102 protein-coding genes, 2 tRNA genes and 1 pseudogene (2 of these 105 only partly in view) are annotated in these 113,959 nt (G+C 65.7%); 63 read left to right on the top strand and 42 right to left on the bottom strand.

Annotated elements, in window-relative coordinates:
- On the top strand, positions 1 to 566 hold the final stretch of the coding sequence (gene fabB, locus B5X78_RS02620) for a beta-ketoacyl-ACP synthase I (RefSeq protein ID WP_079722918.1). Its footprint begins 655 nt before the window's first position; 566 of the gene's 1,221 nt are visible here — the last part of the coding sequence; its start codon lies beyond the left edge, outside the window; the stop codon is at positions 564 to 566.
- A pseudogene (locus B5X78_RS18850) lies at positions 526 to 942 on the top strand (GNAT family N-acetyltransferase); the annotation flags it as partial. The gene fabB and the pseudogene B5X78_RS18850, both read left to right, overlap by 41 nt.
- A gap of 24 nt (positions 943 to 966) precedes the next feature.
- On the opposite strand, the gene B5X78_RS02610 reads toward B5X78_RS18850, so the two are convergent.
- Positions 967 to 1,629 carry an HAD hydrolase-like protein gene (locus tag B5X78_RS02610; protein WP_079722917.1) on the bottom strand — a complete coding sequence of 221 codons (663 nt, stop codon included), beginning with the start codon at positions 1,627 to 1,629 and terminating at the stop codon, positions 967 to 969.
- A 147-nt stretch (positions 1,630 to 1,776) separates the two neighbouring features.
- Between B5X78_RS02610 and B5X78_RS02605 the strand changes: the two genes are divergently transcribed.
- Both B5X78_RS02605 and radA read left to right on the top strand, forming a co-directional pair.
- A complete protein-coding gene (locus B5X78_RS02605; protein ID WP_079722916.1) occupies positions 1,777 to 3,678 on the top strand; it encodes a M61 family metallopeptidase in 1,902 nt (633 codons plus the stop codon).
- 86 nt (positions 3,679 to 3,764) lie between these two features.
- A complete protein-coding gene (gene radA, locus B5X78_RS02600) occupies positions 3,765 to 5,144 on the top strand; it encodes a DNA repair protein RadA (protein WP_079722915.1) in 1,380 nt (459 codons plus the stop codon).
- Positions 5,145 to 5,266: 122 nt separating this feature from the next.
- On the opposite strand, the gene B5X78_RS02595 is transcribed toward radA, so the two are convergent.
- The gene (locus B5X78_RS02595; protein ID WP_079722914.1) at positions 5,267 to 6,487 is read right to left on the bottom strand and encodes a S41 family peptidase; all 1,221 of its coding nucleotides are present in this window, start codon (positions 6,485 to 6,487) and stop codon (positions 5,267 to 5,269) included.
- Positions 6,488 to 6,646: 159 nt separating this feature from the next.
- Complete coding sequence (locus tag B5X78_RS02590; RefSeq protein WP_079722913.1) at positions 6,647 to 7,438, bottom strand: cytochrome C assembly family protein; 792 nt, start codon at positions 7,436 to 7,438, stop codon at positions 6,647 to 6,649.
- Between the two features lie 109 nt (positions 7,439 to 7,547).
- On the opposite strand from B5X78_RS02590, the gene ffh reads away from it, so the two are divergent.
- The 8 genes from ffh (at position 7,548) to B5X78_RS02550 (ending at position 12,872) form a co-directional block, all read left to right on the top strand.
- The gene (gene ffh, locus B5X78_RS02585; protein WP_079722912.1) at positions 7,548 to 8,921 is read left to right on the top strand and encodes a signal recognition particle protein; all 1,374 of its coding nucleotides are present in this window, start codon (positions 7,548 to 7,550) and stop codon (positions 8,919 to 8,921) included.
- A gap of 17 nt (positions 8,922 to 8,938) precedes the next feature.
- The gene (locus B5X78_RS02580) at positions 8,939 to 9,736 is read left to right on the top strand and encodes an aminotransferase class IV family protein (RefSeq protein ID WP_079724394.1); all 798 of its coding nucleotides are present in this window, start codon (positions 8,939 to 8,941) and stop codon (positions 9,734 to 9,736) included.
- A gap of 110 nt (positions 9,737 to 9,846) precedes the next feature.
- Positions 9,847 to 10,104, top strand: coding sequence for a 30S ribosomal protein S16 (gene rpsP / locus B5X78_RS02575; protein WP_079722911.1), 258 nt, complete (start codon positions 9,847 to 9,849; stop codon positions 10,102 to 10,104).
- A 44-nt stretch (positions 10,105 to 10,148) separates the two neighbouring features.
- Positions 10,149 to 10,676: a ribosome maturation factor RimM gene (gene rimM / locus B5X78_RS02570; protein ID WP_079722910.1), complete on the top strand. Its 528-nt coding sequence runs from the start codon at positions 10,149 to 10,151 to the stop codon at positions 10,674 to 10,676.
- 61 nt (positions 10,677 to 10,737) lie between these two features.
- Complete coding sequence (gene trmD, locus B5X78_RS02565) at positions 10,738 to 11,493, top strand: tRNA (guanosine(37)-N1)-methyltransferase TrmD (protein ID WP_079722909.1); 756 nt, start codon at positions 10,738 to 10,740, stop codon at positions 11,491 to 11,493.
- A 159-nt stretch (positions 11,494 to 11,652) separates the two neighbouring features.
- Entirely contained in the window at positions 11,653 to 12,063 is a 411-nt protein-coding gene (gene rplS / locus B5X78_RS02560) for a 50S ribosomal protein L19 (RefSeq protein ID WP_079722908.1), read from the top strand.
- Positions 12,064 to 12,176: 113 nt separating this feature from the next.
- A complete protein-coding gene (locus tag B5X78_RS02555; RefSeq protein WP_079722907.1) occupies positions 12,177 to 12,443 on the top strand; it encodes a hypothetical protein in 267 nt (88 codons plus the stop codon).
- Between the two features lie 18 nt (positions 12,444 to 12,461).
- Complete coding sequence (locus tag B5X78_RS02550; RefSeq protein ID WP_079722906.1) at positions 12,462 to 12,872, top strand: RNA-binding S4 domain-containing protein; 411 nt, start codon at positions 12,462 to 12,464, stop codon at positions 12,870 to 12,872.
- Between the two features lie 48 nt (positions 12,873 to 12,920).
- Here the strand turns inward: B5X78_RS02550 and B5X78_RS02545 are convergent, their stop codons facing one another.
- The 4 genes from B5X78_RS02545 to mutS all read right to left on the bottom strand — a co-directional run bounded on the left by B5X78_RS02545 (position 12,921) and on the right by mutS (position 20,205).
- Positions 12,921 to 13,532, bottom strand: coding sequence for a DUF937 domain-containing protein (locus B5X78_RS02545; RefSeq protein ID WP_079722905.1), 612 nt, complete (start codon positions 13,530 to 13,532; stop codon positions 12,921 to 12,923).
- A 190-nt stretch (positions 13,533 to 13,722) separates the two neighbouring features.
- On the bottom strand, positions 13,723 to 15,906 hold the full coding sequence (gene katG, locus B5X78_RS02540) for a catalase/peroxidase HPI (RefSeq protein ID WP_079722904.1): 2,184 nt from the start codon (positions 15,904 to 15,906) through the stop codon (positions 13,723 to 13,725).
- Positions 15,907 to 16,294: 388 nt separating this feature from the next.
- Positions 16,295 to 17,407 (bottom strand): cytochrome-c peroxidase, encoded by a 1,113-nt coding sequence (locus B5X78_RS02535; RefSeq protein ID WP_217698631.1) that lies wholly within the window; start codon positions 17,405 to 17,407, stop codon positions 16,295 to 16,297.
- A 194-nt stretch (positions 17,408 to 17,601) separates the two neighbouring features.
- Positions 17,602 to 20,205 (bottom strand): DNA mismatch repair protein MutS, encoded by a 2,604-nt coding sequence (gene mutS, locus B5X78_RS02530; RefSeq protein WP_079722903.1) that lies wholly within the window; start codon positions 20,203 to 20,205, stop codon positions 17,602 to 17,604.
- A 312-nt stretch (positions 20,206 to 20,517) separates the two neighbouring features.
- On the opposite strand from mutS, the gene B5X78_RS02525 reads away from it, so the two are divergent.
- The 8 genes from B5X78_RS02525 to B5X78_RS02490 all read left to right on the top strand — a co-directional run bounded on the left by B5X78_RS02525 (position 20,518) and on the right by B5X78_RS02490 (position 29,507).
- Positions 20,518 to 23,145, top strand: a complete 2,628-nt coding sequence (locus tag B5X78_RS02525) for a TonB-dependent receptor (protein ID WP_079722902.1) — start codon at positions 20,518 to 20,520, stop codon at positions 23,143 to 23,145.
- Positions 23,146 to 23,248: 103 nt separating this feature from the next.
- Positions 23,249 to 23,740, top strand: coding sequence for a CinA family protein (locus B5X78_RS02520; RefSeq protein WP_079722901.1), 492 nt, complete (start codon positions 23,249 to 23,251; stop codon positions 23,738 to 23,740).
- 120 nt (positions 23,741 to 23,860) lie between these two features.
- Positions 23,861 to 24,493 (top strand): transcriptional repressor LexA, encoded by a 633-nt coding sequence (gene lexA / locus B5X78_RS02515; RefSeq protein WP_079722900.1) that lies wholly within the window; start codon positions 23,861 to 23,863, stop codon positions 24,491 to 24,493.
- A gap of 175 nt (positions 24,494 to 24,668) precedes the next feature.
- Positions 24,669 to 25,706 carry a recombinase RecA gene (gene recA, locus B5X78_RS02510; RefSeq protein WP_079722899.1) on the top strand — a complete coding sequence of 346 codons (1,038 nt, stop codon included), beginning with the start codon at positions 24,669 to 24,671 and terminating at the stop codon, positions 25,704 to 25,706.
- 31 nt (positions 25,707 to 25,737) lie between these two features.
- A complete protein-coding gene (recX, locus tag B5X78_RS02505; protein ID WP_079722898.1) occupies positions 25,738 to 26,232 on the top strand; it encodes a recombination regulator RecX in 495 nt (164 codons plus the stop codon).
- A gap of 110 nt (positions 26,233 to 26,342) precedes the next feature.
- Positions 26,343 to 28,991 (top strand): alanine--tRNA ligase, encoded by a 2,649-nt coding sequence (gene alaS / locus B5X78_RS02500; protein ID WP_079722897.1) that lies wholly within the window; start codon positions 26,343 to 26,345, stop codon positions 28,989 to 28,991.
- A 143-nt stretch (positions 28,992 to 29,134) separates the two neighbouring features.
- Positions 29,135 to 29,341 (top strand): carbon storage regulator CsrA, encoded by a 207-nt coding sequence (gene csrA / locus B5X78_RS02495; RefSeq protein WP_079722896.1) that lies wholly within the window; start codon positions 29,135 to 29,137, stop codon positions 29,339 to 29,341.
- Positions 29,342 to 29,414: 73 nt separating this feature from the next.
- Positions 29,415 to 29,507, top strand: a tRNA-Ser gene (locus B5X78_RS02490).
- A gap of 277 nt (positions 29,508 to 29,784) precedes the next feature.
- Here B5X78_RS02490 and B5X78_RS02485 read toward each other — a convergent pair.
- A tRNA-Arg gene (locus tag B5X78_RS02485) sits at positions 29,785 to 29,861 on the bottom strand.
- Positions 29,862 to 30,132: 271 nt separating this feature from the next.
- On the opposite strand from B5X78_RS02485, the gene B5X78_RS02480 reads away from it, so the two are divergent.
- Together B5X78_RS02480 and B5X78_RS02470 are read left to right on the top strand one after the other, a co-directional pair.
- Positions 30,133 to 31,713, top strand: coding sequence for a right-handed parallel beta-helix repeat-containing protein (locus B5X78_RS02480; RefSeq protein WP_176140760.1), 1,581 nt, complete (start codon positions 30,133 to 30,135; stop codon positions 31,711 to 31,713).
- A 237-nt stretch (positions 31,714 to 31,950) separates the two neighbouring features.
- A complete protein-coding gene (locus tag B5X78_RS02470) occupies positions 31,951 to 33,348 on the top strand; it encodes a TIGR03013 family XrtA/PEP-CTERM system glycosyltransferase (RefSeq protein WP_079722893.1) in 1,398 nt (465 codons plus the stop codon).
- A 63-nt stretch (positions 33,349 to 33,411) separates the two neighbouring features.
- Here the strand turns inward: B5X78_RS02470 and B5X78_RS02465 are convergent, their stop codons facing one another.
- Positions 33,412 to 34,326, bottom strand: coding sequence for a glycosyltransferase family 2 protein (locus tag B5X78_RS02465; RefSeq protein ID WP_079722892.1), 915 nt, complete (start codon positions 34,324 to 34,326; stop codon positions 33,412 to 33,414).
- Between B5X78_RS02465 and B5X78_RS02460 the strand changes: the two genes are divergently transcribed.
- Together B5X78_RS02460 and B5X78_RS18320 are read left to right on the top strand one after the other, a co-directional pair.
- Positions 34,325 to 35,350, top strand: a complete 1,026-nt coding sequence (locus B5X78_RS02460; RefSeq protein ID WP_176140759.1) for a polysaccharide deacetylase family protein — start codon at positions 34,325 to 34,327, stop codon at positions 35,348 to 35,350. The two genes, B5X78_RS02465 and B5X78_RS02460, sit on opposite strands and share 2 nt — an antisense overlap.
- Before the next feature lie 132 nt (positions 35,351 to 35,482).
- The gene (locus tag B5X78_RS18320) at positions 35,483 to 35,908 is read left to right on the top strand and encodes a hypothetical protein (RefSeq protein ID WP_139381363.1); all 426 of its coding nucleotides are present in this window, start codon (positions 35,483 to 35,485) and stop codon (positions 35,906 to 35,908) included.
- Between the two features lie 50 nt (positions 35,909 to 35,958).
- Here the strand turns inward: B5X78_RS18320 and B5X78_RS02455 are convergent, their stop codons facing one another.
- Positions 35,959 to 36,435, bottom strand: a complete 477-nt coding sequence (locus B5X78_RS02455) for a hypothetical protein (protein ID WP_079722890.1) — start codon at positions 36,433 to 36,435, stop codon at positions 35,959 to 35,961.
- A gap of 583 nt (positions 36,436 to 37,018) precedes the next feature.
- Positions 37,019 to 37,249, bottom strand: a complete 231-nt coding sequence (locus B5X78_RS02450; protein ID WP_079722889.1) for a SymE family type I addiction module toxin — start codon at positions 37,247 to 37,249, stop codon at positions 37,019 to 37,021.
- Positions 37,250 to 37,554: 305 nt separating this feature from the next.
- Between B5X78_RS02450 and B5X78_RS02445 the strand changes: the two genes are divergently transcribed.
- The 15 genes from B5X78_RS02445 (at position 37,555) to B5X78_RS02375 (ending at position 54,667) form a co-directional block, all read left to right on the top strand.
- On the top strand, positions 37,555 to 37,848 hold the full coding sequence (locus B5X78_RS02445) for a hypothetical protein (RefSeq protein ID WP_079722888.1): 294 nt from the start codon (positions 37,555 to 37,557) through the stop codon (positions 37,846 to 37,848).
- Between the two features lie 4 nt (positions 37,849 to 37,852).
- Entirely contained in the window at positions 37,853 to 38,122 is a 270-nt protein-coding gene (locus B5X78_RS18765; RefSeq protein WP_229731009.1) for a DUF4279 domain-containing protein, read from the top strand.
- Positions 38,123 to 38,518: 396 nt separating this feature from the next.
- Positions 38,519 to 38,935: a hypothetical protein gene (locus B5X78_RS02435; protein WP_079722887.1), complete on the top strand. Its 417-nt coding sequence runs from the start codon at positions 38,519 to 38,521 to the stop codon at positions 38,933 to 38,935.
- A gap of 315 nt (positions 38,936 to 39,250) precedes the next feature.
- Positions 39,251 to 39,685: a hypothetical protein gene (locus tag B5X78_RS02430; RefSeq protein WP_079722886.1), complete on the top strand. Its 435-nt coding sequence runs from the start codon at positions 39,251 to 39,253 to the stop codon at positions 39,683 to 39,685.
- A gap of 190 nt (positions 39,686 to 39,875) precedes the next feature.
- On the top strand, positions 39,876 to 41,855 hold the full coding sequence (locus tag B5X78_RS02425; RefSeq protein WP_079722885.1) for a M14 family metallopeptidase: 1,980 nt from the start codon (positions 39,876 to 39,878) through the stop codon (positions 41,853 to 41,855).
- Between the two features lie 80 nt (positions 41,856 to 41,935).
- Positions 41,936 to 42,310, top strand: coding sequence for a response regulator (locus tag B5X78_RS02420; protein WP_176140758.1), 375 nt, complete (start codon positions 41,936 to 41,938; stop codon positions 42,308 to 42,310).
- A gap of 28 nt (positions 42,311 to 42,338) precedes the next feature.
- Positions 42,339 to 43,184 carry a hypothetical protein gene (locus B5X78_RS02415; RefSeq protein ID WP_139381362.1) on the top strand — a complete coding sequence of 282 codons (846 nt, stop codon included), beginning with the start codon at positions 42,339 to 42,341 and terminating at the stop codon, positions 43,182 to 43,184.
- Positions 43,185 to 43,256: 72 nt separating this feature from the next.
- Positions 43,257 to 43,922, top strand: a complete 666-nt coding sequence (locus tag B5X78_RS02410) for an HAD family hydrolase (protein WP_079722882.1) — start codon at positions 43,257 to 43,259, stop codon at positions 43,920 to 43,922.
- Between the two features lie 90 nt (positions 43,923 to 44,012).
- Positions 44,013 to 44,198, top strand: coding sequence for a hypothetical protein (locus B5X78_RS02405; protein ID WP_079722881.1), 186 nt, complete (start codon positions 44,013 to 44,015; stop codon positions 44,196 to 44,198).
- 223 nt (positions 44,199 to 44,421) lie between these two features.
- The gene (gene kdpA / locus B5X78_RS02400; protein WP_079722880.1) at positions 44,422 to 46,128 is read left to right on the top strand and encodes a potassium-transporting ATPase subunit KdpA; all 1,707 of its coding nucleotides are present in this window, start codon (positions 44,422 to 44,424) and stop codon (positions 46,126 to 46,128) included.
- Positions 46,129 to 46,138: 10 nt separating this feature from the next.
- On the top strand, positions 46,139 to 48,202 hold the full coding sequence (kdpB, locus tag B5X78_RS02395) for a potassium-transporting ATPase subunit KdpB (RefSeq protein WP_079724392.1): 2,064 nt from the start codon (positions 46,139 to 46,141) through the stop codon (positions 48,200 to 48,202).
- 10 nt (positions 48,203 to 48,212) lie between these two features.
- Positions 48,213 to 48,890: a potassium-transporting ATPase subunit KdpC gene (kdpC, locus tag B5X78_RS02390; RefSeq protein ID WP_079722879.1), complete on the top strand. Its 678-nt coding sequence runs from the start codon at positions 48,213 to 48,215 to the stop codon at positions 48,888 to 48,890.
- Between the two features lie 60 nt (positions 48,891 to 48,950).
- The gene (locus B5X78_RS02385; protein WP_079722878.1) at positions 48,951 to 51,611 is read left to right on the top strand and encodes a sensor histidine kinase; all 2,661 of its coding nucleotides are present in this window, start codon (positions 48,951 to 48,953) and stop codon (positions 51,609 to 51,611) included.
- On the top strand, positions 51,604 to 52,329 hold the full coding sequence (locus B5X78_RS02380) for a response regulator transcription factor (RefSeq protein ID WP_079722877.1): 726 nt from the start codon (positions 51,604 to 51,606) through the stop codon (positions 52,327 to 52,329). Before B5X78_RS02385 ends, B5X78_RS02380 begins: the two co-directional genes overlap by 8 nt.
- A 181-nt stretch (positions 52,330 to 52,510) precedes the next feature.
- A complete protein-coding gene (locus tag B5X78_RS02375) occupies positions 52,511 to 54,667 on the top strand; it encodes a TonB-dependent siderophore receptor (protein WP_229731001.1) in 2,157 nt (718 codons plus the stop codon).
- A gap of 54 nt (positions 54,668 to 54,721) precedes the next feature.
- On the opposite strand, the gene B5X78_RS02370 is transcribed toward B5X78_RS02375, so the two are convergent.
- Positions 54,722 to 55,615, bottom strand: coding sequence for a LysR family transcriptional regulator ArgP (locus tag B5X78_RS02370; RefSeq protein ID WP_079722876.1), 894 nt, complete (start codon positions 55,613 to 55,615; stop codon positions 54,722 to 54,724).
- Positions 55,616 to 55,724: 109 nt separating this feature from the next.
- Between B5X78_RS02370 and B5X78_RS02365 the strand changes: the two genes are divergently transcribed.
- Positions 55,725 to 56,339 carry a LysE/ArgO family amino acid transporter gene (locus B5X78_RS02365; RefSeq protein ID WP_079722875.1) on the top strand — a complete coding sequence of 205 codons (615 nt, stop codon included), beginning with the start codon at positions 55,725 to 55,727 and terminating at the stop codon, positions 56,337 to 56,339.
- Here B5X78_RS02365 and B5X78_RS02360 read toward each other — a convergent pair.
- Complete coding sequence (locus B5X78_RS02360; RefSeq protein ID WP_079722874.1) at positions 56,322 to 57,749, bottom strand: serine hydrolase domain-containing protein; 1,428 nt, start codon at positions 57,747 to 57,749, stop codon at positions 56,322 to 56,324. The two genes, B5X78_RS02365 and B5X78_RS02360, sit on opposite strands and share 18 nt — an antisense overlap.
- Before the next feature lie 182 nt (positions 57,750 to 57,931).
- On the opposite strand from B5X78_RS02360, the gene B5X78_RS02355 reads away from it, so the two are divergent.
- The 3 genes from B5X78_RS02355 (at position 57,932) to B5X78_RS02350 (ending at position 60,497) form a co-directional block, all read left to right on the top strand.
- Positions 57,932 to 59,797, top strand: coding sequence for an NPCBM/NEW2 domain-containing protein (locus B5X78_RS02355; RefSeq protein WP_079722873.1), 1,866 nt, complete (start codon positions 57,932 to 57,934; stop codon positions 59,795 to 59,797).
- 111 nt (positions 59,798 to 59,908) lie between these two features.
- Positions 59,909 to 60,052 carry a hypothetical protein gene (locus B5X78_RS18565; RefSeq protein ID WP_176140757.1) on the top strand — a complete coding sequence of 48 codons (144 nt, stop codon included), beginning with the start codon at positions 59,909 to 59,911 and terminating at the stop codon, positions 60,050 to 60,052.
- Between the two features lie 13 nt (positions 60,053 to 60,065).
- A complete protein-coding gene (locus B5X78_RS02350; RefSeq protein WP_079722872.1) occupies positions 60,066 to 60,497 on the top strand; it encodes a hypothetical protein in 432 nt (143 codons plus the stop codon).
- A gap of 50 nt (positions 60,498 to 60,547) precedes the next feature.
- On the opposite strand, the gene B5X78_RS02345 is transcribed toward B5X78_RS02350, so the two are convergent.
- Genes B5X78_RS02345 through B5X78_RS02330 form a run of 4 tightly spaced genes read right to left on the bottom strand, consistent with a single transcriptional unit; the run spans position 60,548 to position 64,372 of the window.
- Positions 60,548 to 61,597, bottom strand: a complete 1,050-nt coding sequence (locus B5X78_RS02345; protein WP_079722871.1) for a GNAT family protein — start codon at positions 61,595 to 61,597, stop codon at positions 60,548 to 60,550.
- A 33-nt stretch (positions 61,598 to 61,630) separates the two neighbouring features.
- On the bottom strand, positions 61,631 to 62,614 hold the full coding sequence (gene nadE / locus B5X78_RS02340; RefSeq protein WP_079722870.1) for an NAD(+) synthase: 984 nt from the start codon (positions 62,612 to 62,614) through the stop codon (positions 61,631 to 61,633).
- A complete protein-coding gene (locus B5X78_RS02335; RefSeq protein WP_079722869.1) occupies positions 62,611 to 64,113 on the bottom strand; it encodes a class I adenylate-forming enzyme family protein in 1,503 nt (500 codons plus the stop codon). The genes nadE and B5X78_RS02335 overlap by 4 nt, the downstream gene beginning before the upstream one ends.
- A 10-nt stretch (positions 64,114 to 64,123) precedes the next feature.
- Positions 64,124 to 64,372 (bottom strand): acyl carrier protein, encoded by a 249-nt coding sequence (locus B5X78_RS02330; protein ID WP_079722868.1) that lies wholly within the window; start codon positions 64,370 to 64,372, stop codon positions 64,124 to 64,126.
- Positions 64,373 to 64,522: 150 nt separating this feature from the next.
- Here B5X78_RS02330 and B5X78_RS02325 point away from each other — a divergent pair, with 150 nt between their 5' ends.
- Positions 64,523 to 65,695: a PQQ-dependent sugar dehydrogenase gene (locus B5X78_RS02325; protein WP_217698630.1), complete on the top strand. Its 1,173-nt coding sequence runs from the start codon at positions 64,523 to 64,525 to the stop codon at positions 65,693 to 65,695.
- A gap of 135 nt (positions 65,696 to 65,830) precedes the next feature.
- Here B5X78_RS02325 and B5X78_RS02320 read toward each other — a convergent pair whose 3' ends face one another.
- The 3 genes from B5X78_RS02320 to B5X78_RS02310 are packed head-to-tail and all read right to left on the bottom strand — an operon-like array spanning position 65,831 to position 70,005.
- A complete protein-coding gene (locus B5X78_RS02320) occupies positions 65,831 to 66,760 on the bottom strand; it encodes a methyltransferase domain-containing protein (protein WP_079722866.1) in 930 nt (309 codons plus the stop codon).
- 26 nt (positions 66,761 to 66,786) lie between these two features.
- Entirely contained in the window at positions 66,787 to 68,781 is a 1,995-nt protein-coding gene (asnB, locus tag B5X78_RS02315) for an asparagine synthase (glutamine-hydrolyzing) (RefSeq protein ID WP_079722865.1), read from the bottom strand.
- A gap of 39 nt (positions 68,782 to 68,820) precedes the next feature.
- Positions 68,821 to 70,005 carry a glycosyltransferase gene (locus B5X78_RS02310; RefSeq protein ID WP_079722864.1) on the bottom strand — a complete coding sequence of 395 codons (1,185 nt, stop codon included), beginning with the start codon at positions 70,003 to 70,005 and terminating at the stop codon, positions 68,821 to 68,823.
- Here B5X78_RS02310 and B5X78_RS02305 point away from each other — a divergent pair.
- The 6 genes from B5X78_RS02305 (at position 69,893) to B5X78_RS02280 (ending at position 76,041) form a co-directional block, all read left to right on the top strand.
- Positions 69,893 to 71,224 carry an acyltransferase family protein gene (locus B5X78_RS02305; protein WP_308933138.1) on the top strand — a complete coding sequence of 444 codons (1,332 nt, stop codon included), beginning with the start codon at positions 69,893 to 69,895 and terminating at the stop codon, positions 71,222 to 71,224. The two genes, B5X78_RS02310 and B5X78_RS02305, sit on opposite strands and share 113 nt — an antisense overlap.
- A 560-nt stretch (positions 71,225 to 71,784) precedes the next feature.
- Entirely contained in the window at positions 71,785 to 72,579 is a 795-nt protein-coding gene (locus tag B5X78_RS02300; protein WP_176140755.1) for a class I SAM-dependent methyltransferase, read from the top strand.
- Positions 72,580 to 72,629: 50 nt separating this feature from the next.
- Entirely contained in the window at positions 72,630 to 74,132 is a 1,503-nt protein-coding gene (locus tag B5X78_RS02295) for an oligosaccharide flippase family protein (RefSeq protein WP_079722861.1), read from the top strand.
- Positions 74,125 to 74,754 carry a GNAT family N-acetyltransferase gene (locus B5X78_RS02290; RefSeq protein ID WP_079722860.1) on the top strand — a complete coding sequence of 210 codons (630 nt, stop codon included), beginning with the start codon at positions 74,125 to 74,127 and terminating at the stop codon, positions 74,752 to 74,754. Before B5X78_RS02295 ends, B5X78_RS02290 begins: the two co-directional genes overlap by 8 nt.
- 23 nt (positions 74,755 to 74,777) lie before the next feature.
- The gene (locus tag B5X78_RS02285) at positions 74,778 to 75,281 is read left to right on the top strand and encodes a hypothetical protein (RefSeq protein WP_139381361.1); all 504 of its coding nucleotides are present in this window, start codon (positions 74,778 to 74,780) and stop codon (positions 75,279 to 75,281) included.
- Between the two features lie 34 nt (positions 75,282 to 75,315).
- Entirely contained in the window at positions 75,316 to 76,041 is a 726-nt protein-coding gene (locus B5X78_RS02280) for a hypothetical protein (RefSeq protein ID WP_079722858.1), read from the top strand.
- A gap of 28 nt (positions 76,042 to 76,069) precedes the next feature.
- Here the strand turns inward: B5X78_RS02280 and B5X78_RS18315 are convergent, their stop codons facing one another.
- Complete coding sequence (locus B5X78_RS18315; RefSeq protein ID WP_139381360.1) at positions 76,070 to 76,423, bottom strand: hypothetical protein; 354 nt, start codon at positions 76,421 to 76,423, stop codon at positions 76,070 to 76,072.
- 24 nt (positions 76,424 to 76,447) lie between these two features.
- Positions 76,448 to 76,786, bottom strand: a complete 339-nt coding sequence (locus tag B5X78_RS18310; RefSeq protein ID WP_139381359.1) for a hypothetical protein — start codon at positions 76,784 to 76,786, stop codon at positions 76,448 to 76,450.
- A 354-nt stretch (positions 76,787 to 77,140) separates the two neighbouring features.
- On the opposite strand from B5X78_RS18310, the gene B5X78_RS02270 reads away from it, so the two are divergent.
- Together B5X78_RS02270 and B5X78_RS02265 are read left to right on the top strand one after the other, a co-directional pair.
- The gene (locus B5X78_RS02270; protein WP_079722856.1) at positions 77,141 to 77,446 is read left to right on the top strand and encodes a hypothetical protein; all 306 of its coding nucleotides are present in this window, start codon (positions 77,141 to 77,143) and stop codon (positions 77,444 to 77,446) included.
- A 12-nt stretch (positions 77,447 to 77,458) separates the two neighbouring features.
- Positions 77,459 to 77,758 (top strand): hypothetical protein, encoded by a 300-nt coding sequence (locus B5X78_RS02265; protein ID WP_079722855.1) that lies wholly within the window; start codon positions 77,459 to 77,461, stop codon positions 77,756 to 77,758.
- An 82-nt stretch (positions 77,759 to 77,840) separates the two neighbouring features.
- Here the strand turns inward: B5X78_RS02265 and B5X78_RS02260 are convergent, their stop codons facing one another.
- The 7 genes from B5X78_RS02260 to B5X78_RS02230 all read right to left on the bottom strand — a co-directional run bounded on the left by B5X78_RS02260 (position 77,841) and on the right by B5X78_RS02230 (position 85,627).
- On the bottom strand, positions 77,841 to 79,010 hold the full coding sequence (locus tag B5X78_RS02260; protein WP_079722854.1) for a GNAT family N-acetyltransferase: 1,170 nt from the start codon (positions 79,008 to 79,010) through the stop codon (positions 77,841 to 77,843).
- A 4-nt stretch (positions 79,011 to 79,014) separates the two neighbouring features.
- Entirely contained in the window at positions 79,015 to 80,139 is a 1,125-nt protein-coding gene (locus tag B5X78_RS02255) for a GNAT family N-acetyltransferase (RefSeq protein WP_079722853.1), read from the bottom strand.
- A gap of 227 nt (positions 80,140 to 80,366) precedes the next feature.
- Positions 80,367 to 82,430, bottom strand: a complete 2,064-nt coding sequence (locus B5X78_RS02250) for an NAD-dependent epimerase/dehydratase family protein (RefSeq protein WP_176140754.1) — start codon at positions 82,428 to 82,430, stop codon at positions 80,367 to 80,369.
- 18 nt (positions 82,431 to 82,448) lie between these two features.
- Entirely contained in the window at positions 82,449 to 83,645 is a 1,197-nt protein-coding gene (locus B5X78_RS02245; protein ID WP_079722851.1) for a glycosyltransferase, read from the bottom strand.
- On the bottom strand, positions 83,638 to 84,249 hold the full coding sequence (locus tag B5X78_RS02240; RefSeq protein WP_176140753.1) for a class I SAM-dependent methyltransferase: 612 nt from the start codon (positions 84,247 to 84,249) through the stop codon (positions 83,638 to 83,640). Before B5X78_RS02240 ends, B5X78_RS02245 begins: the two co-directional genes overlap by 8 nt.
- Positions 84,250 to 84,296: 47 nt before the next feature.
- Positions 84,297 to 85,061, bottom strand: coding sequence for a DnaJ domain-containing protein (locus B5X78_RS02235; protein ID WP_079722849.1), 765 nt, complete (start codon positions 85,059 to 85,061; stop codon positions 84,297 to 84,299).
- A gap of 119 nt (positions 85,062 to 85,180) precedes the next feature.
- Complete coding sequence (locus B5X78_RS02230) at positions 85,181 to 85,627, bottom strand: hypothetical protein (protein ID WP_139381358.1); 447 nt, start codon at positions 85,625 to 85,627, stop codon at positions 85,181 to 85,183.
- Between the two features lie 359 nt (positions 85,628 to 85,986).
- Here B5X78_RS02230 and B5X78_RS02225 point away from each other — a divergent pair, with 359 nt between their 5' ends.
- The 9 genes from B5X78_RS02225 to B5X78_RS02185 all read left to right on the top strand — a co-directional run bounded on the left by B5X78_RS02225 (position 85,987) and on the right by B5X78_RS02185 (position 96,043).
- Complete coding sequence (locus B5X78_RS02225) at positions 85,987 to 86,967, top strand: polysaccharide deacetylase family protein (RefSeq protein ID WP_079722847.1); 981 nt, start codon at positions 85,987 to 85,989, stop codon at positions 86,965 to 86,967.
- Positions 86,968 to 86,989: 22 nt separating this feature from the next.
- Entirely contained in the window at positions 86,990 to 88,285 is a 1,296-nt protein-coding gene (locus tag B5X78_RS02220; RefSeq protein ID WP_079722846.1) for an O-antigen ligase family protein, read from the top strand.
- Positions 88,282 to 89,835: an oligosaccharide flippase family protein gene (locus B5X78_RS02215; protein WP_079722845.1), complete on the top strand. Its 1,554-nt coding sequence runs from the start codon at positions 88,282 to 88,284 to the stop codon at positions 89,833 to 89,835. Before B5X78_RS02220 ends, B5X78_RS02215 begins: the two co-directional genes overlap by 4 nt.
- Positions 89,832 to 91,172 (top strand): phenylacetate--CoA ligase family protein, encoded by a 1,341-nt coding sequence (locus B5X78_RS02210; protein WP_079722844.1) that lies wholly within the window; start codon positions 89,832 to 89,834, stop codon positions 91,170 to 91,172. Before B5X78_RS02215 ends, B5X78_RS02210 begins: the two co-directional genes overlap by 4 nt.
- A complete protein-coding gene (locus B5X78_RS02205) occupies positions 91,169 to 92,323 on the top strand; it encodes a glycosyltransferase (RefSeq protein WP_079722843.1) in 1,155 nt (384 codons plus the stop codon). Before B5X78_RS02210 ends, B5X78_RS02205 begins: the two co-directional genes overlap by 4 nt.
- Positions 92,320 to 93,054: a polysaccharide deacetylase family protein gene (locus tag B5X78_RS02200; protein ID WP_229730998.1), complete on the top strand. Its 735-nt coding sequence runs from the start codon at positions 92,320 to 92,322 to the stop codon at positions 93,052 to 93,054. Before B5X78_RS02205 ends, B5X78_RS02200 begins: the two co-directional genes overlap by 4 nt.
- A 90-nt stretch (positions 93,055 to 93,144) precedes the next feature.
- Positions 93,145 to 94,359, top strand: coding sequence for a hypothetical protein (locus B5X78_RS02195; protein WP_229730996.1), 1,215 nt, complete (start codon positions 93,145 to 93,147; stop codon positions 94,357 to 94,359).
- A complete protein-coding gene (locus tag B5X78_RS02190) occupies positions 94,359 to 95,138 on the top strand; it encodes a glycosyltransferase family 2 protein (protein WP_079722841.1) in 780 nt (259 codons plus the stop codon). The genes B5X78_RS02195 and B5X78_RS02190 overlap by 1 nt, the downstream gene beginning before the upstream one ends.
- A complete protein-coding gene (locus tag B5X78_RS02185; RefSeq protein WP_176140752.1) occupies positions 95,135 to 96,043 on the top strand; it encodes a glycosyltransferase family 2 protein in 909 nt (302 codons plus the stop codon). The genes B5X78_RS02190 and B5X78_RS02185 overlap by 4 nt, the downstream gene beginning before the upstream one ends.
- Before the next feature lie 84 nt (positions 96,044 to 96,127).
- Here B5X78_RS02185 and B5X78_RS02180 read toward each other — a convergent pair whose 3' ends face one another.
- The 8 genes from B5X78_RS02180 to B5X78_RS02145 all read right to left on the bottom strand — a co-directional run bounded on the left by B5X78_RS02180 (position 96,128) and on the right by B5X78_RS02145 (position 107,130).
- Positions 96,128 to 98,122, bottom strand: a complete 1,995-nt coding sequence (locus B5X78_RS02180) for a hypothetical protein (RefSeq protein ID WP_079722839.1) — start codon at positions 98,120 to 98,122, stop codon at positions 96,128 to 96,130.
- A gap of 216 nt (positions 98,123 to 98,338) precedes the next feature.
- Positions 98,339 to 100,231 carry a hypothetical protein gene (locus tag B5X78_RS02175; protein ID WP_139381356.1) on the bottom strand — a complete coding sequence of 631 codons (1,893 nt, stop codon included), beginning with the start codon at positions 100,229 to 100,231 and terminating at the stop codon, positions 98,339 to 98,341.
- A 16-nt stretch (positions 100,232 to 100,247) separates the two neighbouring features.
- Entirely contained in the window at positions 100,248 to 101,564 is a 1,317-nt protein-coding gene (locus B5X78_RS02170; RefSeq protein ID WP_139381355.1) for an outer membrane beta-barrel protein, read from the bottom strand.
- A gap of 39 nt (positions 101,565 to 101,603) precedes the next feature.
- Complete coding sequence (locus B5X78_RS02165; protein ID WP_188444708.1) at positions 101,604 to 102,344, bottom strand: P-loop NTPase family protein; 741 nt, start codon at positions 102,342 to 102,344, stop codon at positions 101,604 to 101,606.
- Positions 102,345 to 102,393: 49 nt separating this feature from the next.
- Positions 102,394 to 103,989 (bottom strand): XrtA system polysaccharide chain length determinant, encoded by a 1,596-nt coding sequence (locus B5X78_RS02160; protein WP_079722835.1) that lies wholly within the window; start codon positions 103,987 to 103,989, stop codon positions 102,394 to 102,396.
- Complete coding sequence (locus B5X78_RS02155; protein ID WP_079722834.1) at positions 103,989 to 104,612, bottom strand: XrtA/PEP-CTERM system exopolysaccharide export protein; 624 nt, start codon at positions 104,610 to 104,612, stop codon at positions 103,989 to 103,991. Before B5X78_RS02155 ends, B5X78_RS02160 begins: the two co-directional genes overlap by 1 nt.
- Before the next feature lie 170 nt (positions 104,613 to 104,782).
- Complete coding sequence (locus tag B5X78_RS02150) at positions 104,783 to 105,790, bottom strand: NAD-dependent epimerase (protein ID WP_079722833.1); 1,008 nt, start codon at positions 105,788 to 105,790, stop codon at positions 104,783 to 104,785.
- Positions 105,791 to 105,840: 50 nt separating this feature from the next.
- Positions 105,841 to 107,130 (bottom strand): nucleotide sugar dehydrogenase, encoded by a 1,290-nt coding sequence (locus B5X78_RS02145; RefSeq protein WP_079722832.1) that lies wholly within the window; start codon positions 107,128 to 107,130, stop codon positions 105,841 to 105,843.
- Between the two features lie 207 nt (positions 107,131 to 107,337).
- Here B5X78_RS02145 and galE point away from each other — a divergent pair, with 207 nt between their 5' ends.
- Together galE and B5X78_RS02135 are read left to right on the top strand one after the other, a co-directional pair.
- On the top strand, positions 107,338 to 108,354 hold the full coding sequence (gene galE, locus B5X78_RS02140; RefSeq protein WP_079722831.1) for a UDP-glucose 4-epimerase GalE: 1,017 nt from the start codon (positions 107,338 to 107,340) through the stop codon (positions 108,352 to 108,354).
- A gap of 178 nt (positions 108,355 to 108,532) precedes the next feature.
- Complete coding sequence (locus B5X78_RS02135) at positions 108,533 to 109,606, top strand: diguanylate cyclase (protein WP_176140751.1); 1,074 nt, start codon at positions 108,533 to 108,535, stop codon at positions 109,604 to 109,606.
- On the opposite strand, the gene B5X78_RS02130 is transcribed toward B5X78_RS02135, so the two are convergent.
- From B5X78_RS02130 to B5X78_RS02110, 5 genes are all read right to left on the bottom strand, one after another.
- Entirely contained in the window at positions 109,607 to 110,443 is an 837-nt protein-coding gene (locus B5X78_RS02130) for an alpha/beta hydrolase family protein (protein WP_079722829.1), read from the bottom strand.
- Positions 110,440 to 111,264 carry a bifunctional hydroxymethylpyrimidine kinase/phosphomethylpyrimidine kinase gene (gene thiD, locus B5X78_RS02125; protein WP_079722828.1) on the bottom strand — a complete coding sequence of 275 codons (825 nt, stop codon included), beginning with the start codon at positions 111,262 to 111,264 and terminating at the stop codon, positions 110,440 to 110,442. The genes B5X78_RS02130 and thiD overlap by 4 nt, the downstream gene beginning before the upstream one ends.
- Positions 111,265 to 111,437: 173 nt before the next feature.
- Complete coding sequence (locus B5X78_RS02120) at positions 111,438 to 112,115, bottom strand: YoaK family protein (protein WP_079722827.1); 678 nt, start codon at positions 112,113 to 112,115, stop codon at positions 111,438 to 111,440.
- Positions 112,116 to 112,215: 100 nt separating this feature from the next.
- Positions 112,216 to 113,616: a PhoH family protein gene (locus tag B5X78_RS02115; RefSeq protein WP_079722826.1), complete on the bottom strand. Its 1,401-nt coding sequence runs from the start codon at positions 113,614 to 113,616 to the stop codon at positions 112,216 to 112,218.
- 139 nt (positions 113,617 to 113,755) lie between these two features.
- On the bottom strand, positions 113,756 to 113,959 hold the final stretch of the coding sequence (locus B5X78_RS02110) for a peroxiredoxin (protein ID WP_079722825.1). Its footprint extends 282 nt past the window's final position; 204 of the gene's 486 nt are visible here — the last part of the coding sequence; the start codon falls outside the window, past its right edge; its stop codon occupies positions 113,756 to 113,758.

Genomic DNA, 113,959 nt, shown 5'->3' with positions numbered 1-113,959 from the left:
CCTACGACGTGGATCGCGATGGCTTCGTCATTGCCGGCGGCGCCGGCATGCTGGTGCTGGAAGACTACGATCATGCGGTGGCCCGAGGCGCGCACATCCATGCCGAACTGCTGGGCTACGGCGTGACGTCCGACGGCGCCGACATGGTCGCGCCTTCGGGTGAGGGCGCCGTGCGCTGCATGCAGATGGCGCTGGAAGGTGTGACCGCACCCATCGACTATCTCAACACCCATGGCACCTCCACGCCGCTGGGCGACATGATTGAGCTGGAAGCCGTGCGCAGCGTGTTTGGCGAAGCACTGCCGCCCACCTCGTCGACCAAGGCACTGTCCGGACACTCGCTCGGTGCGGCCAGCGTACATGAGGCCATCTACTGCCTGCTGATGATGCGCGATGGCTTCATCGCCGGCTCGGCCAACATCGAGAACCTCGATCCGAAGGCGGAAGGGTTTCCGCTGGTGCGCGAAAGCCGCGACGCCAAGCTCGATACGGTGATGTCCAACAGCTTCGGCTTTGGCGGCACCAATGCGACGCTGGTGTTTGGCCGGGTGCCGACGACGGCATGATGTTCCGACGTCGCGCGCCATCCGGTGCGCTGCGTCCCGCACAAACGTCGAAGCACGATTCGCCCCGCCGATGCGGGGCGAATCTTTTTGTGGCCGCGTAATCGGCCGTCAGGTTGGCGTCCGCGTGTTGGACTTCACGCCCTCGGCCTGGCTGATCGTCGAGCACAACGAAGTTGTCGGCCTGTGTTCGGTGGTGAAGACGCCGCGGGACGGCGAAGTTGCCCTGGGTTACGGCATCGCACCGACGCGCTGGGGCAGGGGCATTGCCACGCGCGCTGTTGCCGAGGTCGTGCAATGGGCGCGCCAGGATGAGCGCGTCCATCGCCTGGTGGCGGAAACCGCCGTCGACAACCTGGCCTCGCAACGCGTGCTGGCGTCGAACGGCTGTCCTGCGCCAACCTCAGGCCAGCGCCAGCGCTGTTATCGCCTGCACATCGTCCAGCATGCGCGCCGGTCCGGCGCCCTGCAGCGCTTCGGGCGTCGCATAGCCCCAGCTCACGCCGGCGAATGCGATGCCCGCACGCGCGGCCGCTTGCGCGTCTTCCAACTGATCGCCCACATAGATCGCGCGACTTGCCGGCATGCGTGCCTCGCGCAGCACATGGGTCAGATGTCGGTGCTTGCCGAACAGCGAACTGCCGCAGGCCACATGCGCCAGCCGTGCCCAGTTGTCCTCGCCCAACAGGCGACGGCAGTTTTCGGCGCTGTTCGACGACACCAGCGCCAGGCGCACGCCGGCGTCGGCCAACTGGGCCAGCGCGGCATCGACGCCGGCGAAGCGCTCTATCTCGTGGCCTTCGGCGCTGACCAGCCGGCGGAAGGCGGTCACCACCTGCGGCAGCTTCCACAACGGCAGGCCGGTGGCCTGGATGATCTCGCGCGCGGGCTTTCCGCGCAGTGTCTGTATCTGCTCATTGTCCAGCGAACGGAAGCCAAATCGCGTCGCCAGCCGGTTGTGCGAGCGCGCAAAGAAGGCGAACGAATCGACCAGCGTGCCGTCAAGGTCGAAGATCACCAGATCGTAGGCGAGCGCGGCAGTAGCGGGAGTGGGCGTGTCGGCCATGCGTGATGCAAGCAGAGCAGGGCAGGCCAGTGTGCCGCAGCCGCGACCACGATCGCACACCGCCGCGTTCAGCATGACCTTTGGCCTACGGAGCCGCCACCCGGCGCCGGTAGCATCGACGGCTTGCCCGCAGCCCCGGAATTGTTGATGAAGCGTGACCGCCTTGCCCTTGCCCTGACCGTGTTGTTGAGCTTGACCGGCGGCTACGCCGGCGCCGCCTCCGCCGATGAGGTGCCGGCACCGAAAGACATTCCCTTCAACGGCAGTCTGCGCATCGAAGTCGATGCCACCGATCTGAACCGGCGTATCTTCCGCATCCGCGAAACCATCCCCGCCCAGCCCGGTCGCCTGACCCTGCTGTATCCGCAATGGTTGCCGGGCAATCATTCGCCGTCCGGCCCCATCGAGAAGCTCGCCGGCCTGGTGATCACCGCCAATGGACAACGCTTGCCGTGGATGCGCGATCAGTTCAACGTGTACGCCTTCCACGTCGAGGTGCCCGCAGGCGCGAGCGAAGTCGTCACCGAGTTCCAGTACCTGTCCTCGCAGGGTGGCTCGCAGGGGCGGGTAGTGATGACGCCGGACATGCTCAACCTGCAATGGAACTTCGCCGCGCTGTACCCGGCCGGCTACAACGCCGCCAACATTCCCGCCCAGGCCAGCGTCAAGCTGCCCGCAGGCTGGTCATACGCCACGGCATTGACCACTGAACGTCGCGACGGCGACACCGTGCATTTCAAGACCATCGACTTCGATGATCTGGTCGACTCGCCGATGTTCGCCGGCAAGCACTACAAGCGCATCGATCTGGATCCGGGCGCCAAGCAGCCGGTGCATCTGAATGTCTTCGCCGACGAAGCCGAAGATCTGGAAATGAAGCCCGAGCAGATCAAGGCGCACCAGACCCTGGTCACCCAGGCCAGCAAACTCTATGGCGCGCGTCATTTTGATCACTACGAGTTCCTGCTGGCGCTGACCGACAATCTCGGCGGCATCGGCCTGGAACACCATCGCTCCAGCGAGAACAGTGGCGAACGCGGCTACTTCACCGACTGGGAGAAGACCTGGCAGGGACGCGATCTGCTGCCGCACGAATTCAACCACTCCTGGAACGGCAAGTACCGTCGCGGCGCGGATCTGGCCACGCCCAGTTTCAACGTGCCGATGGGTGACAGCCTGCTGTGGCTGTATGAAGGGCAGACCCAGTTCTTCGGCACCGTGCTGGCGGCGCGTTCGGGTCTGTGGACGCAGCAGCAGGCGCAGGAAATGCTGGCGCTCACCGCGGGCGTGTATGACCGCGGTCGTCCCGGCCTGGCCTGGCGCAACATCCAGGACACCACCAACGATCCAACCATCGCGCAACGTCGTTCGCTGCCGTTCCGCAACTACCAGATGAGCGAGGATTACTACTCCGGTGGCCTGATGATCTGGCTGGAAGTGGATGGCAAGCTGCGCGAGTTGAGCGGCAACAAGCGTTCCATCGACGACTTCGCCAAGGCCTTCTTCGGCATGGGCAATGGCGAGTGGGAGGTCAACCCGTACACCTTCGACGACATCGTCGCCACGCTCAACGGCATCGCACCGTTCGACTGGGCCGGCTTCCTGCGCACGCGCGTGGATGGCCACGGGCCGTTGATTGGCGGGCTGGAAGCGGCGGGCTGGAAGCTGGTCTATACCGACACGCCGTCTGACGCGTTCAAGGCGATGGAAGGCCGCCGCAAGGGCGCCGACCTCACGTACTCGCTGGGCATGAGCATCAACGACAAGGGTGACCTGACCGATGTGCGCTGGGATGGCCCGGCGTTCAACGCCGGCCTGGCGCCGAGCATGAACCTGATTGCGGTCAATGGCCGCGCCTACAGCGCCGATGCATTGAAGAATGCGGTCAAGGCGGCCAAGGACAGCAAGGCCCCGATTGACCTGGTGGTCAAACGCTTTGACCGGGTCGAGAGCGTACGCATCGCCTACTTCGACGGCCTGCAGTATCCCAAGCTGGAACGCATCGCCGGCAAGCCGGATCGCCTGACGGAGCTGTACAAGGCGCGCTGATCGGAAACAGCCGACGGGGGCCGTGTCGCAGTCTGCGCGATTGACTCCGGTATCCTCGTCGGCCAGACCTCCAAGCGACAACCACGATGGGCAAGGCGAAGACAGCGTACGTCTGCAGCGAATGCGGCGCGGAATATTCCAAATGGCAAGGGCAGTGCACCGAGTGCAATGCCTGGAACTCGCTGACCCAGATCGTGCTGGAGCCGGTCGCCGGGGCCGGTCCGCCGGCCGCGCGCCGCAGCGGCTGGGCGGGCAAGGCCGAGGCGCCGAAAATCACCGCGCTCAAGGACGTGCGCCATAGCGAAGAGGCGCGCGTGTCCACCGGCATCGGCGAGTTCGATCGCGTGCTGGGTGGCGGCCTGGTGGAAGGCGCAGTGGTGCTGGTGGGCGGCGATCCGGGCATCGGCAAGTCGACCCTGCTGCTGCAGGCGCTTGCCAGGATGTCGGACAGCCTTCCCGCGCTCTACATCACCGGCGAGGAATCGCTGGCGCAGGTGGCCGGACGCGCCGTGCGCCTGGACCTACCGCTGGACAACCTGCAGGCGTTGGCGGAGACCGGCGTGGAGAACATCCTGCAGCATGCCGCCGCCGCGCGACCGCGACTGATCGTGGCTGACTCGGTACAGACTTTGTGGACCGAATCGCTCACCGCTGCCCCCGGTTCGGTCAGCCAGGTGCGCGAGAGCGCCGCCCGGCTGGTGCGCTATGCCAAGGAAACCGGCACCGCCGTGTTCCTGGTCGGTCACGTGACCAAGGAAGGCGGCATCGCCGGCCCGCGCGTGCTCGAACACATGGTGGATGCGGTGCTGTACTTCGAAGGCGAAAGCGGCAGCCGCTTCCGCATCCTGCGCGCGTTCAAGAACCGCTTTGGCGCCGTCAACGAGTTGGGCGTGTTCGCGATGGGCGAGAAGGGCCTGAAGGAAGTGCCCAATCCGTCGGCGATTTTCCTGTCCGGCAGCAGCAACCAGCCGGGCAGCTGCGTGTTGGTCACACGCGAAGGCACGCGTCCGTTGATGGTGGAAGTGCAGGCGCTGGTGGACTCCTCGCCCTTGTCCAATCCGCGCCGCGTCGCCGTGGGGCTGGAGCAGAACCGCCTGGCGATGCTGCTGGCCGTGCTGCATCGGCATGGCGGCATCGTGGTGGGCGATCAGGACGTGTTCGTCAACGTGGTCGGCGGCATCCGCGTGCAGGAAACCGCGGCCGATTTGCCGGTGCTGCTGGCGGTGTTGTCATCACTGCGCGACCGCCCGCTGGGCGAAAAGACCGTGGCCTTTGGCGAGGTCGGCCTGTCCGGTGAAATCCGTCCGGTGCCCAATGGCGAGGAACGCCTGCGCGAAGCGGCGACGCATGGCTTCAAGCGCGCCATCGTGCCCAAGGGCAATGCGCCCAAATCCGGCACGTTCAAGGGCCTGGAAGTCATCGCGGTCGAGCGCCTGTCGCAAGCGATTGAAGCCGCCGCAGATTGAGCCGACGTGGGCGCTGCTTCGCGCGTCAAGCATCGCGCGAAGCAGCGATCCCGCAGCCATCCCGTAGGAGGGGCTTCAGCCCCGAAGCCCCTGCAAATGGGGCTGACCAGATATTCGTCTGTTCAAAGCCGGCCCCGAAGCAATGAAGCCAACTGCGCCGGCGCATCCTCCGCCGCCACCTCCAGCGGCACATCCGGCGCAATCCCCTCGATCTCGTTGCGCCCGTCTTCCAGGAATCGTGCGCAGTTGGGCATCACCACGTCCAGCGGCAGTTCGTGCAGCGACACGCGCGTGCCGCCGTCGACATAGCCGCAGCCGGCTCCCAGCGTGCGCTCACCGATGACGGTAGCCACGTGGTTCTGTTGCAGCCAGGCAACGAAGTCTTCCGACGCCGACGCCGTGCCCCCATCGCTGAGAATCAGCACAGGTCCTTGCCACGCGCCGGTACCGACCAACTCTTCGCGTTCCAGGGCGAGGTCGAACACCGGGCAATCCCGATGTCCCTGCCAAACCCGCGCGCGCTGGCAGGCAGGTGCGACGAGGCGAGGGGCGGCGCGACTCATCCGGCGATCCGTCATCAACGCAATGACGTCGCTGACCCATTCGCTGCCGCCGCCGTTGCCGCTGACATCCACGAGCAGGCGTTTGGCTCCGCTCGCCTGCAATGCAGCGAGGCGTTGCCGCAGTTGCTCCTGCAGGCGCGCACGCACGGCGAGCTGCAGGGCGCGGGCATCCAGCCCGGACCGGAGCACCTGCCGGCAACTGGCCAGATAGCGGTCTTCGCCGAACTGCGCGATGCGCAGCACGCCGACATCGCCGGCGATCCCGGTGGGAAAGGGGCCGTCTGCCAGTTGTCGCCAGCCGGGTAATTGGGCGAAGTCGAAGCGGAAGGCGTGGTTGCCCTCTTCATAGCCGGCGGCTTCGCAGCTGGCCACGACGGCCAGCTTTTCATTGGCGACCTGCTCGACAACGCTGCCGACCTGGCCTGCCGGCGCCGCCGACTGCCGCTGCTCGAAGCGGAGGTGAGGATCCTTGAACGCCCGGACGAAATCCCTGAGCACGAAGAACGCACGAACACGCGAATGCGCGTTGGTCAATGCCTGGGTGGTGCGTCGATCCAGTGCGGCCAGATCCACGCGCCGCTGCTGCGATATCCAATCCAGGTTGGCATAGCCCTGCGCCATGCCGTGCTTGATGCGTGCGTAGTCGGCCAGCCAGGGGCGCGCGTCGTAGCTGGCGGCGTCCCACGCCACCAGCGCCACCGCGACCACCACCAGGGCGGCTGCGGAGCGCAACATCCAGCGACGAGTTCGATACCAACGACCGGGCGATGCAGGGGACATGGCGGCACTCCGAAGGCAGAGACCGGCAAGGCTAGGCGAGGCCCGTCATGGCGGACAGCGGAAAGCGACGGGAACGGCCCCGGTCCGACGGAACCCGGCAATGGCAGGATGGAGTCGCCGGGCAGATGCTCGAATGGATGGCTGCGGCGGTGCGGCGGCTTACCCGCGCTGCAGCACCTGCTCGATCACGTACTTGCTGCCGAAGAACGCCAGCAGCAGCAGCGCCATCGCGGCCAGAGTCCAGCCCACCGCCTTGCTGCCGCGCCAGCCGTAACGCCAGCGACCCATCAGCAGCGCGCCGAACGCCAGCCAGGACAACACGCTCAGCACGGTCTTGTGGACCAGATGCTGGGCCAGCAGGTTTTCGACGAACAGCACGCCGGTCAACAGCGTCGCCGTCAGCAGGGCAAAGCCCACTGCAATCGTGCGGAACAGGAGGTCTTCCAGTTCGGTCAGCGGCGGCAGCGCACGCAACCAGGGATGGAAGCGGCGCCGGCGCAGGGCGCGTTCCTGCAACCACAGCATCACTGCCAGCAGTGCCGCGATGGCCAGCGTGGCGTAGGCCAGCAGCGCCAGCCAGGCATGCAACTGCAGACGCCAGTCCATGCCATTGCCGGGGCGGTGGCCTTGTTGGTGGTAGAGCGCCAGCAACACGGCCGCCAAGGGGAAGGCGAACACACCCAGCGCCGCCAGACGCCCGCGTGCACCGGCCAAGGTTGTCATCGCCGCCATGCCCAGGCCGACCAGCGACAGCGCCGAGTAGAAATGCATGTCCGGCCCGCCCGGCGTGCGCCATGCCACCCACAGGTGGTAGTCGGCGTGCATCAGCAAGGCCAGCACGGCCGGCCCCAGCCAGATGCGCTGCAGTTGCAGGCGCGACTGTGCGGCGGCTCGGACCAGCAGGCCCGTGGCCACCAGGTAGGCGAGGACGGCGATGAGAACAATTGTCATCGAATGAGTGTCGCATAGCCGCGCAGGCCGGCATAGCAAGCCGCTTGCTCACCGGGACGGGTCGACGCGGCGGGCTATAATCGCCGCCCACTCCGCATTTCAGTGAATCATGTTCGAGTCCCTCACCCAGCGCCTGTCCGGCACCATCGAACGCCTGCGCGGCCGCGGCCGGCTGAGCGAGGAGAACATCCGCGAAGCCACCCGCGAGGTGCGCATCGCCCTGCTCGAAGCCGATGTCGCCTTGCCGGTGGTGCAGGCGCTGATCGAACGCATCAAGGTGCGTGCGGTCGGCCAGGAAGTGCTGAAGTCACTGACCCCGGGCCAGGCCCTGATCAAGGTGGTCCGCGATGAGCTGACCGCGGTGATGGGTTCGCAGGCCAGCGATCTGAACCTCAATGTGCCGGCGCCGGCGGTCATCCTGATGGCCGGCCTGCAGGGTGCCGGCAAGACCACCACCGTGGGCAAGCTGGCCAAGCACCTGAAGGAGCGCCGCAAGAAGAAGGTGATGGTGGTCAGCGCCGACGTCTACCGCCCGGCCGCGATCGAGCAGCTCAAGACCCTGGCCCAGCAGGTCGACGTGCTGTTCTTCCCCTCCGATGCCGGGCAGAAGCCCGAAGCCATCGTCCGCGCCGCCATCGACGATGCGAAAAAATCGTTCGTGGACGTGCTTATCGTTGATACCGCCGGCCGCCTGGCGATCGACGAAGCGATGATGGGCGAAATCAAGGCGCTGCACGCGGCGGTCGCGCCGGTGGAAACGCTGTTCGTGGTTGATGCCATGACCGGCCAGGACGCGGCCAACACCGCCAAGGCCTTCAGCGAAGCCCTGCCGTTGACCGGCGTGGTGCTGACCAAGACCGACGGTGACGCCCGTGGCGGCGCCGCGCTGTCGGTGCGCTACATCACCGGCAAGCCGATCAAGTTCATCGGCGTGGGCGAGAAGCCCGACGGCCTGGATGTGTTCCATCCCGAACGCGTGGCCAACCGCATCCTCGACATGGGCGACGTGCTGTCGCTGGTCGAGCAGGTGGAACAGGGCGTTGATCGCGAGAAGGCCGAGAAGCTCGCCGCCAAGGTCGCCAAGGGCAAGAAGTTCGACCTCAACGACATGCGCGATCAGTTGGAGCAGATGCAGAACATGGGCGGCATCGGTGGCTTGATGGACAAGCTGCCGGGCATGGGCAACATCCCCGACCACGTGAAGCAGCAGGTCGCCGCCGGCAAGGAAGTGCCGCGGATGATCGCCATCATCGGTTCGATGACCAAGAAGGAACGCCGCAACCCGGCGTTGCTCAATGGCTCGCGTCGCGCGCGCATCGCGCGTGGCTCGGGCACCACGCCGGCCGACGTCAACAAGCTGATGAAGCAGTACCAGCAAATGGAAAAGATGATGGGCAAGCTGGCCGGCGGCGGCATGAAGGGCTTGATGCGCGGGATGAAGGGCATGATGGGCGGCGCCCGCGGCGGCCTGCCGTTCCGTTGATCGCCACGCCCGCGGCCATGGTCATCACCCGACTCAATGGCCGCGACGCCAGCGCCGATGATTTGCGCGCCCTGGCGATCGGCAACTATGGCCACTTCACCGCCATGCAGGTGCGGGGCAGGGCGGTACAGGGACTGCGCCACCACCTCGATCGTCTGCAGGCCGCAACGCGCGAACTGTTCTCCACCGAACTGGACCAGGACCGCATCCGTGAGGTGCTGCGCGATGCCGTGTGCGCAGGGCCAGGGGATTCATCGCTGCGCCTGACCGTGTTCGCGCGCGGCTTTGATTACCGCCATGCCCTGCGCCCGGTCGAGGTCGATTTGCTGGTGACTTTGTCGCCGCCCACCTCACCGGACAAGCCGCCGCTGCGGGTCAAGTCGTACGTCTTTACGCGTCCGCTGCCGCATATCAAGCACGTGGGCACGTTCCCGCTGTTCCACCATCGTCGGTTGGCATTGCAGGATGGATGGGACGATGCGCTTTTCGTCGGACAGGACGGCCAGCTCATCGAAGGCTCCATCTGGAACCTGGGCCTGTGGGATGGCCAGCAGGTGGTATGGCCGGAAGGGCCGGCCTTGCGCGGCACGAATGAACGCCTGATCGCGGACGGCCTGGCGGCGTTGGGCATTCCCCAGTCCAGCAGGGTGGTGAGACTGGACGACCTGACCGCTTTCCAGGCCGCATTCGCCAGCAATGCCAGTGGTTTTCAGGCGGTGACGGCCATCGATCAGGCCAGCTGGCCGGTCGATGCCGCCCTGTTGGGCCTGCTGGAACGGGCCCTGGCGACCCAGACCTGGGACGCGCTCGACTGAGCGCCCCCAGCCGCGGGGAGCGCGGCAAGGTTTCCTTCCTTGCTTCAATGGCTTAGAATTGCCGGCTTACCTCGCCACCCTGGCGACTGGGCAACACTGGAAATCAAGCAATGGTCAAGATCCGTCTTACTCGTGGCGGCGCCAAGAAGCGTCCCTTCTACCACATCATCGTCACCGACTCGCGCAGCGCGCGTGACGGCCGCAACATCGAGCGCGTGGGTTACTACAACCCGGTCGCCTCGGGTGCGGAAAAGCGCGTCGAACTCGACGTAGCACGCGTTGATCACTGGGTGGGCAATGGCGCCCAGCTGACTGAAAAGGTCCGCACCCTGTACAAGGAAGCGGCCAAGGCCCAGGCTTCGGCCTGATGTCTGCGGCCACGCCCGCAGACGGCGTGGCCACTGCTTCGCACATGGACACCGAGCGCCCGTCGCGCCAGCAGAAAACCATTCTGCTGGGCCGCTTCACGGGCGCTTTCGGTATTCGCGGCCAGGTCAAACTGGAATCGTGGACCGAGCCACGCGACAGCATTTTCCGCTATCAACCGTGGATCCTGCGCAGCGCCGACGGCGCCGAGCGCGAGATATCCGGCGTGCGTGGCAAGAGCTCCGGCAAGGTGGTCGTCGCCGACGTGCCGGGCGTTGCGGATCGTGATGCTGCCGAGGCATTGCGCGGCACCGAGATATTGGTCTCGCGCGCTGCGTTGCCGCCGCCCAGTGCGGGCGAGTTCTACTGGGTCGATCTGGAAGACCTGCAGGTGGTGAACCTGGAAGGCGTGGATTTCGGCCGCGTTTCGCATCTGTTTTCGACCGGCGCTAACGATGTGCTGGTGGCGCGCGGCGAGCGCGAACGCATGATTCCCTTCCTCGAGCCCGACGTCATCCGCGAAGTCGATTTCGACGCCGGTCGCATCACGGTGGACTGGGACGCCGACTTTTGAGGCTCGGCGCGTCCGGCTTCGCCATAGCCAGACGCCCGCGCTCCGCCTACTCTGCTGCCCCATGCGCATCGATGTCCTGACCCTGTTCCCGGAATTCATCGCCCAGGCCGCGGCCGTGGGCGTGGTGGGCCGTGCGCAGGAGCGTGGGCTGATCGCATTGCAGGGCTGGAATCCCCGCGACTATGCCGAGGGCAATTACCGCCGGGTCGATGACCGACCCTTTGGCGGTGGCCCCGGCATGGTGATGATGATCGAGCCGCTGCGCCGCTGCCTGGCCGCGGCCCGGCAAGCCGACGAGCGCCCCGCACCGGTGATTTACCTCAGCCCACAGGGTCAGCCGCTGACCCAGCCGCTGGTGCGCGAACTGGCGGCCATGCCGCGGATGATCCTGTTGTGTGGCCGCTACGAAGGCGTGGACGAGCGCTTCCTGGAGGCCGAAGTGGACCGGGAAATCTCCATCGGCGACTACGTGCTGTCTGGCGGGGAACTGGCAGCGGCCGTGTTGATCGACGCCGTGGGCCGGCTGCAGGAAGGCGCCCTCAACGATGCCGACTCGGCCATCCAGGACAGTTTCGAGGGCGATGGCCTGCTGGATTGCCCGCATTACACCCACCCCAGCCAGCACGCGTGGGGCGATGTGCCGGCGGTGCTCAAGTCGGGCAACCATGCGGAAATCGCCCGCTGGCGCCGCCAGCAGTCGCTGGGTCGGACCTGGCTGCGGCGGCCGGATTTGCTGGATGAGGCGGGGCTGTCCCGGGCGGATCGGGCCCTGCTCGAGGCCTTCCGGGCCGAACACGCCGCCCGCGGGCAGAAATAGCTCCGGCTTCTAGCCAACGGCGAGAAAAATCAGTAAGATGCCGGGCTCCCGAGCCGAGTCAGGCCGGGAACCCCATAAGAATATCGTGCAGCGCAAACCGGCGACTGCATCAGCCTACGTTGTCGAACGACACACCCACGCTTACTACACGGTGCCACCATGAGCAGTCTCAACAAGTCCATCATCGCGGAATTCGAAGCCGCCCAGATTCAGCGCGAGCTGCCCGCTTTCGGTCCCGGCGACACCGTCGTCGTGAACGTCAAGGTGAAGGAAGGCAACCGTGAGCGCGTGCAGGCCTACGAAGGCGTGGTCATCGGCAAGAAGAACGCCGGCCTGAACTCCGCGTTCACCGTCCGCAAGATTTCGCACGGCTACGGCGTCGAGCGCGTGTTCCAGACCCACAGCGCCGCCATCGACTCGGTCGAAGTGAAGCGTCGCGGCAAGGTGCGTTCGGGCAAGCTGTACTACCTGCGCGATCTGGAAGGCAAGGCTGCGCGCATCAAGGAAGATCTGGCCGCCAATGCCGCCGCCAAGAAGGCGCGTCTGGCTGCTGCCGCTGCTTCGGAATAATTCCGCCGCATCTGCCAGCTGCGACGAACGGCCACCTTCGGGTGGCCGTTTGCGTTTGGCGTGGCTACATCATGGAGGCGGGAGAATCCTTCCTTCCAGCGTGGTGCATTGCCATGAAGAACCTCACGAATCTTGCTCTCCTGTTGTGTCTTGCCGGTGGCGCGGCCACGCAGGCCGGTTGCGCATCCGACAGCAGCGTCAGCAGTGCAGACCCGGCCAAGGATCCATACCCGTGGTGCGCCGATCAACGACGCGAAGCCGCCGATCGCATGCCGACGTTGTCCAATGCCACGGCCGAAGAGCTGGAAAAACGTGACCGCTACGTGGATGCCCACGTGGCCAAAGACTGCCAGCAACCCCTGAGTCCTACCCATCCTTGACCTTGCCGCGACCGATTGATGACCGACACTGCCACTGACAACATCGCCGCATTGCGCCTGGACATCTGGTTGTGGGCGGCGCGCTTCTACAGGACGCGCAGCCTGGCCAAGCAGGCGGTGGAAACCGGCAAGGTGGAAGTGGGCGGACAACGCGCCAAGGCTTCGCGCTCCGTGCGGGTCAACGACACGTTGACGATCACGCGCGGCGAAGAGCAGTTTGAAGTCAGCGTTGCCGCATTGAGTGATCAACGCGGCCCGGCCCCGGTCGCCCAGGCACTGTATGTGGAGAGCGAGGCGTCGCGCCTGCGTCGCGATGCCGCCGCCGCCGAACGTCGTGCAGCGCGGACGGGTTACCAGGCGCCGCTGTCGAAGCCGGACAAGCGCGCGCGCCGATTGATACGCGCGCTGGGCGACATCGACGCGATGTAAGCGCGCCGGCGGCTTCGCAAGGCGCGCAGGGCGGTCGGTGCGCGCCGATCAGCGCCCGCCGCCGAACAGGCCGCCGCCAAGTTTCATCAGATCGCCCAGTCCCAGCTGGCCATCGCCATCCTGATCCAGCACCGCACCCAGGATGCCGCCGCCCAGTCCCTGCTCGGTGACCTGTGCGTGTTCCTGGTCCAGCGTCTGGCTCAACGCCGCGGGCGAGGCCTGGCCTCCCTGCATCATCCGCTGCGCCAGGAAGGACAGTACGATCGGCGCAAGAATCGCCAGCAACTGCTTGGCTTGCGGACCGGCCAATCCTGCGGCCTGGCCAACGCCCAAGGCGGCGCGGTCCTGATTGCCACCCAGCACATGGCCCAGAATCCCGGCGCCGTCGGTCTGTGGCGTGGCGCCACCGCCGCCCAGCACGGAACCCAGCAGGCCGCCCAGATCAAAGCCACTGCTGTGATCGCGCTGCAAGGCGCCAAACAGCGCTTCGGCCCCCTGCGGTTGCGCGGCATTGCGACCCAGTGCGCCCATCAACAAGGGCAGGGCGGCGCCGATGGCATTGGACGCCTGGCTCTGGTCGATACCCAACTGCTGCGACACCTGCTGCAAGGGCGCGCCCTGCAGCTGCGAAAACAATTGCTCGGTCAGTGACGTGTTCATGCGACACCTCGTGGGGAAGAACGCGGAAAGGGCCTGGCTGGCGCAAGCATACGCCCGCGATGTTAGGGACCTGCAACGTTGCGGCGCCGCCGGTCGGGACGCTTGAGTCCCGTCCATGAAAAAGGCCGCGCATCGTGGATGCGCGGCCTTCGACCATTCAACGGAAATGGATTCCGCTGGCTCGGCTCAATCAAGTCCTGGCAAGATCAAAGCGATCCAGGTTCATCACCTTGCCCCACGCCGCCACAAAGTGTTCGACGAACTTGGCTTTGGCATCCGCACTGGCGTAGACCTCGGCCAGCGCCCGCAGCTGCGAGTTGGACCCGAAGATCAAATCCACGCGCGTGCCGGTCCACTTCACTTCACCGGTCTTGCGGTCCTTGGCTTCGAACACGGCTTCATTATCGGCCGTGGCTTTCCACTCCGTGCCCATGCTCAGCAGGTTGACGAAGTAATCATTGGACAGCGTCTCTTCGCGATCGGTGAACACGCCATGGCGCGTCTTGCCCACATTGCCACCCAACATGCGCAGGCCACCCACCAGCACCGTCATTTCCGGCGCGGTCAAGGTGAGCAGCTGCGCCTTGTCGATCAGCAGCACTTCGGCCGGCACCACGTACTTGGCCTTGAGGTAGTTGCGGAAGCCGTCGGCCACCGGTTCCAGCACATCGAACGAATGCGCGTCGGTCTGTTCGGCGGACGCATCGGTGCGGCCCGGCGAGAACGGCACGCTCACCTCGTGGCCACCGTTGCGCGCCGCCTGTTCCACTGCGGCCGAACCGCCCAGCACGATCAAATCGGCCAGCGACACCTGCTTGCCGGCCTGCGCTGCGTTGAAGTCTTTCTGGATGCCTTCCAGCGTCGCCAGCACCTTCTGCAATTGCGCCGGTTCGTTGACTTCCCAGTCTTTCTGCGGGGCCAGGCGAATGCGCGCACCGTTGGCGCCGCCGCGCTTGTCCGAGCCACGGAACGTGGCGGCCGAAGCCCAGGCCGTGGAGACCAGTTCGGCGATGGACAGACCCGAGGCCAGGATCTGCTTCTTCAGCGCGGCAATGTCGGCGTCATCAATCGGCGCCTTGTCCGCCGCCGGGGTCGGGTCCTGCCAGATCAGTTCTTCACTCGGCACTTCCGGGCCCAGGTAACGCGAGCGCGGGCCCATGTCGCGATGGGTCAGCTTGAACCAGGCGCGGGCGAAGGCGTCGGCAAACTGGTCGGGATTTTCCAGGAACCGGCGCGAGATCTTTTCGTAAGCCGGATCGAAACGCAGCGACAGATCGGTGGTGAGCATGGCGGGCGCGCGACGCTTGGTCTTGTCATGCGCATCCGGCACCGTGTTGGCGCCGGCGCCATTCTTGGGCTGCCATTGATGCGCGCCAGCCGGGCTGGTGGTCAGCTCCCACTCGTAGCCAAACAAATTCCAGAAGAAATTGTTGCTCCACTTGGTCGGCGACGAGGTCCAGGTGACTTCCAGGCCGCTGGTGATGGCATCGCCCGCGATGCCGGTGCCATGCGTGCTGTGCCAGCCCAAGCCCTGGGCGACGATGTCCTGCGCTTCCGGATCCTTGCCCACATGCGAGGTTTCGCCTGCGCCGTGGGTCTTGCCGAAGGTGTGGCCGCCGGCAATCAGCGCCACCGTCTCTTCATCGTTCATCGCCATGCGCGCGAAGGTTTCGCGGATGTCGCGTGCAGCGGCGATCGGATCCGGATTGCCATTGGGGCCTTCCGGGTTCACATAGATCAGGCCCATCTGCACGGCGCCGAGCGGATTCTCCAGATCGCGATCACCGGAGTAGCGCTTGTCGCCGCCCAGCCAGGTGGTTTCCGAACCCCAGTACACATCCAGATCCGGTTCCCACACGTCAGGGCGACCACCGCCAAAACCGAAGGTCTTGAAGCCCATGGTTTCCAGCGCGACGTTGCCGGTCAGGATCATCAGATCCGCCCAGGAAATCTTGCGGCCGTACTTCTGCTTGATTGGCCACAGCAGCCGGCGCGCCTTGTCCAGGCTGACGTTGTCCGGCCAGCTGTTGAGCGGCGCATAGCGTTGCTGGCCACGACCGCCGCCGCCGCGACCATCGGCGATGCGGTAGGTGCCGGCGCTGTGCCAGGCCATGCGGATGAACAAGGGGCCGTAATGACCGAAGTCAGCCGGCCACCAATCCTGCGAATCGGTCATCAGGTCGGCCAGATCTTTCTTCAGCCCTTCGTAGTCCAGGGTCTTGAACTCTTCGGCATAGTTGAACGACTCGTCCATCGGACTGGACTTGTCCGAATGCGCGGCCAGCAGGTCAAGACGCAACTGGTTGGGCCACCAATCGCGGTTGCTGGGGCCGCTGGTGGATTGGTGGAAGGGACACTTGGTTTCAACATTCATGGTCGGCTGCCTTGAGTGGTGGCGGTGAAAACGCGTCGAAGGCGAGAACTGAGCTGGGGAATGCCCGCAGCGACAGAAGATGTACTCGCCGGTAGTGGCAGGCAAGTGACGGGAGCCGTCACCGCTGGCGCAGGAACATCAGCCAGGCAGAGCGGGAGCGTCGATGCAGTGACATGGGCACGTCCTCGTTATGCCGGTGGCGATCCGTTGCCAGACTAGGCAAGCGTGAAGAGTATGGAAAATCGATTGTGACGAAGTATTTGATAGCGGGTAGCTATGACTAGCCCGTCGCCTTCGCCCATGGTCGCGCCTGGCAGCGGCCCCGAGACCGCCGCCGGGCGGAACAGCCGACGCTACGCGGCTGTTCCTTTGCAACCCGGCGTCGGGCTTACAACGGTCGCGGCGTCGCGGTCGTGCTGGTGGGCAGGACGGGCGGGGTGATGGCGGGTTCGCGTCCGTCCAACGAACGCAGGAAAGCCGCGATCGCCTCGATTTCAGTTGCCGACAGGTTTTGGCCCAGCTGGCTTTCCGCCATGACCCGGATGGCCTCGTTCAAGTCCCAGACCTGGCCACTGTGGAAGTAGGGCGCGGTGCGGGCGACGTTGCGCAGCGGCGCGGCGCGGAACACGAACGCGTCGCCGGCTTCCTTGGTCACCGCAGCCCGGCCGAGATCGGCCGGCGGCAAGATCGCTTCGTCCGGCCGCTTGACCGCCCCGAACGCGAAGTAGGCCTGGCCTCCGACGTTGGCGCCGGAATGGCAGGCCACACAGCCCTTGTCGATGAACAGTGACAGCCCTTCGCGCTCTTGCGCGTTCAAGTCGGCCTTGCCGGTCAGGAACTGATCAAAGCGCGAACTCGGCGTGATCAACGTGGCCTCGAAGGCCTCGATGGCACGCGCCATGTTCTCGAAGTTGATCGGGTCGGTCTCGCCGGGAAAGGCCGCGGCAAATGCCTCGACGTAACCGGGCATGCTGTCCAGCGTTTCTTCCACGCGCTCGATCGTGTTGTGCATCTCCACCGGGTTCTGCACCGGGCCCTTGGCCTGCTCCTTCAGATCCGGTGCGCGACCGTCCCAGAACTGCGCCAGGTTGAATACCGAGTTCAGCACGGTCGGCGAATTGCGCGGGCCTTTCTGACCGCCATGACCGGTGGAAGTCACCACATTGTCGGCGCCGGCCGTGCCCAGGTTGTGGCAGCTGTTGCAGCTGATGGTATGGCTGCCGGAAAGCCGGGGATCGAAGAACAGGCTCTGCCCCAGCGCGATGCGGGCCTCGGTGAGCGGCTGATCACGCACCTTGTCCAACTTGTCAGGAAGGGGTTGGAACAGTTGGCGGGCCGAGTCCCGCAGGGGATCGGCGGCGGGAGCGGCGATTTGCGCAGCGTCGGCGGTCGGCATGGCGGCGGGCGCGTCGACGCTCTCGGACTTCTTGCATGCCGTCAGGCCGCTGCCGAGCGTGGCAATCACCAGACAGGTGATCGTGAAAGAACGAGTGGGCTTCATGGAAACTCCGTGGCTTGAAACCCGCCCATTGGAGTCGGCGCGCAAGCACGCGCACATTGATTGCAATCAAGCTCGCCGGCAGTGTGAGGCGAAGGACGGATGCACGCACCGCGTGTGCGCTGCAAGTACAACGCACACGGGTGGGGAAGGTTCGGGGCTTGCCCTCGACGGACAGACGTCGGGTCCAGCCTCTCCTACAGCAGCGACTTCAGGCGGTAGAGGGCTTCAAGCGCTTGCTTGGGTGTCAGCTCATCGGGATCCAGCGCAGCCAAGGCCTCGCTCGCCGCTGATTCCTGCGCCTGGAACAAGCCAATCTGATGCGGCGCATCCAAGGCGTCCGGCGCCATGCTCGATGCCTGGGTCTGGCGACCGCGTTGTTCGAGTTCTGCCAGCCGCCGGCGCGCCTGCGCCACGGTGGTCTTTGGCAGTCCGGCCAACGCAGCGACCTGCAGGCCGAAACTGCGATCGGCCGGGCCGTCCTTGACCGCATGCATGAACACCAGCACCTCACCCTGCTCGCGGTCGTGGTGCTCGACGGCATCCAGATGGACGTTGGCGATACCGCTTTCGCCGCCTTCCACCGATTCGGTCGCCAGCGCCGTCAGTTCGAAGTAGTGGGTGGCAAACAAGGTGTAGCAACGATTGTCGTGGGCCAGGTGGCGGGCGACGGCATCGGCCAGGGCCAGGCCGTCGTAAGTGGACGTGCCACGGCCGATTTCATCCATCAACACCAGCGACTGCGCCGTGGCGTGATGCAGGATGTAACTGGTCTCGGCCATTTCCACCATGAAGGTGGACTGGCCGCGCGCCAAGTCATCGCCGGCGCCGATGCGGGTGAGGATGCGATCAATCGGGCCGATCACCGCGCGCTGCGCCGGCACGAAGCTGCCGATATGTGCCAGCAGGACGATCAGTGCGTTTTGTCGCATGTAGGTGGATTTGCCGCCCATGTTGGGGCCGGTGATGATCAACATCCGTCGGCCCGGATGCAGATGCAGGTCATTGGGCTCGAACGGTTCATCGCGTACCGCCTCGACCACCGGGTGGCGACCGCGCTCGATGCTCAGTTCCGCCGTGTCAACCAATTGCGGCGCAGACCAGTCCAGTGCCTGCGCGCGTTCGGCGAAGCCGGCCAGCACATCCAGTTCGGCCAGTGCGGCCGCGCAGCGTTTGAGCGCGGCGAGTTCGTCCTGCAGGGTGTCCAGCACCTGTTCGTACAGCAGCTTTTCGCGCGACAGCGAACGTTCGCGCGCCGACAGCACCTTGTCCTCGAAGGCCTTGAGCTCTTCGGTGATGTAGCGCTCGGCATTGGTCAGGGTCTGGCGGCGGGTGTAGTGGACCGGTGCGCGCTCGGACTGGCCCTTGCTGATCTCGATGTAGAAGCCGTGGACGCGGTTGTAGCCCACCTTGAGCGTATTGATGCCGCTGGCTTCGCGCTCGCGGGCTTCCAGCTCGACCAGGAACTGATCGGCATTCGTGCTCAGGCGGCGCAGTTCATCCAGCTCGGCATCGAAGCCATCGGCAAACACGCCGCCATCGCTGATCTTCAGCGGCGGCTGCGGCGCCACGGCTTCGCGCAGGTGGAAGCTGATGGCATCGTGTTGTCCCAATTCGTCCAGCAAGGCGCGCAGGCGCGGCGATTCCAGCACTTCCTTGGCCGCGGGCGGGAGCCCGGATCCACCTTCCAGCTGTGCGCGGATGCCGGGCAGGGCGAGCAGGGCGTCGCGCAAGGTGGACAGGTCGCGCGGTCGCGCCGAACGCAGCGCGACGCGGGTCAGGATGCGCTCCACATCGCCCAGGCGGCGGAACGACTCGCGCAGGCTGTCGAAGCGATCACTGTCCGTCAGGCTTTGCACCGCCTGGTGGCGCTGCGCCAGCACCTGCCGATCACGCAGCGGCCGGTGCAGCCAGCGCCGCAGCAGTCGGCCACCCATCGGCGTGATGGTTGAATCCAGCACACCCAGCACGGTGTTGCGTTGATCGCCATCGATGCGCGTATCCAGTTCCAGGTGCCGGCGGGTGGCCGCATTCATGGCGATGGCGTCGCTGGCCGGCTCGAAGGTGATGGCGGTCAAGTGCGGCAGGCGCTGCTTCTGCGTTTCTTCCACATAACCCAACAACGCGGCGGCGGCGCCGGTGGCGCGCTGCAGGCCTTCGATACCGAAGCCGTTGAGATCACGCACGCCGAAAAACTGCAGCAGCTGGCGACGCCCGCTCTCGCCATCGAACAGCCAGGGCGCGCGTCGACGCACCCCATGGCGCGACATCAGGAAACCCGGCCAGCCGTCTTCGTCCGGCACCAGCACTTCGGCCGGCTCCAGCCGCGCCAACTCCGCTTCCAGGCCGTCATCGCTGTCGACTTCGTTGACCAGCAAACGGCCGCCGGCCAGATCGGCCCAGGCCAGCCCGTAGCCCTTGCGCCCACGAGCAACGGCCATGAGCAGGGTATCGCGGCGTTCGTTGAGCAGGGCCTCGTCGGTGACGGTGCCCGGCGTGACCACGCGCACCACCTTGCGCTCGACGATGCCCTTGGCCAGCGCGGGATCGCCGATCTGTTCGCAGATCGCCACCGATTCGCCCATCGCCACCAGTCGCGCCAGATAGCCTTCGTAGGCATGCACCGGCACGCCGGCCATGGGGATCGGCGCACCGGCCGAGTTGCCGCGCTGGGTCAGGGTGATGTCGAGCAGCCGCGCGGCCTTGCGCGCGTCGTCATAGAACAGCTCGTAGAAATCGCCCATGCGGAAGAACAGCAGCAGGTCCGGGTACTCCGCCTTGGCGGCGAAGAACTGGCGCATGAGAGGGGTGTGTTCCTGCTTGTCTGCACTCACGGAGGCGCTGGTGGTTCGTCAAAGCGGCGATTGTAGCGTCTGCCTGAAGGGAGTAACGGCATTTCCGCACGCGCGTGCTTAATTTCCCGTGCTTTTCCGCTGGCTCAGGTATGGGTGCGCTGCAAAATGCGCCGCTGCGCCAGCGATGTTAGCTTCGCCTGGAACGGGGTTTTTGCAGTGCGTTGCGCGCACTGCCTTTTGCACGGGAACAGCACCACCGAAGACGATTACTCACCAACGCTCACTACGCTGGAACATTGCCCTGGGGAGGGGAAACCGATGGTCGTAGCCAAACTGCAGCACCGCACGCTCGCGCTTGCCGTATTCGCCGCGTTGTCCGCCAACGCCTACGCGCAGCAACAAGCGCCCGCCGCCGAACCCAAGCCGGAAGAGGCCACCACCCTGGCCACCATGACGGTGACGGCGCAGAAGCGCGAGGAAGCCCTGCAGGATGTGCCGATCGCGGTCACGGCACTGCCCGAGCAACTGCTGCAGGACACCGGCGTGCGCGACATCAAGGATCTGCAGGTGCTGGTGCCGGGCATGACCGTCACCAGTACCCAGAGCGAAGCCATCACCACCGCACGTATCCGCGGCATCGGCACGGTGGGTGACAACGTCGGCCTGGAATCGTCGGTGGGCGTGGTGATCGACGGCGTCTACCGTCCGCGCAACAGCGTCGGCTTTGGCGATCTCGGCCAGCTGGAACGCATCGAGGTGCTGAAGGGACCGCAGGGCACCGTGTTCGGCAAAAACACCTCGGCCGGCGTGATCAACGTGGTCACCCGTCGTCCCAGCTATACCCAGTCGGCCGAAGGCGAAGTGACCGCCGGCAACTACAACGCCATGGGCATCGCCGGCAGCTACAACGATGCCCTGGGCGATCGCGCGGCCTTCAACATCTACGCCGCCAAGCGCAAGCGCGATGGCTGGATGGATGTGCGCACCGGCAATGGTCCGCGCACCGAGACCGATGACTACGACCAGAACTTCCACACCCTGCGCGGCAAGCTGCTGCTGGAGCCGAGCGACACCTTCGAGATCCTGCTCTCTGCCGACTACACCAGCCGCGAGGAAAACTGCTGTACCGCCGTGCAGACCACGGTGGGCGGCACCGCGCCGGTGATCAACGCCGTAGCCGGTGGCGGCAAGGCGATTGCCGCGCCGGGCGATGATCCGTTCGACCGCGTGGCCTACAGCAACCGCCCGACCACCCAGGACATCAAGGACAAGGGCATCTCGGCCGAGATCAACTGGGAACCGGAAGCGCTGAGCGGCGCCACGTTTACCTCGATCACGGCCTTCCGCGATTGGCAGGCGATCAACGGCCTGGACTACGACTTCACCACCGCCGACATCCTCTACCGCGTCGCCGACGAGGACGAGTCGTTCACCGGCTTCGAGACCTTCAGCCAGGAATTCCGCCTGACCGGCTCGACCGACAAAATCGATTGGATGTTCGGCGCGTTCTATTCGGACGAGGATCTGAAGCGCACCGAGACCTACCGCATCGGCCCGGCCTACGAGCCGTACCTGTCCTCGCTGGTGGGCAACATGGTGCTGGGCGGCCTGGCGCAACAGTTGGCCCCGTTCGGTCTGACCGTGGACATGAGCAATCCGGCGCTGTTCCTCTCGCAGGTCAGCGGCCAGCCCTACGGCACCAACTTCGCCGGCCTGGGTGCGCTGGATCACTACAAGCAGAACGCCAAGAGCACGGCGTTGTTCACCAACAACACCTGGCATGCCACCGATGCCTTCGATCTGACCCTGGGCCTGCGCTACACCCAGGAAAAGAAGAAGCTCGACTCGGTCTACAGCAATCCCAACGGCAGCATCGGTTGCGGCGCCACGCTGGCCAATCCGGCGGCGCGGGTGGGCGGAGCGCTGGCCGCGCGCATTCCCGGCTTCGCCATGTTGCCGGCGCAGGTGCAGGCGCAGATCCTGGGCGCAGTGGCGCCGCAGGTCGCCGGTTACATGTGTCTGCCTTGGGCCAACGCACTGCATAACGGCCGCAGCACGCAGCAGGAGCGCGAAGAGAAGGAATGGTCCGGCACGATCAAGGGCGCCTATCGCTGGAACGAACACGTGATGACCTACGCCTCGGCCGCGCGCGGCTACAAGGGCGGCGGCTTCAACCTGGATCGCGTGCAGTCGTCCAACCGCCTGTCCAGTGGTGGCGCCGGCATCTTCCCGGTCAATGACACCTCGTTCCCGGGTGAGTTCGTCGACAGCTACGAGCTGGGCGCCAAGACCACCTGGGCCGAAGGCAACCTGCTGCTCAACGCCACCTTGTTCCACCAGAAGTACGAGGACTTCCAGCTCAACAGCTTCCTCGGCACCAGCTTCGTGGTGCGCTCGATTCCTGAAGTGGTCTCGCAGGGCGTGGACACGGAAATCCTGTGGCAGCCCAAGAGCGTGCAGGGGCTGATGCTGCAGGGTGGCCTGATGTACGCCGACACCCAGTACGGCGACAACATCCCGGGTGGCGACTTCACCTATCCGGGCCAGTTGTACAAGCTGCCGGGTGCGCAGATGAGCTTTGCACCCAAGTGGTCGGGCTCGGCCTCGGTGACCTATGAATGGGACATGGGCAGCACGCTGATGGGTCGCTTCAACATCGGTGGCAAGTACATGTCCGAGTACAACACTGGCTCGGACCTGGACGCAGAGAAGATGCAGGACGCCTACACGGTGTTCAACGCACGCTTCGGCCTGGGTTCGCAGAACGGCCGCTGGATGCTGGAACTGTGGGCCAACAACCTGACCGACGAAGACTACGTGCAGGTCGGTTTCGACGGTCCGCTGCAGGCCGTGGGCACCTCGCGTCCGGGCGATCCGCTCAACACCTACAACGCCTTCCTGGGCGCGCCGCGCATGTACGGCATGACCTTGCGTCTGCGTTACTGATGGACTGCGCCTGGGGTCGTGCCGGGAAACCGGTACGACCCTTCGGCCGCGACAGGCTGGCGGATATGCGTTACAACACACGCTCCCCATGCCGCCCACTGCCATGACCCTGCCTGACGAAGCCCATCTCCGCGAACTGGCGGAACAGGTCGGCGCGCGACTGCGCGTCGAGCACGATCACCTGGTCACGGCCGAGAGTTGCACCGGCGGCTGGATCGCCAAGACGGTCACCGACATCGCCGGCTCCTCGGACTGGTTCGACAGCGGCATGGTCGCTTACAGCTACGAAGCCAAGCAGGCCTTGCTGGGTGTGCGCCCGCAGACCTTGGAAGTGCATGGCGCGGTCAGCCGCGAGACGGTGATCGAGATGGTCTCCGGCGCGCTGGTCAACTCCGGCGCCAGCGTCGCCGTGGCGGTGACCGGCATTGCCGGCCCGGGCGGCGGCAGTGACGACAAGCCGGTGGGCACGGTCTGGATTGGCTGGAAGCGGCGTGGTGGCTATGCCCGCGCGCAGGTCTTCCACTTCGGCGGCGATCGCGATGCCGTGCGCCGGCAGACGGTGGCGGCGGCATTGAATGGGTTGCAGGCGATCTGATTGATGGCGTTGCGTCGCCGGTCCTTGGTATGGGGCCGGGAGGCGGATTCGCGGGCCGCGGGAGATTGATGGGGGCAGGGGGCTTGCACCTACATGGCGTTAGTAGTAATACTACTAACCATGGACCTGACCGATACCCAGCAAGCCATCCTTGCCCTGATTGCCGAGCGCATCGAGACCGAGGGCGCGCCGCCTTCGCAGACCGAGATCGCCCGCGCCTTCGGCTTCAAGGGCGTGCGCGCCGCGCAGTACCACCTGGAAGCGCTGGAACAGGCTGGGGTTATCCGCCGGGTGCCGGGGCAGGCGCGCGGCATCCGCCTGGTGCATTCGGTCGAGCCGGCCCATCCGATCGTGCAGGACACCGACGATGCCCTGCGCCTGCCCATCCTGGGTCGCGTGGCAGCGGGTTCGCCGATTGGCGCCGACGCCGGCACCGACGACGTGGTGCTGATGGATCGCGCCTTCTTCGCACCGGCCCCGGACTACCTACTGCGGGTCAAGGGCGACTCCATGCGCGATGAGGGCATCTTCGACGGTGACCTGGTCGGCGTGCATCGCACCCGCGACGCGCGCTCGGGCCAGATCGTGGTGGCGCGCATCGATGACGAGATCACCATCAAGCTGCTGAAGATCGGCAAGGACCGCATTCGCCTGTTGCCCCGCAATCCCGACTACGCGCCGATCGAAGTGCTGCCGGACCAGGACTTCGCCATCGAAGGCCTGTACTGCGGCCTGGTGAGGCCGAACCGGTGATCGCGGGTACCGGTTCGGAATCCACCGACAGCAGCACGCGGACTTCTCCGATGTTGCAGAACCCACCACCGCGATAAATTTCCTTGCAACGGCGGGTGGTCGCAGTCTGTGCGATTACTCACCCGTACCTTGCACGCCACACATTCAACGCATCACTCCTTGAGGAAACCGGAAAATGGACGAGAACAAAAAGCGCGCCCTGTCAGTGGCCCTGACCCAGATTGAGCGCCAGTTCGGCAAGGGTTCGGTGATGCGCATGGGTGATCGCGTCATCGAACCGGTGGAAGTGATCCCGACCGGCTCGCTGATGCTGGATATCGCGCTGGGCATTGGTGGCCTGCCCAAGGGCCGCGTGGTGGAAATCTATGGTCCGGAATCTTCGGGCAAGACCACCCTGACCCTGCAGGCCATTGCCGAATGCCAGAAAAAGGGCGGCACCGCGGCCTTCATCGACGCCGAGCACGCGCTGGACCCGATCTACGCCGCCAAGCTGGGCGTCAATGTCGATGACCTGCTGGTCTCGCAGCCGGACACCGGCGAACAGGCGCTGGAAATCGCCGACATGCTGGTGCGTTCGGGTTCCATCGACATCGTGGTCATCGACTCGGTCGCCGCGCTGACCCCCAAGGCCGAAATCGAAGGCGAGATGGGCGACCAGCTGCCGGGCCTGCAGGCCCGCCTGATGAGCCAGGCGCTGCGCAAGCTGACCGGCAACATCAAGCGTTCCAACACCCTGGTGGTCTTCATCAACCAGCTGCGCATGAAGATCGGCGTGATGATGCCGGGCCAGAGCCCGGAAGTGACCACCGGCGGCAACGCGCTCAAGTTCTATGCCTCGGTGCGCCTGGACATCCGCCGCATCGGCGCGATCAAGAAGGGCGACGAGATCATCGGCAACCAGACCAAGATCAAGGTCGTCAAGAACAAGCTGGCGCCCCCGTTCAAGCAGATCGTCACCGAAATCCTGTACGGCGAAGGCATCAGTCGCGAGGGCGAACTGATCGACATGGGCGTGGAAGCCAAGCTGGTCGAGAAGTCCGGCGCCTGGTACAGCTACGGCAGCGAGCGCATTGGCCAGGGCAAGGACAACGCCCGTACCTTCCTGCGCGAGAACCCGCAGCTGGCCACCAAACTGGAAGCCGAACTGCGCGAGCAGTTCCAGCCGGCCGAAGCCTCGCGCAGCGAAGACGACGACGACGGCAAGGACGACTGATCCGCAACATGGCGGGTAGCGGGCAGGTGACATGACAACGCCACCGGACGAATCGGGTTCGCGCCGACGTCGCAGTCGGCCCGAACCGACACCCGTGCAACGCGCGCTGGGTCTGCTGACCCGGCGCGAGCATTCCCGCAAGGAACTGACGCGGAAGCTGGCAGTGCGCGGCGTGGATGCGGAAGCGGCCACCGCCGCGATTGACCGCCTGGCCGGCGATGGCTGGCAAGACGATGCGCGCTTTGCGGAGTTCCTGGTCCGCAGCCGCGCCAATACCGGGTACGGGCCGCTGCGCATCCGCGCGGAGCTGGCCACCCACGGGCTGGATCGCGACGCCATCGCGACCGCCCTGGCAAGTTTTGATGGCGACTGGACCGAAACGGCGTGCGACCTCGTCCGTCGCCGTTTCGGTCCGGCCGGCTTGACCGACCCCACCCAGCGGCGCAAAGCCGCCGAGTTGCTGGTGCGTCGGGGCTTCGCCGGCGACAGCATCCAGCGGGCCACCCGCTGGGAAGCTGAGGACTGAGCCGGGCTGGCCTGTTAATCTAGGGTTCTTGGGTTGCATCAGTCGGCCCGCGCCCGCATCTGCTGGGAACGCGGCGTCTGGATGCGCCCGTCAGCCAAACGCCAGCCCCGATGACCAGCTCCCCCAAATTCAGCACCCGCCAGATTCGCCAGGACTTCCTGGACTTCTTCAACAGCAAGGGCCATACCATCGTGCCGTCGGCACCGTTGGTCCCGGGCAATGATCCCACCCTGTTGTTTACCAACTCAGGCATGGTCCAGTTCAAGGACGTCTTCCTCGGTGCGGAGAAGCGCAGCTACGTGCGCGCCGCCGACGTCCAGCGCTGCCTGCGCGCGGGCGGCAAGCACAACGATCTGGACTCGGTGGGTTACACCGCGCGCCACCACACCTTCTTCGAAATGTTGGGTAACTGGTCCTTCGGCGACTACTTCAAGAAAGACGCCATTGCCTGGGCCTGGGAACTGCTGACCGAGGTCTGGAAGCTGCCCAAGGATCGCCTGCTGGTCACCGTCTACCACACCGATGACGAGGCCTTCGAGCTCTGGAACAAGGTCATCGGCATTCCCGCCGAGCGCATCGTGCGCATTGGTGACAACAAGGGTGCACCGTTCGCCTCGGACAACTTCTGGCAGATGGCCGACACCGGTCCCTGCGGTCCGTGTACCGAAATCTTCTTTGACCACGGCGACCATATTGCCGGTGGCCCGCCCGGTTCGCCGGACGAGGACGGTGATCGCTTCATCGAAATCTGGAACCTGGTGTTCATGCAGTTCGATCGCCAGGCCGACGGCAGCCTGATTCCGCTGCCGGCGCCCTGCGTCGACACCGGCATGGGTCTGGAGCGTCTGACCGCCGTGCTCCAGCACGTGCACAGCAACTATGAAATCGATCTGTTCCAGGCGCTGATCAAGAAGGCCTCGGAACTGACCGGCACCGCCGACCTGGAAAACAAGTCGCTGCGCGTCATCGCCGATCACATCCGCGCCTGCAGCTTCCTGATTGTCGACGGCGTGCTGCCTTCCAACGAAGGCCGCGGCTATGTGTTGCGCCGAATCATCCGCCGCGCCCTGCGCCATGGCTGGATGCTGGGCGTGCGCCAGTCGTTCTTCCACAAGATGGTCGGCACGCTGTCCGATTTGATGGGTGATGCCTATCCGGAACTGCCGGCCGCCCGTGACCTGGTCGAGCGTGCACTCAAGGCCGAGGAAGAACGCTTTGCCGAGACACTGGATGCCGGTATGCGCATCTTCGACGACATCGCCGGACGATCCGGCATCGTCATTGCCGGCACCGATGCGTTCCGCCTGTACGACACCTATGGTTTCCCGGTCGATCTGACCGCGGACATCGCGCGCGAACGCGGTCTGAGCGTGGACATGGAAGGCTTCGAAGCCGCCATGGAAGAGCAGAAGCGTCGCGCCCGCGAAGCCGGCAAGTTCGCGTCCAGCACCAGCCTGCCGGCCGACCTGGTCGCGCAACTCAAGCCCACCGGTTTCCTGGGCTACGAGCAGCTGGCTTCCGAAGGCCTCAGCGTGGTCGCCCTGCTCAAAGACGGTCGTCCGGTGGATCGCGTGGAGGCCGGCGATGACGCGGTCGTCCTGCTCGATCGCACCCCGTTCTACGCCGAGTCCGGTGGCCAGGTCGGTGACACCGGCCGGCTGACGGGCGAGGGCAGTGAGTTCGTGGTGACCGATACGCAGAAGTTCGCCGGCCAGTTCCATGGCCATGTCGGCAATGTCACCCGTGGCAGCCTCAAGGTGGGTGACCGCGTCAGCGCCGCCATCGACGCCGAGCGCCGTGGCGCCACCATCCTCAACCACTCCGCCACCCACCTGCTGCACGCCGCACTGCGTGAAGTCCTGGGCACCCATGTCCAGCAGAAGGGTTCGCTGGTCGCGCCGGATCGCCTGCGCTTCGACTTCTCGCATTTCCAGGCGATGACCGCCGACGAACTCGCCGAGATCGAGCGTCGGGTCAACACCCAGATTCGTGCCAACCACCAGGCCGAAGTACACAACATGGGCATGCAGGAAGCGCTCGACTTCGGCGCCATGGCCTTGTTCGGCGAGAAGTACGGCGAGCATGTGCGCGTGCTGCGCATGGGCGAAACCTCGACCGAACTCTGCGGCGGCACCCATGTGGGCCGCACCGGTGACATCGGACTGTTCAAGATCGTCAGCGAAGGCGGCGTGTCGGCCGGCGTGCGTCGTATCGAAGCGGTGACCGGGCAGGGCGCGCTGAACTACGTCGACGAGGAAGAAGCCCGCCTGGATCAGGCCGCCGAGTTGCTGGGCGGCAGCGCCGCCGACGTGGTCGACAAGATTCGCGCCTTGCTGGATCGCCAGAAGAAGCTGGACCGCGAACTGGAAGCGCTGAAAGCCAAGGCCGCTTCCGGCGCCACCGCCGACCTGGCCGGTGCCGCGCAGGTCGTCAACGGCGTGCGCGTGCTGGCGAGCCGACTGGAAGGCTTCGATGCCAAGGCCCTGCGCGATGCGATGGACCGACTCAAGCAACAACTGGGGGATGCGGTGATCGTGCTGGCCGGCACCAGCGATGGCAAAGCCGCCCTGGTGGCTGGCGTGAACGGCAACGCCGCCGGCAAGGTCAAGGCGGGGGAACTTCTCTCACATATCGCCAGTCAGATTGGAGGCAAGGGCGGCGGTCGCCCGGACCTCGCCCAGGGTGGTGGTGAGGACGGGCCCGCCCTTGTGTCTGCGTTGAAGGGTGTCCACGACTGGGTTTCGCAGCGTTTGCAGTAAGCTGGCCCACGTGTCTGCTTGCGGGCGCCACTCCACCCCCATTACCATCGTCACGACGATGAACCCATCTGGAAGCATTCGCGCCCGCCTCGGTGCGCGAATGCGGCCCCGGCTCTAACCTTGCCGGAACAAGGAGAAAGAACATGCTGATTCTGACCCGCCGCGTCGGCGAAACCCTGATGATCGGCGACTCGGTCACGGTGACCGTGCTCGGCGTAAAGGGCAATCAGGTGCGCATCGGCATCACCGCGCCCAAGGACGTTGCCGTACACCGCGAAGAGATCTACCAGCGCATCCAGCGCGGCGAGGACGCAGGCACCGCGTCCGGCGAAGACTCTTCGGCCAACTGATTCCGATTGCCGTAGCTGCCGAGTGCCGCTATCCTATGCGGCCGCTCCAGCCAGTCTGCGAGCGGGAAATCCCGGAGTGATGCCCGAGCGGCTGAAGGGGCTCCCCTGCTAAGGGAGTATAGGGTCAAAAGCCTTATCGAGGGTTCGAATCCCTCTCACTCCGCCAGACACAAAAACGCCCCCGCAAGGGGGCTTTTTTGTGTTTGGCGGAGTGAGAGGTTTTGATGAGAACCCTTGCGGGTTCGACAACCGCGCAGCGGTTGCACGGCGAAGCCGCCCGAAGGGCGAGCCGCGCAAGCGGCGAGTGAATCCCTCTCACTCCTCAATCGCGCGACAGCGCAGCTTCCGCTCCAACACTCCTGCTTTCGCTTCTGCAGCCGCAATCCAATGCAAACCACACGCGCAAAAAAAACAGGCTGACTTTCGTCAGCCTGCTTCAAAAATGGCGCGCCCGGAGAGATTCGAACTCCCGACCGCCTGGTTCGTAGCCAGGTACTCTATCCAACTGAGCTACGGGCGCGCATCAGAAGCGGAATTCTGCACGAACCACTTTCACGCGTCAATAATTTTTTGCCGGACCGGGCCGGAAGCAGCAAAAACCCCACGATAAGGCCGGTTTTTGCCCATCCTCCCGTACTCAACTGCGTTGCTTTTTGCATCCGGGCGCGGGAATGTGGCGCACGTCGCAGGCCGAACCGGGCCTGCGCACGCCGCTTAGCGAGCCTTTCACGGCGTGGCCGCGACAATATCCCCACAGGGGGAACACACCAGAATTTTCGGGAGTTCCAATTTTGAAGCGCTTCTCCAAATCCATGCTCGGCTTCGGGCTGCTTGCGGCTGTCCCGCTGAGTGCGGCAGCTGCCACCTATACGGTGGGTCCGTCCGGACGCCAATACACCCAGCTGTCCACCTTGTTCCGCAGCGTCAACCTGGCGCCTGGCGACATCGTGGAAGTGGACGGCAATGCCACCTACTCGGGCAACATCATCGTGGGTGATGACGACAGCGGCACCGCGGCCGCTCCCGTCACCATCCGCTGGCGCCGGGTGGCCGGCGCCAAGCGCCCGATCCTCAGCGGCGGCACCCACACCATCAAGTTCGAACAATCCAACCACATCGTGTTCGAAGGATTTGAAGTCACCGGCGGCAGCTCCACCTGCATCTTCAGCGAAGCGCACAACGTGACCGTGCGTGACGCCTACATCCACGACTGCCCCTCGCACGGCATCCTGGGCGCGGACCAGAACTCCGGCAGCTTCACCCTGGAATACAGCGAAGTCGCACGCTCCGGCGCCAGCACCACCCGCCACTCCATCTACATGCAGACCGATGAAGTGACCTGGCCCGGCGCCGTGTTCCGCATGCGCTACAACTACATCCACGACGCCACCGGCGGCGTGCTGATGCGCACGCGCTCCGAGCGCAGCGAGATCTACTACAACTGGTTCGAGAACCCGATGTATGGCGCCATCGAACTGATCGGCCCGGACTGCGATACCCAGAAATCCGGCTGGACCACCAACCTCAAGCGCGAGGACGCCGACGTAGTCGGCAACGTCATCGTCGCCACCAACTCCTGGCGCAATGCCATCCGTGCCGGCGGCGATCTCGATGGCCGCAGCCAGGGCCGTGTGCGCCTGGTCAACAACACCATCCTGTTCGACCGCGCCGGCGTGGCCAATGGCCTGATGGTGCAACTGGGCGTGGGCTCGGTGGAAATGCACAACAACGTGCTCTACCAGACCGCCGCCAACAGCGCCCCGGCGCTGCTGCGCGAGAACCCGGCCAGCGAAGTCGGCGCCCCCGACGTCTGCGAACCGCAGAGCCGCGAACCCTGGGCCGCCGGCCGCAAGGTCGCCGGCAGCAACAACTGGGTGCAGACCGGCGCCACCCTGGTCCCGGCCGAGCTCACCGGCACCGTCCGCGGCGCCGACCCCATGTTCACCAACATCGCCCAGCGCAACCTGCGTCCGCGCGCCGGCAGCCCGCTGCTGGCCCGGGGCAACAACAACCCGGTCACCCCGACTGCGTTCCCGTTCCCCACGCCGCAGAAACTGCCCGCCTACGACCCGCCCAAGCGCGTCAAGCTGGCCATCAACGACCGCCATGCCCGTCTGGTGCCCAACAACCGCATCGCCATCGGTGCATTTGAACAGGTCGACATAGACGACGCCCCGGCCACCCAGAAGATGGCCAACGGCGCCCAGCCGATGGTGCCCGGCCAAGCCCCTGCGGCCGCCACTTCCACCCCGACCGCGCAGAATGCCAAGGCCCAGTCGTCCACCGCCCCGGCCACCAGCTCTGGCAGCCGTCGCCCCGCCTACAAGCAGCGCGCCTCGTCGGCCAAGAGCAGCGGCTCGGCCAGCCCCTGACCCCGGCCCCAGCAACAAGAAGAACGGCGCGGCTCCCCGCGCCGTTTTTTTTGCCCGGCCGTTTTGGCCGGAACCCGCACCTTCCCCCGTTGATAAAAACAGGCAGACCGCCAGGGATGCCGTGGGGCAGGGCAGGCAGTTCGTATCAGGGGGCAGTATGCAAAGCGGGACCGACACCGCCGGCGCAGGCCGGACCATTACGCAGATCCACCGCCGGATCCTCGCGGTGCGCACGCCATGAAGAGCAACTTGGCCAGCCGCAAGGCGCGCGCCGCGCGCATGCTGTGGATCGTGGAAGCCATCGTGCTGGTGATTGCGGTGATGACCGCCGCCTGGATCCGCTTCCACAACGACCCCGAATACCACGACGTCTTCGCCCAACAGGCGCCGCTGCGCTCGATCCTGGTGGCGATGTTCATCACCGGCGCCATGGCGGCCTTTGGCCTGTACCAGGTCCATGTGCGCCACACCCGCCTGGACTTCCTGCTGCGCATCACCCTGTCCTTTGCCTTTGGCGGCATCGGCTTGGTGGTCCTGTACTACCTGATTCCGCCCACCTATATCGGCCGTGGCGTGCTGGCCATGGCGCTGACCATCGCCTTCATCGGCGTGGCGTTGGTGCGGCTGACCTGGGTGCGCCTGTTCCAGTCGGACGTGCTCAAGCAGCGCATCCTGATCCTGGGTGCGGGCAAGAACGCGGACCTCATCAACTCCCGCCTGCGTCGCGAATCCGATCGCCGCACCTTCATCATCGTCGGCTTCGTGCCGGTGCCGGGGCAGGCGGTGATGGTGCGCGACGAACTGCTGGTGCAGCCCGATGACCGCGGCCTGGCCGAGCTCACCGAACGCCTGCAGATTGACGAACTGGTCATCGCCCCCGACGAACGTCGCGGCGGCCTGCCGATGGAAGAGATGCTGCTGTGCGTGCAGCGCGGCGTCTCGGTGGTGGACCTGTCCAGCTTCTTCGAACGCGAAGCCGGCATGGTCCAGCTCAACGTGGTCGACCCCTCGTGGCTGGTGTTCTCCGGCGGCTTCGACTATTCGACCCCGCGCCGCCTCAGCAAGCGCTTCTTCGACCTGCTGGCCGCCTGCGCGCTGTTCCTGGTGGCCTGGCCGCTGATGATCCTCACCGCGATTGCGGTCAAGCTGGAATCGCGCGGCCCGATTTTCTACAGCCAGACCCGCGTGGGCGAACGTGGCCGCCACTTCACCCTCACCAAGTTCCGCAGCATGCGCGTGGACGCCGAGAAAGACGGCGTGGCCGTGTGGGCCAGCAAGGACGACGACCGCAGCACCCGCGTCGGCAAGATCATCCGCAAGACCCGCCTGGACGAACTGCCGCAACTGGTGGCGGTGATTCGCGGCGACATGAGCTTTGTCGGCCCGCGCCCGGAGCGTCCGCACTTCGTGGACATGCTCAACGACGAAATCCGCTACTACGGCGTGCGCCACAGCGTGAAGCCAGGCCTGACCGGCTGGGCGCAGCTGCGCTACCCGTACGGCGCCTCGGTCAGCGATGCGGAAGAAAAACTCAAGTTCGATCTGTTCTACGTCAAGAACCACGGCCTGGTCTTCGACCTGATGATCCTGCTGCAGACCGTGGAAGTGGTGCTCTTCGGCCGCGGCGCGCGCTGAGGTTGCAGGGTGGTGCAGGGATCCGGCTTCAACCCGCGGAGCACGGATCCCTGTAGGAGGGAATCAGCCCGGCAGCAACTGGCGAATCGCACGCCGCGCCGCAAACGGCGCCAGCCGCAGCAGTTCCTTGCGCGTATCGCCTTCCTGCGCCAAACCCCAGGCCTTGCGGGCCAGCTTCCAGCCATCGCCCCAACGCCCGCGGATGATCATGCCGCGCGCATTGCGTGCATAGGTGGACGCCAGCGCCTGATCCAGCTCGCGCGCGTCCACTTCGCCGCGCGCACGCGCCACCGCCGCTTCCACCACGCGCACGTAATCGTCGTAGGTGCTGGACTCGGCCGACAGGCCATCGTGCCCGCGCATGGCGCGCACCAGCGGCTGCTCGACCACGCCAATCGGCCAGCGCTGGGCGATGCGCAGATGGAAGTCGATGTCCTCGGCGGTGCGCAGCGACTCGTCAAAGCCGCCCACATCTTCAAACACCTCGCGCCGCAGGATCGCCGACGCAGGCGCCAGCGCCGGGTTGTGGATGATGTAGCGCAGCACCCGCCCATCCTCGCGAATCACCTCGCGCCGGTGGAACACATCGATGGCTGCGCCATCGCGATCCACCCGCTGCACATCGCACACCACCATGCCGTAGTCCGGGCGCGCTTCCAGCCACTGGATCTGCACCTGGGTCTTGTCCGGCAGCCACTCGTCATCGCTGTCCAGCAGCGCAAAGTAGCGGCCCTGCGCGATGCGCATGCCGTGGTTGCGCGCCGCCGACACGCCGGCGTTGGCCTGCCACACGTAACGGATGCGGTCACCGAAACGCGCCTGCAGCGCGTGGCCGGTGCCGTCCGTAGAGCCGTCATCAATAACGATGATTTCTTCCACTGCGCGCGTCTGGGCCAGCACGGTTTCGATGGCGCGTATCACCAGCTCCCGCCGGTTGTAGGTGGGTATGATTGCGGAAACTTCGATTGAACGCGCCATGCTGAAGGATCTCTCCAAAAAGCTGTTCTACGCCAGCGGCCTGCTTGGCCTGTACCACCGCGTGCGCAACGCGGACAGCCTGACGGTGGTGATGTTCCATCGTACCCTGAGCCCGGACGATCCGCGCTGGCAGACCTGCGACCCGGACTACACCCTGGCCACCGGCTGGCTGGCCGAGTCGCTGCGCTTCTTCAAGAAGCACTACAGCGTGGTGTCACTGGCGCAGGTGCTGGCAAGCCGCCGCCACGGCACCCCGCTGCCGCCACGCGCGCTGCTGATTACCTTTGACGACGGCTGGGCCGACAACGCCGACTACGCGCTGCCCGCGCTGCAGCAAGCCGGCCTGCCGGCGCTGCTGTTCGTGGTGGCCGATGCCGTGGGCACGCGCCAGCCGTTTTTCCAGGAACGACTGATTGCCGCCCTGCGCCGCAAGGCCATCACCGTGCGGCAACTGGCCGACGCCCTGCAGCCGCACCTGGCCGATGGCTGGCGCCCCCAGGGCGAGAGCATGGCCGACCTGCGCCAGGTCATCGCCCGCCTGGAAGGCCTGCCCGCCGCCACGCGGCAGACCCTGCTCGCGCCCTTCATGGAAGCGCTGGACGATGGCCTGCGCCACATGGTGGACGTGGACGAACTGCAACGCCTGGAAGCCGGCGGCGTGGCGCTGGGCCTGCATGGCAAGACCCACAGCCCTATGAAGCACGCCGAAGATCTGGACGCGGAACTGGGCGGCGCGCGTGCATCGCTGGCCGCGACGCTGGGGCAGGCGCAGCCGAGTGCGGAGTCGATGAGCTTCCCGCATGGGTCGTATGACGATGCCATTGCGCAGAAGGCGCGCGAGGCGGGGTACGAGCTGGTGTTTACCAGTGTGCCGGTGTTGAACCCGGCCAAGCGTGGGGTGGGTTGGTTGTTGGGTAGGACGGGGTTTGAGACGGATACGGTCGTAGATCGGTCGGGGAGGTTCAGGCCGGATCTGTTGGCGCTCTATCTGTTCCGAAGAGGCACAAAGCGATTGGCAGCGTGATCCGCGTCGTTAACTACCACGACGGAAGTCAGTACGCGTATGGGGCCGTCGCGCTAGTGGCATCTTCCTGGCTGCCAGCTTGATGTGGGCCGTCCGCCGACTGGCGACCAAGGGCCGCGAGGGTCCTCAACATTGAACAGCGAAGGCACGCTCAGGATTGTCGCGACGTTCGAGGCAAAGTGCCGACAGTGCGGATGTGTCTTTCCGCATCCGTCGCTCGGCAACTTCGCGTATGGCGAGACGATTCTTGCCAGTACAAATGGCAAGGTATTCGCCATCGCCAGTGCGTTTGAAGAGTTTCCGCAGCGAATTTCAAATGAAGTCGCCGATTCGTCGCAGTTTTGGCGAGTGCTGGCGGCGTTGGCCGATCCAGTGCACGGCAGTAACTTGAGCCCGGAATTGCGCTGCAGTGGATGCGGCTCCATCCACCTGGAGTATTGGGAGGGTCGCCGCATTGGAGAGGCCAGCGTCCAGATGGCGACATTCACCGCAGCGTCGAGGCTCACTGAGGACGCACTTTCCAGGCTCATTCGACAAGTTTGTGATGAGTCAAAATGAAAAGGCCGCGCGTGCGCGGCCTTTGATGTTTGCGTCGTCGACCTGCGTAATCAATGTTGGGGCATGACATCAGCGTTCTTCTTTGCACGCCGACTAAACCTCGCCCCCATCTGCTCCCGCAGATCATCCAACCCCAAACTCTTCCCCGCGATCTTGAGATACGAATACCCCTCAAGGCTGTTGACCATCAAGTCACTGCCCAGGGCCATCTCGGTGTCGGAGATCATCTGCGAGATGCGGTTCAGGCGTACGAGTCGGGCGCGCAGCAGGTCCAGGGTGGCCAAGTCGAGCAGGTAGGCCTCCATGTCGAAGGTCTTGGGCAGGATGTTCTCGTTCTGCTTGAACACGTCGATGGCCAGGCGGCAGAAGGCTTCGGACTTGTCGCCCATCTTGGTCATGCCTTTGCGCTCCTCCGGCGTGAGAGAAATCATGCCGTGGGTGAAGGCGTCCAGCGTGTCCAGCGCCTTGTCGACTTGCTCTTCCAGATACTGCGAGGTCAGGGCCAGGTGGATGCGGTTCTGTTTCATGGAACGTTCCTTAAAGGTGCAAGACGGGCTTCATTGCCCGCGTGCCGACTCTAGGGGGCGGTTCGTGTCACGTCGTCTCACATTGCACGTTGATGGTGGGCGGGCCTGCGTCCAAGCGCTTGCAGGCTCATAGGTTTACGCAGGTTTTGCAGGGGCGGAGTTCGCCCCGTCAAGGTCTATCTGCTGCTGACCTGGTCCTGCCTTGCCAACGGCAGAGCTATACGAACGACGCGCAAGCAAGTTGAGTCAAGCCGCAAGGTCGGGAGCTTCACGCGTAACGAAGATTGCTTTGCGCGCGAAGTTGAAAGCTTTGAGTGCGAGGAAAATAGGTTGGCGCGTGAAGAGATTTGCTTCGCGGTCGATGCCCGGGAGCATCACCGTCGGAGCTCTGAGCATCGCCGACGGAGCTCGGAGCACCGCTGACGAAGCTCGGAGCATCGCCGACGGAGCTCGGAGCACCGCCGTCCACGCTCGGAGGTCCGGTTGCAAGGAAAAGTGCTCTTCGCGCTGGTTCTGGCGCCTTGCGGGCAGCCTTTTGCTTGTTCCGCAATCAAAAACCCCGGCCGGAGCCGGGGTGTGGGGCCTACATCTGGGTGATCACCAGCCTTCCGCGTCGTTTCAGCTCCACGCGTACCCGGTTGTTGATGTAGAAGCCCGCTTGTTGCAGCCAGGCGCCGCGGATGCGTATGTAGGGCACGCGGATATAGGTGGAGTAGTGGTTCTCCTTGTCTTCGCGACAATGACTGTAGAGGGTGGAAATGGCGAGAGTGCGTGCACGCTTGGGCGTGTGTGTTTTAGGATTGGGCTTAGCCATTGATAGCTCCCATTAGCTGTTGGTGGTTAGCGGGCCGTAGGTGTTCCACCACCTGCGGCCCGCGCTTGTTTTGCCGCATGGCGTGTGCGAAAACGCCACTTGGCAGGGCCACCGTAGCGGCTGGGGGGCGGCCGGGGATATCAGGGAATGCCGCGTCGGAGGCCGGGTGAAAGTCCGACTGGCGTGTAGGGAATTAGCTAGTGCGGGGTAGGGGACTTCTGGTCGGGACACGCAGTGGTTCTGCGGCAAGCACGACCCACAGACGAAGCGTAAGTCCGAGCCACTCATCATTGCGGAGTGCAAGCATGCGCGACATTGATCAGGTGATCCGGAAGCTCCAGCTGTGCAATCCCGATGTGTCTCACCAGCAGTGGGTGGTCAAACATCCGGGTGCTGACGACGACGGGCTCTGGTTCTTCCAGCACCCCACCAGCTCCATCGAGATACAGTTGGAGTCGCCAAGCGGTGACGCGCCATTCCTGGTCGAAAGTACAGGGACGAATCTGCGCCAGGTGGCTGATTCAGTAGGGCAGGCAGTGGCATTGGTGCTTGATGGGCTCGGGCTCACTGACAGCTCGACGGATGTAACGGGAGTTTGAACGCATGGGAATAGCCGAACACTCAATCGTCGCACTGCGAATCTTCGGGGACGATCTCGTTCCCACCGAGGTGACAACGCTTGTTGGCTGCGAACCGACGGCCTCATACGCCAAAGGCGACACCCGCGTAGGGCGGAAGACGGGACAGCGCTACATCGAGAAGACCGGGAGCTGGCGACTTTCGGCAGCGGACAGGCGGCCGGAGGACATACCTGCGCAGGTCACGGAGATTTTGTCCAAGCTTCCCAGGATTCAGCGGTGTGGAGTCAGCTGAGTTCCAGATACGAGCTGGATATGTTCTGTGGCGTTTTCTTGGGCTCGTCCAACGACGCGCTGGAGTTTTCACCAGAACTGATGGGCCAACTGGCAGACCGGGGAATCAAGCTGGTGTTGGATGTCTACCACCATACGGACGATTGATTGCATCGCTTGTTGCCCCGTCTGAGCCGGGATAGGATTGCGCGAACTCAAAGGGACAGGCTGCCTGCAGGGCGCCTGGAGTCGGGGCGAACGCCGCAAGGCGGTTCGCCGGCAGGAGTGGGGGAGGCAATGATGCCAAGGGGAGTCGTCGGTTTCTGCATCTTCCTGTTCGTCTGCGTGCAGTGCTCGCGCTAACGGGCGCTTGTGTAGGTCAGTCAATCTGGTTGTCCAACGAGAGGGGAGAGGGTTCATGGAACAGAACTTTGGTGGTTTGCAGTTCAATCAGAATCACGGCCGCGATCTGCAGGCCAGCGAGGTGGCGCGTGGGCAGAAGATTGTCATTTTTGCCGTGCTGCTGAATATCCTGGCTGTCGGCGTGATTATCGCCGCGCCCGCCTACGGGGTGTCGCCGGAGCTCGGTGGAACGCTGCTGCTGGGTTCCTGGGGCGTGCGGATTCTTGCTTTCATCCTGGGCATCTTCGGCGTGCTGAAGATTGGCGGTGGTCTGGACTGGTCCGGCATCAGCAAGGTCCTGATCTTCATTGCGCTGCTGATCCCGCTGATCAACATCCTGACGTTGCTGGTAGTGAACGGTAAGGCGACGGCGTTCCTGAAGGCAGCGGGTTACAAGGTCGGGTTGGCCGGCGCGTACAAGCCGGCTGCTTGAGCCGTCGCTCAGTCTTGGAGGCAAGGTGACCCACTGCTGCCACAACCTGGCCCCTTTTCAGTCGCGACCGCGACGAGGCTGAGGCTGCGCGTGGGCCCCTTGCCGCCAAGCTTGGGATAGACATAGGCGAAGTCCCGCCGGCTCCGGAACCTCTCATCAGGTTCTTGGCGTCGCCTGGTTTCTACACCCTGGGCCCGGTCGCGATCATCTACTGTCCGTGGTGTGGTTCCCGACTTCCCTGGCCGGATAGCCTTCCAAGCTACGACGCTTCTGCCTGACCATGGCTGTTCTGACCCCGTGGATACGGAGTTCTTGATGGAATCATCCTCACAGCAGGCTTCCTCACCGCAACAGCACGCCGCCGAACCCACGGCGCATGTGTCCCTGGACACCGCCGTCACGCTGTCCTTCGATTACCTAAAGCAACTGGGCACCATCGCGATGACCGCTGCGGCGGGCTTGATTGCGCTCATCCAGTTCGTGGACGTCGACAAGCGGTTCTTCCTGAAGATCATGATCTCGGCGGGCTTGATGTTTCTGTCGGCGTTGCTGGCCTTCTTCGTGCAGTTCTCGCTGATGGATCGGATTCGCCACCACCACGACATCCTGCGCCGGGGCGAGAAGCTGGGGTATTCGCAGCACAACGCCAAGAAGCTGGAACGGTGGTTCGAGGGCACGGCGCTGTGGTTGCTGTCCATTGCCATGGGTATCGCCTTGCAGGCGATCATCGCCGTCGGCATGCCGGCCTGAGGTAGCGCTCGATAACGGATTCCTTCGTGGCGCAAGACGTCGGCCTCAGCCCATCCGCGCTGACCGATGGCCGACTCGCCCACGCGAGCCCGTTCTAAATTCAAGCAGGGAGGATCCACCATGGATCGCGTCTGGCCGCGGCTTGCTGCGCCGGAGTGCAACACGCGATGGGACGCCAGAGGAGGCCCCCATGGACCGCTTGCTGCCGCAACTGCGCAAACACTTTCTTCATCACTCCTTCCGCCCTGCGGGCATCGCCACGCCGCGTTTGCTGTCGCTGATGGCCGTGGCCATCGCGGCCGTGCTGTTGGCCGGCTGCCCCGGCAAGCAGGCCACGCCACCCAAGGCGGGCACGGGCTTCGGTTCTCTGCCCACCGCTGACGCCAGCGGCGGCAAGCCGGATCGGTTCCAGACGCCGGGGGCGGATGCGGACAAGGACGGGCTGACCGATGATCGCGAACACGCGATGCGGTCCAAGCCCGATGATCCGGATACCGACAAGGATGGCTTTGTCGATGGCTTCGAAGACCGCTTTGCCGACTTCGGCTTCCGCCTCATCGAGGCCGATAGCGATCGCGATGGCGATGGTCTGACCGACGCGCACGAAAAGGCTATCGGCTCCGATCCCGTCAGCGTGGATACCGACGGCGACGGCTACAGCGATTTCGACGAAGACCTCAACCGTTACTACGGCTTTGATCCGGTGGTCAAAACCGTGGATACGGATTTCGACGGTCTGAGCGACACGCTGGAAGCGCAGCTGAAATCCGCGCCCGACAATCCGGACAGCAACGGCGACGGCATCGGCGACTTCGATGCCTACACGGCCGACCAGCCGCCCAACGGGCCGCCATTGAAAGGCGGGCTGGGCGAGTTGATCGGCATCACCTACAGCGCGGAAATGGGCGCGGCGCTGCAGGAGATGCGCAAGGGTGGCGCGTTCCCGGCGACGCTGGCCAATCAGCTGCCGTATCCGGATGTCACGGCGCGCATCACCCACAGCGCCATCCGCCCGTCGGCGGCGCTGATGCAGCGCTCGCTCTACAACCCGCACAACTCGCCGGGGCTGTATCCCACCTACGCCGAACTGGAGCAGGAGCTGTACAAGATTGCCGACCAGTACGACGGCAATCCCGGCCCGCTGCTGGTGCGCCTGTTCTACTGGAGCGGGCAGACGCAGGACACCTGCGCGGGCCGCGAGTCCAAGGGCGGGCGACGCATCTACGCGCTCAAGGTGTCGGCCAATCCGGATCAGAATGATCCCGAGCCGGAAATCGCCTTCCTCGGCGTGCACCATGCACGCGAACTGATCACCGGCACCCACACGCTGACCTTGCTGCACACGCTGACCGATGGCTATGCCAGCGACCCGGCCATCCGCAAGCTGGTGGACAAGCGCGAGGTGTGGGTCATTCCGGTAGTCAATCCCAACGGCTATGACCGCGCGGTGTCCAACCAAGTGACGTGGCGCAAGAACACGCGGCTTGAGAAGGGCCAGGATCCGGGGCGCTGCGGCATCGACATCAACCGCAACTACGGCTTTGCGCACGTCAGCACCTTCCCGCCGGCGCAGCGCAAGACGCTGCCCAACGTCGGCAATACCGGCGTGGATACCGCCACCGGCAACCTGATGATCGACAGCGAAACCTACCCGGGCATGGCGGGTTTTTCCGAAGTGGAAACGCAGGCGGTGCGCGGGCTGGCGCACAGCCAGTTCCTGACCCGCAAGAAGCGCGAGGTGGATGGCCTGGTGTGCGCGTTGTCGTGGCACAGCTTCGGCGGCGTGGTTGGGCATCCGATGGGGCATGCGCCCATCGCGCCCGCCACCGGCATCACCCCCGGGCAGGAGGTGCCGTTCAACCACCTGACCCAGTCGATGGCGTCGGCCTCGGCCTACACCAACGTCAAGGACGGTTTTCCTTCGCTCACCTCGGTCGACAATTGTTCCTACCCGGGCTATGCGGTGTACGGCGATGCCAATGACTGGATGTACAAGGACAAGGGCACGTTCTCGGTGCTGATCGAATCGTTCTCGGTGGCCGAGCGTGGTGGCTGCCCGGTCGGCACCATCCCGCAGATGTTCTATCCGCAGAACGCGGCCAGTCGCGATGCGGTGGCCAAGAACAACGTGCAGGCGGCGTTGGCGATGATCGAGCGGTGTCCACCGTGAGGGAAGTGTTCAGCTGTGCAACCGGAATTTCACACTTCGGCTGTCAAAATCATCCGCTGAGCGGCGATGTAGCAATGATGATGACGAAACACGAGCCTGCGACGCAGGCTCGATTGCTGTTGGTGGAAGACGACGCAGCCCTGGCCGAAGTGACGACCGATTTGCTGCGCAGCTTTGGACATGCCGTGGTACATGCCAACTCCGTGCGCAAGGCGCTCGAATTGGCGCGTTCGCGCGAGTTCGATCTGGCGGTGCTGGATGTCAATGTGGACAACCACCTGGTGTTCCCGGTGGCGCGCAAGCTGGGTATCGCCGGCGTGCCTTTCATGTTCATGTCGGGCACGCCCGGCACCGCGGTGCCGAGCGAGTTCCGCGGCCGTCCGTTCCTGTTCAAGCCCTATCGGCCCCGGGACATGCTGCGCACGCTCAGTACCTTGACGCTCAAGGCCGGCTAGCGCCGCGTGAGGTAGCATCCGCTCCGGGATGGGGAAATCCGGGGGAAGGGAGTCGCCGACGGTCGCCGTAGCCGATGAAGCCTCACCCCGCGACAGTAGCGTAGCGGCGCGTGCCCCGAAGATCGTCACGCAGCAGCAGCCGAATCCAGATCATGCGAAGTCGATGGTGGACCTGGTGTTCGAGGAAGCCAGGGAATGCGCGATGGCATCGCGTGCCGTCGAAACCATCGTGTCGCAGTTCGATGCGTGCAAAGTCAACTCGGTAGGCGCCGATCCCATCCTGCATGCCGACTACCTGCAGTCGTGCAAGGACAGGATTGCCAGGCTGACGCCCGAGCTCACGCGTGCCAGCAAAAGCTTGACGGCCTGCGGTCCGAATCGGGTGACGGAAGATACGTGGTTTCGTGCGACGCGGGATGCCGCCGCGGCAGGCAACCAGCAGGCGCAGCTGTGTCTTGTCGACGGAAAATTCAAACTGACCACGCCGCTGACCGCTGACGAGCGGCGCGAGTACGAAGTGCAGGCCACGAAGTACATCAATGCAGGCATGCAGCGGGGTGACTGGCGCATGGCCGAGTTATTGCATGCCAGCCGCCGCTACCGCACCGATGGCATGCCGTTGCCGGGGACGGTGTTGGGCAGCGATCTTCCGTCCATCCTGGAACTCAACCGACTGCTCAGACTGGCGGCTTCGGACAAGGCCTATTCGACCCGACTGGATTACCTGCCTGCCAGCAGGGGGCCGGCTCCCTCACCGCAGGACATCCAGCAAGCGCAGCACTGGGCCGAGCGCACCTGCCAGCTGTATTTCAAGCATTCTCCGCGTCTGGCCACAACGCCTGAGGTGTGTTCGAGCCCCTATGTGGTGATGTGACGCAGCTTGTGGCCGCTCCCGATTTTGCTTAGGGTCGTTGTTTGAATCTGGCTCCTGGTTGCGAGAGTACGAATGCAGCAAGCCCCCGTCGTGGTATTCGATTTCGATCTCACCCTGACCCGTTGGGACACCGCAGACCGTTTCTTCCGCTGGTTGCTCAAGCGCGATCCCTGGCGATTCGGCGCGGTGATGATCGCGCTTCCCGTGTTGGCGCCGATGTTCCTGTTCAAGACCAGCAGGAAGTGGCCCATCCGCTTTGCCGTGTGGGTGGCGACCTTGGGTCGGCGCCCCGATGATCTGGCGGCACTGGTGGAAGAACATATCCGCTCGTTGCCGACGGGAGCCGACTCGGTGTTCCTGCCACTGGCGCTGGAGCGGTTGGCTTCGCACCTGGACGAGAGACACCGCGTGGTCGTGGCCACCGGATCATTGGAGCCATTGGCGCGGGCGCTGCTGGATCAGGCGGGGCTGGCGCATATTCCGTTGGTGGCATCCACCTTGCGTCCGTTCCTGGGAGGGTTGGCGCGTGATCAGCATTGCTTCGGGTCCAACAAGATTCCCATGTTGACCGCGCGTGGCTTCGCGCCGCCGTGGGCGATCGCGTACACGGACCATCGCGTGGATCTGCCGGTGCTGGCGCTGTCCACGCAGATGTATCTGATCAGTCCCACGCCCGAGTGCCTGGCGCGCATCGAACAGGCATTGGGCAAGCCAGCCACGGTGCTGGCCTGGCGCTAGCGCCTGCTTGCGCGCGCATTGGCCCTTCACACCGACAGGGTGGCCATGCGGTCCAGACTGATGCTCCGTCCGTTCCCCGGAGCAACCCACATGACCCAGAAAGATCCCAGTACGCCGGTCGATGGCCCCACCGATTTCGAGAAGCATCGCCGACCCGATGGCCCGGCCGCGCCGGGCGAGCAACGTGGCAAGCGCACCACCGATGAGGTGAATGATCCGGAAGTGGAGCCGGGTGCGGGCGAAGGCCAGCCGCGCCATCATCCCGCGCAGATCTGATTACCGTCCACACACGCAAGAATTTACGCTGACTTTACGCGCGCGCCGCGTTCGCGAATGGCAACTTTACGGGGGCCGGAAAAACAATAGTCGAGTGGCTGAACCAGCCTCTGCATCGAGACCACTCACTGTATGTCCGTCCTCTCCCGCACCTCGGGGCTTGTCGCGCGCAAGCCCCTGCTGACCGGCACTGCCGCCACGCTTGTCGTGGAGGGGCGGCGCCATGATTGAATTTTTCCTGCTGCTGGCGCTGGCCCTTGCGCTGGGCTGGCCCTTGGGCCGCTATCTGGCTGCGGTGATGCGCGGTGCACCCATGCGTGGTGATCGCGCGTTCGGCTGGATCGAGCGGCCGCTGTATCGGTTGCTGGGCGTCAATCCCGCGCAGGGCATGGGCTGGAAAACCTATGCGCTGGCATTCCTGTTGAGCAATCTGGTGTTGGGGCTGATCACCTGGGTGATCTTCATGGTCCAGGCCTGGCTGCCGCTCAATCCCAACGACGCGCCCAACATGCGCTGGGATCTGGCGCTGCACACCATGGTTTCGTTCCTGACCAATACCAACCAGCAGCATTACTCGGGTCAGGCGCAGCTGTCCTATCTGTCGCAGATGACCGGTATCGTCGGCCTGCAGGTGGTCACGCCGATGATGGGCCTGGCCTTGGTGGTGGCGACGCTGCGTGGCCTGTTTGGTGGCCGCAGGCCACAGCGGGAACTCGCCGCGGGTGGCAGGACCGAAATCGATCTGGGCAACTACTGGGCTGACGTGATTCGCCCGAGCGTCCGGGTGATGCTGCCGCTGTGTCTGGCGTGGTCACTGGTGCTTACCTGGCAAGGTGTTCCCGCCACCTTGGACGGTGGCCCGGTGGCCACGCCCATCGATGCTTCGGCGGGGATGAGCGAACAGAAGATTCCGCTCGGCCCGGTCGCGCCGATGGTGGCGGCCAAGCAGCTGGGCAGCAATGGCGGCGGCTGGTATGGCCCCAACAGCGCCGTGCCGCTGGAAAATCCCACGCCGTTGAGCAACTTCCTGGAGGTACTGGCAATCCTGGTGATTCCGGTCGCCGTGGCTTTCATGGTGGGCAGCTTTACCGGCCGCAGGAAATTCGCGGCGCTGGTGGTGGGCACGATGCTGTCGATGTATCTGGTCTCGGCGGGCGTGGCGGTGTGGGCAGAAGCGCACTCTGCGGCGTCGCACGACATCGCGTTGATGGAAGGCAAGGAAGTGCGCATCGGCGCCGATGCCTCGGGCGTGTGGGCCGCCACCACCACGGCGGTCAACAACGGCTCGGTCAACATGATGCTCGACTCTGCCGCGCCGCTGACCGGCCTGGTGGCGTTGAGCAACATGCTGATCAACGCGGTGTGGGGCGGGGTGGGCTGCGGCCTGCAGCAGTTCATCGTCTATCTGCTGCTCAGCGTGTTCCTGGCCGGCCTGATGACAGGGCGAACGCCGGAATTGTTCGGCCGCAAGATCGAAGCACCGGAAGTGAAGTTGCTGGCGGTGCTGGTGCTGCTGCAGCCGCTGGTGTTGCTGGGGCTGACCGCGATCACGCTGGCGTTTCCGTCGCTCACCGGCAATTCCAATCCGTCGTTCCATGGCATCAGCCAGGTGTTCTACGAGTTCACCTCGGCCTTCGCCAACAACGGTTCGGGCTTTGAAGGCCTGGGCGATGCCACGTATTGGTGGAACCTCACCTGCAGCGTGGTGCTGGCCTTGGGTCGCTATCCGGCGCTCATCCTGCCGATGGTCATCGCCGCGATGTTGGCGCGCAAACGCGTGGCGCCGGAAAGCCCCGGCACCCTGCAGGTGGAAACGCCGACCTTCGCGCTGACCTTGATCGCGGTGGTGGTCATCCTGACCCTGCTGCAGTTCATGCCGGTGCTGGTCCTGGGCCCGATTGCCGATCACCTGGCGCTGCAAGCGCTCTGAGGAAATCATCATGACCGATACAACTTTTTCCGCCGGCAAGCCGGGCGGCAAGCCCGCGCTGCTGGATGGCGCCGGCTTCCGCGCCGCGGTAGTGGGCGCCTTCACCAAGTTGAGCCCGCGCCACGCGTTCCGCAATCCGGTGATGGCGGTGGTGTGGCTGGGTACGTTGCTCACGGCCGCATTGACGCTCTTCGGCAAGGCCGCGCCGGGGCAGGGCGCGGCCATCACCGCGCTGTTGTTTGTCACCGTGCTGTTCGCCAATTTCGCCGAGGCGGTGGCCGAGGCGCGCGGTCGCGGCCAGGCGGCATCGCTGCGGCGTGCGCGCAAGGATTTGGTGGCGCGCCGGGTGACCACGGCATTGAACGGTGCGGCCGCAACAGTGGTGCCGGCCACGGAACTCAGGCCCGATGATCTCGTGGTCATATCGGCGGGCGAGATCATTCCCGCCGACGGCGAAATCGTCAAAGGCCTGGCCACCATCAACGAGTCGGCGGTGACCGGCGAGTCCGCGCCGGTGTTGCGCGAAGCCGGCACGGATCGCTCCGGCGTGATTGGCGGCACCAAGGTGCTGTCCGATGAAATCATCGTGCGCATCACCGCCGAGCCGGGGCACAGCTTCCTGGACCGGATGATCGCGCTGGTGGAAGGCGCCAACCGGCAGAAGACGCCCAACGAAATCGCGCTGGGGCTGTTGCTGGTGACGATGACGCTGACCTTCCTGATCGTGGTGATCACCCTGCCTGCCATCGCCGGCTTCGTCGGCCTGAACTTGAATCCGCTGCTGCTGGTGGCGTTGCTGGTGTGCCTGATCCCCACCACCATCGGTGGCCTGCTGCCGGCCATCGGCATTGCCGGCATGAACCGCGCGTTGTCGGCCAACGTGCTGGCCAAGTCGGGCAAGGCGGTGGAAGTGCCCGGTGACGTGGATGTGTTGCTGCTGGACAAGACCGGCACCATCACCCATGGCGATCGCCAGGCCACGGCGTTCCATCCGCTGGCCGGCGTGGATCTTGCGCAGCTGCGCGAGGCGGCGTTGCTGGCGTCGTTGGCCGACCCGACCCCGGAAGGCAAGTCGATTGTCGCCTTGGCGCGCTCGCCGGGCGTGGCCCTCGAGGAACCGGCCGACGCGCACTTCGTCGCCTTCAGTGCGCACACGCGCATGTCCGGCGTGGACCTGCCGGCGCAGGGGCAGGGCGGGCGCGTGATCCGCAAGGGTGCGATGGATGCCATCGTGCAGCATGTGGCCGCGTTGGGCGGGCTGGCCTCGCCTGAGCTCACCGCGCGCGTGGAGCAGGTGGCGCGCAACGGCGCCACCCCGCTGGTGGTGGCCGACGGCCGCCATCTGCTCGGCGTGATTGAACTGTCCGACGTGGTCAAGCACGGCATCAAGGAGAAGTTCGCGCAGCTGCGGGTGATGGGCATCAAGACTGTGATGATCACCGGCGACAACCCGCTCACCGCCGCCGCCATCGCCGCCGAAGCCGGCGTGGACGATTACATCGCCGAAGCCCGCCCGGAAGACAAGCTGGCGCGCATCCGCCAGGAGCAGGCCGGCGGCCGGCTGGTGGCGATGGTGGGCGATGGCACCAACGATGCGCCCGCGCTGGCGCAGGCCGATGTGGGGCTGGCGATGAACTCGGGCACCCAGGCCGCCAAGGAGGCCGGCAACATGGTGGATCTGGATTCGGACCCGGCCAAGTTGCTGGCGGTGGTGGAAGTGGGCAAGCAGCAGCTGATCACCCGCGGCGCGCTGACCACGTTCTCGCTGGCCAATGATGTGTCCAAGTACTTCGCGATCCTGCCGGCGATGTTCGCCACGCTGCCGTCGATGGCGGCGTTGAACGTGATGCAGTTGTCCAGCCCCGGCAATGCGGTGCTGGCGGCGCTGATCTTCAACGCCATCATCATCCCGCTGCTGATTCCCCTGGCGCTGCGCGGCGTGCGGTTCCGCCCCAGCGGCGCGACCGCGCTGCTGCGTCGCAATGTACTCATCTACGGCGTGGGCGGTGTGTTGTTGCCGTTCCCCGCGATCAAACTCATCGACATGCTGCTGGCCGGCATGTTCGGACCCTGAGGGCTATCCCATGAACCATTCGATTCTGTTGCTGGAAGATCCGCCGCAAGCGGCGCGCGCATCGGGCGGCCTGCTGCGCGCCTCGCTCGGGTTGTCGCTGGTGTCGCTGCTGGTGTTCGGCCTGGCGTATTCGCTGGTGGGCGCGGGCGTGGGTCGCGCCCTGTTTGCCGACACCGCAACCGGCAGCCTGCTGGAGCGCGATGGCAAGGTGGTGGGTTCGTCGCTGGCGGCGCAGCCGTTTGCCGATCCCCGCTACTTTTTCCCGCGACCCTCCGCCGCCAATTACGATCTGATGGCGCTGGCCGGCAGCAACCAGGCGCGGACCAACCCGGACATGCGCCAGCGGGTGGAAGCGGCGCGTGCCGAAGTGGCACAGCGCGAGGGCGTGGATCCTGCGGCGGTGCCGAGCGATCTGGTCACCCAGTCGGGCGGCGCGATCGATCCGCATGTCAGCCCGCAGGCCGCCGCGATCCAGATTGCCCGGGTCGCCAAGGCGCGCGGCATGCCTGTGGCGCAGGTGCAGGCGCTGGTCGCCGCGCACACGCAGGCGCCGCAGTGGGGTGTGTTGGGCGCGGCGCGGGTCAACGTGCTGAGCTTGAACCTGGCGCTGGATGCGGCGGACACGGGCGCAGAGGGAGTGGTTGCCGCACATCCCGCGGCCCCGGCCGACGACGCATCGCGGCGCTGACATGCCGGCGACTCGCGGCCTTCGCCGTACACTTTGCCAGCCCGACGCCAGGACCCTGCCGTGAACGACGACCGCAATGCCAAGGCCGATGCGCTGGCCGGTGAACTGCGTCGCCAGGGCGCCGGGCATCTGACGGTGTTCCTGGGTGCGGCGCCGGGCGTGGGCAAGACCTACGCCATGCTGTCGCGGGCGCGCGAGCTGCAACGGCAGGGCGTCGATACGGTGGTCGGCATCGTCGAGACGCACGGGCGCAGCGAGACCGCAGCGCTGCTGGACGGGCTGGCGCTGATACCGCGCAAGCGCATCGCTTACCAGGGCAAGGTGCTGGAAGAGATGGACGTGGATGCCGTGCTGGCACGGCGTCCGCAGATTGCGCTGGTGGATGAACTGGCGCATCGCAATGTGCCGGGCAGCCGGCACGAGCGGCGCTGGCAGGACGTGATGGATCTGCTCGACGCCGGCATCGACGTTTACACCACGGTCAATATCCAGCACCTGGAAAGCTTGAACGACGTGGTCCATCGCATCACCGGCGTGCGCGTGAGCGAAACCGTGCCCGATGCGGTGTTCGATCGCCTGCGCGATATCCGCCTGGTGGATCTGCCGCCGCGCGAACTCATCGAACGCCTCAACCAGGGCAAGGTCTATCTGCCGGATCAGGCCGCACACGCGCTGCAGGCGTTCTTCTCGCCGTCCAACCTGACCGCGCTGCGTGAGCTGGCCATGCAGACGGCGGCGGATCGGGTGGAAGAGGATCTGCGCGAGTCGCAGGTGGCACGCGGGCTGCCGGGCCTGGCCCTGCGCCGGCGCGTGCTGATCGCTATCGATGGGCTGGGCAGCTCCGAGTATCTGGTGCGCGCCGGGCGGCGGATTGCCGAGCGCCGCGATGCGCCGTGGAGCGTGGTGACCGTGCAGCCGGGCGCGGCGCTGGAACCGGCGAGGCAGGCGGAGCTGGACCGCGCGTTCGCGCTGGCACGCAGCCTGGGCGCGGATACCGAGGTACTGCGCGGCGCGCCCATCGCGGATGCGCTGCTGGATCATGCCGAGCGTGACGGCGCTTCCACGCTGGTGCTGGGGCGCACGCGCGAGCGTCCGTTTGCGCGGATGATCAATCGCACCCTGACCCAGCAACTGCTGCAACGGGGCGCGCACCTGGAACTGGTGATCATCAGTTCGCCCGAGGTGCGTGCGCGTTCGCGCCGCTGGGGCCGCGATGGCGGGCGCTGGTTGCGCACTCACGATGTCGCGCTGGCGGTGCTGGCCACCGCGGGCGCCATCGTCGCCGCCTGGCTGGCCCGGCGCTGGCTGGGGCTGGACGATCTGTCGATGGTGTTCATCGTGGCGGTGGTGCTGGTGGCCACCCGCACCCGCATGGCCGGCGCGGTGGTGACGGCGGTGCTGTGTTTTGCCAGCTACAACTTCTTCTTCATCGAGCCACGCTTCACCTTCCACATCAGCGCCCATCGCGGCGTGGCCACGGTGGTGCTGTTCCTGCTGGCGGCGCTGGTGGCAGGGCGGCTTGCCTCCAAGTTGCGCATGCAGGTGCTGGCGCTGCGCGCGGCCAATGCGCACGCCACCGTGCTGCAAGGGCTGGGACAGCGCCTGAGCACCGCCGCCGATCTGGGCCAGGTGCTGCAGGCCGGTCGGCTGGCGCTGGAACGCACGCTGGATGCGGCGATCTGGCTGCAGGTCGGGCAGACCACGTCGGTGTCGGCCAGCGCGGGTTTGAAGGCGACCGATCAGGGCGCGTTGGATTGGGTGCTGACCCATGGACAAGCCGCCGGCCGCTTCACCGATACGCTCGCCGGTGCGGCGTGGTGGTTCCTGCCGATGCAGGGCGATCAGGGCGTCATCGGGGTGGTGGGAGTACGCTGGCCCGAAGACGCGCGACGCCTGGGTTTCGAGCAGCGGCGCCTGGCCGAGGCGATGAGCGATGACATCGCGCAGGCGGTGCTGCGCACGCGGCTGGTCGCGGACCTGGAGCAGGCGCGGGTGGGCAATGAAACCGAGCGCCTACGTTCGGCGCTGCTGTCGTCGGTCTCGCATGACCTGCGCTCGCCGCTGGCGGCGATGGTGGGTTCGGCCAGCAGCCTGGCCAGCTACGCCGAGGCGATGAGTGCGGAGGACCGGAAGAACCTGCTCGATACGATCCTGATGGAGGGCAGCCGGCTCGATCGCTACATCCAGAATCTGCTGGACATGACCCGGCTGGGCCACGACGGCCTGCGCCTGAATCGCGATTGGATTGGCGTGGATGAGCTGATCGGCTCGGCCACCGGACGCCTGCGCCGCTATCAACCGCAGGTCAAGCTCAACGTCGATCTGCAGCCGGAGCTGCCGGCGATCTGGGTGCACCCTGCGCTGGTCGAGCAGGCCTTGTTCAACATCCTGGAAAACGCCGCGAAGTTCTCGCCACCCGATGAAGCCATCGACGTCAGCGTGCGCCTGCGCGAGCGGCAGTTGCAGATCGACGTGCGCGATCGCGGGCCGGGCATTCCCGCCGACGAGCGCAGCCGCATCTTCGACATGTTCTACAGCGTCGAACGCGGTGATCGCGGCAGGCAGGGAACCGGCCTGGGCCTGACCATTGCGCAGGGTATGATTGGCGCGCATGGAGGCAGTGTCGAAGCGTTTCCGGGTGCCGGCGGACAGGGCACGATGATCCGGATTTCCCTGCCCCTGCTTGAACCGGACCGAGCCAGCCCCGCCGCGCATGACTGACGCCACCTCCACGCCAATCCGCATCACCGTCATCGATGATGAGCCGCAGATCCGGCGCTTCCTCGACATCAGCCTGCGCGCGCAGGGCTACCAGGTGGATCAGGCGGGCAGCGGACGCGAAGGCCTGGAGCAGATCGCCTTGCACGCGCCGGATCTGGTGGTGCTGGATATCGGCCTGCCCGACATGGACGGCCACGCGGTGCTGCGTGAGCTGCGTGGCTGGTCATCGGTGCCGGTGATCATGCTGACCGTGCGCTCGGGCGAAGCCGAGAAAGTCGCTGCGCTGGATGCCGGCGCCAACGACTACGTGACCAAGCCCTTCGGCACCGAAGAACTGATGGCGCGCATCCGCTCGTTGCTGCGCGCGCGCACGCGTGGCGACGGCGAGAGCCAGGTGTTCGACAACGGCCAGCTGCACATCGACATCGGCAAGCGCGAGGTGCGGGTGGACGGCGAGCTGATCACGCTCACGCGCAAGGAATACGCCTTGCTGCAACTGCTGGCGCGCAACCCCGGCCGCATCGTCACCCAACCGCAGATCCTGCGCGAGGTGTGGGGCGTGACGCATGAGCACGACACCCACTACATCCGCATCCTGGTGGCCAAGCTGCGGCAGAAGATGGGCGACGACGCGGTCTCGCCGCGCTACATCGTCACCGAGCCGGGCGTGGGGCTGAAGCTGGTCGCCTTGTCCGAGGCCAGCCGCGAACCGACCTGACCGGGCCGGCCCTGGCGGCTAGGTGAGTCGCCCTCGACCCGCCCGGGAACCCGGCAGAGCCTGTCATTTCGGCTTGCCGATGCGAGCCGTTCGCATCTAACATATATCGGGATACCTATTCAGCTGGCAGGTTGCCGCCGCCCTGTCCCTCTTCTGAGCTTCATTTCTCAGGGCTAAATCCTTGTCTGCTCTCCTTTTGCGTGCGCGCTTGCCGCGCCATTCGCTTCTCTATGTCGGTTTGTTGGGTGCCTGCCTCACTGCACAGGCGCAGGACGCCTCCACTCCCGCCGACGAATCCGCTCCCCGCAGCGACGCCACCGAACTGGACGCGGTCCAGGTCAAGGGCGAGCGGCTGGGCCTGAACCTCAATCTGGATGCCAGCTCCGGCGCGCTGGGCACCAAGCGGCTGCTCGACACGCCGTTCTCGGTGACGGTGGTGGAGCAGGAAGACATCGAAAAGCGCGGCGCCACCACGCTGGGCCAGGTCTTCATCAATGATCCGTCGGTGTACGCCGCCGAACCTTCCGCCACCACCGCCTGGTGGGGCACGCAGATCCGCGGCATCGGCGTGACCAATCACTACGTGGATGGCGTGCCGATGTTGATGGAGTGGGGCGGCGAATATCCGCTGGAAGCGGTGGAATCGGTGCAGGCGCTCAAGGGCCTGGGCGGTTTCATGTACGGCTTCGGTTCGCCGGGCGGCATCATCAGTTACCGCACCAAGCGCCCGACCGCCGATGCGCTGCTCAGCACCACGCTGGGCTGGCGCAATGACAGCGCGTTCTCGATGCAGGTGGATGCCAGCGATCGCATCGACGGTCCGGACTCGCTGGGCCTGCGTGTCAACGCGGTGAAGGAAGGCGGCGACGCCTACAACGGCGCCGGCATCGATCGCACGCTGATCGCGCTGGCGGTGGAGCAGCCGATCGGCGACAACCTGCTGTGGCACGCCGAAGTGCTGCGCGAGGACAACACCCTCAAGCACGAGCCGATCTACTTCTACTGGGATTCCTACGAAGGCGATCGGCTGCCCACGCCCAGCTACGATTACGACAACGTGCGCGTGCGCAATTCCTACTACAAGGCGGTGACCACCAATGCCACCACCGGCCTGGAATGGCGCATCAGCGAAAACTGGAACGTCGACTTCACCGTCGGCGCCAGCCAGCGCGAGCACTACTCCAACAAGATGTTCGGCAACCTGCTCAACGAGGGCGGCGACTACACCGGCAGCGTCTACAACTTCGCCGGCGATCTGCGCAACAGCGTGGCCCAAGCGCTGGTTACCGGCCATGTGGAGACGGGCGGCATCCGCCACGACCTGGTATTCGGCGTCTCGGCGCTGCGTACCTGGGAGCGCTGGGGCAATGACTGGTACTGGAGCGAGGATTTCAGCGGCAACCTCTACCAGCGCCAGGATTTCCTGTCCTTCCACGTGCCGGATTTCAGCTGGGCGCCTTTCAGCTATGACGAGCGCCAGCAGGCGGTGTTCGCCAGCGACACCATCCATTTCGGCGAGCAGTGGCAGGCCATCCTCGGCGCGCGCTACATGGATTACGAGCAGCGTGATCGCGACGGCAATCCGGACGTGGATTCGCGCTACGCCACCTCCGCCCTCACGCCCACCGTGGCGGTGATCTACAAGCCGGTGGATCAGGTGTCGATCTACGCCAGCTACGTGGAGTCGCTGGAATCGGCCGGCCGCGTCGGCTTCGACAGCGAGCCGCCGTACGCCAATGCTGGCGATGTGCTGGATGCCACCATCAGCAAGCAGTACGAGATTGGCGCCAAGTACCAGACCGGCCGCTTTGGCTTCACCACCGCGGCGTTCCGGGTCGAGCGCGCGGCGCAGATTGATCAGTGGCGCGGCGAAGAGCGCTGGCTGGCGCAGGACGGCCTGACCCTGTATCGCGGCTTTGAAGCGATCGCCAGCTACGGCGTGACCGATACGCTGGACGTTGGCCTGGGCGGCTTGTGGATGGACCCGAGCCTGGAAGAACTGTCGCCGGAAAACGCCGCGCTGCAGGGCAACCGACCGGCCGGTTCCTCGCGCCGGCAGTACGTGGCCAACTTCGAGTACCGCCCGGCGGCGCTGCGCGGCTTCAGCCTGCACGGCAACGTGCGCTACTCCGGTGATCAGTACTACGAAGACGCCAACCGCGTGCTGATTCCCGGCCGCACCGTGGCGGACCTGGGCTTCCAGTACCGCACCACGATTGGCGGCCGCACGGCCACGCTGACCGGCAACGTCAACAACCTGTTCAATCGCAAGTACTGGAACCTGGACATGCTGGGCGAAGCGCGCAATGGATCGCTGGATCTGCGTATCGATTGGTAAGCAGATCGATCTGCTGCGAGCAAAGGAAGCCCCGGCCTGGCCGGGGTTTCCTGTTCAAGGCTGGCGCAACAGCTTGGCCGTCGCAGCGCGCAAGGCCTTGCCGACCTGCTCCATGGTGTCCGAGCGCACCGCCACGCTCTGCCAGTACAGCGGCACATCGAGCGAGCGCTTCCTGTCGACGATCACGATGCGTCCGGCATCGACGGCCGGCTTGATCAGCAGCTCCGGCGCCAGGCACCAGCCCAGTCCCAGCGCCGCCGCATCGACGAAGCCGGTGGACGTGGGCACATAGTGCACCGGCGGGGCGAGGCGGGCGCGGGTGATGGTGCGCATGAAGCGCCACTGCAGCTCATCCTTGCGGTTGAAGATGATCACCGGCGCCTTGGCCAGGGTTTCGGCGCGCAGCACACCCGGCAGGTGACGCGCCGCGAACGTGGGTGCGGCAATGGCGTGGTAGCGCATCGCACCCAGTGGATGGACGTTGCAGCCCTGGATCGGTTTCGCCTCGGCGGTGACCGCGCCCAGCACCGAGCCGTCGCGCAACATCTTCAGCGTGTGGTCCTGATCGTCCACGCGCACGTCGAACAGGTGGCCGTGCGCGTGATGCAGCGCCGCCAGCGCGGGCAGGAACCAGGTCTGCAGGGAGTCGTCGTTGACCGCAATCGGCACCGAGCGCGCCGCGCCTGCACCACTGGGCAGGAAATCGGCCATTGCCTCGCGTTCCAGCGCCTGCATCGGGCGCAGGCGTCGCAGCAGGCGCTCGCCGGCCTGGGTGGGTTTGCAGGGCAGGGTACGCACCACCAGCACCTGGCCCAGGCGATCTTCCAGCGCCTTGACCCGTTGCGAGATGGCCGAGGGCGTCACCGACAGGCGCTGCGCGGCGGCCTCGAAGCTGCCTTCTTCCAGCACGGCGGCCAGGGCGGAGAGCTGGGGATGCAGGAGTTCCATGGGCGGCGTCCTGATTAGCAATGCTTAGGATAGTTCAGAATCTTTAGTTGGACGCAGGAGGGCAGCGGCGCCATCCTTGCCGCCGGTTTTCGTTTTCGGCTTTGCGTCCATGTACTTCACTCCCTTGCTTGCCGGCTTCCTTGCCAGCGCCGGCCTGATCATCGCCATCGGTTCCCAGAATGCCTTCGTGCTGCGGCAGGGCCTGTTGCAGCAGAAGGTGGGCCTGGTCGTCGTCACCTGCGCGCTGGGCGACATCCTGCTGATTCTGTCCGGCGTGGCCGGCATCGGCGCGCTGGTGCGCGAATGGCCGCCGCTGCTGCAGGCACTGCGTTTCGGCGGCGCCACCTTCCTGGCCGTGTATGGGCTGATGGCGGCGCAGCGCTGCTGGAAAGGCTCCAGCGGGCTGGATCCTTCAGCGAGTGCGGAAAAGACCTGGCAGCGCGTGTTGCTGGCCTGCCTGGCCTTTACCTTCCTCAATCCGCACGTCTACCTGGACACGATGATCCTGCTGGGCAGCCTGTCCACCGGCTATGCCGGCGGCGCGCAATGGGTCTTCGCCATCGGCGCCTGCCTGGCCAGCGTGGTCTGGTTCACCACGCTGGGCTTCGGTTCGCGGCTGCTGCTGCCGCTGTTCCGCAATCCGCGCGCGTGGCGCGTGCTGGACGGCTTCGTGGCGGTCTTCATGCTGACGCTGGCGCTGCTGCTGTTACTGCGCCCGATCTGACGGCGCGGCATTGGTCAGCGGCATCCGCGCCCGGTAGTACGCGGCCACGCGCTCGGCCGCTTCGGGGTCGAAGTTGGACAGCGCGATCACCACGCGATTCAAGCCGGGGAACACGCGGAAGTCGGCATTCATGCCGGGTGCGCCGCCGCCGTGGCCGTACCACGCCACACCATCGACTTCACCTGCGGCGAAACCGTAGCCATAGCAGCCATCAGCCGGCTGGGTGGCTTCGGCGAGCAGCTTGGGATCCACCAGCGTGCCGGCCTGCAGGGCGCGGGCGAAGCGCAGCAAATCGCCGGCGGTGCTGTAGCCGCCGCCGGCGGCCATGCCGCGCCAAGGCAGGGTGGCCGCAGCATCGACCCAGTGACCGCGCTCGCGCTGATACGGACGCACGCGCCGCGCAACCTCCTGGCTTTCCGGCAAGGAACCGCTGTCGCGCATGCCGGCAGGCGCGTAGACATGCGCATCGACGTAGTCGTAGTACGACTGTCCGGAGACGGCTTCGATGATCGCGCCCAGCAATACGAAGCCATAGTTGGAATAACGCCGCTCGGCATCGGGCGCATGAGTCAGGCCGCGCGTGCCGTAAAGCGTGATGTAGTCAGCATGCGTACGCAGGCGTTCGTGCTCGCGCTCGAACTCCGGCCCGAAGATGTCGCCGGTGCCGCCACGATGCGAGAGCAGCTGGCGCACGGTCACCTTGCGCACGTCGGCGTTGGGATAGTCCTTGAGGTAGTCGCCGATGGTGCCGTCAAGCGACAGCTTGCCGGCCTGCACCAGCTGCAAGGTCGCCACCGAGGTGATCATCTTGTTCATCGAGCCCAGGCGGAAGCGCGAGTCCAGCGTGTTGGGGATCTTGTGGGCGCGATCGGCCTGGCCCCAGGCGCGCTGCAGCAAGACCTCGTCGCCTTGCGCAATCAGCAGCACGCCGGAGAACTTGTCCTGTTGCGCGGCGGCATCCGTACGCGCCGCCACGGCGGCGAGCGCGCCTGCCTGATCCATCCGCTTCGCCCACAATTCCTTCGGCGTGGGCGCGCCACGCAGATCCACCGCCAGCGGCTTGCCCGCAGCGAGCGTCACCTGCACGCGCGCGTACTGTTCGGAATCCTTCTCGCGCAGCAGGGCACTGGCACTGTCGGCAGTGGCCGGCTCGCGCCGGATCAGTTCGAAGCCGCCGACACTGTCGGCAAACGACAACTGGTCGTCGATATCCATCGGGTGCTGGTAGCGCTGGCTGAAGGCCTGCAACTGCGCGCGATCCTGGCTGTTGAACGCCGCCAGCCAGTCATCCAGCGCCTGCTGCGCATTCACCGCAGCGGCGGTCTGCGCGACAGGTGCGGCGGGCGTGGATTGCGCCAGCAGCGTGGGGCACAGGCACAGGCAAAGCAGCAAGGCGAACAGACGGCGCATGGACAGGTCTCACGCAGGGTTTGATGGGTAGATGCACGGGAGAAGCGAACCGTCGCGGCCTACTTCCACTGCATCGGGGGATATTCCCCCATCCGGAAAACCTATTCCGTTAACGCATACGCATTGCCGAGTTTCGCTTTGAATGGCATGGTTCGGGTCCACTGTTCCGGGGATACGCGTTGATGAAGAAGGTTCCGATGAAGAAAGCCCTGCTGGCGACCGCGTTGTTGATGGCGGTGTCCGTGTGCGGCGCCGCCGAGGTGCGCGAAGAGCTGCAGCCGTCGGCGCGCTTCAGCGTGTACGGCCATGGCGCCGCCGCCACGCCGCCGATGGGCTGGAATCCGTGGAACGCCTTCCGCACCGAGGTGACCCAGGACAAGATCCTGTCGGTGGCCGAGACCATCAAGAACAACGGCCTGCAGGCAGCCGGCTATCGCTACATCAACATCGACGACGGCTGGTGGCTCAATCGCCGCGCCGATGGCGGCATCGAAATCCGCACCTCCATGTTCCCGATGGCGAAGACCGAAAGCGGTCATCCCAGCTTCAAGGCCTGGACCGATCACCTGCACGGCATGGGCTTCAAGGCCGGCATCTACACCGACGTGGGCCGCAATGCCTGCTCGCAGGCGCACGACCCGAAGAGTCCCAACCTGCCGGTGGGCACCATCGCCGAGCGCGAGATTGGCCTGTGGGGTTTCGAATACTCCGATTTGAAGACCGTGTTCCAGGACTGGGGCTTTGACTACGTCAAGGTCGATGCCTGCGGCCTGGCCGACTTCGGCCCGGGCGGCAAGGCCGAACAGGATGCCGATCACGAGTACCAGCAGAGCCGCCCGCTGATCGTGCGCGGTGACAACGAGGCCTCGGATGCGGAGAAAGTGGAGACGGCGTTCGCCCGCACCGGGCGCCTGCTCGATGCCTTGAATCCCGATGGCGATTTCGTGTTCTCGATCTGCCCATGGGGCGAGGCCGGCGTGGGCAACTGGGGTGGCCGCCAAGGCAACACCTGGCGCACCAGCGAAGACATCACGCCGACCTGGACCAGCATGCTGCACAACTTCGACACCTCGGCGCGGCGCGAGTTGTACGCCGGCCCGGGCCGCTGGAATGATCCGGACATGCTGGCCATTGGTCTGGGCGAGTTCGATGACAAGAACCTGGTCAACGCGCAGACCCATTTCTCGATCTGGTCGATCCTGGCTGCGCCACTGCTGATCGGCTTCGACTTGAACCATGCCTCACCGGAGCTGGTGAAGCTGCTGTCCAATCCGGAAGTGATCGCCATCAACCAGGACGCCGCCGGCAACCAGGGCAACCTGGTGGCCAGCAACGGCATTGTGCAGGTACTGGTCAAGCCGCTGTCCGCGCGCGGCGAGCGTGCGGTGCTGCTGGTCAATCGTGGAGACACCGCCGCCGAAGCCAGCGTCACTCCGGCGCAGATGAAGCTGCGGGCGGGCAAGTCGTTCAACGTGCGCGACCTGTGGACGCATGCGGATCTGCCGGCCAGCAACGGCCCGCTCAAGTTCAGCCTGGAGCCGCATGCCTCGGTGCTGTTGAAGGTCAGCGGCGCCGCCGCGACCGGCGATTCCACTGGTTTGAGCGAAGCCACTGGCCGCATCCATGTCGCGGTCGATGGCCTGCCCACCTACAGCGCCAAGCCGGCCGACGTGTCCGGCACGCCGCGCGCCGACGCCACGCCTTACGGCAAGCGCCTGAGCATCGGCGGTCGCGGTTACGACTACGGTCTGGGCATCCACGCCAACTCGCGCCTGGAAGTGCGCGCCGGCAAGGACTTCACCCGCTTCACCGCGGTGGTCGGCGTGGATGACAGCGGCAACCTTGCGCGCGAGAAGGTCACCTTCTGGGTGTACGGCGATGGCAAGCCGCTGTTCGCCAGCAAGCCGATGGTGCGCGGCGATGCGCCCGCGCAGATCAACGTGCAGGTGGCCAATGTCGAAGTGATCGAACTGGTCGCAATTGCCGATGGCATCGAGAAAGGACGCCTGGCGCCGGTGGTGGCGTGGGCGGATGCGCAGCTGCGGTAAGCCCGCCCTGGTAAATCGCGTCAGGCATGCTTGACGCGATGCTTCGGCCGACACAAGCTTCGGTGTCGGCCCGACGCATTCCAGCGGCTGGGCACCGTGTGGGGGACGACCATGCGTATCGTTGCCGGCGTCGTTGTGATGTTGCTGATTGTGTATGGGCTCGGCAGGGTGCCGGGCATCGGGCCGGAAGCAGCATCATCGGTCGATGTGGTGGTGGCCTACGCACTGGACTCGGCAAGCCCGCTTGAAGACTAGGCCCATATCGCTGGTGCTGCTGCTAACCCTGAGCGCTTGCTCGAATCCTGGCGATGCCGAGGATTTCGCCGCGCTGGAAAAGCATCCCCAGGTCTGTTCGGCGCAGGCGCATTTTGCTGGATTGCCCGGGCAGGAACAGCTGCATTTCGTTTTCGGCGCGCTGCATTCGCGGCCGCAGGCGTCGTGCATCGACGACCTGATCGCGGCCCAGGATTTTTCCTTCATCGCGCGTTTGAAGGAAGAAATGGTGACGCGCGGTGGTTACCACGATCGCGACATGTTTCTGCAGGCACTCGCCAAACAGGCCAGCGTTGGCACGCTCTCGCCGCCCCAGGTGAAGGCGCTGGAGTTGAACGGCTTGTGCATGGCTGATTCCGGCATAGCGCCAGACCAGTGCCTCAAGCGAATCGAGCGGATTGAGCAGGTGTTGGCGGCGAGGAAGTGAAGCGCAGACGTTGGACGATGAGTGCGGCGATTGGGAGGCGCGAGGCGAGCTTACTCGTCTTCGTCCGCCGAAGTGAAAAACCAGTTGGCGTCCGGCGTCTGCCCGCGACTCCAGCGCACGAAGATCGGCCGCTTGCTGCGCGGCACGAAGCCGGCCTGCTGCCAGCCGCGCAGTTGTTGCTCGGGTCCGGTGATCTCCACCGACACCGAGGCATGGCCCGCCGCGCGGGCGGCGGAGAGCAGGGCGAGCAGGCAGGCATGGGACATGCCGTTGCCGCCGTCTTTCGACCAGAAATCGCGCACATGCAGCGCGGCGTTTTCCACCTGCACCGCGAACCAGGCCACCAGCGCGTCACTGCCCGGTGCGGTCAGCCACAGGTAGCGCGTGCTGGCCAGCGGCGAATCATCGAAGCGCCACTTGGCCTGTTTGCAGTCGCGTACCGACATCACCGCATCGCCACGCGGCGCCGACTGCCACAGGGCATCCATGCGCGCATCGGCGGCCGTGCCCCAGCTCGCGCGCAGACGCGGGCCGCGCAGGCGGCGCAACCCGTCGCGGGTGGCAAACGCCATATCGACCAACGGACCGGCGATCGCCGCCAGCACACCCGGCAGGCGCGACTTCAGATAAGCCGCATGCCGCAGCACGCGCGCATGCCGGACCAGATCGGTCAGATGGGTATAGCCGATGCGTTTGAACACCGGCGCGGCCTTCGGATTCGGGAAGCCGTACAGCACATCGATCTCGCGATCCGCCGCTTCAATCAGGCCCTGCTGCAGCATCAACGCCGGGCCGAGCGAACGATGTTCAGGCAGCACCGCCAGATCGACCAGCACGCCGGCCTGCAGCGATTGTCCGCCGCGGCACATGCGGCGACGCCCCGCACATGCCGTGCCCACGTACTGGCCGCTGCCGGTTTCCTGCAGCAGTTGCAGCAGCGGCGCGCCATGCGGGCCGGCCAGATAGAACCAGTCGTACTTGGCCGCGATGCGATCTTCGCGGCCCAGGTTGCCCCACCAGATCGACAGCACGGTATCGCGATCGCGCAGGGGATCGCCTGTGCGGACCAGGTACTGCGGCGTCGGTGGCGGCGTGTTCACGACAGTGGCGTCCGAGGTCGCGTTCGAGTGGGCTCAGTCGTCCAGTTCCGGCACGTCGCCCGCGAGCACGGGCGGCAGGTGCAGGTAGCGGGTGGTGCGGCGCTTGTTGCGGATGTCCTCGAACACCGCCTCGGCCTGGGCCGGGCTGATGTGCAGGGCGGTGGCCAGCTCGCTGGCCGGACGGCCATGGTTGAGCGCCCACAACGCCAGATCCATCTGCTGGTAGGGCAGGGCGAAGTAGAACTCGTCCTGGCCCTGGCTGAGGCTGTAGGTGTCGGTGGTGGGGATGGCCGCGCACACGCGCTCCGGCAGACCCAGGTGACGGGCCATGCCGTACACCTGCGACTTGTACAGGTGCGCAATCGGCTTGACGTCGGCCGAGCCGTCGCCGTTCTTGACGAAGAAGCCCTGGTCGTACTCCACCCGGTTGGGCGTGCCGACCACGCCGTAGTTCAGGCGATCGGCGTGGAAGTATTCCAGCGTCTTGCGGATGCGCTGCTTGAAGTTGGTCGCAGCGACGATGGTCAGGTAGTCGGCCAGCGCCAGATCGCGCTCGATGATCTCGCCCGCCGGATCCTGTGCGATCAGCTTGAAGCGGTTGATGCGGCCTTCGCTGCCGCCGTCGATGACGATCTTGAACTTCCAGCCTTCGCCATACTCGGGCAAGGTGTTGCGCACCGCGGCATCACGCGCGCGGTAGCAGCCGATGGCATCCAACGCGGGCGCGATATCGACGGTCTCGGTGCGAACGCCCAGATGGGTGGCCAGGATGGTCGCGCGCGCGGCGCTGTCATCCGAGGAATCCTGCTCGGGCAGGATCAGGGTGAACACCCGATCCGGGCCGAGTGCACGCACTGCCAGCGCGCAGCTGACCGAGCTGTCGATGCCGCCGGAGATGGCCACCACCAAGCCGCGCCGGTGCAGCTGGCGCGCGGTGATTTCGCGAAGGCGCGCGCAGATGCGGTCGGCTTCCTGTTCGTAATCGATATCGAGGACGTGGCGGTCTAGGCTGCTCATGGCGTTGCGGTCTGCTCCATCAGTTGGACGCGACGCACTTTGCCGGAAGCAGTCCGGGGCAGGGCGTCGACGAAGGCGATCAGGCGGGGAATCTTGTACGGGGCCAAACGCGCACGGCAGTGCGCCTTGATGCGGTCTTCGGCGCGCGGCGGGCGTTCGCCGTCGCTGACGATGTAGGCCTTGATCACCTGGCCCATCACTTCATCGTCCACGCCCACCACCGCCACTTCGCGGATGCCGGGCATCTCGGCAATCACTTCTTCCACGTCGGTGGGGTGCACGCGGTGCGCGCCGGTCTTGATCATGTCGCTGCGGCGGCCCTGCAGGTACAGATAGCCGTCGGTGTCCAGGTAACCCAGATCACCGGTATGCAGCCAGCCATCGCGCAACACCTTGGCGCTGGCTTCGGGGTTGTTCCAGTAGCCCGGCATCACGTTGGCGCCGCGGACGCAGACTTCGCCGCTCTCGCCGCGCGGCAGCTCGCCGCCGTCGTCGCCGACGATCTTCCATTGCACGCCGGCCACCGGAATGCCGACCGAGCCCAGCTTCTCGCCCAGCCGTTCGGGCGGCAGCCAGCTGATCCGCGAAGTGGCTTCGGTCTGCCCATACATCACGTACAAACGCGGCGCGGGCAGTACCCCACGCAGGCGCTGCGTCAGCGCGGGGGACATCGCGCCGCCGGCCTGCGTGAGATAGCGCAGCGAGCCCAACGACGCCGCGCGCTCGGCCATCGGCTCGAGCAACAGCGCATACGTCGACGGCACCCCGGAGAATCCGGTGGCCTGCTCGCGTTCAATCGCTTCCAGCACCAGCAAGGGAAACATCAGGCTCGGCCCCAGCACCACGCAGGCACCGGTGAGCAGATGCGTATGCAGCACCGAGGCGCCATACGCGTAATAGAAGGGCAGCACGCTCAACACGCTGTCTTCGGCCTGCAGTTGCAGATAGGCCACCACCGACTCGGCATTGGCTAGCAGGTTGGCGTGGCTGAGCATCACGCCCTTGGGATCGCCGGTGGTGCCGGAGGTGTAGAGAATCATCGCCGGTGCATCGGGCAGCGGCGCGACAAAATCGGTGGCGCTGTTGTCCTCGCCCGGCAGACCCTGGGCCTCGCCCAGCTCGGTGGTGCCGGGGTCATCCGCGAGTTCGGCCAGCGCCTCGTGCACATCACGATGACCGGCCTCGAACACCACGTGGCAGGCGCCGCTATGGCGCAGCCAGGGAATGAAATCGCGCGAGCGCGCCTGCACGTTGAGCGGCACGATCACCGCACCGGCCAGCCAGCCCCCGTAGATTGCTACTGCCGCTTCCAGCCGGTTGGGCAGGATCAGCGCGACCCGATCGCCCACGCGCACACCCTGCGCGCGCAGGTGCGCGGCAAAGTGCTGGGCCTGGCGCCAGAAACCGGCGTAATCCAGGCGGCGATCGCCATCGACCAGGGCCACGCGCTGCGGCGCGCGGCCGGCCACTTGCGCGACGCGGGTGGGCAGGCTGTCCATGCAGTTCGACTCAGCTGGCGAGCTTGCGGCTGACGAATTCGTCGACGGTCTGGATCGAGTCGAAGTTCGCCGGGGTCATTTCCTCCGGCACGATCTGCAGCTTGAACTGGTCTTCGAGGAAGAAGATCAGCTCGTGGATGCCGGTGGAATCGATGATGCCGCCGCGGATCAGCGAATCCTGATCGCCAATGGCGGACTGATCGTCGGAGAACAGGAAGTTCTCCAGAATGAACTGTTTGATCTGGTGCTTCTGTTGCATGGGATCCCCTGGTGCCTGTTACTTGCTTTGTCTGGAAAAACGTAAGCTTCACGCCCATCCGGCCACGCCGGGGGCGGGCATTGCCGGCGGCGCGGCGATGCTATCCTCGCCGCCAGCGCACACCGCCTGGGGAACCTTCCGATGCGACGCTTGGCCCTTGTCCTGCTGCTGGTCGCCAGCGGCTGCCGTAATGGCGGCGCGCCCAGCACCGAAGTGGCGCAGCCGCCACAGACCGTACGCAACCCCGTACCCACGGCGTATCCGTCGGAAAAAGGCGATTACGCCGTGACCGAACTGGTCCATGGCCTGGAGCATCCCTGGGGCCTGGCGTTCCTGCCCGGCGGCGGCGTGCTGATCACCGAGCGGCCCGGTCGCCTGCGCCGGATCGATCCGGATGGCACGGTGTCGCCGCCGATCAGCGGTCTGCCGGACATCTTCGTCGACGGCCAGGCCGGCCTGCTCGATGTGGCGCTGTCACCGGATTTCGGCCGCGATCACTGGGTCTACCTGGCCTTTGCCGAGCCCACCTTCCGCGGCAACAAGGCCGGCACGGCGGTGGCGCGCGGCAAGCTGGAGGGCAACGCGCTCAAGCATGTGGAAGTGGTGTACCAGCAGGAGCCCAAACTCTCGCATGGCACGCATGTGGGCGCGCGGCTGGTGTTCGACGATGAAGGCCATCTGTTCGTCACCCAGGGCGACAACCGGGTGGCGGCCGCGGCTGCGCAGGAGCTGGACAAGCTCACCGGCAAACTGGTGCGGATCTGGCCGGACGGCAAGATTCCGAAAGACAACCCTTACGTGGGCAAGAGCGGTGCGCGCGGGGAAATCTGGTCCTACGGCCATCGCAACATGCAGGGCGCGGCGATCCATCCGCGCACACGGGCGTTGTGGACGAGCGAGCACGGGCCGCAGGGTGGCGACGAGATCAACATCCCGCGCGCCGGCGGCAACTATGGGTGGCCGGTGGTGACGCATGGCATCGACTACAGCGGCAAGCCGGTGCAGGGTTCGATTGGGCGCAGTACGGCGGGGATGATCGATCCGGCCTACGTGTGGGAGAAGTCACCGGCCGTGAGTGGCATGGCGTTCTACACGGGCGGCCTGTTTCCGCAGTGGCAGGGGGATCTGTTCCTGGGCGCGCTGGCCGGGAAGTCGCTGATCCGGCTGGAGCTGGAAGGCAACCAGGTGGTGCATGAGGAGCGCCTGCTCACTGCGCGCGAAGAGCGCATCCGTGATGTGCGGCAGGGGCCGGATGGGGCGCTGTACGTGCTGGTCGATGCGCCGGATGGCAAGTTGTTGCGGATTTCGCCTGTGGGGCGTTAGCCCTTGGCCCCTTCCCCTGTTTACGGGGGAAGGTTGGGATGGGGGCAGAACGAAGACGCGAGGTTTCAGGTGGGCGGACTTCGTTCTGCCCCCATCCCAGCCCTCCCCCGCAAGCGGGAGAGGGGGCAGATTGCTTCAGGCGACCTTGCGCGCAATAAAATCCACGCTCGTGATGCAAAGCTGCTCCGGCGCGTAATGCGCGAACTGCGGATGCACGTTCATCGCCTGCAACTGCGCCAGCCGCTCCGGCCGCGTCGTGGATGTGTCCAGCACGATGTCGAAGCCCATCTCCCGCGCCTCATCCACGAAGTAGTGCGCCCGCAACCGGTTCTGGTACAGGAAGGCGTTGTTCCAGCGCTTCCACTCCGCATCCGAAAAACGCAGGTAATGCAGCTGGTGCACCTTGCGATCCACATACGCATAGTGATCGCCGCAATTGACCGAATGAAACATCACCCCCCCCGGCGCCAGGATCCGCATTGACTCCCGGTACATCGCCGTGATCACCTCACCCGGCACGTGTTCCAGCACGCTGTTGGAAAACACCACGTCCACGCTGTCATCGGGCAGGTCCGTGCGGGTGGCATCGGCCGGTGCGCGGTAGACGATCACGCCGTCACTGGCGCTCTGCACGTCTTCGCCGGCCTGCATGCGCTTGCGCAGTTGCTGGTAGCGGGCCTGCACGCCTTCCAGATCCGTACCGGCGGCATCGGCGATGGTCTGCAGCGAGCCTTCCAGTGCCTCCACGCAGGCCAGGGTCAGGTCCGCGCGCATATGCCGGGTCAGGTCATAGGTGATCAGCCGTTCAACCCCTGCCAGATAACAGGCGATGGGGAAGGTGGGATACCAGCCCGAGCCGATTTCGAAGCCGCGCAGGCCGCGGAACACCAGCCCGGCATTGCGCAGGTGATGGGCCATGATCGTCCAGTCCTCGACCTTGCTTTCCAGTTCGCGGCGGAAGTTCTGCAGACCGCCAAACTGGCGCTGCAGGTGGAAATGCAAGACGTCGCCGCCCGGCACGTAGCCCAGCACCTTTTGAACAGTTCCCTTGATTCGCCAGTGCATGCAATCTCCGCGGGGTCGGTGATCGATCAGGTCGCGAGCGCCAGCGGCGCCGACGCGTCATCGTGGCCTTGTGCAGCGGCGCGCCATTCCCCGGTCTGCCGATGCACCAGCATCGTCGAGAGGATACCGACAAAGGCCTGGTTGTCGGCAAAGCCGGTGGCGCGACCCAACCGGCATTTTTCCACCAGCCGGCTCACCGCCTGCGGATCGAAGTAGCCGGCATCGCGCACGCGCTGCGGGTCCAGGGTATCGGCCACGTAATCCAGCGGCTGGCCGTCGAAGAAGAAGCTCTGGCTGTCCGGCGCGCGATACGGCTGCTTGGTGCGGTTGACGATGTCCTCCGGCAGCAGGTCGGCCAGCGCCCGGCGCAGCAGGAATTTCTCGGTCATGCCGCGGATCTTGTAGCTCGGCGGCAAGCGGTTGGCGAACTCGATGACGCGGTGATCCAGGTACGGGAAGCGGCCTTCGATCGAGTTGGCCATCGCCACCCGATCGCCCTGCGAGGACAGCAGGTAACCGGCCAGCAGCGACTTGGCTTCCACGTACTGGTCACGCGCCAACGGGCTCCAGTCCATGATGCTCGGCGGCAGGGTCTGCTCGTAGGCGTCCAGCGGATCCCATGCGGCGGCGGCCTGGCGCAGCTCGGGCGTGAGCAGGCCCAGCGCACGCTGCGAAGTGGTCCAGCGCGGCACGTGGGCGAAGATCGGGCGGTCCAGATGCTCCATGCCCTGGCCGAAGAACGACTGCGCGAACGCGGCATTGCTGACCGGTGAGTTGCGCAGGTAGCCGTAGAGTTTTTCCAGCAGGCGCGGGCGGAATTTCGAGTCCGGCTGGCGCGCCCAGAACCGCCGCACCTTGGCTTCCTTGAACAGGTCGTAGCCGCCGAACACCTCGTCGGCGCCTTCGCCGGTCAGCACCACCTTGTAGCCATGCGCGCGCACGCTGCCGGCCAGCAGCATCAGCGGCACCGGGCCGGTGCGCAGCACGGGGGTTTCGGTGTGGCGGATCAGCCGCGGAAACGCCTCGCCGATGTCGCGGCGGGTGCAGCGCAGGGTGGTGTGTTCGGTACGCAGGTGGCGGACCATCGCCTGCTGGTACTCGCTTTCGTCGTACTCGCCGTCTTCGAACGCCACCGAGAAGGTGCGCACCGGCGTATCGGTAAAGCCGCGGATCAGGGCAACGATGCCGGACGAGTCCAGGCCACCGCTCAGGTAGGCGCCCACCGGCACGTCGGCGCGCAGTTGCAGGCGCACGGCATCGACCAGCAGTTCGCGCAGTTCGGCCGTGGCCTGTTCGACGCTGAGCGGATAGCGCGCGGGCGAGGTTTCCTCCGCGCTCGGGAAGGTCCAGTCCCAGTAGCGCTTGAGCGTCTGCCGGCCGTCGGCGTCGATGGCCAGCAGGCAACCCGGCGGCAGGCTCTGCACGCCTTCGTACAGGGTTTCCGGGTCCACCGGCGCCCAATAGGTCAGCGTCTGCATCAGCGCATGCGGGTTCAGGCGGCCCAGTTCCGGCAGCACCGCCAGCAGCGCTTTGACTTCCGAGGCGAACCAGATGCGGCCGTGGCGCTGGCTGTAGTACATCGGGCGGATGCCGGCGCGGTCGCGCGCCAGCACCAGCCGCTGTTTGCGTGCATCCCACAGGGCGATGGCGAACTGGCCATTGAGATGGCGGACGAAATCGTCACCGTCGCGGTCGTACAGGTGCACGATGACTTCGGTATCGGACTGGGTGTAGAACTGCCGGCCCTCGGCTTCCAGCTCCCGGCGCAGCTCGACGTAGTTGAAGATTTCGCCGTTGAACACCGTCCACACGTCGCGGCGCGGATTGTGGATGGGTTGATCGCCGGTGGACAGATCGATGATCGACAGCCGCGCATGCGCCAGGCCCACGCCGTTTTCCGCGTGGAAGCCGAAACCGTCCGGGCCGCGATGGCCCAGCGTGCGGATCATCTTTTCCAGCAACGGGCGCGCCGTCTCGGCGCTGATCCCGCTACCTCCCCCAAAGCCTGCGATTCCACACATCGTTGCGCTTCCCCCGTGGTTGTTCGAACAGTCCCTTGCTCAGGCCGAACCGGCCGCGTATACCGCGCGCAGTCCGCGTACTTCGGACAGCGCCTCCTCGCACACCTGCAACGTGTCCTGCGCCACCTGCCGCCAGTCGCGGGAGAAGCGGCGCGCCAGCGCGGCCTCGTCCCACTCGCGGTCCAGCACGGCCACCAGCCCTGCGGCCAGGGCCGCGGCGTCGCGCGCCGGCACCAGCACGCCGCTGGCGGCGTCCACCACTTCCGGAATCCCGCCCACCGGCGTGGAGACCACCGGCCGGCCACAGGCCAGCGCCTCCACCAGCACGTTGGGATGGCCTTCGCTGTAGCTGGGCAGGGTGACCAGATCCGAGGCCACCATCCACTGCGCCACCACGTCGGCCGGCTGGGCGCCGGCCAGGCGCACCGGCAGCGTGTCTTTGCCGATGCGGGCGGCCAGTTCCTCGCGCAGCGGGCCCTCGCCGACCAGCACCACCTGCAGGCGCGGACGCTCCGCGCGCAGGCGGGCGGTGGCGTCGAGCAGTTCGCGCAGGCCCTTCTCGGCGACCAGGCGGCCGACGTAGGTCACCACCTCGGCATCGGCCGGCAGGTCGAGCGCCTGGCGCGCGGCGGCGCGGTCACCGGGATGGAAAATGGCGGCATCGCAGCCATTGGGAATGGCGCGGATCCGATCCGGGTCGGCGTCGTAGTCCTTCACCGCCACCCGGCCCAGGTCTTCGCTGACCACCAGCAGGCGCTGCGCGGCGGCCAGCACCGGCCGGGTCAGGCGCTTGCTGATGGCATCGCGCACCCGCAGGTCCGAACCGCGCGCACCCACCACCAGCGGCAAGCCGGCGCGGCGCGCGGCCAGCATGGCGCCGTGGGCGTCCGGGTACAGCCAGTAAGAGAGCACCACGTCCGGGGCGAAGTCGCGCATGGGTCGTTCAATGGCGCGGGCACACAGGCGGCCATTGAACGGGCGGCTGACCGCGGGCAGGGCGGGGTAGCGCACGTAGTCCACGTCGCAACCGGGCACCTGGTGGGTGTCGTCGCTGGCCCGGTACAGGTAACTGCGCGGCTGCGCCCAGCGCGGGTAGCTGGCGATGGGGCTGATGACCTTGACCTGCGCCAGCCGCGACAACTCGCGCACCGTCTGCAGGATCGGCCGGCCGCGGTTGGGCTCCCCGGCGATGGGGAACTGCGAGGTGACGATCAGCAGGCGCATCAGGATTCCCCGCCCAGGGCAAAAGCAAAAAACGGGGTCAGAGCACCATTTACTTCGCAAATGGCGATCTGACCCCGTTTTTCTTGGCCTGTCGGGCTGCCGGCCGGCGTTATACCGAGCGAACAGGCGACAGTCACGGGGGGCGGAAGTGGTTCAGGAAAACTCGCCATCTGCGCGTGTAGTGGAGTTGGATGCCTTACGCGGACTGGCCGCGGTGGCCGTCATGGCCTACCACTACACAACGCGATATTCGGAGCAGATAGGCCATGTCGGCGGGATGCCGCTGGACCTGCTGGCCGGCAAGTACGGCGTGCAGCTGTTTTTCCTGATCAGCGGTTTTGTCATCTTCATGACCCTGGAGCGCACCCGCACCGCGATGGATTTCGTGGTCTCGCGCTTCTCGCGGCTGTTCCCGGCCTACTGGACGGGCCTGAGCCTGACCGCGCTGGTGGTGTACACGATCGGCCTGCCGATCCAGCAGCTGCCGCTGCGCGACCTGCTGTCCAACTACACGATGGTGCAGGAGTTCCTGGGCTTCGAGCATCTGGATGGTTCGTACTGGACGCTGCAGATCGAGCTGTTCTTCTATGTGCAGATGCTGATGTGGTTCTTGCTGGGGCAGCTCAAGCGCATCCATTGGATCATCGCCACCTGGCTGGTGCTGGCGGCCATCGAGGGCCTGTGCGAGAAGCACCAGGTGCATTTTTCGTATGCGCTTCGCGAGTTGATGATCCTGCGCTTCATCCCGTTCTTCGCGATGGGCATCCTGTTCTACCGCCTGCGCCAGCGTCCGCAAGAGTGGCGCTTGAACGTGCTGATGATCGCCCTGTGCCTGCTGGCTATCGCGGTGGGCGAGCGGCCGATCTTCCTGGCCGTGGCGGTGTTCTGCTGCGCGGTGTTCACCGCGTTCACGGCGGGCTGGCTGCGCTTCCTCAATCGGCGGGTGTTTGCGTTCCTGGGCGATATTTCCTACTCGTTGTACCTGGTGCATCAGGCCATTGGCTTCGTGGTGATCTTCTACCTGGAAAAGCTGGGTGTGCCTGCGCTGGTTGCCGTGGCGCTGGCGATGGGCTTTGCATTGTTGCTGGCCTTTGCCATGAACCGCCTGGTGGAAAAACCGGCCATGCGCGCGATACGCGGTGCGTGGAAGCGCAGGGTACAGCCGCTGCCGCAGGCGGCGCCGCGCGAATGCGAGCAGGCGGTCAAGGACAGTCCTTGAGGTTTTGGCTGGGTTGCAGGCCTGCTGGCAAGAGCGGGTGTCATGGCTTGTGAGCGGGGGCAGACCCTGCGCAACCGGGCCTGCAATCCACATGGCCTCGACCTGGAACTCTACGAGTAAGGGCTCCAGTCCCGGTTGCGCAGGGTCTGCCCCCGCTCTCGACACATCGTGGTGGCTGATCGAACAGCACGAGCCGAGCAAGCCAAAGCCGGCCAGCAGACCACCTGCTTTCAACAGAACAAAGGTGCTCTGTCCGGGCGGGGTCAGGCCCCTGCTGATCGGGACTGGAGCCCTTGCACGTAGAGTTCCCGATCGAGGCCATGTGGATTCCAGGCCCGATCAGCAGGGGCCTGGCCCCGCCTCACGCGAGCACCACCGCCCGCCTCACGCGAGCAACCACCGCCCGCCTCACGCGACACAAAAGCAGAACATGACTTTCGTCCAGCGCCAAACCGGCTGCATGGGATCGCCGTTCGTCGCCTGTCACACAAAGTCGTGTCCGCTTATCGCGAGCCATGCCGTCTCAAGGTCATCCCCCGACCACATGGATCCCCCGAGCCATGGACGAACCCTATCGTTCGCAGTTCATCGCCCTCATTCAAGGCGGTGCAGCCCGCCGCGACATCCACGATTCCCATACCAACGGCGAGTACGACTCCGACCAGGATTCGCACGTCTCCGACAGATTCCTCGAGCGCGAAATCGGCCGAGTCGACATGCACGCCAGCGGCCTCTGCCGCACCCTGGTCGACCACGTCGACCGGGCCGAACGCATCCTCGACGTCGGCTGCGGCACCGGCGGCACCTCGGTCGCCCTGGCCCTGTCCTCGCTCGGCGCCCGCCAGGTGATTGGCATCGATGCCGATGCCTCCACCCTGCAGGCCGCGCGCGTTCGGGCACAGTCGTACCAGCTGGATCCGGCGCGTCTGAGCTTCCAGCATGTGCCCTCCGGCCATGCCTTGCCGTTCGAAGACCACAGCTTCGATCTGGTCACCTGCGTCTCCGTGCTGGAGTTCATCAGCACCCAACGCCACCGCGATCATTTCATTGCCGAGTTGTTGCGCGTGCTGCGCCCGGGCGGGCATCTGTTCCTGGCCACGCCCAATCCGTTCGTGCTGCACGAATACCACTCGCACCGCCTGTTCGGCGACTGGCGACGCAATCCCGGCTATCCCTGGTCCAGCCCCCCGTGGCGGCTGCGGCGCATGCTGGCCGGGCAGGAGCGGATTCCGCTGGCGCGCTATCGCATGCTGCATCACCCACGCCTGCGTATGGTCGCCGCCGCGGCGCCGTTGGCGCAGTGGGCGTTCCCGTGGCAGCAGCTGTTGACGCGCAAACGACTGACAGCGCACTGACTTCGCGTAGGATGCCGCCAGGGGAGTAGTCCACAGGGGCGGTTGCGGAATTGAGCGACAAACTGAAGATTGTGTCGGGCGCGGCCTGGGGTATCGGGGCCGGCTTGCTCGGCCGGGCCGTGGGATTGATTGGCACCTTGCTGATCGCCCGGCACCTGAGTCCGGACATCGTGGCCGAAGTGACCGTGGCCACGGTGATTGCCTGGACCGGCAACTGGATCTCGGCCTGGGGCTGCGGCCAGTACGTGATCGTGCGCGGCAGCGAAGGCCGCGAGGCCATCCATGCCGCCAGCCTGTTCTATCTGATCGCCGGCCTGCTGATGGCGTTGCTGCTGTTCGCCGCCACGCCCTGGTTTGCGGCGTGGTTCGAAGTGCCGCGCCTGCTCGAATACCTGCCCGGCGCGCTGCTAGCGATTTTCATCAGGCGCCTGGGCGGCATGCCCGACAAGTTGCTGGCGCGCGAACTGCGCTTTGCGCGCATCGCCATGGCCAGCTTTGCCGGTGACCTGACTTATGCGGTGGTCGCCATTTCGCTGGTGGCCACCACGCAGCTGGGCGGTCAGTCGATGATCCTGGCTTTCATCGCGCAGTCCACGGTGATTGCGGCGGTCACCATCGCCGGCACTGGCTGGCGTAGTTGGCTGGCGCCGGTGAAGGTGCCGTGGTCGCGCCTGCGCGATATCGCGCGCTTCGGTGCGCCGATTACCGGCGAGATCACGCTCAGCGAAGGCGCACGTTACTGGGACAAGCCATTGATGCTGCGCCTGGTCGGCGCGCATGAGGCGGGCGCCTACGGGTTGGCCTTCAATCTGGCGCAGTTGCCGGCGCTGTATGTGGGCGGCCATATCGGCACGGTGATGATGCCGGCCATTGTCCGCGCCGAGCCGGCGCAACGTGCGCAGATGATTGTGCGCGCGCTGGCGTTGACGGCGGTGGTGCTGTTTCCGATGGGCTTCGGTCTGGCGGCGGTGGCGCCCACGCTGGTGGCGACCGTGTTGCCGCCGGAGTGGCACATGGTGGCGCCGTTGCTCAGCGTGCTGGCCAGCGTGACGGTGATGGCGCCGGCGAGTTTCCTGTTCGCCTCGTTTCTGGGCGCGCTGGGCGAGAACGCGCGGGTGCTGCGCATCGAACTGACCAGTGTGATCGTGCTGGTGGCCAGCCTGTGGTTGCTCTCGCGCTGGGGCGCGTTTGCCGCCAGCTTCGCGGTGGGCATCGCGCTGGTGGTGCAGTTTTTGCTGGCCAGCCGCGCCTGCCGTCCGTTCGGCCTGAGCCTGGGCGCGTTGTGGTCGCCGCTGCTGCGGGTGTTGCTGGCTTGCGCGCTGATGGTGGCGGCGGTGCTGTCGCTGCGCTTGGCGCTGGTCTGGTACGTGTTGCACGACATCGTGCTGCTGGCGGTGGAAGTGCTGGCTGGCGTGGTGGTCTATTGTTCGGCGCTGTGGCTGTTCGGCCGCGGCCTGGCGCGCGACGTGCTGCGCCTGCTCAGCGCCACCGGCAAGTCCGAGTTGGGCTTGTCGCTTCCTGCCTTCGACAAATCCGGTACCGCGCATGATTGAGTGGAATCGCATCATCCTGTTCGGCCGCGACGCCGGCACGCTCAAGCTCACCCAGTTGCAGCCGGGGCAGCGCTTCCTGGAGTTGTTCGCGGCGGACGTGGAGCGTATTTCCGCCGCCGACAAGGCGCATGGGCGGCGGGGTGATCACAAGCGCATCCTGCGCCGGTTCGAGCATGGCCTGCGCTATTTCGCGGTGGAGGAAGATCGCGGCCTGATTGCCTGGTTCTGGGTGGCGCATGGCGTGCCGCGCTACTTCGACGAGATGGCCTGGCGCCTGCCGCTGGACAAACGGCATGTGTGGGGTCGCGATGCCTACGTGGCGCCGGATCGGCGCGGGCACCGGATTCTGGCCGCGATCATGGACCACGCCTCGGCGGCGGAAGACACGCCGATGCAGTTCCTGTCCGATGTCAGTTCCATCAACGTGCCGTCGCGGCGGGCGCACAAGGCGCTGGGGTTCAGTGAGCTGGGTACGGTCACCTCGCTGGCGATTGGATCGCGACTGTTGTTCCGCAGCCTGCCGCCGGAGTTCCTGCCGGCGCCTACCGGGATACGTCCGCAGGAGCGGGTGTTGTGGATGACGAAGGAAGAGCGGGAGTGGCACAAGGCGCAGATAGCCTAGGGGCAGGCCAAAGGGGAGTCGCCGTGAACAGGAAGTCTTGGATATTGCTGTGCGCACTGCTGGTCGCCAGCTTGCCGGCGTTCGCCCAAGTGCCCAGCCGTCACAAGGTGCCGGTCGGCACCAGCTCATTGCAGTTCGACTTTGCAAAGCAGGGTCCACGTGAGTTGCTTGCGTTCCTGTCGGATCCCGGTGAGTTGACCAAGCCGGTCTCGCGCGTGCAGGTGGAGCATCATTACCGGGGCTGGATCGCCGAGAGTGATATCCCCTATCTGCTGACGCAGCTTGATTCCAAGGCGCCTTGCTTGTCGGTGAACATGTCGGTCAGTTCGTTCCTCCCAACGCGCGTCACGGTGGGCGATATGGCGGCGTACCTGATTGACAGCTATCGGACCCGGTATTTTCCGATGTCGCTGTACTCGCGTGCTTACACGGATGACGAGAAGCAGGAGTTGGTTCGTTGGTGGACGGTTTACTCCGAGGCCCGCGAACAAAGTGCTTGTGAGCGGCTTGAAGTTCCCTGTCAGTAATTTCCTGCAGGTCTTGGAAATACGGAGTCTGAGCATGCGTAAGTGGAAGGGAGTTCTGCTGGCCTCGTTGATGCTGTCGCTGCCGGTGGCTGTCGCGGGTTGGTTTCTTGTGCCGCGTTGTGACGTCACGGGCGCGGCGTGCCATGTGTTGACGAGTTCGTCGTGGTACGTATTTCCGCTGCAAGTGGAGATATTCGCGAACTTCCTGGTCCAATTCCGCGTGCTTGGCGATGTCCAGATGTGGTCGGTTTTCATGGCCTTCGCATTGCCCGCCTGCGTGGCGATGGCTTACGTCTGGCGCACATGGGGAGCGGTGAAGTTCGCCGCCGCCTATCTGGTGGCCTGCGTGGTGATGTACTTCGTTGCTGTCCAGGCCATGGCCTGGGAAATGAAGCCGGTTCCGACGACGGCAGAGGCGTCGCAGGACGACTTCGCCACGCCGCATTGCGTGCCGGTCGACAAGGTGCCGCAGGAGGTGACGGTGGAAGCGCTGCTCGCCAACCCCAAGCGGTTCGAAGGCAGGACGGTGCGCGTGGAGGGGTACTACTACAACAGGTTCGAACTGAGCGCTCTCTATTCTTCGCGGGTTGACCCCTATGCGTCGAGCGAACCTGCGGTGTGGGTCACGGGTATCCCGGTCTTCAACCATTTCAGCGATCGCCATGTAGGGATCGTTGGAGTCTTTACGCGTAGCGAAAGGGGCCATGGCGGTGTATGGCCGGGCGCGCTTTGTGCGTTGTCGGTCGGTGTCGTGCCGTAACGGCAAAGGTGGGGCAGGAGAACAGCGCCTACGCCTGTGCTCTGGCCTTGAGGCGATGTGCAAGGCGGATGGATGAGCGAATGCAAAGCAGTAGAAGCACGAAGGGAATGATGACGTGCAAGGGTGTGAACGGCCTTGTATTGGCGTACGCGTCGACCGTTAGATACATCGAATAGAAGAAGAGGCATACCCACGCGATGACCGCGACCGAGTTCTTGAAGATGTCCAACCTTTGGAGCGTGGTTTCGAACGTCATGGTTTGCTCTTGGTTCGGCTTCGATTTGGTCGGGCCAACAGCCGCTGGAGAAGTGGTTTCGCAGCTTCGATCAAGCGCCATGGTGACTGGCCAGGGCCATGAAATTTGTTCTGAGATGGAACTCAAGTCAAGCCTCCGTTTCAATCCCTGCTACCGCGAGTGAGCTTGCAAGGATGCCCGGCACACCGTGCCGGGCATCCTTTGCGGCATCAGGCGGCAAGCGGTTCTTCGCCCACCTCCTTGAGCGCCTCGGCGAGCTGCGTGCTGAGCAGATGCAGGCAGCTGCCATTGCTCGGGCGCGATGATGGGATCATCGTCGCGGGCCAGGGTCAGCAGGTAGAGCAGGTGCAGGGTTTCCTGCACGGTCCAGATCTTGTCGTGCGGAGACTCCTTGCTGGGGCCCGCCGCGGGAGGGAAGGGCGGCAGGAAGTGGAAGTTGCCGCCGCTGGAAGCCTGGGGCGTGGTGACGGTAGGATTGATGCTAGCCATGATTGGTACCTTGGTTACTGGTTGTGGTTAGCGGGCCGTCTGAGTTCACGGCTCAGGCGGTCCGCGCTTGCGGTGTTGCAGGTGTTGCGTGTTGCGGTTGCGAGGCTGCGGATGGATTGGCCTCGGGGGGAATTATCCGGAAACGCAAGATCTGGGGCGGTGGAAAAGTCTGAAAAATTTGTAGGGAAAGTCCTCGATTGAATGACGTCCGCGTTGCCGACTCCACTTCTGGAATCCGGACGCGTGTGGTGGTCAAGAGAAGAGCTTGGTTCGAGGGGAAAGATGTACACGCAATTTCTGGCGCACATATATGCATGGACTCGTCGGACAGGGTTTGGCAGTGCACCGTGTCTTATGACGGCGCTCCTGTTGGTCTCGACAGGTCAGACGCTCAACGTTCTTCTGGTGCGCCTCGCCCTGGAGCACTGGTCGGTGGTCCAGATGCCCTTCACCAAGGTTGGATATGTGGCGCTCTTCCTCGCCATCGTTTCGCTCAACATGGTCAACGCCATGCGACCGAGTGTGCGTCGACGCATGGCCGCGTTAGACGCCGTGCGTGTTCAACGTCGGTCTGACTTTGTTGCGATGGTGTACTTGAGCGGCTCAATCATGGCGTATGTGATTGTGGCGGTGTTCCTGGCCTCACCCGACATCGATTAGGAAGGGGAGAAGATGCTGTTTCTAAAGCAGGCACTACTGGCCGTCTTGCTGATCGCCGGGATCGTCAGCGTTCTACTTGCGCAACGGGAACTCGGTCACTTGCAGCGCGACAGGCCTGATGTCCTGGATCGCGCAGGCATCGTCAAGATTGATTGGTGGTGGAAGTGCCTGGCTGGCATGGGCAGGTTGGGTTTCACCGCTGCTGGCGAGAGCTTGTCGGTGTATTCCAGATCCGTCTTCAAACTCGTCGCATTTACCTACGCGTGGCTTGTCGTCGCGTTGGTCGTGGGGATAGCGGGGCGCTTGAATTGATGGGGTGATGATTGGTTATCCGACTATTTGCGGGTCGGGGCTGAAGCCCCTCCTACAGTGAGGCGGACAGGAAATCGGTTGGTTACAGGTCGGGGTCGCTGACCCGATACGCCACCGGGCGCCATGCGCGCGCGATCTGCATCCGCCGATGTGCGGTGGCATTCAACGCCAGCGTGCCACTCAGCATCGTGCGCTTGTCCGGAAGCAGTTTGGCGAGGTAGCCACCTTCCTGGGTCTGGCTGTCGAAGCACTTGACCGCCGGCCACTGTCGGCATGCGGCTTCGCATAGCGCCACTTCATTGATGCGCCCGGGGCTGTACTGCGCGTAGTCGGGGTTCCAGCCAATCTTGAAGGCGTTGACGGTATCGCCGAGCAGCAGGTTGCTGGACGAGGCGATGACTTCATCGCCCAAGCGTGTCTGCATGAACGCGGCGGCGCCGATGTCGGCGAAGCCATGCATCATCTCGCGGAAGAAATCGGCATGCGCGGGCGTGGATTGCAGCGAGCTGCCCGCATCGCCTTTCCAGCCGGCATGTTCCAGGCGCAGGTGGGTGTGGAGCAGGGTGTCCAGGCCGGCGTCGGTGGACGTGGCCGGTTCGGCCGCAGCGGGCCGGCCGTACAGATGGTCCACGCATTCGACATCGTGCAGATAGCTGGCGTCACCCGCGCCCGGAATGCACAGCTCGGATTGCAACCCACCTTCGGCATCGGCCTTGCGCTGCCGCCGCTGCAGATCCTTGGGCCAGGGCAGGGCGTGGCGGTCGTCGCCGATACGCCACACCGGGCGCTCGAACGAATGCCGCAGGTGCCAGCCGCCACCATGTTCGGCTGCCGCGGTGCGCAGCGCCGAACCCAGCACGTCACCGGCTGGCAGGTTGCGCAAATCAATCGCCGCCACGTCCGACTGCCCAACCAGCGCCTGCGCCACGGCATTCGCCGCCCCGCGCGCCGCCAGCAATCCGGAGCGGAACGAAAACGGCGTGCGCAGATCGCGCAGATGCCGCATCGGCACGAACCACGAGGCCTTGCGCTCGGTGAACACGCCCACGCCGACGACGTTCGACGACGCATCCTCAAACCAGGCGATGCGCAGTTCCAGGTCGCCGAGCAGGTGCCGCCGCGCCGGCAGCACGAATTCCGGCATCGCAAACGGATTGGGCGAACCGCAACCTTCGCGCCCCAGCCGGCTCCACGCCTCGATCTCGCCGGCGGACAGATCATCCAGCGATCGCCAGCGCAAGCGCAGGCTCATCGGCTCACTCGCCCTTGCCCTGCAACCGGCGCAGGGTGTCGCGCAGACTCGAACGCCAGCCCAGGCGGTCCAGCGACATCCACGCCATCTTGCCCTCGGCCATGCCCAGGGTGCGCTTGTACTCCGATTCGCCAGCCATCAGTTCGAAGCGTGCATGGCCATCGTCCATGGCCCGCTGGATCACTTCGCTCAACAACAGCAGCCCGGGGCTGCCGCAATGGCCGAAGCGCGGATAGTCGATGCCGGCCTGGTAGAAATACACCACGCCCTGCCAGACCAGCGCATACACGTAGCCGACCACGCGCTCGCCGGCCGTGAGGCGAATCAATTGCGCGCCTTCTTCGTGGCTGGATTCCTCGATCAGGCGATCGTGGAAACGCAGGATGCGCGGATCATTGAACGCGCCATGTTCATCGTCGTCGCCGGTCCAGTAGGCCTCGTGCAGGCCGGCCATCTGTGTGAAGAAGGCCTGGCGCTCGCGGGTGTCGGCGGCGACCGTCAGCTGCAGTTCGCCATAGGTGGCCACCAGCTTGCGCGCGGTGCGGCGCACGCTGGCGCGCGCCTTCGGACTGAGCACGCTGGACACATAATCGCTGCCGGTCTCGCGCACCGCCGCCAGATCCACATAGTGGGTGGCGCGGCGGCGCATGCGGATGCCCACGCCCAGCTCGCGCAGGCGGTCCATCGGCACCTGGTCGATGTCGATGCCGGGCACGTAGAAGGTCAGCCAGCGCTTGTCGTGCTTGGCCAGGTGATCCACGGCAGCGGCCAGTACTTCGCGCTCGCGGCCCTGCTCGGTGAGCAGGCCGTTGTATTCGATGGTCAGGTTGTCCAGCGCCGGGTCGCCAATCTCGTGCAGGCGCAGGTGGCGCGGGCCCAGGCCGAGGAAGCCGCGACGGATGGTGACGATACCCAGGCCGACCACCCGCTTGCCGTGGTAGACCGACAGCAGCCGGGCGATCGGCGGCGGGCAGATAAGTGACAACCAGGGTCCAATCCAGCCCCAGCTCTGGAAGTAACTGCCGTGCGAGCGCGACTGCAGTTCCAGCCAGCGCAGGCGCAGCACATCCAGATCCGGCAAGGGATCCAGGCGCACCTGGTAGGCGTTGGGGGAAACGGGCGCGAGCATCAACCCGGACTCATGCTGGGGGATGCTGGTTTAGTAGCAAGTCCGATGCCAAGTTGTCGGGGGGCGAGTATTGCGCGAAGAGCGCCCTCACCCCAGCCCTCTCCCGCAAGCGGGAGAGGGGGCAGGAACTTCGACCGTGCGAGGCGTGATGGTGCGCGTCGCGGACGTGCGTTGTCGTTGGCCGGTGCCTTGGGCGACGGCCTTCCCCCCGTTGATTTCACTACGACTTACCTTCCAAACGTTGTCTTCAAACCTTGCTCCACGCCGACGCGCGGGTTCCAGCCCAGCTGCTCGCGGGCGGCGCTGGTGTCGAAATTGGCCAGCGGGCGCAGCGAGCGCACGCGGTAGCGGGTGAGGGGAACGTCGCGCTTGAGCACCTTGCCCAGCAGCTCCACGCCCCAGCCCAGGCCCATGAACATCCAGGTCGGCACGCGCAGGCGCTTGAGTTCGCTGCCCAGCTTGGCCTGTGCGCGCAGCAGGTAGTCGTCCTGGGTCACCGCCGAGGTGTCGACGATGTTGAAGACGCGGCCGCGTGCACCTTCCGCGGTTTCCGCGAGTAGCAACGCATCCACCACGTCATCGATATAGACCAGCGGCAGGCGCTGTGCGCCACTGCCGACCGCGACCCAGCGGCCGGCCAGGCCAATCACGCCATTGGGCGTCACCTTTTCCGCACCGGGGCCGAAAATCTGGCCCGGGCGCAGCAGCACGGCCGGCAGGTCGTGTTCGCGGATGGCGTCGAGCACGGTCTTTTCGGCGGTCAGCTTGGTCTGGGTGTACGCGCCACGCCATTCCGGGTGCGGTTCGTAGGTGTAGTTCTCGGTGAGCACGGCGTGCTCGTCGCGGCCGGCGTGGTCGAACACGCTCATCGAGCTGACGTAGATCAGGCGCGTGCTCTTGTGCTTGAGGCAGGCCTCGACCACGTTGCGGGTGCCCCACACCGTGCCGGCCTCGAAATCGCGCGGGCCGCCCTTCATCGCCGCGCCGACGTGATACACCACGCCCGCGCCTTGCACGGCATGCGCGACGATGCGCGGGTCGCCCAGATCGCCAATCACCTGCACGATGCCGCTGTCCTGGCTGTAAGCCGAGACCGGGCGACGCACCAGCACGCGCACGCTGCGGCCCTGTTCGCGCAGACGCGCGACCAGCTTGCGACCGAGGAAGCCGGCCGCGCCGGTCACCAGCACATCGGCCGGCGGCAGCGATTCATAGCGGCTTTCCAGCAGCGCCAGGCGCTGGCGATCCGGCTCGCGGCACACCGGGTCGAGCAGGCGGGCGATGCGCAGGGCGTCATCACCGCTGAACGGCGGTGCGGCGCCATCGCGCGCGGCGCGGGCAAAGGCCTGCGCGCCGTGCTGGATGCCCGGCGAAGGCTTGAGCATGCCGGTGGCAAAGCGCACCACGTTCCAGGGAATGCGCACCACGTCCTTGATCGCGCTGAACCAGCTGTTGAGCATGATGCCGATGAACTTGGGACCGGGCAGCACGCCGTGGATGCGGCAGGTCTGCAGGAAGCGATCCACTTCAATCGTGCCACGGGTGCCGCGCACGAACACGCGGTTCTCCATCGGCCGCGCATTCCACGACAGCAGCAGGCGGCCGACGCCGCGCTCGCTCTGCGCGCGCGCCTGCCACTCGTCGAAGTGCAGGTTGGGATCGCCGCCGTGGTTCTGGAAATCCACGTCCAGCTGGCGCACCGGGCCCAGGAAGGCTTCGATGGTGTACAGGCCATGCACGCCCAGATCGCGGAACGGATACGAACCCTGGGTGACCGAACCCGGCAGCGGACCACCGGCGTAGGGCGGATATTCGGAATTGCGGATGATGTCGACCGACAGCACCTCGCCGATGCGGCCTTCGCGCACGGCGTCGAGCGCCTGCATCAACACCGGGTCGAACAGATCCGAGTGATTGACGCCGAGCAGGCGGCCGGTGGCGCGGGCGCGGGCGATCATCGCCTCGCAGTCTTCCACGCTGTCGGCCATCGGCTTTTCCACCAGCACATGCGCGCCCATGTCGAGCGCGGCCAGGGTGATGGCCGGATGCGAGGACGGCGGGGTCAGCACATACACCGCCTGCGGCCTGGTCTCGGCCAGTTCGGCCAGAGTGGCGGTGACGCGCGGCACGCCGAAGCGATCGGCCAGTGCCTGCGCAGCGGCCAGGTTGTTGTCGCAGATGCCGACCACGTCGACGAAGTCCAGCCGTTTGAGCGCGGCCAGGTGATGGGTGGCGACGTAGCCGGCGCCCACCAGGGCGACGCGCAGGCGCAGGGAGGATTCGGAACTCATGGAGGCGTTCAACATAGGTCAGGAATTTTTCGGAGAGGCGGAGCGGCGCTGGTCCAGCGCCTGCGTCACGGTGGCCAGCACGCTGTCGACGCGGCTGTCCCAGGTTTGATCAGCCACCGCGGCGATGCGATCGGCGGCGGCTTGCGGGCTGTCTTGCGCCAGTGCCTGTTCCAGTTCGGCCAGGAATTGCTCGCGGCCTTCGGCAATGCGCACCCATTGCGCGAACTTGGCGATTTCCGGGTTGTACACGCTCACCACCGGCTTGCCGGTGGCCAGGTATTCGCGCAGCTTGAGCGGGTTGGCGTTGGCCACCTGGCGATTGAGCTTGTACGGAATGATCGCCGCGTCGAAGGCCTTGGCCCATTGCGGCAGCGTGGGGTAGGGCTGGGCGCCGACCAGGCGCACGTTGGCCAGGCTGCGCAGATCCGCGACATCGGCGGCGGCATGGCCGACCAGCAGGAAGGTCCACTGCGGGCGTTCGCGCGCCAGCCAGGCGATCAGTTCCAGATCAATCCATTCGTGCACCGAGCCGATGAAGCCGATCACCGGGCCGGGCAGATCCTGCGCGGCCGCCGGCACGGGCGTGGCAGGGTCATTGGCCTGGCGGAACAGCGACACGTCCACGCCATGCGGCGAGTAGTGGGTGTTCGGATTGATCGCCTGCTTGCCTTCCAGCAAAGCGGGCGGGGCGACGAACTGCAGATCGGCGGCGCGGCTGAGATCGTCATCGCGCCGGCCAATCAATTCGGCATCCACGCCCGGGTGGGCGGCGTAGTCGTCGATGCAGTAGTACACGCACAGATCTTCGCCCAGGCGCTGGGCCAGGAAACCCGGATGCGGCACCACGAACCAGGAGATGCGCTTGCGCATGCCGATGGCGCGCATGGCCCGGCGCACGGCCCAGCGGCCGAACGCGCGGTTGAACGCGTCCACGCCGGGCAGGCGGCGGAATGGCAGTTGCGGCACGGTGCAGCGCCAGAAGCCGGGGCGGATCGGTTCGGGCTTGCGCACCGCGGCGGCCAGCTTGCGGAAGGCTTTCTTGAAGTCGCGGCCGGAGGCGGTGGGCGCGCGCATGCCGGGCGAGTCCACGTAGAGCAGCGGCAGGTGGCCGGCCAGGCGGGTGGCGATATGGTGGCTGCTGGTGCGGTTTTCCGCATTCCAGTCATTGCCGAAATACACCACGCCCAAACCGTCGAGCGCGTGGGACTCAGGCATCGCGCCACCATCCGATCAACCAGGCGGTGCCGCCGTGGTAGATCCATTCCTTGTGCAGGCCGGGCACCGCATCCAGGTGCGGGCCGACGCGGCCGCAGGCCGGCGCGAAGAAGGTCACCAGCCCGTTGCGGCCCAGGTGGCGCATGCGCGCGAGGGTGGCGGCGGGATCGCTGAGGTAATAGAGCACTTCGCAGGCGGTGACCAGATCGAAGCGGTGCTGCTGGTCGCCCCAGGGCTGGTGAAACAGATCGGCGGCGGCAAAGTGCGCATCGGGCAGGCGCTGGCGCGCGCGCTCCACCGCCTGCGCGCTGACATCCAGTCCGTATTGTTCGTCGCTGAGTTTGGCCAGCCACTCGGTCTGGTGGCCTTCGCCACAGCCGATTTCCAGCACCGAGCCGACCCGGCCAAAGGCTTTTTCGATGACCGCGTTGGTGGCTTCGAAGCGCGCGCGCTCCATGGCCGAGGCCATGTTCCAGGGGTCTTCCACCGTATACGCAAGATCCAGCCGCGCATGGTTGTCGCTGCCGCCTACGCCACGCAGGGCGTACTTCATCCAGAGTCGGCGCTGCGCTTTGCGGAGCAGTCCGGCGGTGCCAGCAAACATGGTGTTTCCCCTGTATTGAAACGTACCGTCGTGATGCATGCAGCGGTCTAGCAATGCGGTGCGGCGGCGCCGGTACGCAGGCTGGCCTCGTCCACCTGCAACTTGTGCAGGGGCGAGCTGTACCAGCCCACCACTTGGCCACACTGGAACTGCACCCACGAAGGGCCGTAGTCCCAGCGACCATCGTGGACGCCGATCGGTGCGCCCAGGATGCGGCGTACCTGCGCCTCGTCCATGCCCACCACCACTTCCCTGGCCAGCGTGGGCGCGCCCAGGCCCGGATTGACCGCATCGCCGGGCCCTTCCGGATCCAGCGAGGGGTTGGCCGTCTTCTGCGCGCCCCACCAGTACAGCAGCAGCACTGCCAGCACCATCAGCATGATGTAACGGCGAGAACGCGGTTTTCCGGTCACCGGTGGGGCTTCGTCGATGATCGCCGAGCCGCGCTCGTCGCTGGCGAAGGCCAGCCCGCTTTCGGCGAGCCCGCTTTCGGCGAGCGTGTCATTGCCGGGATCGAAGTTGCCCTCGTCGTCGAGGTCAGCACCGGGGTGGGCCGGGGTGCCCGGCGGGCGCGGGGCCGGCCGCGCCGGTGCGGCGCCGGGCAGGCGAGCATGTTCGCGGTGGAAATCCAGCGCGGCGTCATACATCCGGTTGAGCCGTTGCAGCCGCGGCATGTCGCCATCCTGGCCCTGGTGGTCCGGATGCAGCTGGGTCACGCGTTTGCGATACGCGCGCTTGAACTCGGCCAGATCGCATTGCGCGCTCAGGCCCAGCTCCTTGTACAAAGCAATGAAGTCGGTGTCGTCCGACATGCAAACCCGCCCCTGGCCGCCTCCGCACGCGTGCGCGGCGGTCGATACCTTCAGAGACGTGAACAGCGGCTGGAAGCGGCCAGCGGGTCGAGCGAGTCAATCACCCTCGTTCAACCGGGTCAGGGCACCACCCGCTCAAAAACGCAGACATTGGTCGAGGACAGGGCTTGTTCGTTTTCGGACCAGCAGTCGCGATAGTTTGGGCCGTATGAATCCTCTGCCACCAGGGAAGCCTCGCCGGCGCAGCCCGGGATGTTGAACACACTGCATCTCGCCAGGCGAAGCTGCCATTTTTCACCCACCTTGTGAGTGGAAGCGGCCTGAAAGTCCGCCGAATAGCCCGCCAGCAAATTGGGCACGACCGCGCCGACCACGCTCAGCAGGCGGGCGTTGTTGGGATTGTTGTCGTCCCAGCGGCAGTCTTCGTCGGTAGCGGCGGTCACTGTCACGGTGGTGACCAGGCCCACATCCACCACGCTGATAGTGCAGGCGCGCGAGGCTGAGGCCGGTGCGATCAGGGCCAGGGCAAGGGCCGGCAGCGAAAGGGCTTGCAGTGCAGGATTCATGGCGTTTTCCGCGGTATCGGGGCCCAACCCGTGTGCTGCGGGCGGACTCATGGCGACGGCGCGTGGAGGTTAGAGGTTTACCGCGACCGCGCCACTCCGCCAGTCGGTCTGCCCGCTGCGCCCGGAAGAGCGGTAGCCAGACCTGCCGTGATGCGAACGATCCGACGCAGACCCGGCCAGCCGGGGCGCCTATGACCGGTTCGCCCCCTGTCTTGCGTATAGGAGGCATCAGGCAACGATTGCCGGATGCGAAGATGAAGAACAGGGGATCATCGACACAGGCAATGGAACGCGCGGGCCGCAGGCAAGTCCTGGCCCGATGGTGTCACCGTGCCGGCGTGTTGCCATTGCTGCGTCACATGCGCCTGGGCTCACGCGACGACGTGCGGGTGCTGGCCTATCACCGGGTGCTGGAATCGGCCGACCCGAGCGGTTTCAGCTTCGACACCGAACTAATCAGCGCCTCGGGCGAGGCCTTCCGCGAGCAGATGAGCTATCTGAAGCGGCATTTCGTGCCGATGACATTTGCCCAGGTGCTGGACTATCTGGATCGCGGCAAGCGCGTGCCCAAGGGCGCGGTGCTGGTGACCTTCGATGACGGCTACGACGACAACTACCGCGTGGCGTTCCCGATCCTGCGCGATCTGGGCATGTCGGCGATGTTCTTCGTCTCCACCGGGCATATCGATTCCGGCCGGCCCTATGCCTACGACTGGCTGGTGCACATGGTCTGTTCGACCGCCGCCAGCCGCCTGCAGGCGCCGGAGCTGGGCGTGGACTGGAAGCTGGGCGACAATTTGATTGCGCGCCGCGCGCAGGCCTCCGAATTGCTGGACCGTCTGAAGTCGCTGGACGATGACGGCCAGAGCGCGCTGATTGCGCGACTGGAGCAGGAGTGGAATCTGCCGCGCGAGAAGGGCCACCCCGATTGCAAGCCGATGACCTGGGACCAGCTGCGCGAGATGCATCGCGACGGCATGGAGATTGGCTCGCACGGCGTGGATCACCGCATGCTGGCCAAGCTCTCCAACGATCACATGCGGGCCGAAGTACAGGGCTCCAAGCAAACCCTGGAGCGCGAGCTGGGCGCGCCAGTGGCCGTGTTGTCTTACCCCGTCGGCGGCCCGGACGCCTTTGACGGCCAGACCATCGATGCGGTGCAGGCGGCCGGTTACCGCATGGCCTGCAGTTACATGGCCGGTACACGGGCGGTGGAAGCCAAGACCCTGTACTCGCTGCCACGCCTGCCAGTGGAACGGCAGATGGACCGCGAATGGTTCGAGGCGATGGTGGCGGTGCCGGAGATGTTCAGCTATGCATCAAGGTTGCGCACAGGTTGAATAAGCGGAGCGACAGGGGCTGATGTACTTTTTCATGTTGATGTACCTGGTGCTGGTATTGATCCGGCCCCAGGACTATCCGGCTGTGATCGAAAATCCCGGTCCGCCATTGCAACCGATCGCCTTGATCATGGCGGCGGGCTTCTTCCTGTTCTCGCAGCGCAAGTCGTTCGAGGCGCCGCAGTACCTGCTGATCCCGATCTTCCTGCTGGTGGCGATGATCTCCAAGGTCGCCAATGGCTGGGCCGGCGGCGCGCTGTTCGTGTTCTTCATCTTCGCCCCGGTGGTGCTGGCGTATGTGTTGCTGGCCAACACGGTCAACACCCGTGAGCGCATGCAGGGGGTGCTGGCGGTGTTCGCCATCTGCGCCAGCGTGCTGGCCCTGCACGGCATCGAGCAGGTGCAGCTGGGCGTGGGCTGGACCGGCATCGAGCTCTCGCAGGGCACGCGCATCCAGTACGTGGGCATCTTCAACGATCCCAATGACCTGGGCATGTTGTTCGTGATGTGCCTGCCGTTCGCCTTCTACCTGAGCGCACGCGGCGGTTTGATGGGCCTGCGCCGGCTGTTCTGGTGGGTCATCATCGTGCTGCTGGTGTGGGGCGCGTACCTGACCAACTCGCGCGGCACCTTGCTGGCGCTGGTGGCCATGCTGGGCGTGTACGTGTGGCGCAAGCGTGGGCCGTTCACCGCCGGCATGCTCGGTGCAGTGGCGCTGGGCGGGCTGATGATGCTGCCTTCGCGCCTGCAGGAGATGGAGGTCTCGGAAGAGTCCGCCATGGGCCGGGTGGAATCCTGGTACGAAGGCATCTGGATGTTCGTGCACAACCCGGTGTTCGGCATCGGTGCCGGCGGCTACTCCGACCTGCACGAGCTGACCGCGCACAATTCCTTCGTGCTGGTGCTGGCCGAGACCGGCATCGTCGGCTTCACCATCTGGCTGGCGATCGTGGGCTACTGCTTCCGCATGATGCTGGCCGTACTCAAGCGCGGCGATGACATCATCGATGACGTGCCGCTGGACGTACCGGATGAGGTGGCGCTGGCCGACTGGCAGCGCGACAAGGCGCTGACCCTGACCTTCTTCATGTCCTTGACCGGCTTTTTCACCGCCGCGTTCTTCCTGAGTCGCAGCTACGTGGTGATTCTGTACCTGCTGGTGGCGCTGGTGGTGGCGCATTACACGCGCCTGCGCGAAACGTATCCCAGCCTGCCGCAGTTCACCCTGACCAAGGACGTCATCCGCTGGCCGATTTACGCCGTAATAGGCGTTATCGGCTTGTATCTCACCGTGAAAGTCCTGTTGGCAATGGCATGAACAGCCGCGCGCGCACGCTCAGCAACACGCTGTTTTCCTCGGTGGGTATGTACACCGAGTACGTGCTCGGCATGCTCACGTCGATCATCATCGCCCGCCACCTGGGGCCGGACGGGTTCGGCGCGTACAGCCTGGTGATCTGGCTGGTGGCGATGGGCGTGGCCACCACCAACTCGGGCACGGCCAGCGCGGCCATCAAGTTCATCGCCGAACTGCGCGGCGGTAACCATCCGGAAATGATCCCGGTGCTGCTGGACTACCTGCGTCGGGCGCAGCGGATCTTCCTGCTGTTCGTGCTGCTGGCCGGCGCGGCGCTGTTCCTGTTTGCCGGCGATCACGTGGCGCCGGGCATGAACCACAAGCTGCTGCTGGGCTTTTTGGTGGTGGCGGTGGCGCTGCGCTCCTCGTACATGTTCAACATCGGCGTGGCCAAGGGCTTCGAGAACTTCCGCGCCACCGCGATCGTCGCGTTGGTGTCCACGCCGATCAATCTGGCGCTGGTGATCCTGGCCTGGCAGATGAACGCGCCGGTGGAATGGCTGCTGGCGGTGTTCGTGGTGTCCAGCTTCGTGTTTTTCGGCGTGTCGTTCCGCCAGATCGCGCCGCTGGTGCCGGAGCGCAAGCCGGGCGTGACCCTGCCGCCGCACATCATGAAGCGAGTCAAGCGCCACATGATGTGGACCGCGCTGACGGTGTCGGTGAGCTTTCTGATTGCCAGCGAAGTGGAGGTGATGTTCCTCAACCTCTACGCCGACAGCCATGCCGCCGGCCAGTTCAAGGTCGCCTACCAGTTGGCCATCGGCGCGGCCGCGCTGGTGCCGGGCGTATTCGGCGCACTGCTGCTGCCGATGATGGCCAATGCGCTGAGCCAGGGCCGCGAGATCGCCGCGCGCCGGTTTGTCGCCACCACCGGTTACCTGGCCCTGCTGGCCGCGCCGTTGATGGCCTTTGGCGTGGCCTTCGGCAGCGATGTCATCCGCCTGCTGTACGGGCATGAATACGCGCTGGCCGGGCCGATCTTCTCGGCCTGTTTGATCGCCACCTGTTTGACCACCATGACTCAGGGCGCCTCGAGCCTGCTGGTCAGCGCGGATCGGCAGCGCAGCATCCTGATGCTGGTGATCGTGATCGGCCTGATCAAGCTGGGCCTGGATGCCTTGCTGATCCACCACTTCGGCCTGACCGGCGCGGTGGTGGCGTTCCTGACCACGGCCACGATCAACGCCAGCTGCTACGTGACGCTGGCGGTGCGGGTCAGCCATGCGCAGCCGGACTGGGGCAAGTTGCTGCGCATCTTCAGCGCGGCGGGCCTGGCCGCCTTGCTGGCCTGGCCGTTGCGCGGCTTCCTGCCGCTGGCCTCGGTGCTCGGCGGCGGCATCGTGCTGGTGGCGGCCTACGCGCCGCTGTCACTGTTGCTCGGTTGCTGGGACCGCGAAGACATCGAACACCTGCAGCATCTGCACCAGCGCTTCGCCCAAGGGCGTCCGCGTCTGGGCGCGCGCCTGCTGGCCTGGGCGCATGCGCGCGCACCGGGTGAAGGGGGCTTATGAGTCTCTATGAGCCGCTGTTCCGGCGGGTGCTGTTCCCGCTGTACGAGTCGGGCCTGCGCGGGCGCAAGACGCTGCGCTACCTGGGTGAGTACGAGCGCAACCAGACCACCCTGGATGCCGAGCAGATCCAGGCGCTGCAATGGCGCAAGCTGCAGGCGCTGATCCGGCATTGCTGGGATCAGGTGCCGTACTACCGCCGCACCTGGAGCGGGCAGGGCATCCGCGCACCGGAAGACATCGCCAGCGTCGAGGACTTTGCGCGCCTGCCGGTGCTGGACAAGCCGACCATCCGCGCCAACTTCGACGATCTGATCGCGCCTTCGCACCGCCAGGGCATGCTGTTCAAGACCACCGGCGGTTCCACCGGCGAGCCGCTCAAATTCGGCTATACCCGCGAGAGCTACGAGCGCCGGCTGGCGATCATGTGGCGCGGCTACGGCTGGGCCGGCGCGCGGCTGGGCCAGCGCACGCTGTACCTGTGGGGCACGCCGATCGGCGCGCAGAAGCGCAAGGACCGGCTGTACCACGCGGCCTTCAACCGCTGCATGCTCAATGCCTTCGAGATGAGCGATGCGCGCATGGCCGAGTACGCCGACGTCATCGATCGCTACCAGCCCGAGACCATCGTCTCCTACGTGGCGCCGATCGTGCGCATGGCTGAGTGGCTGATTGCCAACGGTCGTCGCATCCACCGGCCGCAGCGCATCCTGGGCGCGGCCGAAGCGCTGCACGAGAGCCAGCGCACGCTTATCGAAGAGGCGTTCGGCTGCCCGGCCTACAACACCTACGGCTGCCGCGAGTTCATGCTGATTGCCGCCGAGTGCGAGCATCGCCAGGGCCTGCATATCAACAACGATCACCTGCGGGTGGAACTGGGCGGTGCGATTGCCGCGGACGCCGGTCCGCGCGAGATCATCGTCACCGATCTGCACAACTACGGCATGCCGCTGCTGCGCTACATCAATGGCGATCTGGCCACGCCCAGCCACCAACGCTGCAGCTGCGGCCGTCCGCTGCCACTGCTGGCCAGTGTGGACGGGCGCAAGCTGGATGCGCTGCGCACGCCGGATGGCCGCTTCGTGCCGGGCGAATACATCGTCTACGCCTTCCTGTATGCCACCGGCATCCGCCGCTACCAGGTGGTGCAGAAGCAGTTGGACCGCTTCGACATCACCCTGGTGCGCGACCATGACTTCGACGAAAGCGTGCTTGATTTGATTCGCGGCGAGTTGAAGAAAGTGATCGGCGAGCAGGTGTCGTTGAGCTTCCACTTTGCCGACGAGATTCCGCTGACCGCCACCGGCAAGCAGCGGGTCACGGTGTCGGAGCTGGCATGAACGGCCGCGACATCCTCCATGTGGTCGAGAACCTGGCGCGTGGTGGGCTGGAGCGGACGGTGATCGACCTGATTGCCGCGCAGCGCGCCGCTGGCCATCGCTGCCGGGTGATCTGCGTGTTCGAGCCGGGCCAGCTGGCAGACGAACTGCTGGCGCAGGGCGTGCGCGTGGATGCCTGTCACAAGCGCGGCGGCCTGGATCTGCGCGCACTGCGCCGCCTGCGTGGCTGGTTGCGCGAAACCCCGGGCGCCGTGCTGCACACCCACAATGCCACCGCGCATTACTACGCCTTGTTGGCGGCGGCGGGCCTGCCGCTGGCACGCACGGTCAACACCCGCCACGGCATGGGCGCGGCGGAACCGCACAGCCGCAAGGAAGCGCTGTACCGCTTGAGTGCGCGCTTCACCGACTATGTCGTGGGCGTCTGCGATGCGGCGCGCGATCGCTTTGCGCAGCAACGGGTGCGTCCGCGTGCGGGCCTGCTGGCCATTCCCAACGGCATTCGCCTGGATCGCTTCGCGCCCGCCCAGGCCAGTGACCGCGTGGCGCTGGCGCGCGAGCTGGGCTGGCCGGATGACAGCATCCTCATCGGCACGGTGGGCCGGCTCAATCCGGTCAAGGATCAGGCCGCGTTGATCAGTGCCTTCCATCGCGTGCATGCCACGCAGCCGCAGGCGCGGCTGGTGATCGTGGGTGACGGCGCGCTGCGCGCCGACCTGCAGGCGCGCATCGACATCGCCGGACTGCAGGACGTGGCGCGGCTGGTGGGCGATCGCGACGACGTGCCGCGCTGGCTGGCCGGCATGCAGATCTTCGCCTTGCCCTCGCGCAGCGAAGGCTATTCGATCGCCCTGCTGGAAGCCTGCGCGGCCGGCTTGCCGATCGTGGCCACGGAGGTCGGCGGCAATCGCGAGATCGTCCGTGAGGGAATCAATGGCGCGTTGATTGGCGCCGGTGACAAGCAAGCGCTGGCACAGGCATTGCAGCGCCTGGTGAGCGATCCCGAACTCGCGCGGCAACAGGGCCAGGCCGGCCGCGATTGGGTGTTGCGCGAAGGCTCATTCCTGCAGATGGCGCAGCGTTATGACGCCTTGTATGCAGGCAAGCCGCTGCCAGAGCGCGCCGTTGCGGGTATGGTGGAGGCTGTATGAGCCGCTCCACCCGCACCGTCGAGCTTGAAACCACGCCGGCGAGCGCGCCGGAAACCGTGCTGCCCGACGCCTTCCCCCATGATGAAAGTGATGCTTCCCCCCGCATGAGTCCCCGTCCGCGACGTTTGAAAGTGCTGCGCTGGATACCCAATGGCTGGTTGACCACGGTCGGCCCGACCGTGGATCGCGCCTTGTACCTGACCTTCGATGATGGTCCGCATCCGGAGCACACCGGTCCGTTGCTGGACCTGTTGGCCGAACACAATGCCAAGGCCAGCTTCTTCCTGATTGGCCAGCAGATCGAGCGTCATCCCGAGCTGGCCCGGCGCATTGCCGAGGAAGGCCACACCCTGGGCAACCACTCGTACTCGCACCCGCGCTTTGAAACCCTCTCGCTGGACGAGCAGTTTGCCGAGATCGATCGCACCGATGCCCTGTTGGCCAGCATCGACGGGCAGGCGCGGCACGGCTTCCGTCCGCCGCGCGGCGTGCTGACCGTGCCGATGCTGGCGCGCTGCATCCGCCAGGGCCGCAAGATCCTGTATTGGTCCTACGACAGCCTGGACTACAGCCGCCGCCCCGTGGCGGAACTGCTCGAGGCGATTGAAGGCAGCCCGGTGAGAGCAGGTGAGATCATCCTGATGCATGACGACAGCGATCACTCGCTGAAGCTGCTGGCCCATCTGATTCCCCAGTGGAAGGCCGAAGGGTTTGCGTTGAAGGCGCTGTAATAGTCCGGCCGCTCTGGCCGGATTGCCCCCCTCATCACGTTGGATCAGGTGCCGGCGAACTCCGCGGGTAACTGTCTCCAGGGGGACGACTTGAACGCTTTGATTGCATTGGCCGTGGTACTCGCCCTTGCCGCTGTCGGCAGCTTTGTCGTGTGGCGCCTGTTGCGTTCGCGCAACATGGAACTGTGGATCGGCAGCTACCTGCGCCGCACGCCGCCGCTGGTCACCGATCGGCCGGTGCATGTGATGTTCTGCTTCGTCGACCACTTCGAACCGATGTGGCACGGCGCCGACGTGGACACCCAGCGTGCGCGCGTGGACCGCTGGTGCAAGGAATATCGCGAACTGGCCGGCAAGCATCGCGATGCCGACGGTCGCCCGCCGCAGCACAGCTTCTTCTACCCGGAAGAAGAGTACGCCCCCGAATACCTGGACAAGCTGGCCGAGCTCTGCGCCGACGGCTACGGCGAGATCGAGGTGCACCTGCACCACGACAACGACACCGAAGAGAATTTCCGCGAGAGCATCACCCGTTTCTGCCGCATCCTGCACGAACGCCATGGCGCGATTCCGCGCGACCCGGTCAGCGGCGAACTGCGCTTCGGTTTCATCCACGGCAACTGGTGCCTGGACAACTCGCGCCCGGACGGTCGCTGGTGCGGCATCAACAACGAGTTGATCCTGCTGCGCGAGCTGGGCTGCTACGCCGACTTCACCATGCCCTCGGCGCCCAGCGATACCCAGACCAAGACCATCAATTCGATCTACTACGCCAGCGACGATCCGCGTGCGCCCAAGTCGCACGATGACGGCACGCCGGTGCGCGTGGGTGGCCATGCCAGCGGCGATCTGATGTTGATCCAGGGTCCGCTGGGCCTGAACTGGCGCAAGCGCAAGTTTGGCGTCATCCCCAGCATCGAGAACGCCGACGTGCGTGGCGGCCAACCGCCGTCGCCCGGTCGCGTGGATGACTGGGTGCGTACCGGCGTGCATGTGGAAGGCCGGCCGGAGTGGGTGTTCGTGAAGATCCACACCCACGGCACCCAGGAAGCCGACATGGACACCTTGCTGGGCGCACCCACCGACGCCATGCACAGCTATCTGGAAAAGGCCTACAACGACGGCAAGCGCCACGTGTTGCATTACGTCAGCGCACGCGAGGCCTACAACATCGCCAAGGCCGCCGAGGCTGGCCTGGAAGGCAACCCGCATGACTATCGCGACTACGTGCTGCCGGCGCCGCGTTCGTCCTGGGCCGGATCCGGTCGCCAGGGTGGGACGGTGGCGGATCGGGACGCCGCCTGATGGACGGCTCGGCCGGCATCGACGGGCGCACGCAGGTCAGCGTGATCATGCCGGTGTACAACGCCGAAGCGACCATGCGCCGTTCGATCGAGTCGGTGCTGGGGCAGACCCACGCCGACCTGCAACTGCTGCTGGTGGACGACGGATCGCGCGATGGCTCGGCCGCGATCATCGGCGAGTACGCTGCGCGCGATGCGCGCGTCACCGCGATCCACCAGGCCAATGGCGGCGTCGCCGCCGCACGCAACGCCGGCCTGCGCGCCGCTACCGGCACGCACGTGGCGTTCTGCGACAGCGATGATTGGTGGGCGCCGCACAAGCTGGAATTGCAGCTGGAGCAGATGCGCGCCAGCGATGCACTGGTCTGCTACACCGCCTACCAGCGCGTGTCCGAAGACGGTCGCCCGCTCTCGCGCGTGTTGCCGCCGTTGCGGGTGGAATACCGCGACATGCTGGGCAGCAACCATATCGGCAACCTCACCGGCCTGTACGACCGCCGCCTCGGCGACATCGAGTTCCAGCGCGTGGGTCACGAAGATTATGTGTTCTGGCTGGATCGCGTGCGCCGCGCCGGCGCCGCCGTGCGCGTACCCGGCGACGAACCGCTGGCCTGGTACCTGGTGCGTGGCGGCTCGGTGTCGGCCAACAAGTTGCGCGCCGCCGGCTGGCAATGGCGCATCTACCGGCAGAACGAAGGCCTGGGCCTGTCGCGCGCCTGCTGGTACATGCTGCAGTACGTGCGCCATGCGCTGGTGAAACGCAAACCGGTGGTGGGATGACGGCAGAACGACCGTCGACCGCGATGGATTACGCGGTCGTGATTCCCGCTTGGAACGCCGCCGGCCATATCCGCACCGCACTGGACAGCGTGTTCGCGCAGACCCGTGCGCCTGCGCAGGTGGTGGTGGTGGATGACGGATCGCCCGATGGCGAGGCGCTGCGTGTTGCGCTGGCCGACTATGGCGATCGCGTCATCCTGCTGCGCCAGGCCAATGCCGGCCCGGCGGCGGCGCGCAACACCGGCGTGCGTGCCTGCACGACCCAATGGGTGGCGTTCCTGGACGCGGACGATCATTGGCTGCCGGACAAGATGCAGCGCCAGCTGGCGATGGCCGTGCGCGATTCGCGCGCCGGCCTGCTGCATGGCTGCGCGCGCGCGAACCTGCCGCGGCTGCCGAAGGAACTGGACTTCGCCACGCTGTGGCGGCGCAATCGCATCTGCACCTCGATGACGGTGGTGCGCCGCAGTGCGTTCGAACAACTCGGTGGCTTCGATGCCTCGCCGGCGCTGGTCGGCGCGGAGGATTACCACCTGTGGCTGCGCATCGCCCACGCCGGCTGGCGGGTGCTGGCGGTGCAGGAGCTGATTGGTCACTACACACCGGCCGAAGGCAGCATTACCAGCCGCATCGAGCGCTGTGCGCATGCCGAGGTGCACAACGCGCGCGTGCTGGGTCAGTCGCTGGGATTGCCGCAGGATCAGGTCAAGCGCAAGGTCCGGCATATCCGCACCGACTTCGGCCAGCACCTGTTGCATGCGCGCCAACCGGTGATTGCGCGGCGCATGCTGCAGGACGCGATGCTGTGCCGCTTCTCGCTGCGCCGGCTGGGCCTGTGGTCGGCGACGTGGGTGCCGCGAAGCCTGCTGGATCTGCGGCGGCGGTTGCGGGCGGGCAGTCGCTAGGACGTCGGTCTGCAACGTCACGCAAAAGAAAAGCCGGGGCTTGCCCCGGCTTTGTACTTTTTGCATCAGGTTGGCGTGTGCGGATCAGGCCTCGGTCAATTCCACCGTGTAGCCGGTCGTACCGCCGGTGATATCGATGCGATAGCGTCCGCCGTCTTCGGTGTACGGACCGGCGCCGCAGCTGGTGATTCGCGCCGCGGCCGGTTCCAGTACGCGCACCCGCAGGCGTCCTGCCACGACTTCGCGGGTGCCATTGCAGGCGGTGGTCGGCGACGCCGGCTGCGTGGGCACGTTGATCTGGAAGGTGGCCGTGGTACCGCTGGTGATGGCGAACTGATCGCGCAGCGTCAGCTTGCGCGCGCCAAAGGTGAACTGGCGCGTCCATGAGGTCACCGCGCTGTTGTCGCAGAACGCCGGGGTCAGGTTGGCGTTGGCCACGAAGGCGCCGGCTGCACCGGGCGTCACCGTCATGGTCGAGCGACGCGTGGTGGATTCGCACTGACGGGCCACGGTGCCATTGCGGACGAAACGCACCAGGTTATGCACATCCGTGCCCTGGTTGATGCCGCTGTGGCTCCACACGTTGGCGGTGACCGCCAGCCAGTCACCCGCGAACAGGGTGAACGAACCCTGGTCCTGGTGCGCGTGGCTCTCGTCGTACTTGCCGGCAACGATTGCCACCCACATCGCATTGCGATCCCAGCCGGTACGGGCAAACAGATGGCCCGGGCCGGTGGCGTGGTAGAGCAGGGCGGTGGGCGTGGCGGCGGTGGTGCCGGCCGGCAGCAGGTCGTAGCGGTAGTTGAAGCCGGAGGTCATGCGCGGCACGGAAATGTTCTGCAGCCACCACGTGGCGGCATTCTGTCGCGCGGGATCGCTGGTGAGCGAACGCGCTTCCAGCATCAGCCGGCGATGGTAGTCATACAGTTCCGGCATGGAATTGCGCGACTGATCGCCAATCGGTGCAAACCGATCCAGCGTCGGCACGGTGGCATGCACCCAGTAGTAGATGCTGTCGCCGGCATGCGGATTGGCCGTGGCCAGATCCTCGCCGGTGCCGTCACGCCAGGTGCGGTAGATCGAGAACAGGCGCATGTGCGCGGTGCCGTAACCGGTGCCCTCGCTGCTACCGCCACCCGGCAGCTTGGCGAAGTACGCCTGCAACGCCGGCAGCTTGTTGGTGCGCAGGAAGTTCAACCAGGTCTGGTTGTTGGTGGCCAGCGCCCAGTACATCGTGGCTTCGACAAAGCTGTAGTAGTAGTTGTTGCCCGGGTTGTTGACCGACCAGCCGGTCCACGGGAACGAACGCCCGCCCCAGGTGGCGTTCTGGTAGTTCCAGACATTCCACACGGCCTGCTCGGCATAGGCCGACCAGCGGGTGCGCTGCGAGGCGGTGATGCGGCTGCCACAGGTGTTCAAGGTGGTGGCCACATCCTTGATCATGGTGCCAACTTCCAGATACGAGTCGCCCGCCACGTCGGGTGCACGCGCGCCGGCGATGGCCGATTCGGCCGCCGTCACCTGCGCTTCGACCAGGCGGATGGCGAGATCGCAATACTTGGCTTCCGGCGAGAGCTGGTACATCTCGACCGCTTCGCTGGCTTCAAAGCCGTAGCCCACGCTGCCGGCAACGGCGGCATCCACCCACGACTTGAAGCGCGTATAGGCCGCGCTGCTCTTGTTGGCGTAGCGCAGGACCGAAGGAATGCCCATGCGCCGGGGCAGGGATGAGTTCTGCGCGGTCGCGCCGCCGCCCGTGGATTGATTGCCGCCGGTAACGGCGCCGCCGCTGGAAGGCGTAGCGGGCACTGCGGCCGGGTTGCCGCCATGGGCCGGCTGGCGACCACTCAGGCTGGCGAAACGTTGGCGGGCGAAGCCGTTGAAGTCGCCGACGGCGCCGCGCAGGTCGGACCAACTGCGGTCGACGAGGAATTTGGCGCGCGAACCGACCAGGCCGGAGGCGCTGGCCAGGCCCAGGCCGGCGATGACGCCCAGCAGGACTGTGAGAACAATAAGACGACGACGCCAGCGGTTGGACCGCGGCGAACGCAGGGCAGCGAGGAAAGACGTGCGCGACAAAGGGGATCTCCTGACAGGAAACCGTGCGCAAACAACGACATACGACAACATCAGTCGCCCGCTGCGGCTCCCCCTAGCCACATACGACCCGCGCAACGGCGGTCGCATCATAGCTGTGCAACGTTAATTCATCTAACCGTCGGACTACTCGAGCCCGCTTTGTTCAGCTTTTAGTCGGGCAGATCAGGATCGCGTGAAGAGAGCGTGACAGCGACCTCAGCGCGCCTCGCTCAACTCCACCACGTAGCCATCCTGCCCGCCGGCCACATCAATCCGCCAGCCACGCCGGAACTCCTGCGCATCCACGCTCGACCACTCATGCAAGCTGATGGTCGCGGTGGCCGGCTCCAGCACCCGCACGCGCAGGTTGCCGGCGATGGCTTCGTTGCCCTGCACCCGCGGTTTCTCCGGCACGTTGACCTGGAAAATCGCCTTGGTGCCCGCGCCCAGCTTGAAGCGATCCTTCACCAGCAACTTGCGCTGGCTGAAATCGATCTGCCGTTGCCAGCTGTCCAAGGCCGGATTGTCGCGATACACGCCGGTCATGTCGGCATCGGCGATCAGGCCGCCATCGGGTTTCGGCGTGACCTTCAGCGTCGCCCGCGAATCCGACACTTCGCACTGATGCACCACCTTGTCACCCAACGGCGCCGCGCACTGGCGCACATCGGTGTTGTTGCGCTCGAAGCGCACCACGTTGTTGGTCTCGGTGCCTTGCTGGATGCCGCTGTGGCTCCAGATGTTCTCGGTCACCGCCAGCCAGTCGCCGGCAAACAGGGTGAAGCCGCCTTGCTCCTGGTGGGCATGGCTTTCGTTGTAGGGGCCGGCCACGAACGACAGCCACATCGCGTCCTTGTCCCAGCCGCTGCGGGCGAACAGATGGCCCGCGCCTTCGGCCAGATAGTGCAGCTCCGCCGGCGGCTTGCCGCCGTCACCGGCAGGCAGCAGGTCGTAGCGGCTCATGAAGCCCTGGCTCATGTTGCGCACGGAGATGTTGTTGAGCCACCACGACGCGATCGACTGCGCGGCCGGGTCGGTCGTCAACTGCCGCGCTTCCAGCACCACGCGGCGGTGGTAGTCGAACAGCTCCGGCACCGAGTTGCGTGATTGATCGCCTATCGGCGCGAACCGATCCAGCGTGGGCACCGTGGCATGCACCCAGTAGGCAATGGTGTCGTGCGCATGCGGGCTGGCATTGGCCAGGTCCTCGCCGGTGCTGTCACGCCACAGGCGGTACAGGCCGAAAAGGCGCATCTGCGCGGCGCCATAGCCGGTGCCTTCGCGGCTGCCGCCGCCGGGCAATTTGGCGTAATAGGCTTGCAGCGGCGGCAGCCGCCGCGTGCGCAGGTCTTCCATCCACTCCGGACTGCCGCTGACCAGCGCCCAGAACATCGTCGCTTCCAGGAAGCTGTAGTAGTAGTTGTTGCCGGGGTTGTCCACCGACCAGCCGGTCCACGGATGCGACTGGCCCCCCCATTGCGCGGAACCGTGGTGCCAGACATTCCACACCGCCTGCTCGGCGTAGGCCGACCAGCGCTTGCGTTGTTCCTCGCTGACGCCGCCCGGGCAGCTGTGCAGTGTCATCGCCAGATCGGCGATGTGCGGGCCCACTTCCAGGTAGGAGTCGCCGGAAATCGCCGGACGCCCACCGCCGGAAATCGCCGACTCCGCTTCACTGACCTGCTGTTCGACCATGCGCACGGCCAGGTCGCAGTACTTCTTGCCGTCGCTGAGCAGGAACATCAGCGCGGCGTCGCCCGCGGCGAAGGCATAGGGCTGGCCGCCGCCAACCGCGCTGTCGACGTAGCCGCGGAAGCGCGAGAACGCCTGCGACTTCTTGTCGACGAAGGAGGTGTCGATCACCAGTTTGGCAGGGCCGGTTTGCGCCACGCGCGAGGAAGCCGGAGCAGCCGGTGCGGCGTCGGCTTCCTGCGTTGGCTCGGTCGGCGGCGGTTTTGAAGCGGTCTGCTCGGGCAGGCCTGCGCCCGTTTCGCTGCACTGGCCCACCGCCGCGGCGAGCATGGCCAGCACCAGCAGACCCAGGCTGGGCCAGCCGTGGGTGCGCATGCGGTTGCCGGGACGGGGCTTGCTTTCAGAGCTCTTTGACATGGCCGATCCCTCAGCGTCAGGGGCGGTTGGAGTAGGACACGCTCAGGTAGATCAGGGTCTGCGAAACATCCTGGCCCAGGTCGGTGCTGTCGCGCTCATAGCGTTCGGCCATCAGGTGCGCGCTCCAGCGCGGCGCCCACTGGTAGCTCAGGGTGGCGCCCAGGCGGGTCGTGGTGTCCTGCCGATCCAGCGAGGTGTAGTCCAGTTTTTCGTAGGTGCCATAGGCCGACACGGTCAGGAACTGGCGCACGATCCAGTGCAGATCCATGCGCGCGCCCTGGCTGTCCTGATCGAATTCGTCGGAGTCGACGTAGTTGCGATCCTGCAGGTAGGGCGTGGCGGAGAACGTCAGCCGCGTGCCGGTGAAGGTGTAGCCCAGATCCAGGCTGCGCACTTCATAGGGCGAGGCATTGACCACCGCATCGCCGGTGAGGATGTTGTCGGGCACCGTATTGGGCGGGCGCTCGCCGCTGACATCGCGCAGGGCGTCGGTGGCGGTGTCGGAGAACTGGCTCGCGATCAGGACGTTGACCGAACTCTGGGTGGTGGGCGTCCACTCGGCGTCCAGGCGGATCAGCGGCTCGGAGCGGTTTTCGCCACCGCTGCGGTAATCCAGGCGCGAGTAGCCCAGATCGGCGCCCAGCTGGAAATGCGCCAGCGTGCGCTCGTAGCGGCCGTAGATGTCGTAGCGGTTGTAGTCACGGCCGAACACGTCATCGTCGAAGTCGACCCGCTGGACCTGCAGGTTGCCCGACAGCCGGCTGGTGGCCGACAGATCCTTGATGGCGCGCAACGCACCGGCCAGGCGCTGCGAGTTGAACTCGTCGGTCTCCTCGGCGGTGCTGTCGATGTAGCGCAACTCGGCCTGGCCATGCAGCGCCTGGCCCATGCTGAAGAGCAGGGTGGGGCCGACCGAGAACACGTTGACCTGCTGGCGGTTGCCCGGCGCGTCGGGCGCCAGCGCATCCACCGGCTGCACCGACAGGCTGTCTTCGGCGGTGAAGAACAGGCGCTCGGGAATGGCGATCCAGTTGACCCGCCCGGACATCGTGCCGTCGACGGTATCGGTGAACACGTTGTCCTGGTAGTCGCGGTATTCCACGCGGCCATCCAGGTTGAGCTGCAATGCGGAGACGTTTTCCTCGACGCTAAAACCCAGGCCGGCACGCAGGTAGCGCTGCTGGATCGGATCAAACGGCGCCAAGGTCACGTTGTCATTGTCTTCCACGCCCAGATCGACCGTGTAGTCGACCCGCGCGGCCAGCGCCTGGCCGGAGGCTCCGGCCAGGGCGGCGGCGGTGAACACCGAAGCCCGCACATACTTCATCGGCATGTCCTTCTCCCCTGGAGCGTGCGCTGCACGCTCTCTCCCTTAAGGAATGTGGTTGAACACCACGCCCGCCACCTTGTCCGGCGGGAAACTGGCCACGGCCTTGTCGACGTTCTCCGGCGTGACCTTGCCGTAGCCGGCCACCAGCACCACCAGATCCGCCAGCTCCGACAGGATGCGCGCATCCGGGGAGCCCAGCACCGAGGGGCTGTCCAGGATCAGATAGCGATCCGGATAGCGGCTGCGCATCGAGTCGACCATCGCGCGCATGCGGAACGAACTGAAGGCTTCGCCGGTCATTTCGCGCTGGCGGCCGCTGGGGATCAAACGCAGGCGCGGCACGCCGGTGCGGTAGATGATCCGGCCGATGTCGGCCTGGTTGTCATCCAGGTAATCCATCAGGCCGCCCTGGCCCGCATCCACCCGCAGCGCGGTGTGCTGCGAAGGGTGCAGGGCGTCGCAGTCGACCAGCAGCGAGGTCTTGCTGTCGTCGAAGGCGAACGCGGCGGCCAGGTTGCGGGCGACGAAACTGCCGCCGCTGCCGTGGCTGATCGGCGCGACCAGGGTGACGAAGTTGCGATCGCCGCCCAGTTGCAGCAGCCGCGTGCGCAGTTCGCGGAAGGCGTCGGCGTGCTTGCGTACCGTGTCGTTGCGATGGATGACGCGGCGGTCTTCCAGTTCGCGCGCGGTCAGCGCCTTCGGCTCATCCAGCAAGGCAAGCGAACGCGAGCCATCGGTTCGGTTGGGAATGCGATCGTTGTCCGGGGTCACGAGCTTGTCCAAAGTTGCAGCCTGTGGTTCCAAAGTGGCGTTCGGTTGCATGACATCGTCCTCAGGCGGCGGCCAGCTGCTTCAGCCCGAAGGCCAAGGCGTAGGCGAGGACGACCAGCACCAGCATGGCGATGCTCAGCGCATTGCGCTTGAGTTCCGCACGACGGTCCTGGGGCGAGGGGTAAGCCGGCACGGAGCTGAGCAGCACCAGGCCCGGGGTTTTCTGCAGCTGCGCGGCCGAGCGGATGCGCGGATCGAAGCGCGCGCGCAGGAACAACAGGCCCAGCGGCAACGCAATGGCCACGAACAGGCCGGCGATGGCGAAGTGCAGGAAGCGCAGGCCGGTCGGACGCAGCGGCATGGTCGCCGGATCCTGCACGCGCAGGGTCAGGCCGCGCTCTTCGCGATCCAGTTCCATCGACACACGGGCGTTCTCGCGCCGGCGCAGCAGATCCTGGTAGATGTCGCGATTGACTTCGTAGTCGCGGGTCAGCTCGGCCAGTTCGCTTTCCGATTCGGCGATGCGCCGGCTGCGGTTCATTTCCTGGCCCAGCATCGACTCGGTGATCGCACGACGCGATTCGGTCGCCGCCACTTCGCGCTGGGTGGTCGCCTGCTGGCTGCGCAGTTCCTGGTAGAGCGGGTTGATCTGGGTGTCGTCGAACGGGCTGTTGCCGTTGGCATTGCCCTGCGCGCGACGCTGCTGTTCGGCCTGCATGGCGGTCTGCAGATCTTCCATCTGGTGGCGCACCCGCACCACGTCCGGATGCTGCTCGGTGTAGTTGAGCAGCAGTCGATCCAGCTGGCCCTGCAGTTCCATCATCTGCCCGCGGTAATACGTTTCGCGGGTGGCCACGGCGGTCACCGCCGATTCGCCCGACAGCTGCGCGTTGATCGCACCGGCACGCGAGCGCTGCTCGAGCAGGCTCATGTCGGTGTTTTCCAGCTGCGTGCGCAGGGCGCTGATGCGGGTGTTGGAATCGGTGGCGCTGCCGGGCTGCGCGTCGACATTGGCCGAGCGGTACAGGCGCAGGTTGTTCTCGGCGTCGGTGAGCTTGGCGTGGTAGTCGGTGACGCGGCTGTCGATGAACTCGTAGGCCTCGCGGCTCTCGCGTTCCTTGGCGGCCAGGCTCTCGCTGATGAACAAGGCGCCCAGGCGTTCGGTGACGTCATAGGTGCGCTTGGCATCGTTGTCGCGGTAGCTGATCTGCACCAGGTTCGGACGCGGGCTGGTGATGGCGATGCGACCCTTGATCGATTCCATCAGCCGATCCTGTTCGATCGCGCTGGGCTTGTTGTCCAGCCAGCCGCCGGTCTTCAGGGCTTCCTGCAGCACCTTCTGGCTGTAGATCACCTGGCGCGCGATGCCGGCGCGATCCACCACTTCGGTGGCCACGGCGCGGCCTTCCAGCAGCGGCTGGATGATGTCGCTTTCCTGCGCCAGGATGGTGGTGGAGGCGGTGTAGTTCTTCGGCAGCACCAGCAGGCCGATGACGAGGGTGAGCAGGGCCACGCCGGTGAAGATCGCGGCAATCGCGGTGCGATTGCGCTTGGCTTCCTCCAACAGGACCGGCACCAACTCGTTGGGCGTCAGGGTGACAGCGGCGTTCTGCGGCGCGGCGGTGGAACGGCGCGCGGGAAGGGCGGGCTGGTTCATCAGAACGTCCGTTCGGGTACGGTGATTACGTCGCCAGGCGAGACCTGGTAGTTGGTGCTCAAGTCGCCACGATTGAGGATCTTGTCCAGGCGCACTGCATAGGTGCGGGTTTCCTCGGCGGTCTTGCGATGCAGGTCGGAACGATCCGGCGCGGCGAATTCGGTCACGCCGCCGGCGGCCAGCACGGCATCCAGCACGGTCATGCCGGGACGGTAGGGCAGCGACACCGGCTGGCGCACGGCGCCGGTCACGCGCACGCGCGAGAGGTACTCGTGGCTGCGCAGGTCGGTCAGGATCACCGCCACCTGCGGATCACGCACGAACGCGCCGAGCTTTTCCTGGATGTCCTTGGCCACTTCGGCCGGGGTCAGGCCACCGGCGTTGACGTCGCCGACCAGCGGCACCGAGATCTTGCCGTCCGGGCGCACCGGCACGGTGATGCCCAGCTCCGGATTGCGCCACACCGACACCTGGACGATGTCGTCCACGCCGATGTGGTACGAATCGGTGGCGAGCGTGGAGGTCGCCGGCGGCGGCGCTTCACTGGCGGATTTGTTGCTGGCGCAGCCGGCCAGCACGAGAGAAAGTGCCGCAATGGCAAAAGCGGCGATGAAGCGACTCATCGGTGTTTCCCCTGTGGTGTGTATCTGCCACAAGTAACGCGAGAGATGTCGCGAACCGGCCATTACAGAACGATTTTCGACCTACATCTCCGGAAGCCCCCGTAAGCGGTGCCAACGGGCTTTTGGCCCCTTCCCCTGCTTGCGGGGGAAGGTTGGGATGGGGGCAGCCGTCAGACCCCGTAAAACTCCCGATACCAGTCCACGAACCGGCGCACGCCCACTTCGATGGGGGTGGACGGGGCGTAGCCGGTGTCGCGGCTCAGGGCGCTGACGTCGGCGTAGGTGTCGGGCACGTCGCCGGGCTGCAGCGGCAGCAGGTTGCGCTCGGCCTTGCGGCCCAGGCATTCCTCCAGCACCTCGATATAGCGCAGCAGCTGCACCGGCTGGTTGTTGCCGATGTTGTAGACGCGATAGGGCGCGGTGGAGGTGGCCGGCGACGGGTCGAGCGGATCGTAGCCCGGGTCCGGGCCGGGGACCCGGTCCAGGGTGCGGATCACGCCTTCGACGATGTCGTCGACATAGGTGAAATCGCGGGTGTGCTTGCCGTGGTTGAACACGTCGATCGGCTCACCGGCCAGGATCTTGCGGGTGAACAGGAACAGCGCCATGTCCGGCCGGCCCCAGGGGCCATAGACCGTGAAGAAGCGCAGGCCGGTGGTGGGCAGGTTGAACAGATGGCTGTAGGTGTGGGCCATCAGCTCGTTGGCCTTCTTGCTGGCCGCGTACAGGCTGACCGGATGGTCGACGCTGTCTTCCACCGCGAACGGCAGCTTGCGGTTGGCGCCGTACACGGAGCTGGAACTGGCATACACCAGATGCTCGATATGGCGGTGGCGGCAGGCTTCCAGGATGTTGAGGAAGCCAACGATGTTGCTGTCGATGTAGGCGTGCGGGTTTTCCAGCGAGTAGCGCACGCCGGCCTGCGCGGCCAGGTTGACCACCCGCTGCGGGCGGAAGCTGTCGAAGGCCTGATCCAGCGCGGTGCGATCTTCCAGCGCCGCATTGACGAAGCGGAAGCCCTCGCGCGGCAGCAGCTTGTCCAGGCGCGCCTGTTTCAGGCGCGGGTCGTAATACGGATTGAGGTTGTCGTAGCCCAGCACCTCGTCGCCGCGCGCCAGCAGGCGCTCGCTCAGGTGGGAGCCGATGAAGCCGGCGGCGCCGGTAACCAATACGCGCATGGAGTTCCTGTTCGATTCGACGTGGACAACTACGCTAGATCGATCGCCGTCTACAGGCTGTCATCGACCTCGGCACGCGGCAGGGCGCGCTTGACGTCGAATAGTACCGCACCGGGTTTACCGAACTTGCGCACGCCTTCGGCGCCCAGGGCGATGAACTCGCGATGCGAGACCGCCAGAATCACCGCGTCGTACTGGCCGGGGTCGGGCGTTTCGACCAGATCCAGGCCGTATTCCTCGTGGGCTTCCTTGGCGCTGACCCAGGGATCGTGGATATGCACGTTGGCGTTGTAGCTTTTCAGCTCGGCCACGATGTCGACCACGCGGGTGTTGCGCAGGTCCGGGCAGTTTTCCTTGAAGGCCAGGCCCAGGATCAAGATGTTGGACCGGGTGGTCTGCAGGCCGCGCTGGCCCATCAGCTTGGCCACGCGTTGGGCCACATGCCCGCCCATACCATCGTTGATGCGGCGGCCGGCCAGGATCACGTCCGGGTGGTAGCCGATCTGCTGGGCCTTGTGGGTCAGGTAGTACGGGTCCACGCCGATGCAGTGGCCGCCGACCAGACCGGGGCGGAAGGGCAGGAAGTTCCACTTGGTGCCGGCGGCTTCCAGCACCTCGTGGGTGTCGATACCCAGGCGGTGGAAGATCAGCGCCAGCTCGTTGATCAGCGCGATGTTGACGTCGCGTTGGGTGTTCTCGATGACCTTGGCCGCTTCGGCCACGCGGATGCTGCTGGCCTTGTGGGTGCCGGCGTGGATGATCGAGCGGTACAGCGCATCGACGAAGTCCGCCACTTCCGGGGTCGAGCCGGAGGTGACCTTGGTGATGGTTTCCAGGCGGTGCTGCTTGTCACCCGGGTTGATCCGCTCGGGGCTGTAGCCGGCGTAGAAGTCGGTGTTGAAGGTCAGGCCCGACTCGCGCTCGATGATCGGCACGCAGGCTTCTTCGGTGGCGCCGGGATAGACGGTGGATTCGTAGATCGCCACGCCGCCGGCGCCGATGGCGCGGCCGACGGTGCGGCTGGCCGATTCCAGCGGACGCAGGTCCGGGCGCTTGTATTCGTCAATCGGCGTGGGCACCGTGACGATGAAGACGTTGCAGCCCTTGAGCGCCTCGGCATCGCTGGCGAATTCGAGCAGGTTGGAGGCCTTGAGCTCGTCCTCGGACACTTCCAGCGTGTGATCGTGGTGGCGGCGCAGTTCTTCCACGCGCTTGGCGTTGATGTCGAAGCCCAGGGTGGGGAAGCGGCGGCCGAAGGTGGCGGCGAGTGGCAGACCGACGTAGCCAAGACCAATGACGGCGATCTTGACCTGGTCAAGCGAAGGCAGCTGGGCATTCATCAAGCAGTTTTCCCCTGTGGTGGACCACGCCGCTGCAAAGTCTAGCGGGTGTTACGCCGGGAAACGCGCAAAGCATGGCGTACAGGACAACGCCGCCGTGACCGGAGGCACCGATGGCCTGCCGGAGCGGGTTTTTCCGTACTCACAGACAAGGACGGCGGCACGACGGCCGCTGTTCCCAAGCATATGGCGAGTGAGGTCAGGGGAATGCGAATACTGCTCTGCGGCGGCGCCGGCTACATCGGCGCCCACACCTATGTCGAGCTGGCGGCGCGCGGCCACCAGGTGGAGATCCTCGACAATTTCTGCAACAGCTCGCCGCAGGTACTGCCGCGGCTGCAGCAGATCACCGAACGCGCTCTGCGCAGCCATACCATTGACCTGCGCGACAAGCGCGCGGTCGATGCGCTGTTCGCCAGCCACAGCTACGACGCGGTGATCCACTTTGCCGCGTTGAAGTCGGTGGGCGATTCCTGCGAGCGGCCGCTCGATTACTTCGAGAACAACATCAGCGGCACCATCCACCTGCTGCAGGCGATGCGTACGCATGGCGTGCGCAACCTGGTGTTCAGTTCCTCGGCCACGGTTTACGGCGACCCCAGCGCGGTGCCGGTGCGCGAGGACGCGGCGCTGAGCGTGACCAATCCGTATGGCCGCACCAAGCTGGTGATGGAGGACCTGATTGCCGACGTCTGCGCGGCGCACCCGGATTTCCACGCCGCCAACCTGCGCTACTTCAATCCGGTGGGCGCGCATGAGTCGGGCCTGATTGGCGAGGACCCCAATGGCATTCCCAGCAACCTGATGCCCTTCATCTGCCAGGTGGCGGTGGGGCGGCGCGAGCGCCTGCGGATCTTCGGCGGCGACTGGCCAACCCGCGACGGCACCGGGGTGCGCGACTACATCCATGTGGTGGATCTGGCGCGGGCGCATGCCGATGCGCTGGATCGCCTGGTCAACAGCCGCGCCGGCATGACCGTGAACCTGGGGACGGGGCAGGGCGTGTCGGTGCTGGAGCTGGTGCAGGCGTTTGCGCGCGCCAGCGGGCGGGAGATTCCCTACGACATCGTGCCGCGGCGGATGGGGGACGTGGCCGAGGTGTATGCCGATGCCGGCCTGGCCAGATCGTTGTTGGGGTGGCAGGCCAGGTTGGGGGTGGACGCGATGTGCGAAGACGCCTGGCGCTGGCAGTCGATGAATCCGCACGGGTATCAGGCCGCCTGAGCCGCATCACGACCGCTCCGGTCTGCGCAGTGGCCGGTGGCCGGGTGGGCTTGGCGGGCGTGGCCAGCGGGTCAGACCCCCGCCAGGGCCGGCGCCGGCATCCCGCCGCGCCCCCATCTTTACGATGGCCCGGCTCTTGCATGAGAATCCGCCGAACGGTGACCGCAGCCAAAACGACTTGCCACTGGAACGCGCAAACCGCATCGACGAGCAGAACCGGACGCGCTTCGGCTGGCGAACCTATCGGATGCGCATGCTGGGCCTGGCGCTTGGCGCCATCTGCGTCGGCGCGGTGCTGCTGGAACACCACGACAGCCTGGGCCTGTGGGCGCTGCTGATCTTCAACGGCTTTATCTGGCCACATTTGGCCTACTGGCGGGTGCAGCGAAGCCAAGAGCCAGTGCAGGACGAATACCGCAACCTGACCTTTGACGCCGCCATGGGCGGCTTCTGGATTGCGGCCATGCAGTTCGATGCGCTGCCCAGCGCACTGCTGATGGTCATGCTGACCATGGACAAGGTGATCATCGGCGGGCCGCGCTTCGGCGCGCGTACGCTCGGCGCGATGATCCTGACCTGCCTGGCGTCCAGCGCGGCGTGGGGCTTCGCGTTCCAACCGATGACCAGCTACCCGGTGGTGGTGGCCTGCCTGCCGTTCCTGGCGATCTACCCGATGGCCATCGGCTTCGCCACCCATTCGCTCTCGCGCAAGGCGCACGAGCAGAAGCAGACGCTGGAGAAGATGGCGCGCTTCGACGCCGCCACCGGCCTGATGAACCGCCAGCAGTGGCTGTACGCGGTGTCGATCGAGATGCGCCGCTACCAGCGCTACCAGCGGCCGTCGGTGCTGGTGCTGATCGACATCGACCGCTTCAAGCAGATCAACGACACCCGCGGCCACACCGTGGGCGACAGCGTGGTGGAAGAATTCGCCCGCCTGATGAAGGCCTGCCTGCGCGACACCGACACCGGTGGCCGCTACGGCGGTGACGAGTTCGGCATCGTCATGCCGGATTGCCGCTGGGAAGAAGCGATCGTGGCGGCCGAACGCCTGCGCCGCCAGGTGGCCGCGTACGCCTTCACCCGCGACGGCCTGCGCTGCACGGTCAGCATCGGCCTGGCGGAACTCAATCCCTCCATCGACAGCGTCAGCGAGTGGATCGACGCCGCCGACCAGGGCCTGTACGCCGCCAAACGTCGCGGCCGCGATTGCATTGTCGTCGCGCCGTCACCACGATCCGCCGCCGCCTGATCAACCCAAGAGCGTATCCACCACCGCAGCCGGCTGCTTCATCCACGCAAAGTGATCAGCACGCACACCCAACCGCGCCGCATCCAACATCACCACCTGCTTGCTCGCCTTCGGCATCTTCGCCAGCAAGCCAGCCAACGAAGCCTGCGGCGCCAGCCAGTCCTGCTTGAACAACACGCCGCGAATCTCCGGCGCGGCAGCGGCCATCACGGCCTGCAGATCGACTTCCAGTCCGGCAGCGGCATAGCGCCCGCTCAATCCCACGCTGGCCCAGTCGCAGATCAAGCTGCGCGCTTCCACACCACCAAAGCCCAGCTGGCGTCCCGGGAACGCGCCGCGGTGATGCGCCAGCCAGATCGCGAACTGATAGAAGAACGGCAGCAACCAGCCACGCGGCGGCGCGAAGGTGCGCCAGTGCGGGGTGCCGCTGGCGACCAGCCAGAGTTTCTGGAAGTCCTGCGCATGCAGGCCCAGGTAGCAGCTGGCCAGCTGTCCGCCCAGGCTGTGGCCACCGATGATGGCCGGAACCTGGGGGGAGTCGGCCGCCATGGCCGCATGGCTGGCGGCAATGTCTTCCACCAGCAACTGCCGGTAGCCCCAGTCGTGGTGCTTGTCCGGACGCAGGGTGCTGCTGCCGTTGCCGCGCCATTCGTGCAGGTACACCGCGACGCCGCGCGCAGCCAGCGCTTCGGCCAGGGGCAGGTAGTGCTTGGCGGCCACGCCCAGCGCCGGCAGCCACAACAGGCGTGCACTCGGCGTGGCGGGCAGGCGGGCGAGCAGGGTGTAGCGGTGATCGTCGTGGGTGGAGAGGGGCAGCTCGCGGGACGTGATCGTCATTGCGGCTTGCCCCCACCGCAGTCGGCGGCGCCGAAGTGATCCAGCACCAGCACCTCGCTGCGGCCCGGGCGGTAGCCGCCGAGCAGGGCGCGATGGACGTAGTCCGATGCGCCGAAACAGGCGTCCGCCAGATCAGCACCACGGCACAGCCGCGCGGCAATGGCCGAGGCCAGCGTGCAGCCGGTGCCGTGCGCGTCCACCGGCAGGCGCGGATGCGCTATCGGGCGGATGCCGTCGGCATTGGCGAACAGGTCCACCACCTCGCCTTCGCCAGGCAGATGGCCGCCCTTGAGGAACACCGCGCGCGCACCGAGCGCCAGCAACGCTTGCGCTGCTGCATGCATGTCATCGCGCGTGGCGATGGACTGGCCCAGCAACAATTCGGCTTCCGGCAAGTTGGGCGTGACCACGCTGGCCAGCGGCAGCAACTGCGTGCGCAGCGCGGTGAGCGCGCTGTCTTCCAGCAGCTTGGCGCCGCTGGTGGCCACCATCACCGGGTCCAGCACGATGTGTGGCCGCGCGTGGCGACCCAGCGCCTGCGCCACCACGTTAATCACCTCGGCGGTGGCCAGCATGCCCAGCTTGGCGGCGCGTATGTCGAAGTCGTCGAAGCACGCATCCAACTGCGCGATCAGGAAATCCATCGGCGGCACGTTGACCGCGGTGACGCCACGGGTGTGCTGCGCGGTCAGCGCGGCAATCGCCGACAGCCCATGCACGCGATGGGCGGCAAAGGTCTTCAGATCGGCCTGGATGCCGGCGCCACCACCGGAGTCGGAGCCGGCAATGGTGAGGGCGGAAACCACGGAAGGTTCAGTCATGCCGGCATTGTGCCATCGCACTCGTCGAGTTCCGTACTGTCGGGGCTGGCCTTTAACAGACGCATGTCTGGTCAGCCCCTCCCACACTGCACGCCTCCTGTGGGAGCAACTTTGGCGCCGCGCGCCTCCTGTGGAATCGACTTCGGCACCGCACGCTTCTTGTGGGAGCGACTTCAGTCGCGACGACTTTCCGAGCGCCACCATTGCCGATACAGCAGGTGCGCTACCCCCGTCACGCCGGTCAGCGCCGCCGGCAGCAGCAAGGCCCGGTAATGGAACTGCTGAAAGGCCAACGCTCCAATCACGCCACCTCCCAGAAACCCGCTGATGATCAGCCCGCTCAAGGTCAATCGCTTCATCGGCAACGGCTTGCCGCGCAGCAGATGACCCAGGCCGATGCCCAGGTCGGTGAACATGCCGCTCAAATGCGTGGTGCGCACCACCGCACCGCTGTAGGTGGTGACCATGGCGTTCTGCAAGCCGCAGGCAGTTGCGGCCAGCAGCGCGCCGGCAATCTGCTCCTGATCGAACAGCGGAATGGCCGCCAGCAACAGCAGCGCCTCCAACGCCAGCACCACGCCATAGCGTCGTCCCGGTTGCGCGGTCTGATCCTGGATGATCAGGCCACTCACCATCGCGCCGAAACAAAAGGCAATCAGCATGCCCCACAGATGCGCGATGGCGCGTGCGTCGCCGTGCGCCAGCGCCGCGGCCAGCAAGCTGGTGGTGCCGGTCAGATGGGTAATGGCCTGATGCTCAAAGCCCAGGAATCCCACCACATTGACCATGCCCGCGATGCAGGCCAACGCGACCGCGCCGATCCATACCCAGCGGGGGAGTTGGATGCTCATGCCGATCTGAGCCGCATCGATGAATAAGGATCTTGCATGGCGGTTCCCCAACCCCATTCGATTCCGCCCCGGCGCGCGCCGGGACGGAATCCAGACAGCGTTACAAAACTTCCGACGCGTAATCCGCCAGACGCGAACGTTCGCCGCGGCGCAGGGTGATGTGCGCGCTGTGCGCCCAGCCCTTGAAGCGATCCACCGCGTACGTGAGGCCCGAGGTGGTCTCGGTCAGGTACGGCGTATCGATCTGCTCCACGTTGCCCAGACAGACGATCTTGGTGCCGGGGCCGGCGCGGGTGATCAGCGTCTTCATCTGCTTGGGCGTGAGGTTCTGCGCCTCGTCCAGGATCAGATAGCGGCTGAGGAAGGTGCGGCCGCGCATGAAGTTCATCGAGCGGATCTTGATCCGGCTGGCCAGCAGATCATTGGTGGCCGCGCGGCCCCAGGCGCCGCCTTCCTGGTTGTGGGTCAGCACTTCCAGGTTGTCGGTGAGCGCGCCCATCCATGGGGTCATCTTTTCTTCTTCGGTGCCGGGCAGGAAGCCGATGTCCTCGCCCACGCTGACGGTGGCGCGGGTCATGATGATCTCGCGGTAACGCTGCTGATCCATGGTCTGCGCCAGGCCGGCGGCCAGGGCGAGCAGGGTCTTGCCGGTGCCGGCGGTGCCGAGCAGGGTGACGAAGTCGATTTCCGGATCCATCAGCGCATTGAGCGCGAAGTTCTGCTCGCGGTTGCGCGCGGCGATGCCCCATACCGCGTGCTGGCCGCTGCGGAAATCATCGACGATGGTCAGCGTGGCCTTGCGCTCGGCGCCGACCTTGACCACCCGCAGTTCCACTTCGTCATCGCCCGGCAGGTACAGGTACTGGTTGGGATACCAGTCCTCGTCATCGGCCAGGGTGATCTCGTAGCTGGTGCGGCCCTTGTCGCTCCAGCTGCGCAGATCGGCGTTGTGCTTGTGCCAGAAATCCTCGGCCAGCTCGGTGGCGCCGGTATACAGCAGGCTGAAATCGTCGAGTGCGCGATCGTTTTCGTAGTCCTCGGCGGTCAGTCCGCTGATCGAGGCCTTGATGCGCAGGTTGATGTCCTTGGACACCAGGATGACCGGCACTTCCGGATGATCCTCGCGCAGCGCCAACACCGCGGCCAGGATCTTGTTGTCCGGCGCCACCGCGCCAAAGGTGCGGCCCGGGTCCACCGGCTTGACCTGGAAGTACAGCTTGCCGATTTCGCTGCGGGCCTTGAGCTGCAGACCTTGCGGATGGGTCAGGGTGATGCCGGCCTGGATGTGATCGGCGCCGGCGCCGACGATCAGTTCGTTGAGGAAGCGGCTGACCTGGCGGGCGTTGCGGCTGACTTCGGAGGTGCCCTTCTTGGCGTTGTCCAGTTCCTCAATCACCTGCATCGGCAGGAAAACATCGTGCTCCTCGAACTTGAACAGAGCGGTGGGGTCGTGCATGAGCACGTTGGTGTCCAACACATAGATGCGCTTGCTACGGGTCATTCAGGCAACCTCATGGAGGAAGATGTGTGAACACTGCCGCGGAATGGGTGCCGCATGACGTCTGCCGGGGCAGACGCGCAGCGTGAACCACCACGCCCGCCGCGATACGGGATGGTGGAGGAAAGGGCGAACAGGGGGCTCACTGCGTTTGCAGTTCCTTCAGTGCATCCAGCACCGCCTGGGCATGGCCAGGCACTTTGACGCCGCGCCACTCACGGGCGATGCGGCTGTCAGGCGAGATCAGGAAGGTGCTGCGGACCACGCCCAGCACCTTGCGACCGTACATGTTCTTTTCGTGGATCACGTCGAAGGCCTGGCACAGCGCCTCATCGGCGTCGCTGAC

It is taken from the genome of Pseudoxanthomonas indica, assembly GCF_900167565.1.
Classification (GTDB): Bacteria; Pseudomonadota; Gammaproteobacteria; order Xanthomonadales; family Xanthomonadaceae; genus Pseudoxanthomonas_A; species Pseudoxanthomonas_A indica.
This window is presented reverse-complemented; position numbering and strand designations above follow the sequence as displayed.

Coding starts and splice junctions, on each gene's coding strand:
- B5X78_RS02215 (WP_079722845.1), top strand. CDS start 88,282: ATGAACAGCCGCGCGCGCACGCTCAGCAACACGCTGTTTTCCTCGGTG.
- ffh (WP_079722912.1), top strand. CDS start 7,548: ATGTTCGAGTCCCTCACCCAGCGCCTGTCCGGCACCATCGAACGCCTG.
- B5X78_RS02535 (WP_217698631.1), bottom strand. CDS start 17,407: ATGAAGCCCACTCGTTCTTTCACGATCACCTGTCTGGTGATTGCCACG.
- asnB (WP_079722865.1), bottom strand. CDS start 68,781: ATGTGTGGAATCGCAGGCTTTGGGGGAGGTAGCGGGATCAGCGCCGAG.
- trmD (WP_079722909.1), top strand. CDS start 10,738: ATGCGCATCGATGTCCTGACCCTGTTCCCGGAATTCATCGCCCAGGCC.
- B5X78_RS02205 (WP_079722843.1), top strand. CDS start 91,169: ATGAACGGCCGCGACATCCTCCATGTGGTCGAGAACCTGGCGCGTGGT.
- B5X78_RS02415 (WP_139381362.1), top strand. CDS start 42,339: ATGGGGAAATCCGGGGGAAGGGAGTCGCCGACGGTCGCCGTAGCCGAT.
- B5X78_RS02580 (WP_079724394.1), top strand. CDS start 8,939: ATGGTCATCACCCGACTCAATGGCCGCGACGCCAGCGCCGATGATTTG.
- B5X78_RS02365 (WP_079722875.1), top strand. CDS start 55,725: ATGTACTTCACTCCCTTGCTTGCCGGCTTCCTTGCCAGCGCCGGCCTG.
- thiD (WP_079722828.1), bottom strand. CDS start 111,264: ATGACTGAACCTTCCGTGGTTTCCGCCCTCACCATTGCCGGCTCCGAC.
- B5X78_RS02455 (WP_079722890.1), bottom strand. CDS start 36,435: ATGAAACAGAACCGCATCCACCTGGCCCTGACCTCGCAGTATCTGGAA.
- B5X78_RS02150 (WP_079722833.1), bottom strand. CDS start 105,790: ATGCGCGTATTGGTTACCGGCGCCGCCGGCTTCATCGGCTCCCACCTG.
- B5X78_RS02305 (WP_308933138.1), top strand. CDS start 69,893: ATGACCTTGACCTGCGCCAGCCGCGACAACTCGCGCACCGTCTGCAGG.
- B5X78_RS02230 (WP_139381358.1), bottom strand. CDS start 85,627: ATGAATCCTGCACTGCAAGCCCTTTCGCTGCCGGCCCTTGCCCTGGCC.
- nadE (WP_079722870.1), bottom strand. CDS start 62,614: ATGAGCAGCCTAGACCGCCACGTCCTCGATATCGATTACGAACAGGAA.
- radA (WP_079722915.1), top strand. CDS start 3,765: ATGGGCAAGGCGAAGACAGCGTACGTCTGCAGCGAATGCGGCGCGGAA.
- rplS (WP_079722908.1), top strand. CDS start 11,653: ATGAGCAGTCTCAACAAGTCCATCATCGCGGAATTCGAAGCCGCCCAG.
- B5X78_RS02355 (WP_079722873.1), top strand. CDS start 57,932: ATGAAGAAGGTTCCGATGAAGAAAGCCCTGCTGGCGACCGCGTTGTTG.
- alaS (WP_079722897.1), top strand. CDS start 26,343: ATGACCAGCTCCCCCAAATTCAGCACCCGCCAGATTCGCCAGGACTTC.
- katG (WP_079722904.1), bottom strand. CDS start 15,906: ATGAATGTTGAAACCAAGTGTCCCTTCCACCAATCCACCAGCGGCCCC.
- B5X78_RS18310 (WP_139381359.1), bottom strand. CDS start 76,786: ATGGCTAGCATCAATCCTACCGTCACCACGCCCCAGGCTTCCAGCGGC.
- rpsP (WP_079722911.1), top strand. CDS start 9,847: ATGGTCAAGATCCGTCTTACTCGTGGCGGCGCCAAGAAGCGTCCCTTC.
- B5X78_RS02595 (WP_079722914.1), bottom strand. CDS start 6,487: ATGTCCCCTGCATCGCCCGGTCGTTGGTATCGAACTCGTCGCTGGATG.
- B5X78_RS02245 (WP_079722851.1), bottom strand. CDS start 83,645: ATGCCTGAGTCCCACGCGCTCGACGGTTTGGGCGTGGTGTATTTCGGC.
- B5X78_RS02190 (WP_079722841.1), top strand. CDS start 94,359: ATGGACGGCTCGGCCGGCATCGACGGGCGCACGCAGGTCAGCGTGATC.
- B5X78_RS02220 (WP_079722846.1), top strand. CDS start 86,990: ATGTACTTTTTCATGTTGATGTACCTGGTGCTGGTATTGATCCGGCCC.
- B5X78_RS02300 (WP_176140755.1), top strand. CDS start 71,785: ATGGACGAACCCTATCGTTCGCAGTTCATCGCCCTCATTCAAGGCGGT.
- B5X78_RS02450 (WP_079722889.1), bottom strand. CDS start 37,249: ATGGCTAAGCCCAATCCTAAAACACACACGCCCAAGCGTGCACGCACT.
- B5X78_RS02525 (WP_079722902.1), top strand. CDS start 20,518: ATGGTCGTAGCCAAACTGCAGCACCGCACGCTCGCGCTTGCCGTATTC.
- B5X78_RS02335 (WP_079722869.1), bottom strand. CDS start 64,113: ATGGACAGCCTGCCCACCCGCGTCGCGCAAGTGGCCGGCCGCGCGCCG.
- B5X78_RS18565 (WP_176140757.1), top strand. CDS start 59,909: ATGCGTATCGTTGCCGGCGTCGTTGTGATGTTGCTGATTGTGTATGGG.
- lexA (WP_079722900.1), top strand. CDS start 23,861: ATGGACCTGACCGATACCCAGCAAGCCATCCTTGCCCTGATTGCCGAG.
- B5X78_RS02160 (WP_079722835.1), bottom strand. CDS start 103,989: ATGAACCAGCCCGCCCTTCCCGCGCGCCGTTCCACCGCCGCGCCGCAG.
- B5X78_RS02370 (WP_079722876.1), bottom strand. CDS start 55,615: ATGGAACTCCTGCATCCCCAGCTCTCCGCCCTGGCCGCCGTGCTGGAA.
- B5X78_RS02210 (WP_079722844.1), top strand. CDS start 89,832: ATGAGTCTCTATGAGCCGCTGTTCCGGCGGGTGCTGTTCCCGCTGTAC.
- B5X78_RS02360 (WP_079722874.1), bottom strand. CDS start 57,749: ATGCGCCGTCTGTTCGCCTTGCTGCTTTGCCTGTGCCTGTGCCCCACG.
- B5X78_RS02265 (WP_079722855.1), top strand. CDS start 77,459: ATGCTGTTTCTAAAGCAGGCACTACTGGCCGTCTTGCTGATCGCCGGG.
- B5X78_RS02320 (WP_079722866.1), bottom strand. CDS start 66,760: ATGCACTGGCGAATCAAGGGAACTGTTCAAAAGGTGCTGGGCTACGTG.
- kdpC (WP_079722879.1), top strand. CDS start 48,213: ATGAACCATTCGATTCTGTTGCTGGAAGATCCGCCGCAAGCGGCGCGC.
- B5X78_RS02200 (WP_229730998.1), top strand. CDS start 92,320: ATGAGCCGCTCCACCCGCACCGTCGAGCTTGAAACCACGCCGGCGAGC.
- B5X78_RS02420 (WP_176140758.1), top strand. CDS start 41,936: ATGACGAAACACGAGCCTGCGACGCAGGCTCGATTGCTGTTGGTGGAA.
- B5X78_RS02255 (WP_079722853.1), bottom strand. CDS start 80,139: ATGCTCGCGCCCGTTTCCCCCAACGCCTACCAGGTGCGCCTGGATCCC.
- mutS (WP_079722903.1), bottom strand. CDS start 20,205: ATGCGCCAGTTCTTCGCCGCCAAGGCGGAGTACCCGGACCTGCTGCTG.
- B5X78_RS02250 (WP_176140754.1), bottom strand. CDS start 82,430: ATGAGTTCCGAATCCTCCCTGCGCCTGCGCGTCGCCCTGGTGGGCGCC.
- B5X78_RS02465 (WP_079722892.1), bottom strand. CDS start 34,326: ATGGCGCGTTCAATCGAAGTTTCCGCAATCATACCCACCTACAACCGG.
- B5X78_RS02290 (WP_079722860.1), top strand. CDS start 74,125: ATGATTGAGTGGAATCGCATCATCCTGTTCGGCCGCGACGCCGGCACG.
- B5X78_RS02610 (WP_079722917.1), bottom strand. CDS start 1,629: ATGGCCGACACGCCCACTCCCGCTACTGCCGCGCTCGCCTACGATCTG.
- B5X78_RS02435 (WP_079722887.1), top strand. CDS start 38,519: ATGGAACAGAACTTTGGTGGTTTGCAGTTCAATCAGAATCACGGCCGC.
- B5X78_RS02115 (WP_079722826.1), bottom strand. CDS start 113,616: ATGACCCGTAGCAAGCGCATCTATGTGTTGGACACCAACGTGCTCATG.
- B5X78_RS02430 (WP_079722886.1), top strand. CDS start 39,251: ATGGAATCATCCTCACAGCAGGCTTCCTCACCGCAACAGCACGCCGCC.
- B5X78_RS02590 (WP_079722913.1), bottom strand. CDS start 7,438: ATGACAATTGTTCTCATCGCCGTCCTCGCCTACCTGGTGGCCACGGGC.
- B5X78_RS02410 (WP_079722882.1), top strand. CDS start 43,257: ATGCAGCAAGCCCCCGTCGTGGTATTCGATTTCGATCTCACCCTGACC.
- kdpB (WP_079724392.1), top strand. CDS start 46,139: ATGACCGATACAACTTTTTCCGCCGGCAAGCCGGGCGGCAAGCCCGCG.
- B5X78_RS02280 (WP_079722858.1), top strand. CDS start 75,316: ATGCGTAAGTGGAAGGGAGTTCTGCTGGCCTCGTTGATGCTGTCGCTG.
- B5X78_RS02470 (WP_079722893.1), top strand. CDS start 31,951: ATGAAGAGCAACTTGGCCAGCCGCAAGGCGCGCGCCGCGCGCATGCTG.
- B5X78_RS02405 (WP_079722881.1), top strand. CDS start 44,013: ATGACCCAGAAAGATCCCAGTACGCCGGTCGATGGCCCCACCGATTTC.
- B5X78_RS02460 (WP_176140759.1), top strand. CDS start 34,325: ATGCTGAAGGATCTCTCCAAAAAGCTGTTCTACGCCAGCGGCCTGCTT.
- B5X78_RS02175 (WP_139381356.1), bottom strand. CDS start 100,231: ATGTCAAAGAGCTCTGAAAGCAAGCCCCGTCCCGGCAACCGCATGCGC.
- B5X78_RS18765 (WP_229731009.1), top strand. CDS start 37,853: ATGGGAATAGCCGAACACTCAATCGTCGCACTGCGAATCTTCGGGGAC.
- B5X78_RS02155 (WP_079722834.1), bottom strand. CDS start 104,612: ATGAGTCGCTTCATCGCCGCTTTTGCCATTGCGGCACTTTCTCTCGTG.
- B5X78_RS02545 (WP_079722905.1), bottom strand. CDS start 13,532: ATGAACACGTCACTGACCGAGCAATTGTTTTCGCAGCTGCAGGGCGCG.
- B5X78_RS02240 (WP_176140753.1), bottom strand. CDS start 84,249: ATGTTTGCTGGCACCGCCGGACTGCTCCGCAAAGCGCAGCGCCGACTC.
- B5X78_RS02330 (WP_079722868.1), bottom strand. CDS start 64,372: ATGCAACAGAAGCACCAGATCAAACAGTTCATTCTGGAGAACTTCCTG.
- galE (WP_079722831.1), top strand. CDS start 107,338: ATGCGAATACTGCTCTGCGGCGGCGCCGGCTACATCGGCGCCCACACC.
- B5X78_RS02445 (WP_079722888.1), top strand. CDS start 37,555: ATGCGCGACATTGATCAGGTGATCCGGAAGCTCCAGCTGTGCAATCCC.
- B5X78_RS02225 (WP_079722847.1), top strand. CDS start 85,987: ATGCGCCTGGGCTCACGCGACGACGTGCGGGTGCTGGCCTATCACCGG.
- B5X78_RS02550 (WP_079722906.1), top strand. CDS start 12,462: ATGACCGACACTGCCACTGACAACATCGCCGCATTGCGCCTGGACATC.
- B5X78_RS02425 (WP_079722885.1), top strand. CDS start 39,876: ATGGACCGCTTGCTGCCGCAACTGCGCAAACACTTTCTTCATCACTCC.
- B5X78_RS02270 (WP_079722856.1), top strand. CDS start 77,141: ATGACGGCGCTCCTGTTGGTCTCGACAGGTCAGACGCTCAACGTTCTT.
- kdpA (WP_079722880.1), top strand. CDS start 44,422: ATGATTGAATTTTTCCTGCTGCTGGCGCTGGCCCTTGCGCTGGGCTGG.
- B5X78_RS02120 (WP_079722827.1), bottom strand. CDS start 112,115: ATGAGCATCCAACTCCCCCGCTGGGTATGGATCGGCGCGGTCGCGTTG.
- B5X78_RS02555 (WP_079722907.1), top strand. CDS start 12,177: ATGAAGAACCTCACGAATCTTGCTCTCCTGTTGTGTCTTGCCGGTGGC.
- recX (WP_079722898.1), top strand. CDS start 25,738: ATGACAACGCCACCGGACGAATCGGGTTCGCGCCGACGTCGCAGTCGG.
- B5X78_RS02235 (WP_079722849.1), bottom strand. CDS start 85,061: ATGTCGGACGACACCGACTTCATTGCTTTGTACAAGGAGCTGGGCCTG.
- B5X78_RS02130 (WP_079722829.1), bottom strand. CDS start 110,443: ATGACGATCACGTCCCGCGAGCTGCCCCTCTCCACCCACGACGATCAC.
- B5X78_RS02380 (WP_079722877.1), top strand. CDS start 51,604: ATGACTGACGCCACCTCCACGCCAATCCGCATCACCGTCATCGATGAT.
- B5X78_RS02605 (WP_079722916.1), top strand. CDS start 1,777: ATGAAGCGTGACCGCCTTGCCCTTGCCCTGACCGTGTTGTTGAGCTTG.
- rimM (WP_079722910.1), top strand. CDS start 10,149: ATGGACACCGAGCGCCCGTCGCGCCAGCAGAAAACCATTCTGCTGGGC.
- csrA (WP_079722896.1), top strand. CDS start 29,135: ATGCTGATTCTGACCCGCCGCGTCGGCGAAACCCTGATGATCGGCGAC.
- B5X78_RS02520 (WP_079722901.1), top strand. CDS start 23,249: ATGACCCTGCCTGACGAAGCCCATCTCCGCGAACTGGCGGAACAGGTC.
- B5X78_RS02310 (WP_079722864.1), bottom strand. CDS start 70,005: ATGCGCCTGCTGATCGTCACCTCGCAGTTCCCCATCGCCGGGGAGCCC.
- B5X78_RS02260 (WP_079722854.1), bottom strand. CDS start 79,010: ATGAGCCTGCGCTTGCGCTGGCGATCGCTGGATGATCTGTCCGCCGGC.
- B5X78_RS02185 (WP_176140752.1), top strand. CDS start 95,135: ATGACGGCAGAACGACCGTCGACCGCGATGGATTACGCGGTCGTGATT.
- recA (WP_079722899.1), top strand. CDS start 24,669: ATGGACGAGAACAAAAAGCGCGCCCTGTCAGTGGCCCTGACCCAGATT.
- B5X78_RS02170 (WP_139381355.1), bottom strand. CDS start 101,564: ATGCCGATGAAGTATGTGCGGGCTTCGGTGTTCACCGCCGCCGCCCTG.
- B5X78_RS02145 (WP_079722832.1), bottom strand. CDS start 107,130: ATGAATGCCCAGCTGCCTTCGCTTGACCAGGTCAAGATCGCCGTCATT.